This is a genomic window from Enterobacter sp. BNK-22 (assembly GCF_048684805.1).
Classification (GTDB): domain Bacteria; phylum Pseudomonadota; class Gammaproteobacteria; order Enterobacterales; family Enterobacteriaceae; genus Enterobacter; species Enterobacter quasiroggenkampii.
In genome coordinates this window covers 864,677-978,658 of the sequence record NZ_JBLQTT010000001.1, presented here as the reverse complement: position 1 = coordinate 978,658, position 113,982 = coordinate 864,677, and the positions used below count along the sequence as shown (strand labels likewise).

The window sequence follows — 113,982 nt, the reverse complement described above, 5'->3', positions numbered from 1 at the left end:
TAGCGAAAAACCCGGTCACCGCTTTACCCTCAACGCCGACTTTTCCGCCGTGAAGGAGCAGGACTACGACGCGCTGCTCATCCCCGGCGGGAGAGCGCCCGAGTATCTGCGGCTAAATGAGGATGTGTTAAAGCTGGTACAGGCATTTGACGCTGCGCGCAAACCGATTGCTGCAGTGTGCCATGGCCCGCAACTGCTCGCTGCCGCGGGCATCCTGAAAGGCCGTACCTGTAGCGCCTACCCGGCCTGTGCACCTGAGGTACGCCTCGCAGGTGGACACTACGCCACGATCGGCATCGATCAGGCCCATGTCGACGGCAACCTGGTGACGGCTCCCGCCTGGCCCGCCCATCCGCAGTGGCTGGCGAAGTTTAGTGCGTTATTAGCACAATAGCGCGCCGGTATCAGCCCGGGTGAATACCGTGCGGGTGGAGCGGAGCCATGTTTTCAGGACTGGCGCGAGAATGCGTCAGTTCTCGTTTTAACCGTTGGCACATCCCGCTTTCTCCCCGAAGAGCGCTGTGATATTAGCCCATCAACACCTGCAGGGCATCCTGCCGATTGGCCCTGATAGAAAAAATACGATCCATCCTGGTCAGCTTAAAGAGAGCGTGTGTATTGCTGTTAAGCGAACACAGCACCAGCTCACCCTTGCCGTTTAAACTCTTGAGTATGGATACCAGCGCGCCGAGACAGCTGCTGTCAATAAAATCTACGTGGCTGAAATCCAGCAATATCTTTTTATTACTTTTTTCAATCACCTCCAGCACCTGCTGCTTAAAGGTCTGCTCGACAGAAGCATCCAGCCTGCGAACCAGCGGAACGACAATCTGTACGTCATTTTCACTCTGTATTTCAAAGTTCATAATCAGCCTCGCATCAGGGGCGTAACGTGTTCCCGAATGATGATCATAGTGCACCGATATCGCTCCCGGAAGGCAACCGGAAGCATGACCATCAGCAATTTATTCCCCAAATATCCCTTGCATAGCCCTGAATGGTTCTGTCACTCGAAAACTCTCCCATTCGGCTAATATTTAGCAACGCTTTTCGATGCCACTGGCGGGGATGTTCAAAATCAGCCATTGCCTGACGTTGGGTTTGGCTGTAGCTGTCAAAATCCAGCAGATGACAATAATGATCGGCTGTTGTCAACATATGGTGTAGCGGTGCAAAAATTTCGCGATCGGCGCTAAATTCACCAGAAATAAGCGTATTCACTATACGCATCATTCGAGGATCGCTCTGACGATAGAAACGATTATTATCGCCATTTGAACGCATTTCATTGACTTCTTCAGCCGTCGCGCCGAAAAGATAGAAGTTTTCTGCCCCAACAGCATTAAGAATTTCAATGTTGGCACCATCATACGTACCCATTGTTAACGCACCGTTGAGCGCGAACTTCATATTACTGGTTCCAGATGCCTCCGTGCCTGCTGTGGATATTTGTTCAGACAGGTCTGTTGCCGGTATTATGCTTTCGGCTAAGGAGACTTTGTAATCCTCAAGAAAAATGACTTTCAGCTGCCCGGCAATACGCGCATCACTGTTGATTTTATTCGCTACAGCATTAATTAACTGAATAATAAGCTTTGCCATTCGATAACCGGGTGCCGCTTTACCTGCAAAAAGATGCACCTTAGGCGCTATGGTTCTCCCATTCTCTTTAATATCAATATAGAGAGAAATGACGTGCAGAATATTCAGAAGCTGGCGCTTGTATTCGTGAATGCGTTTTACCTGGCAATCAAACATTGCCATCGGGTCCAACATAATCCCATAACGTTGTGAAACAATCTGGCTCAACGCGGATTTATTTTTGAATTTAATGCCGCGGATATGATCAATCACCCCCGTATCATCCGCATGCTTCTCCAGCTGTCGAAGCATATGTAAATCCGTCGGCCATCGGTTACCCAATTGCTGATTCAGAAACGCGGCAAGATTTGGGTTAGCCTGCTGCAACCATCTGCGCGGCGTAATGCCGTTGGTCTGATTAATGAATTTATCTGGCGTAATAAAATAAAAATCGGGAACCAGGTGCGTTTTGATAAGCTCGGAATGGAGCATCGCCACCCCATTTACACAATGACTCCCGACGATGGCTAAATTTGCCATTCTGATACTTTTCTCGTTATCCCCCGCAAACAGAGACAAGGAGGCCAACAAATGCGGTTTGTCTGGCCATCGGGAGGCGACATCCGCAAGAAAACGGTGGTTAATCTCAAAAATAATCTGCAAGTGTCGCGGCAACAGTTTTTCAAACAAGGCCACTGGCCAGGTCTCCAGAGCCTCGGGCATCAACGTATGGTTGGTGTAAGCACAGGTTCTTTGGGTGATATCCCAGGCCTGGTGCCAGGGAAGGCTGTATTCGTCGACAAGTATTCGCATCAACTCGACAACAGCCAGCGCGGGATGCGTATCATTTAGCTGGATGGCGACATGCCGCGGCAGTAACGAAATGTCAGTTTCAATCTCAGCGTATTCGCGAAAAATATCTCGCAAGGTACATGCGACAAGAAAATACTCCTGAGTCAGTCGCAGCTCCTTGCCCGAGAGGATCTCATCAGAAGGATAGAGTATTTTTGAAATATTCTCGGAGGCGATTTTTTCACTGACCGCTTTGATGTAATCGCCATGGTTGAAAATATGAATATCAAAAGAGTTAGAGGCTACGGCACTGTATAAACGAAGCTTATTCGTGGTGCTACCTCTGTAGCCAGAAACGAAATAGTCATTTGGGATACCAACGATAGTATTCCACCCCAACCACATTGGATTATAATTCCCGCCAGCATCATCTGCATGCTCGATATATCCACCAATTGGGATCAGCATTGCCTGGCTATGGTGTTCAACCAGCCAGGGGGAATGCATGGAATGCCAGTCGTCCGGATGTTCGATTTGCTGACCATTCTGAAAAGACTGCCTGAATAAACCATATTCGTATTTAATGCCATGACCTGAGGCAGCAATGTCTAACGTTGCCATTGAGTCAATAAAGCAGGCAGCTAACCGCCCAAGGCCACCATTTCCAAGCGCGGCATCGGGCTCTTCGTCAAGAATACCATCGAAATCAAACCCCAGGTCAGTGACAACCTTACGCATATCATCAAGCAAATTCAGGTTCATCAGGTTATTGCGTAATGACTGCCCAAGCAAAAATTCCATCGAGAGATAATAAACGCGTTTTTTCTTTTCCACGCGTTGCCGGGCCTGACTATCGAGAAAGCGATCTTGCTGAAAATACCGCACTGCCAGCGCCACAGCATTGAATATATCGCCGTTGGTAGCCTTGTCTATGCTAACGCATAACGTATATTTTAATTGTGTTTCGACAAGTTCACGCAACTCTCTGTTAGTGAAAGACATGTTGACCTCACTGGAGTTACTGCATGTTTTTAATATGCAGAACACAAGATATTATTTTGTTCAAGTGTAGACGGCGATATTCAACTCATGCAATTTTTACCCACCATTGCGTATGGTGTTGTTTTTGCATCGCCTGAGAAATATCAGCAGTAAGTATCGTCAGGAAAGTGCGACGTTCTGCTGTGGCGGGAGAGAATCAGAAGGAGCAACTGGCGCTAAGCTCCGCGCCAGTTCTGGATTTGGTAGCAGCGAACCCCTACTCGTCAGTGCTTCTCAATATACATCGTCCGGCTATACGCCACGTCTTCCGGGTTATTAATCGGGTACCCTTTCACCCACGGCTTAATCAGTCGACCGTTGGTGTACTGGTAAATAGGCGCGATAGGTGCTTTCTCCATAAGGATTTTCTCCGCCATGTTGTAATCCGTGTTACGCGCTTTCGCCGTGGTTTCAAGCGTCGCCTGGTGGATTATTTTATCGTAAGCCGGGTCATTGAAACGCGAGATATTGCCGCTGTGGGTTGAGGTCAGCAGGGACAGGAAGGTCGAGGGCTCGTTGTAATCCCCCACCCATGACGCGCGGATCACATCAAAATTGCCGGTATTGCGGCTGTCAATGTAGGTTTTCCACTCCTGGTTTTGCAGCTTGACATCCACACCGAGATTTTTCTTCCACATGGACGCCACCGCAATGGCGATTTTCTGGTGGTTTTCCGACGTGTTGTACAGCAGGTTCAGCTTCAGCGGACGCTGAGGGCCGTAGCCTGCGGCCTGGAGCAAGGTTTTGGCCTGAGCGTTCAGCTCCTGCTGGGACATCTGCTCGAACGGCGAAGGTTCAGGCGTGAAGCCCGCCGTCACGTCAGGGGTAAAATGCCAGGCCGGTTTTTCGCCGGTACCCAGTACTTTTTCCACCATAATGCGGCGATCGATAGTCATACTCAGGGCAAGACGAACCCGGGCATCGGCCGTCGGCCCCTTTTGCGTATTAAACGCGTAGTAGTAGGTCCCGAGCTGAGGCGGCGTATACACCTGTCCCGGAATGTCCTTCAGGAGCTTCTGATACATGTTTTTCGGGAACGATTCGGTAATATCGATATCCCCTGCCAGATAGCGTTTCGTGGCGGACGATTCCTGGTTAATCGGAATAAAGGTCACTTTTTGCAGGACAGTTTTCGCATTGTCCCAATAGTGGGTGTTCGGCACGACAACCAGTTTTTCATTCACCACGCGGTCGTTCAGGACGTAGGCGCCATTACCGACCAGCGCTCCCGGACGCGTCCACTCTTTTCCGCTTTCAACGTTCGCTTTTTGCACCGGATAGAAGGCGAAGTTTGCCGTCAGGTTGCTAAACCACGGTAGCGGCTTATCCAGCTGGACGCGCAACGTCCTGGCATCCACCGCCGTCACGCCCAGGGTATCAGGCGCTGCCTTACCGTCGATGATAGCCTGCGCATTGTTGATACCTGCCAGCGCTGCAAACCAGGCAAACGGAGAGGTCGTTTTTGGGTCAACCAGACGCTGCCAGCTGTAGACAAAATCCTGCGCGGTGACCGGCGTACCGTCAGACCATTTTGCGTTATCACGCAGGGTGAACGTCCAGGTACGGTTATCGTTACTCTGCCAGCGCGTCGCCACGCCCGGGGTCAGTTCCCCTTTCTCATTCTGATTCACCAGCCCTTCGAAAAGATCGCGAATCACCTGAATCTCTGGCAACCCCACCGCTTTTGCCGGATCGAGCGAAGCCGGTTCATCTTTAATATGTCTGACCAGCTCCTGTTTTTGCGCCAGCACCGTGCCCTGTGGGACATCAGCAGCGTATGAGAGTGTAGAGAGCCCGCACAGGCACAGTGCGGTGAAAAGACGCGAAACAGGATGCTTCATAAGATCCCCTTTAAAAAATTCAGGTAACAAGCAGATGCGTAATTATTTGTTTCGACAATAAGAAATGCAAATAACTTACGCCTGAATAGTGATTTAAGGCAATTCTCAGCCGCTACGGAAACTATTTGATTAACAGCGGCTTTTGCACAACACTGCCAGTAGAGACTTCTTTATCAGGATTTCGTATGGCAACTACCCGACCCCGCGCGGAACGCGGCGCCTTCCCTCCGGGCGCTGAACAATATGGCCGCTCATTTTTAGGCGCATCGCTGATCTGGTTCCCGGCACCCGATGCCGATCGCGAAAGCGGTTTGATTATTGCCGGCACGCACGGTGATGAAAACTCGTCTGTCGTCACGCTCTCGTGCGCGCTGCGGACATTGACCCCTTCATTACGACGTCATCACGTGATTCTTGCCGTCAATCCGGATGGCTGTCAGCTGGGATTGCGGGCGAATGCGCGGGGCGTCGACCTGAACCGTAATTTCCCGGCAGCAAACTGGCGCGCTGGCGAAACGGTTTATCGCTGGAACAGCTCCGCCGAGGAGCGAGACGTGGTGTTGCTGACGGGAGACAACCCTGGCTCAGAGCCGGAAACGCAGGCGCTGTGCCAGCTTATCCATAAGATCCACCCCACCTGGGTTGTCTCCTTCCACGATCCGCTGGCCTGCATTGAAGATCCGCGCCACTCTGACCTGGGCGCGTGGCTGGCACGGGCGTTCGACCTGCCGCTCGTCACCAGCGTGGGTTATGAAACACCCGGATCATTCGGGAGCTGGTGCGCCGACTTAAGCTTGCCCTGCATCACCGCTGAGTTCCCGGCGATCTCCTCCGACGAAGCCAGCGAAAAATACTTAAAAGCCATGATGGAGCTTCTGCGCTGGCAGCCTCAGAGATGAAGCACGCCGCTGGTAAATTTCAGGGCCGGTGAAACGTCAACCGCCAGCCACGTCGGGCCATCCAGATCGGCGAAACGAACCTGATTGACCAGCGGCAGCGCCGCGCCGATCGCCCGGGAAGTGCAAAGCATGCATCCCAACATCAGGTCGAACCCCTGCGCCCTGGCGTCCGCCGCCAGAGCCAGGGCTTCAGTCAGTCCGCCTGCCTTGTCGAGCTTGATATTGACCATGTCATAGCGGCCCTTAAGCTCGCTCAAATTCTCGCGTGTGTGGCAGCTTTCATCCGCGCACACGGGCAACGGATGGATAAAATTCTTCAGCGCCGCATCCTCTTTTACCGGCAGAGGCTGCTCCAGCATCGCCACGCCCAGATCGGCCAGCAGCTGGCATCGCGCGGCGAGCCCTTCGGGATGCCACGACTCGTTGGCGTCCACAATCAGCGTGGCTGAGGGGACCGCCGAGCGAATGGCGACCATCCGCTCGCTGATCAGACGATCGTCTAGCTTCACTTTTAACAGCGTGGCTCCGGCGTCATAGAGCGCTTTCGCACTGGCGGCCATCTGCTCCGGCTCACCAATCACGACCGTTTGCGCGGTCACGATCGATTCGGGCACGACCACGCCCAGCAATGACGTCAGCGATTTTTGCTGCTGAGCGGCTTCAAGGCTCCAGAGCGCACAGTCGATGGCGTTGCGCGCCGCCCCGGCGGGTAAACGCTGCTGTAATGCCTCGCGCGTGAGCCCTTTTTGCAGGTCAGGCACCAGGGTCATGATCTGCGCCATCACGGACGCAAGGCTTTCCCCATAGCGCGGATAAGGCGTACATTCTCCGACGCCTTTCACACCCTCTTCTTCAATTTCAACCACGACCACGCTGGCTTCACTTCGGCTGCCGCGGGAGATCACAAACGGGGTATGCAATGGCCAGGCTTCTTCATAGACCTTAACGCTTCTCATCACTGACTCCTTGCGGCCCGGTAAGGCGAAAAATTTGGTTTGCCGTGTTATCCGCTGATGGCATACACTAGCCACGACGTTAACTATATGTAAACAGGAAGATATCTATGTCACAACTCGTTCATTTCCAGGGCAACCCGGTTGCTGTAGCAGGTTCCATTCCGCAGGCTGGCAGCAAAGCGCAGGCATTTACTCTGGTGGCTAAAGATCTGTCTGACGTCACACTGGCTCAGTTTGCGGGCAAACGCAAAGTACTGAACATTTTCCCAAGCATTGATACCGGTGTTTGTGCCGCATCCGTGCGTAAATTCAACCAGCTGGCGACTGAAATGGACAACACCGTTGTGCTGTGCATTTCCGCTGACCTGCCGTTTGCCCAGTCCCGTTTCTGCGGTGCCGAAGGCCTGAGCAACGTTATCACCCTCTCCACCCTGCGCAGCGCAGATTTCCTCGAGAAATACGGCGTCAGCATTGCGGAAGGCCCACTGAAAGGTCTGGCAGCACGTGCTGTACTGGTTCTGGACGAAAACGACACTGTCGTCTTCAGCGAACTGGTTAACGAAATCACCACCGAGCCGGACTACACTGCCGCGCTGGACGTGCTGAAAGCATAATAAGTCCTTAGCATTCTATACAACTTATTCTCAACCTCGCCTCGGCGGGGTTTTTTATTATTTCAAAGCTGAATCGTTAAAGCTTAAATGCTCGAATGTCACATTAATCCTGCAATAATCAGAACAATATGTAACATGATCGTGATCAACAACGCATAATAATCGTAAAAATCCCCCATTTTCATCCCGAGTGAAGCCCATCACATTTCCCTTTTTGTCTAAACATTAGATTTGCTTACGAAAGAAAATAATCGTTTCAGCAAAAAGGATAAAATATGAAGATCAAATTCGCTTTTACGCTTCTGGCGGTCCTGGTTTCTGGCCATGCCGCGGCTAAAACCTGGGTGCTGACAAGTGCTGAAAGCAGCGTAGAGAAAGGAAACTGGAAGATTTCCAGTGATGAGCTGAAAGTTAAAGATCAGACGTTCAGCATTGAGCAAAAAATCTTACACGGCGGCAAGCAGGAAGGCAGTAAAGTCATCATTATTAGCAGTAAAGATGGCCTGACGATTACCCTGAGCCCGACACGCGGCATGAACCTTCTGCACGTTGAAGGGTTTGGCACCCGACTGGGATGGAATTCACCCGTCAAAGAGGTCGTCAATCCTGCCTATATCAATCTTGAAAGCCGAAACGGTCTCGGCTGGCTGGATGGTTTCAACGAGATGATGGTGCGCTGTGGCTACGAGTGGACAGGTCATCCGGTCACCGCAGATGGGCAAATTTACACCCTTCACGGCAGGGCCGGAAATACACCGGTATCGCAGGTGGAAGTTGAGGTGGCGGATACCGCCCCGCATGAGATCCGCGTTCGGGGTTTAATCAAAGAGAGCACGTTCAAAAAAGCGGATCTGCAAACCATGACCGAACTGCGCTACGTTCCCGGAACTAACCAGTTCAGTCTGCATGATGTTCTGACCAACCATGCCGATTACCCTCATGATTACCAAATCATCTATCACAGCAACTTCGGGACGCCGATCCTCGAAGAAGGCGCACGTTTCCTTGCGCCAGCGGCGAGCGTGAGCCCATTCAATGACTACGCCAAAGCGGGCGTTAACGACTGGCAAACCTACGCCGGGCCGACAAAAGGCTTTGATGAGATGGTCTTTAATATTCAGCCGCTCGCCGACAACAACCATGAAACGCTCGCAGCAGTGGTCAATAAAGCCGGCGATAAAGGCGCATCCATCCAGTTTGATACGCGCCAGCTGCCCGTGCTGACCTTATGGAAAAACACTGACACGCTGAAGCAGGGTTATGTCACGGGCATTGAACCGGGCACCAGCTACGCCTACCCCGTCACGATTGAACGCGAACAGAAGCGGGTTAAGCAGCTGCAGCCTGGCGCCAGCGCGCAGTTTGATCTGACCTATACCCTGCTCCACAGCCCGCAGCAGGTAAAAGAGGTTGAAAGCAGGATTGCGTCGATTCAGGGCGAGACAAAAACAGACATCGTTAACACGCCGCTGGCGAAGGAATAAATCTAAAGTGAAAAGTAAAAAGCCTCTTGCAGAGGCTTTTTTGTTATTCGTCACCTTTCTTATGATTCAAACCATATTCACGTAGCTTATTTGCGATCGCGGTGTGCGATACGCCAAGGCGTTTTGCCAGCTTGCGGGTGCTGGGATAGCTACGGTACAGCTGCGTCAGCACAGAGCGCTCGAAACGGCTGGTGATATCGTCCAGCGACCCTTCCATCGCTTCTTCGCCTACGGATACCGTCCCGGCGTCGTAATCCGGCAACAGGATATCCTGCGGACGCAGCTCATACCCTTCAAGCTGGGTCAGCGCGCGATAAACGGCGTTTTTAAGCTGACGAATGTTGCCCGGCCAGCCGTAGCGCATGAGCACCGTGCCCAGATCGGCAGACAGCTTCGGACGCGGCACACCCTGCTCGTCGGCAAAGCGGGCGACGAACAGCTCCGTAAGCGGCATGATGTCCTGCGGGCAATCGCGCAGCGGCGGAATGTTCAGCGTCAGGACGTTAAGGCGGTAATAGAGATCCTCGCGGAAGATCCCCTTTTGCACCAGTTCAACCAGATTCTTCTGGGTGGCGCAAATGACGCGCACGTCCACATGCACTTCGTGATCCTCACCGACGCGGCGGAACGTGCCGTCATTCAGGAAACGCAGCAGCTTAGCCTGCATACGCGGCGACATTTCGCCGATCTCGTCCAGCAGCACCGAGCCACCGTTAGCCTGCTCGAAGAACCCTTTCTTGCCCTCCGGCGCGTGACCAAACAGCTCGCTTTCGACGGCATCTTCCGGTATCGAGGCGCAGTTGAGTGCCAGGTAAGGCTTGGCCGCACGTGGGCTCGCCAGATGCACGGCGTGAGCCAGCAGGTCTTTCCCGGTGCCGGTATCCCCGGTAATCAACAGCGGCGCGGTCAGGCTTGCGAGCTTACGCGCCTGATCAACCACATGACGCATTTTAGGGCTGACGGCAATAATCTGGCTGAATGCGCCAACGTCCTGACTGGAGAGGTTTTGCAGCTGACGACCCATGCGCAGCGTCGAGCGCAGCATGATCACCGCCCCGGTCAACACGCGGGTATTCCCTTCCCCTTTCAGATAGACCGGCGTGATCTCCATCAGGAAATTCTGCCCGTTAATCACCACATGCTCGCTGTGCGTGTTCTGCGGATTGCTGTCCAGCCAGCGCTGGAAGTTAAAACCGGGGATCAGCTGCGCGGCGTGATGATTGCTCAGCTTCTCCTGACTCTGTGCGAAAAGCTGGCAGCTCGCGTGGTTAACGCGCTCAACTTTGCTTTTCAAATCCAGGGAGAGGAACGGCTCAGGCATGGCTTCCAGCAGCGCGCTCAGCGCCAGGTGCTCACGCTCGGACGGCATCCAGGGAATGGTGCGCACATCCGTAACGCCAGCGATACGGCGGATTTCCGCCATCAGGCTGCTAAAGGTATTAAATTCAATTTCGGCAAAATTGAGGTAAATTCGCCCGACAGGATCGATCTCAATGCCACGTAAATCAATGCTACGTAAAACAAGAAGATCGAGTAATTCGCGGGTCAGACCGAGACGGTCTTCACAGAAGACTTCAAGACGCATGGGAAATTCACCGTTTTAAGCCAATAACAGTAAAATGATATGTCAGAACACGGTGATCCGGAAGATGGCTGTCAACAAATATTGACAGCCAGCACGATTAGTGAACAAAACCTCACGGCGCAGGTTTTTTATTGAGCGTCTCTTTGAGCTGGCCGATCAGTTCACGCCTGAAATCCCCCAGACGGGGCTTATCGCCATCGATCCACGGCAGCGGACGGCAGACTTCCATCGCTTTAATCCCCAAACGCGCGGTTAATAACCCCGCACCGATGCCCTGAGCCGCACGGGCAGAGAGACGCGCCGCCAGATCCTGCGACATCCAGTCCATTCCCACTTCGCGCACCAGCTCACTCGCCCCGGCAAACGCGATATTGAGCAGGACCAGCTTAAACAGTCTGAGCCGACTGTAGTAACCCAGCTCTATACCGTAAAGGTTCGCGATACGGTTGATCAGGCGCAGGTTACGCCAGGCGATAAAGGCCATATCGACCAGCGCCAGCGGGCTGACGGCAATCATCAGGGTGGATTCCGCCGCAGACCGGCTGATTTCGCGCCGCGCCTGAGCATCCAGCACCGGCTGAACCATGTGGGAATAGAGCGTCACTACTTCCCGGTCATTCTGGGTCTCATGGATGGCGGCGTACCAGCGCTGAAGCGCCGGGTGCGACTGATCGATTCCGGCCTGACTCGCCAGCTTTTCACAGAACGCGCGACCTTTCCCGGTGCCGTGGCTGTGGAGCAGATCCCGCGCTTCATCACGCTCATGCGCGCGCTGGCGCAAACGCCAGAGCCGACGCCACTCGGTGGCAACCGACCCGACGCCCGCCCCCACAATCAGCGCGCCCGCGGCGCATCCGCCCAGCGCGACCCAGTCCTGAGTTTGCCAGGCATTCATCGTCCACTGCACGCCCTGAGCCACCACGCTTACGCCAAACAGCGCCAGACCGGCGGTAACCATCCTGCGCCACAGGCTGCGTTTTGGACGCAGCGCGGCGTCCACGACCGCCTCCGCCGGACCGTCCTCAACAGCGGGCTCGTCCTGCAGCGCCGGGGCAAAGTTATCGGCCTGGGTTCCGCTGAACGTCTGCGCCGTTTTGAACGCCTCCTGAGCGTCCTGCTCAAGCGTTCCGGTAAAGTCAATGCGCGGTTTTAACGGTTCCGTCATCGCAATTTATCTCCAATCAAAAACTCCAGCGCCGCATCCAGACGGATGTGCGGTAATGGCCTGTCGACGCTCATTGCCTGCGGGCGGAAGGCTTCAAACTGGAAGCCCTGATTCTGCCAGAAGGCCTGACCCGGCAGCCGCGCAGGCACTTCGCCCGGATACACGGTAAGCGGTTCACCGTCGCTGAGTCGGTTCCCGCGTAATGCCGGTATTTTCTCGCCGTTAAGGTCAATCAGCCCGCTTTGCGTTGCCTGCACCGACGCCAGCCCAAGGCAATCCATGCTGATCCCTTCGAAGGCGGCGTTTTGCCAGGCGTCTTGCACCAGCTGCTGCAGCAGCGACACCATATTGGCATGCTGGTCGACCGTGACGTGATCGGCTTTTGTGGCCGCAAAGAGCAGTTTGTCGATCACCGGTGAGAAAAGACGGCGGAACAGCGTCCGCTGCCCGTAGTGAAAACTTTGCATCAGCTGCGTCAGGGCAAGGCGCATATCGTTGAATGCCTGTGGCCCGCTGTTGAGCGGTTGCAGACAATCCACCAGCACAATCTGACGGTCAAATCGTAAAAAGTGGTTCTTATAAAATCCCTTAACCACTTTTTCACAGTAGTAATGGTAACGCTCGCGCAGCATCCCGGCGTTAGTGTGCTTGTCAGCCTGCGCCAGCGTCGACTCGCCAACCCCGTCCACATCCGGCCAGGGGAAAAACTGAAGCGCAGGCGCGCCTGCTAAATCACCCGGCAGAACAAAGCGCCCCGGCTGAATGAAGTGTAACCCTTCCTGTTTACACTGGTGTAAATACGCCGTCCAGGCGTCGGCAATGGCCGCCAGACGGTTTTCATCTGCTGGGGCAAGCGGGTCCAGTCCTTCGCACAGCTGCCGCCATTTGGCTGACCACCCGGCGCGCTGCCCCTGCAGCAATCCCGTCATCTGGCGTGACCAGCTGAGGTAATCCTGCGCCAGCATCGGCAGGTCGAGCAGCCATTCGCCGGGGTAATCGACGATTTCAAGGTATAGCGTGGAGGTATCCTTGAAATGGCGCATCAGGGATTCATTCGAGCGGAAACGCAACGCAAGACGAATTTCACTGACCCCTCGCGTCGGCGTCGGCCACGCGGGCGGATCGCCATACAGCTGCGCCAGCCCTTCATCATAGGTAAAACGGGGAATACCAAAATCGCGCTGAGGGACGCGCTTAACGCCCAGCAAACGCTCTTCCCGCACCGCGCCAAGCAACGGCAGACGCGCCCCTGCGTGCAGGTTCAGGAGCTGGTTCACCATCGCGGTGATAAACGCCGTCTTACCGCTGCGGCTCAATCCTGTCACCGCCAGTCGCAGATGACGGTCAACGCCGCGGTTTACCAGTGAATTGATTTCGTTTTTAAGTCGCTTCATCGCCGTCCTTCGTTGCCTGGAAGCCTTGAATGCATGGCTTCAGAATACAATAAATGGGGGCAGATCGTTGATTATCAATTCTTATTTATTGCTATTGCCGTTTTTTCTCCAGTAAGATGAACGACATTGCTGTCAGTTCTGAGTGAGTAAGGTGTATGTCACCCACCATTTATGATATCGCACGGGTTGCGGGCGTATCGAAATCAACCGTTTCCCGCGTTCTGAATAAACAAACGAATATTTCTCCCGAAGCACGTGACAAAGTGCTGAAGGCGATTGATGAATTAAATTATCAGCCCAACAAACTGGCTCGCGCCCTGACCTCTTCAGGATTCGATGCCATTATGGTTATTTCGACCCGTTCAACCAAAACCACTGCCGGCAACCCTTTTTTCTCCGATGTCCTTCATGCCATTACGGCAAAAGCGGAAGAAGAAGGATTCGATGTTATTTTACAAACCTCAAAAAGCAGTGAAGACGATCTGCTGAAATGCGTGAGTAAAATAAAACAGAAGATGATCAAAGGGATCATCATGCTGAGTTCGCCCGCAAATGAATCCTTTTTCACCACGCTGGATGCGTATGGCGTACCAGTAGTGGTTATCGGTAAAGTGGAAGGTGAGTATCAGAATATTTACTCCGTCGACACGGATAATTTTCATGACAGCGCCACGCTGACGGAAACCTTTATTAAAAACGACCGCAAGAAAATTGCCTGTCTGCATGCGCCGCTTGATTATCATGTTTCGATCGATCGCCTGGCGGGTTATAAAGCCAGTCTGGAAAAGCACCATATTGCGATGAACCCGGACTGGATCATGGACGGCGGTTATACCCATGAGAGTGCGCTTAAAGCGGCGCTGGAATTGCTCTCATCACCCACGCCACCTGATGCCGTATTTGCTACCGACAGCATGAAATTACTCGGTCTATATCGCGCGGCGGATGAGTTGAATCTGATGATTCCGGAACAGGTGGTGATAGCCGGATACAGCGACCCGATGCTGTCTCTCATTTTAACGCCCGCACCTGGCGGCTTTGATATCCCGACCCGAAAACTGGGGGAAGAGAGCTGCGATCTTCTCTTCAGGCGTATCGCGGGCCATCCCGCCCCGCAAAAAGTGCTTGTCGATACGCATTTTTTACTGGCGGCCTCGCTGCGCTAAAACCAGGGGCTTGTAGCCCCTGGAAGCCCCTCGGTCAGAACGCGTAATTTACCCCAACGCCCGCATAGTGGAAGCGGTCGTTGTCACCTTCGTCATGGTTTTCCCATTCATAGGCGTATTCAAGCGTCATGGATAAACCGTTGTTGAAGTCATAGGCGTACTGCATACCCAGGCGGTTGAAATTATGCCCTTCACGCTCAGGATCGTCCTGCCAGTCCCAGTTCGACCAGCGATCGAGCCCCAGTCGAGTGTAAGGCGTTAAGGTCGTCTGGCCCAACGAAATAGGGAGATAGGCGCGAATTTCCTGGGTGGAGAACTCGCCGTTATTACGTGAACCGTCCATATTGAAACCGCGCTCTAAATAGTAATTTACTTTAGCGGCAAAGGTTTCGTTAATGGTCCAGGTAAAGCCCGTTTCGGTTTCGACACGGCTGTCTGAATAGCCGGTTTTTTCCAGATCGTTGGCAAATTGATACATGGCAAACCAGCCGCCAAAACGCCAGTCGTCGGTTAATTTTATATCCCAGTCAGGCTGAATTTTGTAGCGCTGCATATTTGCGCTGCCGTCTCTGGCGCCGTGTTTATCCTTAAAGTGATAACCATAATTACGGAAGCCGCCGGTCAGACCGAACGTAAAATCATCGGTTCCGATAAAGCGATAGCGTAATTCAAATTCCGGGCGATCAAAATAGGTGCCGCGGGTCATGCTGCTATAATCAACCGGCCCTTCCTGATACATTGCCAGCGAAATAGTCCAGGCATCCCAGGTTGAATTAAACCACACGGAAGGTTCATATAACCCGTCTTTATCCTCCCCCTGGCCTTCGACGTTTTCTATTTCATACATCGCGCCAATATTAAATTCCCACTGTTTAGCCGTTTCTGTTGCATGTGCACAGCTAACCCCTGCGCACAGCACGAGCGCAGCACTTTTTAGTAGAGTACTCATCAAATATTCCCTTTATAAGTAACAAACAAAAAAACCGGAAATGGATATTTCCGGCGAACACCTTTCTTATCTAATAGCCGCTTCGGTTTCAGCGTCGAAGAAATGGCACTTATTCATGTCGAACTGGATGCCGATATTATCCCCAGCGGCATAATCATTCGCGGCTCCCGCGCGAACAACCAGTTCATGGCCGCCAACGGTGGCGTAGAGCATGAACTCTGCACCGGTCAGTTCGGCCACGCTGACTTTTGCCGCGATGTTTTCACCGCTACTCTGCTGGGTGAGAATATCTTCCGGGCGGATCCCAAAGACCACGGCTTTACGCTGATACCCTGCGGCACGCAGTGACGCGAGCTTGTCTTCGGGGATCTCCAGGCGCAGCGTTTCCGTGACGAAATAGCGGTCGTCGATGGCGCCACGAACAAAGTTCATGGCTGGCGAGCCAATGAACCCCGCAACAAACATGTTTGCCGGCTCGTTGTATACCTGCTTCGGTGCACCAACCTGCTGAATAATGCCGTCTTTTAAGATCACAATCCGGGTCGCCATCGTCATGGCTTCCGTCTGATCGTGGGTCACGTAAATCATCGTGGTATTGAGCTTCTGATGGAGCTTGCTGATTTCAGCCCGCATCTGCACGCGAAGCTTGGCATCGAGGTTGGAGAGCGGTTCATCCATCAGGAAGACGCCCGCTTCCCGAACTATCGCCCTGCCCAACGCCACGCGCTGACGCTGGCCACCGGACAGCGCGCCGGGTTTACGCTTGAGGTACTCCCGTAAGCCGAGGATCTGTGCCGCCCAGTTAACGCGCTCTTCGATAACCGCCGGGGCGATTTTCTGCATCTTCAGGCCAAACGCCATGTTGTCGTAGACCGTCATATGCGGGTAAAGCGCATAGTTCTGGAACACCATGGCGATGTCGCGTGATTTGGCGGGCACGTCGTTCATGCAAACGCCGTCGATGACCAGTTCGCCAGCGGAGATCTCCTCCAGCCCGGCAATCATGCGCAGCGTTGTCGATTTACCGCAGCCAGACGGACCGACAAAAACGATAAACTCCTTGTCCTCGATTTCGAGATTAAAATCCTTCACCACGTGGACCTGGTTATCGTAAATTTTCTGAATATGTTTCAGTGACAGTTGTGCCATTTTTAATTCCTTATCAATACGCTCGGGAGGCCCAGAAATCGGTCAGGCATTTCCAGGTCAGTTCCTGCGTTGAATGGAGCTGTAATCCCGCATGGGTCAGGCCTGAGCCAATCCCGACCGACAGCATGCCCGCCGCGTTGATCGCCGCCACGCCTGCTGGCGCATCTTCGACCCCGATGGCCGCACCAGGGCGGACGTTCAGGCCAGCACAGGCGGCGAGGAAGATCTCCGGATCCGGTTTTGAACAGACAATGCGGGAGGCATCAGCGCAAAAATCAAAGGCGTCATGAATACCCAGGGCATGCAGTATTCCAGGTGCATTGAGGGAAACGGAGGCGAGCCCAATTTTCACCTCTGCCGCCCGAATGTCCGCCAGCACCTCCCGGATACCCGGCAGCAGCGACGCCTCGGTCAATGACGACAGCGATGCGACGTAGAGCGCATTTTTCTTCCCCGCCAGCGCCAGGCACTGTTTATCGTCAAACGCCCCCTCTTTCCCACCGTGTCGCAGGATCCGCTGCAGGGATTCCATGCGGCTAATTCCCTTCAGCTCCTCGTTAAACACCTCATCGATAGTGATGCCGATCTCCTGCGCGACCGAACGCCAGGCGAGAAAGTGCAGATGTGCGGTATCGGTGATAACCCCATCAAGATCGAATACAACCGCTTCAGGCTTCATCGCTGGCCTCCGTGGTAGCGGTCCCATTAAAAGATGTAAGAAATTCCCTACGAGAGAATGCCTGCCGCTCCGATACGCAAACCTTTTTTCCCCACAGCGTTAACGTGACGGGCGCGGAGGTATCGAGGGTTAAAACGTCATTTTCAAACGTGAAGCGCAGGCGTGAGTTCTGCCAGCGCAGCGGGAAGGCAAGTTTTCGCCAGTGAGCGGGTAGCTTCGGCGCAAGGTGTAGCTCGCCCTCAACAATCTGCATGCCGGCAAACCCCTGAATGACGCCGGACCAGATGGCCCCCGTGGCCGCGGCATGAATGCCGTCATCGCTGCTGTGCGGATCGTCGCCCAGATCGATAGCCACGCCAGCGCGCCAGAAGGCGTAAGCCCCTTCCGTATTGCCACAGCGGGCGGCCACAATGCCGTGAATAGCCTTGCTCAACGAAGAGTCATGGATCGTCCGCGGCTCGTAAAACGCCAGGTTGGCCGCGCACTGGGCTGGGGTAAATTTCTCCGGCAACAGGTAGTTAAGCATCACCACGTCAGCCTGCTTGAGGATTTGCATCTCGTTAACTTCCGCGCGAGAGTAATCCAGCAGGATGGTCTGCTTACCCGCTTTGGCTTTATAGCGGCTTAAATCGATGGCGGGTTTCGCCATGAACGAATCGTCCTGCGGGATCACTCCCCCGGCGTCGGCTTCCGGCAGCCACAAGCGGGCCAGGAAGGTGGTCGCCTTCTCCATGAAGCAGGCCTCTTCACGCTCAAACATCGACATAAACCGGCATGCGCTGGCCACGTTGTGCCAGGCCAGATAGTTGGTGTAGGCGTTGTTATTCACATGCTCGGTGTATTCGTCCGGCCCAATCACATCATGAATTTCCAGGCGCCCGTTGACCTCCGTGGCGCGGCCCATCCAGAACGTTGCCGTCTCCACCAGCAGGGTCAGCCCTTCATTACGCATAAACGCGTCATCGCGCGTGGCCTGCCAGTAGGCCACAACGGCCCAGGCAATGTCCGCCACGATGTGGTGTTCGGCCAGGGCGGAGGCCACTTTCTGCCGCATGCCCGTACGGATGTTGATAGCCGCAAACTCCGGCGTCTCCTCTTTGCCGCTCGCGGCACTCTCCCACGGGAACAGCGCGCCTGGCCAGCCGTTGCGGCGGGCTTTTTCCCGGGCCCCGGCCAGGTTCAGCCAGCGATAGCGCAGCAGACTGCGGGCCACTTGCGGACGAGTGAAAAGATGGAAAGGCAGCAGGAATATTTCGGTGTCCCAGAAGACATGACCTTTATACCCCTCGCCGGTCAATCCCTTAGCGGCAATGCTGCTCCGCTCATCATGGGCTGGCGTCATGGTGGTCAGATGCCAGACGGCATAGTCCAGCGCCATCTGATCGTCAGGAGATGCAGAAGCCACCTCCACCCGGGCGTCACGCCATACGTCTTCCCATGCGCAGGCTGAACTTTCCAGCAGCGAGGCATAACCCCTTGCTGCACAAACCTTGAGATCCGCCAGCGCGCCGCGCGCGAAAGATTCCTGTGACAGGGCTTTATCGCTGCGATGGACCACCCAGACAAACTTATCCAGCGTGACAGTGTCACCCTGCGGTATCGTCAGGGAATAGTGGGCAGAGAGCCGACGATTTTTAGCGGTAAAGCAGCTTTCGCTGTCGGCTGATAGCTGACAAAAGGCTGAGATGACAACATCAGCGGCCCGGTCCTGCGTTTCATACACACCCTGCATATAGTGCTGGTCGAACACCCTGACGGAAATTTCATCCAGATGTTGCCGGCCCGTATTGGTTTGTGTCGCATCAATGCCGGTTTTCATCACCACCTGCGAGGCATCATCCAGCGGGGTGATCGCAAACTGCATGGCCACAAGCGGCAGCTGATCCAGAGAGACAAAACGACGACTCTCCAGGCGATAGCGCTTTCCGTTGGGCGAACGCCAGACGACGCGGCGATGCAGTTCGCCGTTGGCAAACGCAAGCTCGCGCTGCCACTCAAGAATGTCCCCGGCCAGAAGGGTGTAATTCACCCCGTCCAGCTCAACCTCGATACCGGTGATATCGGGCAAATTGATCAGCTCAGTGGTCTCGTTACGTCCCGCCTGATGATAGAGACCCGCAAGATACATTCCTCGGGTTTGCTGGGTGTAATCTTCTTCATGCGCAGCGCGAATGCCCATGTAGCCGTTACCGCATGCCATAATGGATGCGTACTTATTCAGACTGTGCGGACAAAAGCCCGGATCGGTTAATACAGACACGCTCAGCATAATGTTACGCTTTCCCCTGTTTCTGCCGATTGATAAAGCGCCGCGACAAGCTGCTGAATCACCAGCCCCTGTTCAGCATCTGCAATCATTACGGGCTCTCCCTGAACGTGACGAACAAAGGCCTCCATGCTGCGTAAATGGCGCTGGTCGTCAGCCTCTTCACGCTGAACCAGGGTTTGTAACGTCCCGGCGTCGTCCTGATAAACGTGGGCCGGGAAAAGCGTCGCCCCCGCCTTTTCACCGCAAAAGGCGACATTCATGATCGACTGCTCGCGGATATTCAGCGCGAACGAGGTGTCCAGACGCAAAATGCCGCCGTTGCAGAATTCGATAGTGCCAAACAGGGCATCTTCCACCGTAAACTGTGCGGGATCCCACGCGCCGAACTGGCCGCTGCTTTTTTGGGTTCCCAGCCTCTGGAAGCCGTGCGACGTGACCCTTTTGACCGCCGGGAAACCCAGTACGTACATCGCGGCATCCAGCATGTGAATGCCAATGTCAATCAGCGGCCCACCGCCCTGCAGCGCTTTGTTAGTGAAGACGCCCCAGCCCGGCACGCCACAGCGCCGCAGCGCCTGCGCCGAGGTGAAGTAGATTTCGCCCAGCGTTCCGTTCATCACGGCCTCGCGCAGCAGCTGCGTGTCGAGCGCGAAGCGGTGATGAAAATCATATGCCAGCACCTTCCCCGCCTTGCGTGCAGCCATCCGCATCTCATCGGCCTCTTGCGGCGTCATGGCGGGCGGTTTTTCGCACATCACATGACAGCCAGCCTCCAGCGCCGCCATCACATGCTCAAAATGAAATCGGTTTGGCGAACAAACGCTCACCACGTCCGGCTTAACCGCCTCCAGCATGGCGCACGCGTCCTGCCACGCCGACGGTATGGCATGACGCTCCGCAAAAGCCTGTGCCTGTTCGAGGCGGCTGTCCATGACAGCCACCATTTGAACATCACTGCGCGTGGCGTAATACGAGGCATGCACTTTGTCCGCAACCTGCCCGGCGCCAATGATGGCGACGCGCAGTGGCGACGTTGTTGAAGCACTCATCACGCTCGTCATCCTTAGCATTCACGTAAATAAGTGAGGGAATCCCGATAAGCCTGAGCGGGATCTTCAGCACGTACGCGGCACTCGTAAACCACATAGCCCTGGTAATTATCCGCACGCAGCTGATCGAACAGGCTGACAAAATCGAGGCTACCGCTTCCCGGCTGGTAACGGTGGTTATCAGCGATGTGCACGTGGCCCAGCAGATCGCGATGCTGATGCAGCGCCTCCGTCAGCGAATCTTCTTCAATGTTCATATGATAGAAATCACCGATGATCTGCACGTGCTTGAGGGCGTTCTCTTCGATATAGCGTCGTGCGTCAGCCAGGGTGTTGATCATGTGATCCTGATAGCGGTTCAGCGGCTCCAGATAGACGGTGGTTCCGGTGCGCGCTGCTACCTCATCCAGCCAGCGCAGCGAAGCACTTACCGCTTTGCGGTCGCCTTCGAGGCTGCGTGGTGAAGTCATTGGCGGTAAACGGAAGGTGAACATGCCCCAGGCTGCAGGCACGATAATGCCTTTGCCGCCCACTTCGGCCAGCGCTTCCAGAATGCATTCAATCTGCGCTAAGCCGTTCAGACGACGCTCTTCGATAAAGTCACCAATCCAGCCATCGTATCCGCCGCAGGCGGTCGTGACCGGCAGGCCGGTGGCCTTAATCGCCGCTTTCACCTCGGCGAGGTTTTCCACCAGCAGCTTGCCGTCAATTTCATAGCCATCAAAACCCATCGCTTTGATGTACTCGAATTTCTCCAGGATATTGCCCGGGAAAAAGGCCTGATTTTGTGTTGCGATTTTCATGAGTTGCTTTCCTTAGCTTAAAAAGTGACGCCCATTTTGATGCTCAGTTCCGGATGCTGATCCACATATTTCATGTAGCTTTCAGCGCTGCTGGTGAAGGTCACGACCGGGTCGATCAGATCTTCACAATTCAGATAACCGTTCATCAGCAGTTCCCAGCAGGTCTCTTCAATACGCTTGCGGCTCCAGCGCGGGTAGTCCGGGTTTGGCTCACTGCAGGCGCGGGAGAAGACAATCTTCGCGTTGTTGAAGTGCGCTTCACGCCCCAGATTGAAGCCTGCAGCGAACGGTTTAGCGAACGCAACGTAGGAAATGGTGCCGCCGTAGGCGAGGCCGCGCAGTGCGGACTGCAGCGCATCGGCAAAGCCGCTGGTCTCGATGATCACATCTGCGCCCTGCTTTCCGGTCAGCTTTTTAATTTCCAGACCGACATCTGTGCCGATTGGGTTCAGGCAATGGTCCGCGCCATGACGGCGGGCAATGTCGCAACGGTGTTCGATAGGATCCACGCCGATGACGACTGACGCGCCGGCGTTTTTCGCCAGTTGGATCGCAATCTGTCCAATCGCGCCGAGGCCTACCACCACGACAAAATCCCCGACCCGCACGTTGGCATCACGCACGCCGCTCATGGCAAACTGTGCCGGATCGTAGCAGACGGCGTTCTTCCAGGAGGCACCCTGCGGCATTTTGCGCAGCTTGTAGTTGTTGACGGCATTCACAATGACCGTCTCCTGAAGCGGCCCGTAACAGCAGACGCGATCGCCCGTCTGGTATTCCGTGACGTCAGCACCGCATTCGATAATGTCGCCGACAATCATATTGCCCAGCTGGAACTTACCGAATTCTATCCCGCGGGCCGCCCCCTCTTCGCGCGGGGTAAACATCTGCCACTCCGCATTGAACTCTTCATCGATAAACGGACTTGCCGCGCGGAAATCCACCACTTCGGTACCGTGTTTCGGTGCGCCAAAGCAGGCACGAATTTTCACTTCATGTCCCGCAACCGGGCGATCTTCATACTCTACGAGCGCCGCCACGCGTGGCGCTGTCGCAACTAATTTTTTCATGATTGACTCCTTGTTAAAATTGGCCGCCTCAGCCCTTCACGCCACCGGCGGTCAAACCACTTTTAATAAAACGTTCAGACAGGGCGTACATGATGACCACCGGAAGTGCCGTCACCAGCGATGCCGCCATCATGCGACCCCAGATATAATCAGGTGTGCTAAAGAGCGTGTTCAGCCCGACCGGCAAGGTGAAGTTGCTGGCGCTGGACAGGAAAATGGACGCAAACAGATAGTCGTTCCACGCCACCATGAAGCAGTAGACAAACACCGATACGAGCCCGGATATCGCCAGCGGCACGGTAATACGGAAGATGATTTGCAGGCGGTTAAGGCCGTCCATCATTGCGGCTTCTTCTATTTCGTCCGGAATGGTGTCGAAGTAGCTGCGCAGCATGAACACCGCCGTCGGTAACGTCTGCGTCACCATGGTGATAATCAGCGCCAGCTCGGTGTCGTAGATCCCCAGCGCGGTGATGATTTTGAACAACGGCACCACCAGCAAGATGCCGGAGAACATGTAGACGGTGTAAAAACTCGCATTGATCGTCGTACGGCCCTTAAAACGCAGCTTGGACAAGGCGTAAGCGCCCAGCGTACCGAGAAACACGGCAATCACCGATGAGGTCAGCGACACCACCATGCTGTTTCTGAAGTAATCCACAAACGGGAAGATCAGCGGGTTAAAGATGTCGATGTAATGCTGCAGCGTCCACGCCTGCGGCAGAATGGTCGGATGGAGCGAAATCGCCTCTTTGGCGCTCTTGAATGACGTCATCAGCATCACGAAGAACGGGAAAAGCGTGATGATCAGAAATACCGCCAGCCCCAGATAAAAACCAATACGGCTCAGTACGCGTTTATTTGTTGCCATTGAGGTTCACCCTTTTTCTGGTCAGCAGAATCACAGCGAAGATAATCACGAACAGCACCACAGAGATCGCCGCTGCTTTGCCCAAATCGTTGAAAGCGAATGCGGTTTTGTAGAGATAGACGCCCAAAATATCGACCTTCGTGGTCAGCAGGTAGACGTCAGCAAACATGTAGAACATCCAGATGGTGCGAAGCGTGACCACCGTGGCCAGCACCGGCATAATCGCGGGCAGCGTGACGATACGAAAACGCTGCCAGGCATTTGCACCGTCCATTTCCGCCGCTTCATACAGGGATTTATCAATGGTCTGTAAAATCGCCAGGAATGAGATAAACGCGTACGGGAAGTAACGCCAGATCGCGAACAGCACCACCAGTACGAAGCTGCTGTTCGGGTTGTCAAACCACAGCGGCGCCTGGTCATACAGGTGCAACAGGTCTACACCCAGATAGTTCACGATGCCGTAGCCGTTGTTGAACATGTATTTCCAGGCAAACACCAGCGAAATAGACGGCGTGACGTAGGATAAAATCACCAGTGAACGTGCCGTCTTGCGCAGGCGAAACTCGCGATTGAAAAAGATGGCGACGGCAAGCCCCAGCACCGTGCTGCCAATCACTACCAGCGCCGTGTACCAGAAGGTCATCCACAGCGAGTGCCAGAAAGCGGCATCGCTGAGAATGCGAATGTAATTGTCCAGTCCGACAAACACGGCGCTAATGCGCGGATTGAGCGGCAAGCGTAAAAAACTGATTTCAATATTGGAAATCATTGGCCAGGCCACCAGGCCCCCCAGCAGAATCAGGCTGGGGGCCAACAGCAGCATGGCGAAAGGCATATCTGAACGACCAGAAAACAACGTCTTCATAATTTCCTTCCGCAGAGCGCTCCTATCGTTGTGTAATGAGATCAGTCAGTCGCTTCTGGCTGCTGCTTAACGTTGTGTTAAGGTCCTTCTGCCCCACCGTGACGTTATGCACCATGGAACTGATAATGCCGGAGCCCGTCACGTCGCCCATGCGGGTGAAGTTTTTATCCCCCACGGCGCCAAACACCTGCACGTTCGGGAACTGCGCAATCAGCTCATAAGGCAACTGCCCAAACGCTTTAATCACGTCGTTGTTTTTCCAGGTCTCCGTGCCCACCACCAGTTTGTTTACCGGCAGCGCCGCGCCCGGCGACATCATGACCCAGTCCGTCGCGTTTTGAGCCTGTTCCATCCAGGTAACAAACTTCTCGGCCGCTTTGGTCTCCGCTTCGGTTTGTCCGGTGGTGATCGTGAGCGAGGTGATCATGCCGTACACCGCCGATGACGTTTCAGTCGGGACAACGAAGCCCAGATTAGAAGGGTTTCCGTCCTTGTAGACGGCAGGCAGGATGTAGGTGGAATAAACCGCCATCGGCGCAGAACCGTTCATGAAGGCGTCTTTGATCTCCATGACATCGTTCGAACCCGGCATGGTGGTCGCAGCCAGCGCTTTATAAAACGCCAGCGCTTTTGCCATTTCCGGGGTATCGATATCGACATTGCCTTTTGCATCAAACACGTTCGCGCCACCGGAAAGGGCAAACTGAGAGAATGACTGCTCGGTCATCACGCTTTCCGCCGTCGGCAGCGCGATGCCGTAATGCTTTTTAGCCGGGTCGTTCAGACGCTGGCTGGCTTGCAGAAGCTGTTCCCAGTTATGCGGCTCCTCAATGCCCGCCGCGGCCAGCACATCTTTGTGATACCAGACGCCGGAAAGCCAGGCGCTGACCGGCACACCCGTCCAGGCTGCGCCATCTTCCGTACGGACTACGCGTAAGATTCCGTCATAGAAGGTGTTTTCCCCCACCGCCTTAACGGCTTCAGCGATAGCGTCACGATCCAGAAGCTGTTCTTTATCCATCACTTTTGCGTAGTCATGGCTGACCTCAATCACTTCAGGCAGCGCGCCGGTTCTTGCCAGCGTAATCACCTTGGTGTTGTAGGCATCCTCTTCCACCGGCACCTGTTTTACCGTGATGTCAGGGTTCTCTTTCTCGAATTTTTCGATCAGTTTCGTAATAACGGCCTGACGCTCCTGCTCTACCGACGAGTGCATAAACTCAATGGTGACAGAGGACGCTTTGTCATCCTTACAGCCTGATAACAGGGCGCACGAAACCAGTGCTGATATCAGCACAATTCTGGGTGTTTTCATGTTTAAGGTCCTTTTTAGTTTTCTTTAATCCACAAAACCTGCCATGGATTTAGGGTCAGAGTCGTGTCGGTAATATCTTCTCCGCTAATCAATTCCCTTCCGGCGTGAATGTCAGATTCAACCGTTTGAGGAGCATCACTGAAATTAAATAGCGCTATTATTTTTTCACCACAATCCGCCACGCGAACAATTTTTAAAACATGCTCACCTGACGTGCTAAAATAAGCCTGACTGTCAGGGTGGAATGCTTTTTCCGCACGACGCAGTATGATTAACTGGCTTAACGCACAATAGACCTGATAACGCAGACTGCTTTTATCTTCAAGCGCGCTATCAATTTGTCCTGCGGTATATTTTTCGCGATTTATCGCACGGTTATATCCCAGACGCTCTACGCCGTCATAATCATTACGGGAGCCGAGAATACTCTGGATATAAATCGCAGGCACACCGGGGAAGCTTAAAAGGACGGCATGAGCCAGAATAAACCGGGCTATGCGATCGCTATCATGACTTTCTCGCGTACTTAATGCATCCAGATAGGTCACATTAATTTCATAAGGGCTTCGTGTGCCATCCGGGTTATTTTTCCAGTTAACCAACGCGCCTTCAGACTGAAGCTTCTCTACAAGCGAGAGGATCTCCGACTCAGGTAATATTCCGCGTAATGGGTTAAGACCAATGCCATCATGCGAGGCCAGGAAGTTGAACCAGGTGGTTTTGGTAGAAGGCAACGCCAGCGATGCCGCCCACTGACTCAGCGTGCGCACATCCTGACAATGCACCGCATGCAGCACCAGCGGGGGCAACGAGAACTGATAAACCATCTGCGCTTCATTTTCGCCGTCACCGAAGTAAGAGACGTTATCTTTATGCGGAACGTTCGTCTCGGTGATTATCACCGTGCCGGGGGCAACCGCCTCGGTAATGGCGCGGAAAAGCTGGATGAGCTGGTGGGTTTGCTCAAGGTGAATGCAGCTCGTTCCCGGTATTTTCCACATGAACCCAACGGCATCCAGTCGAATATATCGCGCCCCTTCAATAAGGTAATGCAGCAGCACGTCGACCATCGCAATCAGCACCTGCGGAGAGGCGAAGTTGAGATCAACCTGGTCCTCACTGAAGGTGGTCCACAGGTGTCGTACGCTGCCATCATGCAGCGTGAAAGGGGTAAGAAGCGGTAAGGCACGCGGACGCGTCACCGCGGATAAATCTGTTTCAGGATCGACAGAAATAAAGAAATCATCATACCCTGGCATTTGCTTCAGATAATTAGCAAACCAGGCACTTTTGGCCGACATATGATTGCAGACGAAATCAAACATCAGGCTGGCTGACTGTTTTAATTCAGCAACATCTCGCCATGTTCCGGTTTCAGGCGCAACTTCATGATAATCAATGACAGAAAAGCCGTCGTCCGAGGACCATGGATAAAAAGGCAAAAGATGGACATGAGAAAAAGAACGCGAAAGCCATTTGTTATAAAAACGTGTAAAAACAGGGAGTGCTTTCTCCCCTTTCGCTGAAAACTGATCGGCATAGGTTATCAGAACGACATCTTTTTCATCCCAGCCCATTTTACGCTTTTCTGTAATAACAGAGGCGGCCTTTTCAATATTTTCCAGCAACACATGAAGATGTGCTTCAGAAAACGTTTTTCCATAAACAAGATTAATGAGTGCTTTAATTTTTCCGTTCACTTGATTTTCCATGGTAGCGGTCCCACGGAGTGGCAATCTACTCCCATGAAAAATATCTGTCAACGGACCGGGCAGGAGAAAAACACGATTGCAAAGCAGCTCAGCACAATATTGTGAGCTGCCGCAAAGAAAGCAGGGTTAACGAGGAAGTGCGGTTAATCATCGCCAGCCCCTCTCCTGGAAGAGTAAGGGCTAACGCGTGAGGGAATTACTGGGACAAGTAGCGGCGCGACAGCCGTTTTGCCACTTTTTGCAACAGCGGTTCGAGCGCCACGGCCAGAACCATTCTGACCGGCTTGCGGGCAACGGATTTTATCGCCCACCCCGCCACGCCTGCCGGGCCGAAACGTAACGCGGTCAGCAGGACCAGTTTACCTGCGATTTTGAGGGCGGGTTTAACCTTCTGACCGGCCTGTTGCCAGTGTTGTTTCATCTCTTCTCTCTCTTAAAGCTGACGAAAACGACTTCTCAGCGTAAAAGTATCCGACGTGACATAGCGTTCCATTTCCCGTAACCGCTTCTCCCCGGCAGCGAGTTGTTCATCAACAGCATTAAGGAGATCGCTGCTGGTGGGGGCGCCTTCCGCCGCCAGTTCTCCTTCCGGCATCGGGTCAAGAACAAACGACAGCACGATGTACGCGACCAGGGTAATAAATGCCAGACCAAAGAAGATCGACAGCACCGTCACCACGCGTACCAGCTTAACCGGGACGTCAAGATAATGAGCCAGCCCGGCACAGACGCCGCGTACCATGCCCTGCTGTGGAATTCGCCACAGTTTTTTGTTCAGATTCAGTCCAGACATTAACGGTCCCTCCAGTTTGGATGTTCAGCATCCAGGATGGCTTCCAGCGCCTGAATGCGTTCGCGCATTTTGTTCGCCTCGTCGGAGAGCTGTACCAGACGCTGTTGTTCACTCTGGGAGAGTTCGCCCCGTGAGGAACGGTTGCTGTAGTGCAGCCATAGCCAAATCGGCAAAACGAACAGCACGAAAATAGTCAGGGGAATAGCCAGAAAAAGCGCGCTCATGTGTACTCCTTGTCTTACGATGCGGCACGTTCAGGTGCCGCACGAATTATTATTGGTTATCTTGCTTCATTTTGGCTTTCAGTGCCGCCAGTTGCTCGCTGATTTCATCATCGGCCTTGAGGTCAGCAAACTGCTGATCCAGCGACTTCTGCTTACCGATACCGTGACTTTCGGCTTCCGCTTCCATCTGGTCGATACGACGCTCAAACGACTCAAAACGGGCCATCGCTTCATCAAGCTTACCGCTGTCGAGCTGGCGACGCACGTCACGGGAAGAGCTTGCCGCCTGATGACGCAGGGTCAGCGCCTGCTGACGCGCGCGGGTTTCGCTCAGCTTGTTTTCCAGCTCGCCAATCTCTTTCTTCATGCGGGTGAGCGTGTCATCCACCAGCGTCACTTCATGCTCGAGCGTCGCGACCATGTCTGCCAGCTTCTGTTTTTCGATCAGCGCCGCACGGGCCAGATCCTCTTTGTCTTTGCGCAGCGCGAGTTCTGCTTTTTCCTGCCATTCGTTCAACTGAGCGGTGGCCTGTTCAATACGACGCGTAAGCTGTTTTTTCTCCGCCAGCGCGCGGGCGGAGGTAGAGCGCACTTCAACCAGCGTGTCTTCCATTTCCTGAATCATCAGACGCACCAGCTTCTGCGGATCTTCCGCTTTCTCCAGCAGTGAGTTGATGTTGGCGTTCACGATGTCGGCAAAACGAGAAAAAATACCCATAATTGACTCCTCATAGTTCTGTTATCGGGCGATGCCCTGCTGCACAGATAATACAAATCTCATGCCAACTTTTTATCTTATTGATTTAACAGGTCATGGTTGATTTTCATGCAGTGAAGAACTATTCTTGCCTGGTGAATATCGCTAAGGAGTGGTTAATTTCATCATGGCTGGATACAAAGACAATTTACTCGGCGAAGCAAACAGTTTTCTGGAAGTGCTGGAACAGGTTTCTCGCCTGGCGCCGCTCAATAAACCGGTGCTGATTATCGGCGAGCGCGGTACGGGTAAGGAACTCATCGCCAACCGTCTGCACTACTTATCCGGGCGCTGGGACGGCCCCTTCATTTCCCTTAACTGCGCGGCGCTGAATGAAAACCTGCTTGATACCGAGCTCTTCGGCCATGAAGCGGGCGCGTTTACCGGCGCCCAGAGACGCCATCCCGGACGCTTTGAGCGCGCCGACGGCGGTACGCTGTTTCTTGATGAGCTGGCCACCGCGCCCATGCTGGTGCAGGAGAAACTGCTACGCGTGATTGAATACGGCGAACTGGAGCGCGTCGGCGGTAGCCAGCCGCTGCAGGTGAACGTGCGCCTGGTGTGTGCCACTAACGCCAACCTGCCGGAGAGGGTGGCACAGGAGAAATTCCGTGCCGACCTGCTCGACCGCCTGGCCTTTGACGTCGTGCAGCTTCCTCCGCTGCGCGAGCGAAGAAGCGACATTATGCTGCTGGCAGACCAGTTTGCGATTCAGATGTGCCGCGAGCTCGGACTGCCGCTGTTCCCCGGCTTCAGCGATTATGCACGGGAGACGCTGCTCTCGTACCACTGGCCGGGCAATATCCGCGAGCTGAAAAACGTCGTGGAGCGTTCCGTCTATCGCCACGGCAGCAGCGAGACGGAGCTGGACAACATCATTATCGATCCTTTTCAGCGCAGCGCCCCGACCTTGCCCGCACCAGCATCTCCAGGCGACGCCCCTGCTCTTCCCCTTGATCTGCGCCAGTTCCAGCACGACCAGGAGAAACAGCTGCTGGAGCAAAGCCTGAAGATGGCGAAATACAACCAGAAACGGGCGGCTGAACTGCTGGATTTGACCTACCATCAGTTAAGGGCATTGCTCAAAAAGCATCAAATGCGATGACAGTGTCTATCACTTTAAAATTCACTTATTTTATGAAAAAAAAACAATAGATGAATCAAGAAGAATAAGGATATTATTAAGATGGCTATTTTAGATTTTTTGATTTCTCTCGCATTCTGCTTAGGCGGTATTTTCTACATCTGGCATACAAGTAAAGCTCTGAGGACAGGAGTTTTTATTGGCTGGCTCAACGGAACCTATGAGAAGTATTATGTTTATTGCTCTAAACACCCCTGGAAATTCTATTTGAACCTTTTAACCATGGCGAGCGGTGGTTCGTTACTTTTAGCTGTCGGCATCATTTCACTTGATCAAAAAAACTTTATTTTCAAGACACTAAGCTCACTATTCCAGTGATGCGCTTGCTTCTGGGCACTCTTATTATTCATTATGTAGCTATCTCAGGACACTCTTTTGAATTAGTGAATTGCCTCATGGCTTATTATTTTACCGCCGTGAGCATTGACTTTTTTGACCACACGAATAGAGTCTGTGTAGAAAAAAGACGAAGCGTCATCCCACTGGCAGAATTCAATTTCACGCTTTAAGAATTCGTCATAATAGACAACCCCAGCCTTGCAACGGCAATGTTTTCCGCATGAAGGTCCTGGGTAGTTCATCCTGAAAGGGTAAGTTCCGCTAACTGTTTGCGTTGCACTTGAAACGATGATTGCTTCAGTGCTTACCCAGAGTGTGAAAGATACGACACCCACTACAAACACAAAACAAGCCAGGAAAAACTTAACGCGCTCCAGTTTACCCTCTTTGCTTTTGACGCGTGACGAAACGCGCCATGATGCAAAGGCACCTATAGCGACTGAAATCAAGATAATTGGCCAATAAACAGAACCTGGTTCTATCAAGTACGCATCGCTTGTATAGATGTCAAGCCGACACATCCCGTAAAACCATAATCCCAGGCAAAAGTATGCAAACACTTCGCGTTTGGCGGGTAGTCTGAATGCCATAACTTGTTTTACTTTAGTAAAAAATCATAATATATCAGACACATATTACAATTAAAATGATATCGCACCTGGAATGTACTCTGCATTCCTGTCATTTTACCCAGCGAAGACGTAACTATACCGACCGACTTTGCGAAACCCTGTCTGCCGGGTTAAATCCTTCGTTTATAGCGAGTCAGATACGCCACGAAAATGCTAAGATAGTCCATGAGGTATATTCAAAGTGGATTGCAGGTATGAACGTGCATCGGGTTGTGACGCTGAGTGACCGACTGCAAACGTTACTGCCCCCATTATGCCCTCAGGCTTAAACGATACTGGATAATGTCGTTTAAAATTAGTAGGATAGCCACTTCATATTTAATACCTTAAAAATTATGCGTCTGGTTTTATCGTCCTTTTTTGCACTTGGTCTGTTTAGCAGCCAGGCCTTTGCCGCGCCCGGGCAAACGCCGCAGCCTGACATTCGTGACAGCGGCTTCGTCTATTGCGTAAGCGGCCAGGTGGATACCTTCAACCCGCAAAAAGCGGGCAGCGGCCTGATCGTGGATACCCTTGCCGCGCAGCTTTACGATCGTCTGCTTGATGTTGACCCGTACACCTACCGTCTCGTGCCCGAGCTTGCGGAAAGCTGGGAAGTGCTGGATAACGGCGCAACCTACCGTTTTCACCTGCGCGATGATGTCGCGTTTCAGCGTACGCCGTGGTTTACCCCCTCGCGCAAGCTGAATGCGGATGACGTGGTCTTCACCTTTCAGCGTATCTTCAACCGCAACCATCCGTGGCATAACGTTAACGGCAGCAATTTCCCCTATTTCGACAGCCTGCAGTTTGCCGACACCGTGAAAAGCGTGCGCAAACTGGACAACCGCACGGTTGAATTCACGCTGACGCGCCCGGATGCCTCCTTCCTCTGGCACCTGGCAACCCACTATGCATCCGTTATGTCAGCCGAATACGCGGCTCAGCTGACGAAAAAAGATCGTCAGGAACTGCTCGATCGCCAGCCGGTTGGCACCGGTCCGTTCCAGTTGGCCGAATACCGCGCTGGTCAATATATTCGTCTGCAGCGCCACGAACACTTCTGGCGCGGCACGCCGCTGATGCCGCAGGTGGTGGTGGATCTCGGCTCTGGCGGAACGGGGCGGCTCTCGAAACTGCTTACCGGGGAATGTGACGTGCTCGCCTGGCCCGCGGCCAGCCAGCTCACCATTTTGCGCGACGATCCGCGCCTGCGCCTGACGTTACGCCCCGGTATGAATATCGCGTATCTGGCCTTTAACACGGATAAGCCGCCGTTGAATAACCCTGCCGTTCGGCACGCTCTGGCGCTGGCCATTAACAACCAGCGCCTGATGCAGTCGATCTATTACGGCACGGCGGAAACCGCCGCCTCAATTTTACCGCGCGCCTCGTGGGCCTACGACGGTGAGGCTAAAATTACGGAATACAATCCGGCAAAAGCGCGTGAACAGCTGAAAGCGCTGGGGGCAGAAAACCTCACGCTGCAGCTTTGGGTGCCCACCAGCTCCCAGGCGTGGAACCCCAGCCCGCTCAAGACCGCCGAACTGCTGCAGGCGGATATGGCGCAGGTAGGCGTTAAAGTGATCATCGTACCGGTAGAGGGCCGTTTCCAGGAGGCGCGCCTGATGGATATGAATCATGATTTAACCCTCACCGGCTGGGCCACCGACAGCAACGACCCGGACAGCTTCTTCCGGCCGCTGCTGAGCTGTGCGGCGATAAACTCGCAGACCAACTATGCGCACTGGTGTAACCGGGAGTTTGACGTCGTGCTGCAAAAAGCGCTGGCTTCCCAACAACTGGCCTCGCGCATCGACGCCTATGATGAAGCGCAGAAGATCCTTGCTCAGGAACTGCCGGTGCTGCCGCTGGCCTCTTCCCTGCGCCTTCAGGCGTATCGCTATGATATTAAAGGCCTGGTGCTGAGCCCGTTTGGCAACGCCTCGTTCGCCGGCGTGTCGCGTGAAAAAGAACAAGAGGTGAAAAAACCATGATTATTTTTACCTTGCGTCGGCTCCTTTTGCTGCTGGTGACGCTCTTTTTCCTGAACTTTGTCGGCTTTAGTCTGAGCTATTTCACGCCCCACGCTCCGCTCCAGGGATCGTCGCTGTGGGATGCCTGGCTCTTCTGGTTTAACGGACTGCTGCACTGGGATTTCGGCGTATCCAGCATTAACGGGCAGCTTATTTCCGATCAGTTGAAAGAGGTTTTCCCGGCCACGATGGAACTGTGCATTCTGGCCTTCGGTTTTGCCCTGATGGTCGGGATCCCCGTGGGCATGCTGGCCGGGATATATCGCAACAAATGGCAGGATAAGTTTATCAGCGCCCTCGCCCTGCTCGGCTTCTCCATCCCGGTCTTTTGGCTGGCGCTGTTGCTGACGCTTTTCTTCTCGCTGACAATGGGCTGGCTACCGGTTTCTGGCCGTTTTGACCTGCTCTACACGGTTAAATCGGTGACGGGCTTTGCCATCATCGATGCGTGGCTGTCTGATTCGGTGTGGCGTCACGAGATGATCGTCAGCGCCCTGCGCCATATGGTATTGCCGGTGCTGACGCTGGCGGTTGCGCCAACAACCGAAGTGATCCGCCTGATGCGCCTGAGCACCATCGAGGTGTTTGACCAGAACTATGTCAAAGCCGCCGCCACGCGCGGACTGTCGCGCCTGACCATCCTGCGCCGCAACGTCCTGCACAACGCGCTGCCGCCGGTTATTCCGCGTCTGGGATTACAGTTTTCCACCATGCTCACGCTGGCCATGATCACCGAGATGGTCTTTAGCTGGCCTGGCCTGGGACGGTGGCTGATTAACGCTATCCGCCAGCAGGACTACGCCGCGATTTCCGCAGGCGTGATGGTGATTGGTTCGCTGGTGATTATTGTCAACGTGTTGTCCGATATTCTGGGTGCCATGGCCAACCCATTGAAGCATAAGGAATGGTATGCCTTACGATAGCGTATACAGTGAAAAGCGCACACCCGGTGTGCTGCGTACCGTGTGGCGTAAATTCTATGGCGATACCACGGCAATGATCGGCCTTTATGGCTGTGCCGGTCTGGTGTTGCTGTGCGTCTTTGGCTCCTGGTTTGCGCCGTACGGCATTGACCAGCAGTTCCTTGGCTATCAGCTGCTGCCGCCGTCCTGGTCCCGCTACGGGGAAGTCTCCTTCTTCCTGGGAACGGACGACCTTGGACGTGACGTGTTGAGCCGCCTGCTGAGCGGTGCGGCCCCGACGGTTGGCGGCGCGTTTGTGGTGACGCTCGCGGCCACGATCTGCGGGCTGGCGCTGGGTATTTTTGCGGGATCCACGCATGGCCTGCGTTCGGCGGTGCTTAACCACATTCTGGATACGTTGTTGTCGATTCCGTCTCTGCTGCTGGCGATCATTGTGGTTGCCTTTGCCGGTCCGCACCTGTCGCATGCCATGTTCGCCGTCTGGCTGGCTATCCTGCCCCGCATCGTGCGCTCGGTTTACAGCATGGTGCATGACGAGCTGGAAAAAGAGTATGTCGTCGCTGCGCGTCTGGACGGCGCGACCACCTTCAACATCCTGTGGTTTGCCGTACTGCCTAACATCGCGTCCGGGCTGGTCACCGAGATCACCCGCGCCCTGTCGATGGCGATTCTGGACATTGCGGCGCTCGGCTTCCTCGACCTCGGCGCGCAGCTGCCGTCGCCTGAATGGGGTGCGATGCTCGGTGACGCGCTGGAGTTAATTTACGTGGCGCCGTGGACGGTTATGCTGCCGGGTGCGGCCATTATGGTGAGCGTGCTGCTGATCAACCTGCTGGGCGACGGTATTCGCCGTGCAATTAACGCGGGGGTGCAATAATGCCGCTTCTTGATATTCGCAACCTCACCATTGAATTCAAAACCGGTGAAGGCTGGGTTAAAGCCGTCGATCGCATCAGTATCACCCTCGCGGAAGGTGAAATCCGCGGGCTGGTGGGGGAATCCGGCTCAGGCAAAAGCCTGATCGCCAAAGCCATCTGCGGCGTGGCGAAAGATAACTGGCGCGTGACCGCCGACCGTATGCGGTTTGATGACATCGACCTGCTGCGCCTCTCTCCCCGCGAGCGGCGTAAGCTGGTCGGGCATAACGTCTCGATGATTTTCCAGGAGCCGCAGTCCTGTCTCGACCCGTCCGAACGCGTGGGCAAACAGTTGATGCAGAACATCCCCGGCTGGACCTATAAAGGCCGCTGGTGGCAGCGCATTGGCTGGCGCAAGCGTCGTGCCATTGAGCTTTTACACCGCGTCGGGATCAAAGATCACAAAGATGCGATGCGCAGCTTCCCGTACGAGTTGACCGACGGTGAATGTCAGAAAGTGATGATTGCCATCGCGCTGGCTAATCAGCCGCGTTTGCTGATTGCTGATGAACCGACGAACGCGATGGAACCCACCACGCAGGCGCAAATCTTCCGCCTGCTGTCGCGTCTCAACCAGAACAACAACACCACCATTTTGCTGATCAGCCATGACCTGCAAATGCTCAGCAAATGGGCGGATAAAATTGACGTGATGTACTGCGGACAAACGGTCGAAACCGCGCCGAGTGAAGACCTGATCACCGCACCGCACCACCCGTATACGCAGGCGCTAATCCGCGCTATTCCCGATTTTGGCAGCGCCATGCCGCATAAGAGCCGCCTGAATACCCTGCCCGGGGCGATTCCGCTGCTGGAATCGTTGCCGATAGGCTGTCGTCTGGGGCCGCGTTGTCCGTATGCTCAGCGTAAATGTATCGAGACGCCACGCCTGACCGGGGCCAAAAATCATCTTTACGCCTGTCATTTCCCGCTGAACATGGAGAGAGAGTGAAATGGTCGAAACCTTGCTTGAAGTCCGCAACCTGAGTAAGACCTTTCGCTACCGCACAGGGCTGTTTCATCGTCAAACTGTCGACGCGGTAAAACCGCTCAGCTTTACCCTGCGTGAAAAACAGACCCTGGCGATCATCGGCGAGAACGGTTCCGGGAAATCAACCCTGGCGAAAATGCTTGCTGGCATGGTTGAACCCACGGCTGGCGAAGTATTGATTGACGATCACCCTCTGGCGTTCGGGGATTACTCTTTCCGCAGCCAGCGCATCCGCATGATCTTCCAGGATCCGTCGACCTCGCTCAACCCACGCCAGCGCATTTCGCAGATCCTCGATTTTCCGCTGCGTCTGAACACCGACCTGGAGCCCGAGGCGCGCCGCAAGCGTATCTTCGAAACCCTGCGCATGGTTGGGCTGTTACCGGACCACGAAAGCTACTACCCGCACATGCTGGCCCCCGGCCAGAAACAGCGCCTGGGTCTGGCGCGTGCGTTGATTTTGCGCCCGAAAGTGATCATTGCTGACGAAGCGCTTGCCTCGCTGGATATGTCGATGCGTTCGCAGCTGATTAACCTGATGCTGGAGCTGCAGGAAAAACAGGGCATCTCGTATATCTACGTCACTCAGCATCTGGGGATGATGAAACACATCAGCGATCAGGTGATGGTTATGCACCAGGGTGAAGTGGTCGAGCGCGGCAGCACGGCGGATGTGATGGCCTCCCCGCTTCACGAGCTGACAAAACGGCTGATTGCCGGTCATTTCGGTGAAGCACTGACAGCCGATGCGTGGCGCAAAGACCGGTAAACAAACGTTGCAACGCTTAATAAGGATTAAATAGCCTTAACACGCTGTTTAATCCTTAACTTTTTCATCTCCACAGCTGCTCCATATTCTCAGCAAAATACATCAACAGTTCTTCTCCAGAATATCCGGACATTACGGAGGAGAAGAAATGAACAACGCCACTTACGTTCTCAAATATACCGAGTACCTCATCAGAAAATGTCGTTCATTTTTAATGACAGACCTGTACTTTCATACTGTGAGGCTCAAGAAAAAATCGGGGAAGCATCCTGACATTAAATCCCCCACGACGTTGAGTGAAAAAATATGTCATCGTCTGGTTTATGACCACAATAACGTCTATACCCTGCTTGCCGATAAACTCGCCGTTCGGGAATACGTAATCTCCAGAACAACGCGAGTCAAAACGGTGCCATTACTCGGCGTCTACAGTAAGGTGTCCCAGATTGATTTTTCGACGCTCCCTGAAAAATTCGTCCTTAAGTGCAACCATGACAGTGGCAGCACAATAATATGTACGAACAAAGCGCAATTTAACGTCAGGGAAGCGTGTAAAAAACTCAGTCTCGCGTTAAAGAAAAATATGTACTACACCACGCGCGAATGGCAGTACAAAAACATTACGCCAAAAATACTTTGCGAACCGTTTGTCGATCTCTTTGATGATGCAGACAGGAACACAGCCCCCGAAATGCTGAGGATCCATTGCTTTCATGGCGTTGCCCACTATGTTGAAGCGGATTTTACGGATGACAGCGGAAAAGGTTTCATCAACGTTTACGACAGGTACTGGAACTTACAACCCTTTCAGATGGAATATCCGAATACACCGTTGGCGCCAGGCGAACCGGCCTTGTTCCGACAAGCGTTGCTGGCATCCCAGGAGCTGGCGGATGGCATTGACTACTGCCGCGTTGACCTCATGCTAAAAAATGATGAAATCTATTTCAGTGAAATAACCTTAAGCCCGAGACGCGGTAAACTGTCGATTACCCCGCAGGAATGGGATGCTAAGCTAGGAAAAATATGGCATTTACCGCCGGCAGGCACATTTGACCTGCCGCTGACGCTCACGAGTCGGGCCAGGTGAGTTTAAATATTGAGTGGTTTTGCGTTGATAAGGTATAGGTAACATCGCCACCATGCGCCAGCATGATGGCTTTTACCACCGACAAACCCAAACCACAGCCTTCCGGGTTCAACTGTCTGGCGCCGTTATCGCGCTGAAAGGGCTGAAACAGGAAGTCATGAAACTCCCTGGGAATACCCGGTCCCCCATCCTGAATCAGGATAAAATTGCCTTTATCCGAAACACCATTTTTTACCGTGAGCTTGCGCGAAGTGGAATAGTGTAAGGCATTGTCAAATAAAACGGTCAGACACTGATTGATGCGTAAGGGATCGCATACGCACTGCTGCTCCCTCAGTTCAGTATGGACGGTAAATGCCTTACGGTTGAACTCGGGCATGAAGGTATCGAGCGCGTCCTGTATTGTCCCTTTCAGATCCGTTCTGGCCTGGTATAACGTGTATCCTGCCCCGCCATCCGAACTGATAACCCGGAGATCTTCAATCAGACGGGTTAATCCTTCCGTCTGTTTGAGGAGGTTACTAAACAGCACCGGGTCCGGGGTAAACACCCCGTCAACCAGCCCCTGAAGCCTTCCGCGTAAAATGGTGACCGGGGTTCTGAGTTCATGCGCAATCGCAGCATTCCAGGATTTCCGCTGGATATCCAGCGTTTGCAGCTTTTCTGCCATTTCATTGAAATCCGTAACCAGGTGATTGATCTCTCCCAGCCGGGAACTGGCACAGAATGCCCTGGCGTCCAGATCGCCCTGAGAAATTTTTTTCAGGCTGGACGCGACCGCGTTTAGCGGGGTGAGTATTCGCGATGAAAGTTTGACCGTAAAGAATACGGCAATGATCAGGCTGATCGTTGTCGCGGTCCCAATCCATACCCAGTCCCACATCGTCATCTGCTCGTCATCGCCCGCAGCAGGGCCGCCGGGAAGATGATCCAGAATAAAGGAGTAGAAAAACCAGGAGCCCAGTATAGCGATGGCAATTATCGTAAACGTCAGCAACAGCATATACGTTAAGATCTGACGACTCAGGACAGACTCTTTATTCATTTTTTTTCCCCAAGCCGGTAACCCATGCCCCTGATGCTCTCGGGAACGCCATAAAGACCGGCCAGCTCCAGTTTTTTTCGCAGCTTGCTCATATGGCTGTCGACGGTTCTGTCGAGCGTATCGCCTTCCGGCAAACACGCGTTGAGCAACTCTTCACGGGAACAGACCTTGCGCGGATACCGCACCAGGTAAGAAAGCAATTTAAATTCGGTCGTCGTTAAGACCGGGGAGATAACCTCGGGCCCCGCAGTAACCTCCACGTAGAAATCATCCGGATAGACCGTAATGAATGGCGTTCTGAGCGGCATGGCCCCCGCCTGCTGAAGCGCAGGCTTTGTTCTACGCAGCACCGCCTCAACCCGTGCGACAACTTCCGAAGGGTTGAAGGGTTTGATGACGTAATCATCCGCGCCGAGCCTCAGACCCATAAGTTTATCGACGTCCTGATCGAGAGCGGAAACCATAATGACGGGGACAGTACTTTCATGGCGGAGCGTGGTAAGCACGCTCCAGCCGTCACACACGGGCAGGTGAATATCCAGCAAGATGAGATCCGGTTTATGGAGGCGATTGAGCGTTATCGCCTGCTCGCCCTGCCTGGCCCTGAGCGTTTTCATTCCCGAACGCTCTAAGTAGCTCATCAGTATATCGGCGATTTCGTCTTCATCTTCAACAACAAGGATCAGCGTATTTTTGTTCATATTATCTCCGCGGGTGAAATCCCTTTAAGCACGCTATCAGATATCTTGAGCACAATAAGACACAGCCTCCGGGAAAAAGTGCCGTAGTCACGAAAATTTCCCGGGTGGTTTAAATGCCCGGTTATTTCTCCACACAGCCTACACATTCAGTCAATAAAGACTCGACAATGTCCGTTCAAAATCGCTAATGAGGCATAACGCGTTGTGCATTGCGCGCTGCAAATTACCACTGTTTCTTAAAGATTTTATGAAGTTGGCTGAAATAATGAACATGGAATTTTCCAAATATTTTTCTCCTAAAAAACTGGGTATATATTCCCTGTTTCTGCTGCTGTCGTGGGGATTACTTTATACCTGGCTGGTGCTGGTACACAGAATGGATGAGAAAGTCGCCTCGACGCTGCTCTCTTCACCCCTTATCTATGGCTGCATCGCATTGTCAGTGGTTTTTCTGGTCATACAAAATAAAGCCGGCGCGTTCATTGAGCTACTTATCATCGCCTTCTGGCTGATGGTGATTTTTGTTTATCTCATTATTACGTTCACCGTGCTGTTAAACGCGATGCCCGATATTGAGGATCTGATCTTTTACTATGAATGTTATTTGATCATTTTTTTTGGTGGAGCACCGCTGTACCTCATTATGAGAATGATCTGAGCCCTTGCTCCACACGGCCTCCATAAACCGCCCACTTCCGCTAAACAGGTGCGCGGTAGAGTCTCTGCCTCACTCTTTTGCACAAAAATAACCCAATGCCTCATTTTTTTATCGAACGTCCCATTTTCGCCTGGGTTGTGGCGCTGTTTATCGTCCTGACGGGTCTCCTGTCTATTCCTCGTTTGCCAGTTGCGCAGTATCCGGCGGTGGCTCCGCCAGGCATCATTATTTCCGTCAGTTACCCGGGGGCCAGCCCCGATATCATGAATACGTCGGTGATATCGTTAATCGAACGCGAAATCTCTGGCGTAGATAATTTGCTCTACTTCGAATCATCCAGCGACACAACCGGTTCGGCATCGATTACCGTCACGTTTAAACCCGGCACGGACATCAAGCTTGCACAGATGGATCTGCAGAATCAGATTAAGATCGTCGAGCCTCGTCTTCCTCAGGCGGTAAGACAAAACGGCATTAACGTCGAGGCCGCTAATTCTGGATTTTTAATGATGGTGGGGCTGAAGTCCACCAGCGGTCAATTCGAGGAAGCCGACTTAAGCGACTATTTTGCCCGAAACGTCAGTGACGAGCTTCGTCGCGTGCCCGGCGTAGGGAAAGTTCAGCTGTTTGGCGGCGAAAAAGCGCTGCGTATCTGGCTGGATCCGATGAAGCTCCACAGCTACGGCCTTTCGGTGAGCGATGTGCTTACTGCTGTTGGCCAGCAAAATGCCCTGGTTTCACCCGGCAAAACGGGAGATGAGCCAGCATCTGCGGGACAAGGCGTAACATATCCCATCACCGTGAAGGGGCAACTCACTTCGGTAGAGGCGTTCAGAAACATTACCCTGAAATCAGATGCATCGGGCGCGAGGCTGAAACTGTCCGACGTCGCGCGCGTTGAGTCCGGCCTGCAAAGTTACGCTTTCGGTATCCGCGAAAATGGCGTGCCCGCAACGGCTGCGGCAATCCAGCTCTCGCCGGGTGCCAACGCAATGAGTACGGCTTCAGGCGTACGCGCGCGCATCGACGAGCTTTCCCAGGTATTACCGGAAGGAATGACGTTTACGGTTCCCTTCGATACCGCGCCGTTTGTGAAACTGTCTATCATGAAGGTGGTTCAGACCTTTGTAGAAGCGATGGTCCTGGTCTTCCTGGTGATGCTTCTGTTTCTGCATAAGATACGCTGTACGCTTATCCCGGCGATTGTTGCTCCCGTCGCACTTCTTGGCACCTTCACGGTGATGTTATTGAGCGGATACTCCATCAATATTCTGACGATGTTCGGCATGGTGCTGGCGATAGGGATTATCGTTGATGATGCCATTGTGGTTGTGGAGAACGTCGAACGACTGATGGCGGAAAAAAGCCTCTCGCCACGGGACGCTACCCGGCAGGCCATGCAGGAGATCACCCCGGCGATTATCGGGATCACGCTGGTGCTCACTGCCGTCTTTATCCCCATGGGGTTTGCTGAGGGTTCGGTCGGGATTATCTATCGACAATTTTGTATTTCTATGGCGGTCTCCATACTGCTGTCCGCGTTTCTAGCCCTGACACTGACGCCTGCCCTGTGCGCAACGTTACTCAAGCCGCACAAGGCAGGAAAGAGCGGAAGTGGAAGGTTCGCGGCCAGGTTTAACGCGCGCTTCCGTTTGCTCACCGTCTGTTACGAAGCCGGGCTGGGTGCCGTTCTGAAGCGAACCGGGCGTATGCTGCTCCTGTACGTTGCGCTTTGTACGGCGCTATTTGTTGGATTGTCTTCGTTACCGTCGTCTTTTCTGCCGGACGAAGATCAGGGCTATTTTATGTCCTCTATCCAGCTGCCTTCTGACGCCACGATGCAGCGCACCCTCAACGTGGTTAAAAAATTTGAAGCGGAAATTGCGGCCCGGCCGGACATAGAAAGCAACATTATGATCCTGGGGTTTGGCTTTTCAGGTTCAGGACCGAATTCGGCCATGGCCTTCACCACGCTGAAGGACTGGAAAAATCGGCAGGGCTCGACGGCTCAGGATGAAGCCGACCACATACAGGCCAGCATGACGAACGTCACTGATGCCGTCACAATGAGCCTGCTCCCGCCGGCCATTTCGGATATGGGCACCTCCTCGGGCTTCACCTGGTACGTTCAGGACAGAGCGGGAGCGGGCTATGAGGCTCTGAAGAGGGCCGCCGACGCGCTGGTTCTGCAGGCTAATCAACGCCCTGAACTCAGTGATGTCTATATAGACGGTCTGCCAGAAGGAACCAGCCTTGCGCTCCTGGTTGACCGGGAAAAGGCGGAAGCGATGGGCGTCTCATTCGATGAAATCAACCAGACGCTTTCCGTCACCCTGGGCTCAAATTACGTCAACGACTATACGAATAACGGCCGCGTTCAACAGGTGATTATGCAGGCCGATGCCCCCTACCGAATGCAGCCTGAACAGATACTGAAACTATCAGTGAAAAACCGGATGGGTGAGATGGTGCCGGTATCAACGTTTGCGACGATCTCCTGGAACGTTGCGCCGCAGCAGTTGACGCGCTACCAGGGTTATTCTGCTATACGGATTACCGGAAGTGCGGCGTCAGGCGTATCCAGCGGCACCGCAATGAAGATCATGGAGGGTTTGTCCAGGAGCCTGCCTCAGGGCATGGCGGGTGAATGGGCCGGGAGTTCGTTGCAGGAGAAAAAATCGGAATCGCAGCTTCCGGGCCTGATCGCCCTGTCGATACTGGTCGTGTTTATGGTGCTCGCCGCCCTGTATGAGAGCTGGTCTATTCCTTTTGCGGTCATGCTGGTTGTTCCACTGGGCCTTATCGGGGCGGTGATAGCGGTGTTTGTTGCCGGCATGACCAATGACGTGTTCTTTAAGGTCGGTCTGATTACGCTTATCGGCCTGTCGGCCAAGAACGCCATTCTGATTGTGGAGTTTGCCAGGCAGCTGCATCGCGAAGGGCAACCCCTGCTGGCGGCGACCATTCATGCCGCCAGTCAGCGCCTGCGCCCCATTCTGATGACATCGTTAGCCTTTACCTTAGGGGTTGTTCCTCTGATGCTGGCCAGTGGTGCAAGCGACAGTACGCAGCATGCCATCGGTACCGGCGTGTTTGGCGGCATGATTAGCGGTACGCTTCTCGCGATCTTCTTCGTACCGGTTTTCTTTATCGTTATTGCGCGCTTCATCGGCAACATCAGGAAAGCGTGAACGCCCTTGCGGGATCGCGCCTCCTCGCTGGTTGGATGAGGCGAAGCTGTTGCCGGGTGATATACTGGACGAATGCTGAAATTTCGCGCCCCCGCGTGTCAGCGACGCATTCTTCGGGACATGCGACTTCGGAGAAGTGCGAGAAATATCGTGACACAAGGGGCTGTGAGTGGGCTATAATTTCGAGCTAATTTCGAATGATTTTGAAATACTGCCTGTAACGCTATGAATTACAAGGCAAAATAAGCAATGAATATAAGGATTAAAGCTATGGGTTTTCTTTCCGGTAAGCGCATTCTGGTGACTGGCGTTGCCAGCAAACTGTCCATCGCATACGGCATCGCACAGGCAATGCATCGCGAAGGCGCTGAGCTGGCGTTCACCTACCAGAACGACAAGCTGAAAGGCCGTGTTGAAGAGTTTGCCGCGCAGCTGGGTTCCAGCATTGTTCTGGAATGTGACGTTGCACAAGACGAAAGCATCGACGGCATGTTTGCTGAACTGGCAAAAGCATGGCCGAAATTCGACGGTTTCGTTCACTCCATCGGCTTCGCTCCTGGCGACCAGCTGGACGGCGACTACGTGAACGCGGTAACCCGTGATGGCTTCAAAATCGCGCACGACATCAGCTCCTACAGCTTCGTTGCGATGGCGAAATCCTGCCGCGCGATGCTGAACCCGGGCGCAGCCCTGCTGACCCTGTCCTACCTGGGCGCTGAACGTGCTATCCCTAACTACAACGTTATGGGTCTGGCTAAAGCGTCTCTGGAAGCCAACGTACGCTACATGGCGAACGCAATGGGTCCTGAAGGCGTGCGTGTTAACGCCATCTCTGCGGGTCCTATCCGCACCCTGGCCGCTTCCGGTATTAAAGATTTCCGTAAAATGCTGGCACACTGCGAAGCGGTTACCCCGATTCGTCGTACTGTTACCATTGAAGATGTGGGTAACTCTGCAGCATTCCTGTGCTCTGACCTTTCCGCAGGTATCTCCGGCGAAGTGGTTCACGTTGACGGCGGCTTCAACATCGCTGCAATGAACGAGCTGGAAATTAAATAAGCTGTGACTCTCTTCCCGCCCGGGAAGAGAGTATTTTCCCCCGCGTCACCCCTTCGTTATTCCGTTCTGCTATTTGTTATCACCTAACAATATTTTTCCCTTTATCTGCCTTACGCCAGGATATTGATCGCCATTTTGAGATCAAGGAACGCACATGGAACAACGCCGTTTTTCCGGCAAAGGCCACTGGTATCATGAAACCCAGTCAAACCACGCGCAGACGGATGTTCTGCCCCTGGTGCCCGAAGCCGCTAACGTCGACGATCGTTTTTTGCTCGATTTAGCCCTGCCTGATGAGATTGTCGCCGCCTGTTCTGGCTGGCTTACTCCTGCCAGAGCCTTATGCCACAAGCTGTTTCCACTCTCAATTCCCGTGAACCGACTGCATACGCTCAGCGCTTACGATCGGCTCAGTACCGCGTTAACGGTCGCACAGGCCTGCGGCGTTCAGCGGCTCTGTAACCACTACGCCGCCCTCCTCGCCCCGCTTCCCGGCCCGGACTCCTCGCGCGAAAGCAACCGCCGCCTGGCGCAAATCACCCAGTATGCCCGCCAGCTCGCCAGCTCACCTGATGTCATTGATGATAAAGCCCGGAACCAGCTTGATGAGGTGGGCCTGTCCACGTACGACATCGTGGTGATTAACCAGATTATCGGCTTTATCGGTTTTCAGGCGCGCGTGGTCGCGATTTTTCAGGCCCTGTTGGGACATCCTGTTCGCTGGTTGCCGGGGCACCATATTCAGCCGCACACGCTTCCCGCGAGCCACGATGCGTGGATGCCGCTTTTACCCGTCGTCGAGCTGCGCTACGCGAATGCGCATCAGCTGGAGTCCCTGTCCCGCTGGCAGGCAGAACCCGCGCTCGAGGCGTTGACGCCGGTGCTTTGTCATGAGCCGACGCTGCTCGACCTGACCGGAGAAATCCTGTTAAACAGCCGCGCGGAGATCCCGCAGACCTCCCCCGCACTTTCGGCAGCGGTCGAACTGCTGACCCGCTCTCCGGACCGCTTCAGCGCCGCGCAGTTTACCCCGCTCACGGATCAAGGACTCCAGGGCGAATATGCCATCACGCTGCTTACCCAAAGTGCGTTTGATGGCTGGCTCAATCGTCTGAAAGTGGCGTTTGGTAAAGAGGAATAACCACACTCATTACCCAAAGACCGCTTGCTGAGACAGTGAGAATCGCGTAAAACTGTCAGCCGCTCAATGGCTACGAAAATAGAACATTATGTTTCAGGACAACCCGCTGCTAGCGCAGCTTAAACAGCAACTGCATTCCCAGACGCCGCGTGCAGAAGGGGTCGTAAAAGCCACGGAAAAGGGCTTTGGCTTCCTTGAAGTTGACGCGCAGAAAAGCTACTTCATTCCGCCACCGCAGATGAAGAAAGTGATGCATGGCGATCGCGTCATGGCCGTCATTCATACCGAGAAGGATCGCGAGTCCGCCGAACCGGAAGAACTGATCGAACCGTTCCTGACCCGTTTTGTGGGTAAGGTGCAGCGAAAAGACGATCGCCTTTCTATCGTGCCGGATCATCCTCTGCTGAAAGATGCCATTCCCTGCCGCGCCGCCCGTGGTGTTGAGCATGATTTTAAAGAAGGTGACTGGGCCGTAGCAGAAATGCGCCGTCATCCTCTGAAAGGCGATCGCGGTTTTTATGCGGAACTGACCCAGTTCATTACCTTTGGCGCCGATCATTTCGTGCCATGGTGGGTCACGCTGGCACGCCACAATCTTGAAAAAGAAGCGCCGAACGGCGTGGCAACCGAGATGCAGGACGAAGGTCTGACGCGTCGCGATCTTACCGCGCTGGAGTTTGTCACCATCGACAGCGCCAGCACCGAAGATATGGACGATGCGCTGTACGCTGAAGAGAGTGCCGACGGTAAACTGCACCTGACCGTTGCCATTGCCGATCCCACCGCCTGGATTGTTGAAGGCAGCAAGCTTGACGAAACGGCGAAAATCCGTGCGTTCACGAACTACCTGCCGGGCTTCAACATCCCAATGCTGCCGCGTGAACTGTCAGACGATCTCTGCTCGCTGCGTCCGAATGAAGTGCGTCCGGTCCTTGCCTGCCGCATGACCATTGCTGCGGATGGCGCGATTGAAGACGATATCGAGTTCTTTGCCGCCACCATCGAGTCGAAAGCCAAGCTGGCCTACGATAACGTCTCCGACTGGCTGGAAAATACCGGTAGCTGGAAACCTGAATCAGACGCCATTGCCGCGCAGATCCGTCTGCTGCATCGCATCTGTCTGAACCGCGGCGAGTGGCGTCAAACCCATGCGCTGGTGTTCAAAGATCGCCCGGATTATCGCTTTGTTCTGGGTGAGAAAGGCGAAGTGCTGGATATCGTGGCCGAACCGCGACGCATTGCGAACCGCATCGTTGAAGAGGCGATGATCTCCGCCAACATCTGTGCCGCACGCGTGCTGCGCGACAAGCTGGGCTTTGGTATTTACAACGTCCATACCGGCTTTGATCCAGCGAATACCGAAGCGCTGGCAGCCCTGCTGAAGAATCACGACGTGCACGTCGATCCGGAAGAAGTGCTCACGCTGCCGGGCTTCTGCAAGCTTCGCCGCGAACTGGACGCGCAGCCATCTGGCTTCCTGGACAGCCGCATTCGTCGCTTCCAGTCCTTCGCAGAAATCAGCACCGAGCCTGGCCCGCACTTTGGTCTCGGCCTCGAAGCCTACGCGACCTGGACATCACCGATCCGTAAGTATGGCGATATGGTTAACCACCGTTTGCTGAAAGCGATTATCAAAGGCGAAACCGTTGCCCGTCCTCAGGAGGACACCACGCTGCAGATGGCCGATCGCCGTCGTCTGAACCGCATGGCGGAACGTGACGTTGGCGACTGGCTGTACGCACGCTTCCTGCAGGATAAAGCCGGTACGGATACCCGTTTCGCCGCAGAAATCATCGATATCAGCCGCGGAGGGATGCGCGTCCGTCTGGTCGATAACGGTGCTGTCGCATTTATTCCTGCGCCATTCCTGCATGCTGTGCGCGATGAAATGGTCTGTAGTCAGGAAAACGGTACGGTGCAAATTAAAGGTGAAACAGTTTACAAAGTCACCGACGTGATTGACGTCACCATTGCTGAAGTCCGTATGGAAACCCGCAGTATTATCGCGCGTCCTGTCGCCTGATAACCTGTTCAATTGTCGGTCATTTCCTTTCCGGAAGGGCCGACAATTTTTCTTTTTACCCCCGCCACAAAAGCATTATTTTTTCTTACTATTTTCAGTCTCCCTTCGCCCAAATTCGCCATAATTATCTACAGTAAAAGAGTGTTGTTATATTCGGTTACGTGAATTTTTATACGTTCAGTATCCTTTTTAACCTGACTCGTTTTATTATCAGAAATCAGGGAAAAACAATAAGTTCACTTCGGTTTTACCGCTGTTTCTCAACGGAAAAGTCGACTGCAAATGAATAATTTGTGCGCTAATGAACAGCTGCGGGAGAAAACATGATGGACGATCTGGAGCAGAATTTGCTGTTTCGCTACATGGGGACTCACAGCCCATGGTGGCGTTTGTCAGCTGACAGCAATGCTCTGCACCTTGCCGCCAGTGAAAATGCCGATGTCACTCAGGTGATTGCGCTGGACGACGATCAGGCCGATCTTATCCGTCACTTAACCGTGATTACCTCCAGCATTTCCATGACGCTCTCGTTATTCGGGGAAGACCTCCCGGTTCACCTTGTTGGGCGGAAAATTACCCGTAACGAGTGGGCCGGTACCGCTTCCGCCTGGCATGATACCCCCTCCGTGGCGCGCGACCTGGCTCAGGGGCTCTCTTTCGCGGAACAGGTCGTTTCAGAGGCTAACTCCGTGATTGTTATCCTCGATCAGAACGGCAATATTCAGCGCTTTAACCGACTGAGCGAAGAGTATACCGGCCTGAAAGAGCAGGAAGTGATTGGCCAGAACGTGTTTAAGCTGTTTATGAGCCGCAGCGAAGCGGCAGCCTCAAAGCGCAATATTTCCGGTTTCTTCCGCAACGGCAGTTCCTATGAAGTCGAGCGCTGGATCAAAACGCGTAAAGGGCAACGACTGTTTCTGTTCAGAAACAAATTCGTTCACAGCGGCAGCGGTAAAAATGAAATTTTCCTTATCTGTTCCGGTACCGATATTACCGAGGAACGCCGCGCTCAGGAACGGCTGCGCGTGCTGGCCAATACCGATACCATCACTGGCTTGCCAAACCGCAATGCAATCCATGACCTGATTTCTGACGCCATCACTCACCGCGGCGACACGCAGGTTGGCGTGGTGTATCTCGATCTGGACAACTTTAAAAAGGTCAACGACGCTTACGGGCATATGTTTGGCGATCAGCTGTTACAGGCTGTCGCGCTCGCCATTTTGAGCTGTCTGGATGAGGAACAAGTGCTGGCACGACTTGGCGGTGATGAGTTTATCGTCATGGCCACCAATACCTCTCAGGGCTCTCTGGAAGCGATGGCGTCGCGCATTTTAACCCGCCTGCGCCAGCCGTTCCGAATCGGTCTGATTGAAATTTACACCGGCTGTTCCCTGGGCATCGCCCTCGCCCCTCAGCATGGCAACGACCGGGAAAGCGTCATTCGTAACGCCGATACCGCCATGTACACCGCCAAAGAGAACGGCCGGGGCAAGTTCTGCGTCTTCTCGCCCGAGATGAACCAACGCGTGTTTGAGTATCTCTGGCTGGATACCAACCTGCGTAAAGCGCTGGATAACGATCAGCTCCTGATCCACTACCAGCCAAAAATCACCTGGCGCGGCGAGGTCAGAAGCCTGGAAGCGCTGGTCCGCTGGCAATCACCCGAACGCGGTTTGATCCCACCGCTGGAGTTTATCTCTTATGCCGAGGAGTCGGGGTTGATCGTGCCGCTGGGCCGCTGGGTGATGCTCGATGTGGTTCGCCAGGTGGCAAAATGGCGCGATAAGGGAATAAACCTGCGCGTGGCCGTGAACGTCTCTGCGCGTCAGCTGGCCGACCAGACTATCTTTAGTGACTTAAAGCAGGCGCTGAAGGATCTTAACTTTGAATACTGCCCGGTGGACGTCGAATTAACCGAAAGCTGTCTTATCGAGAACGAAGAGCTGGCGCTCTCCGTGATCCAGCAGTTCAGCAGGCTGGGGGCGCAAATTCATCTCGACGATTTTGGTACCGGCTACTCCTCCCTTTCGCAGCTGGCCCGCTTCCCTATTGACGCCATAAAACTCGATCAATCGTTTGTCAGGGATATTCATAAGCAGTCCATCTCCCAGTCACTGGTGCGCGCCATCGTCGCGGTGGCGCAGGCGTTAAACCTGCAGGTGATTGCCGAAGGGGTCGAAAATGCAAAAGAAGACGCCTTTCTGACCAAGAACGGCGTCAACGAACGGCAGGGTTTTCTGTTTGCTAAGCCGATGCCCGCTGCCGCATTCGAGCGATGGCTAAAACGATATCAGGCGCGAAAGCAGCATTAACTGGCTTTACGCAAGCCCGCCGCGTGATGGCGGTTTTGCAGCATCACCAGACGCTCCATATAGGCGATATCTTTCGGTTCAAGGCAGAAAGCCGCGTCTACCCAGTCCTCCGTGATGTCCATCAGTTCACTGCGCGGCAATTGCAGAACGCGCGTCCGGGCGCGCAGCATCGCCCTCACGCCATTCAGTTTTGGCCGTAGCGTGTCGATGAAGGTTCGGGTGGAGACATAGCTTTGTCCGGGTTCAAACAGGAGATCCACCAGGCCGTGCTGTTCGTACCATTCCGCCGTATGGGATTCCCCTTTGTAGATGAGCTCCTCTGCCAGCTTCATGCCTGAACGGCGTGCAACCAGGGAATATCCCCCCATGCCCGGAAACAGGTTAAAGGCAATTTCGGGGAAACCTAAACGGGCATCGCGCTGAGCCAGAACGAAATGGTGCGCAAGAGCGGCCTCAAACCCACCTCCTAACGCGCTGCCTTCGACCATGGCCAGTGAGATGGCCCCCGTATCAAATCCCCGTGAGGCCGCATGCACGCAATCAACGCAGGCGCGCGCATAGGCCCGTAATGCTTCACGTCGACCGTGTTGAATGCACTCAACGAAGAACTGCAGGTCACCTCCCGCGTTATACATTTCGGGAACCAGCGATCCGGTCACCCAAAAATCAACCGCAAAACCAGACTGGCGGACGAGCCATGAAAAATTCATGATCTCCTCTATCAACGCATGGTTGAAGCAAGGCCGTGGCTGAGCCCGTAACATCATCCAGACGGTATGTCGCTCCGCCTCGTAATACCCTGACAGCTGGGTGAACCGTTCAGTATCGGTAAACAGTGTACAGGTAGGCTGATTGATAACTGTCATAGTCTACTTCCTCCTATAAAAAAGCGCGTTGCGCGCAGTTTTAGACTAATGCACTCAATAAGCCCGCTGTATGAGGGGGAATAATTTTATCACTTCCGTTTATGTAATTTAGTTATTGCATTTTTTCCCTTCTCTTTTGAACCCAATTTCTGCATCATTGAAAATATTAACTTTTCGCGCCTGGGGTGAGATTATGTCTACGATTGACGCACAAGCTGTAGCACAACGAATTGATACCGTGCTGGATATCCTGGTGGCGGGCGATTATCACTCTGCTATCCGTAATCTTGAGATCCTGAAGTCTGAACTTCTTGCTCAGCATGGTGCTGACGCTGCGCCCGAAAACAGACAGCCAAAAGCGCCGTGGGAAGTTTAACGCCCACCGTTTCCGACCTCGTTTCGCTTTATTAAATGGATGCTATGAATTCCCGACAACAACTCATTTTGCAGATGGTCATCGATCAGGGACGCGTAAGCGTAGTCGATCTCGCGAAAACCACTGGCGTTTCTGAAGTCACCATCCGTCAGGATCTTAATCTGCTGGAAAAACAGAGCTACCTGCGTCGCGCGCACGGCTATGCGGTCCCGCTGGACAGTGATGACGTTGAGACGCGCATGATGAACAACTACGCGCTCAAACGTGAACTGGCGGAATTTGCTGCCTCCCTGGTGAACAACGGTGAGACCGTCTTTATTGAAAACGGCAGCAGTAATGCCCTTCTGGCGCGAACACTTGCCGATCAAAAAGACGTTACCATCATCACCGTCAGTAGCTATATCGCGCATCTGCTTAAAGAGACGCGCTGCGAGGTGATTCTGCTGGGCGGTATTTATCAGAAAAAAAGCGAAAGCATGGTTGGCCCGCTGACCCGTCAGTACGTCCAGCAGGTTCATTTCAGTAAGGCCTTTATCGGGATTGACGGCTGGCAGCCGGAGACAGGTTTTACCGGCCGGGATATGATGCGCTCTGACGTGGTCAATGCCGTACTGGAAAAAGAGTGCGAAGCCATTGTGCTCACCGACAGCTCTAAATTTGGTGCCGTTCATCCTTACACAATGGGTCCCGCTTCACGCTTTAGCCGCGTGATTACCGATGACCGTTTGAGCGAAGCGCATCGCAATAAACTCGAAGAGAGCGGTCTGATCGTCAATATTATTGAAACCAGCGCCTGATTTCCCTCCGCGCCCGAATTTCGGGCGCGCATGTTCTTTCTCTGAGATGATTCTTAACCCTGCTTTAAGAGTTTTTACCTGTATAACCTGCCCTAAAGTCGTAAAATTACTGTTAGCGATATAACAGGAAGTGACTATCACCTGCGTGATGAAGTAACGCCTGCGCGACCAGCTTTCACGGGGAAAAGAATTAAGTATTCGATTCGTCTATACTTAACGTGTACATCTTTCCGTGAATCGATAATTCAGGAGAAAGTATTATGACCTTAACCAGCAAAAAATTAGCCGCCGCTGTTCTGGCAATCACTGTAGCAATGTCCCTGAGCGCATGCTCTAACTGGTCTAAACGTGACCGTAACACCGCGATTGGTGCCGGTGCCGGTGCTCTCGGTGGTGCAGTATTAACGGATGGTAGTACGCTGGGTACATTAGGTGGCGCTGCTGTCGGTGGTATTATCGGTCACCAGGTTGGCAAATAATTATTATCTAAGCCTTCCTCGATATTGCGATATTTAAACGCATTTCTGGTCTAACATACGCACGTATATAACACGAGCCACGGCATTTGCCGTGGCTCATTTATTTTAGCCGCCTGCCAGTTTAACTTTCATGCCTTTGGCTTCCAGCAGTGATTTTATTAAATCACGTTTATCACCCTGGATTTCAATAACCCCGTCCTTTACGGCACCGCCGCAGCCACATTTCTTTTTCAGCTCGGCAGCCAGCTTAGTCAGTTCTGCATCATCCAGATCAATGCCGGAGATAAGGCAGACCCCTTTCCCCTTACGTCCGCTGGTTTGACGCTGAATCCGAACGATACCATCTCCCTTTGGACGCTCCACTTTAGCTTTCGGTTCGTCTATCCGCCCGGAATCGGTTGAGTAGACCAGGCGGCTGTTGGAATCGGTCATTACGCCCCCTTGTTCAGCGATGCATTGATAGCCTTAAGCGTCTTAGCCGGGTTTACAGACTGCGTCACCGGACGCCCGATAACCATATAGTCAACGCCTGCCGCCAGCGCCTGCTCAGGCGTCATAATGCGGCGCTGATCGCCCACGTCGCTGCCCTCAGGGCGAATCCCTGGCGTGACGAGTTTAAAATCCTGGCCCAGTGCTGATTTGAAACGTACCGCTTCCTGCGCGGAGCAGACAACACCATCCAGGCCGCACTGCTGCGTCAAACGGGCGAGACGTTCAGCATGCTCCGCAGGTGACAACGTCACGCCAAGGTCGCGTAAATCACTTTCGTCCATACTGGTCAGCACGGTGACGGCGATCAGCAACGGCGCGTCCTTACCGAACGGCAGGAGCGCCTCACGGGCGGCGGTCATCATTCTTGCCCCACCCGACGCATGGACGTTGACCATCCATACGCCCAACTCTGCGGCTGCAGCAACGGCGTGGGCCGTGGTATTCGGAATATCATGGAATTTGAGGTCGAGGAAAACGTCAAAGCCGCGCTGTTGCAGATCGCGAACGATTTGCGGTCCAAACAGCGTGAACATCTCTTTGCCAACTTTCAGACGGCAGTCGCGAGGGTCGATACCGTCGACAAACGCCAGTGCAGCGTCACGCTTATTGTAATCAAGCGCAACAACAACAGGAGAATCCGTAATTACGCGGGAAGTGGAGGATGTAACAGACGTCATGACCAGCCCTTTTCGTCTATGGGCGCGCAGCGGCGCGGAACAGATAAACGGCCAGCATTCTACCTGCCGCCGCCGCAAATTGACAGAAGCCATTTATGTCCCTGCCAGGCTGGCAAACCGCACGGTGTTGAGTAAGTGCTAAAAGCTATCAGTATGTTGTAACTAAAATGAAGGCTTTTAAAAAATCACTGCCCGTCAAGGCCGCGGATTGGCTTGATGGTTGACCAGGCCCGGCATGAAGGACAATGCCAATAGAGGGTATAGGCGGTAAAACCACACTTCTGGCAACGGTAGCGCGGCTTGCTGCGCACCTGTTCGCCAACCATGTCGCGCAGCACCATCAGGCTCTCTTTGGCGCGCCCTTCTTCCGCGTCGTTCAGGTGGTAATCCATCAGCTTATGGAAGACCCGCATCGTCGGATGACGCTGAAGCTGTCGGGTGATATAGACCTGCGCGGTGTCGCCACCCTCATACTGCTCAACAACGTCAGCGAGCATCAGTTCCGCGGTTGCGCCGGTATTCTCTTCCACGCAGCGACGCAGGAACGCCACCCATTCTTCCTGCTTGTCCAGCTGTTGATAGCAGGTTTGCAGCATCTCCAGCGTTTCACTGACCAGCTCTTTGTCCTGATCGATAACCCGCAGCAGGCTTTCAACGGCTTTGGCGTAGTCGCCATTCGCCATAAAGACGCGCCCCATCATGATAGAGATACGGGCGCTGTTGCGGTCCGCGGCGGCACCTTTCTTCAGCAACGTCATGGCTTTATCCATGTCGTCGTTGCCCATCTGCTGAAGGGCAAGTTCACAGTAGAAATGGGCTATCTCAACGCGCTGCTTATCTTTACCCAGCTTCACCAGACGTTCGGCCGTATCAATGGCTTTTTGCCAGTCGCTGGTGGCCTGATAAATCTGCAGGAGCTGCTGCAACGCGCCGATGCGGAAATCTGTTTCATCCACCAGCTGAGCGAACATATCTTCAGCGCGATCGTACAACCCCGCGGCCATGTAATCTCGTCCCAGCTGTTGTACGGCCAGGAGTCGTTGATCGTAGGTCAGCGAGGCGCTTTCCATCAGGGTCTGGTGAATACGAATGGCGCGGTCAACCTCGCCGCGCGAGCGGAACAGGTTACCCAGGGTAAGATGCGCTTCAACGGTCCCCGTATCCTCTTTCAGCATGTCGAGGAACAGGTCCACCGCTTTGTCCTGCTGATTGCTCAGGAGGAAGTTTACCCCCGCAACGTAGTCGCGGGAGAGTCGGTTGGCCTCATCCTGTTTTGTTTGTTGCGCACTTCTGCGGCCCATATACCAGCCATAGGCTGCGGCGACAGGCAAAAGCAGAAACAACAACTCCAGCATCGTCGATTATTCCTTCACGACCGGCACGCCAGAGCTTTCCGGCATGTCGGACGCAGGCGCAATGTGATGTTCGAGTCGTTTGATTTTACGTTCTGCGCGCGCAAGCGAAACACGGACTTTTAACCAGAACAAACCGCAAACCAGCCAGCCAATGGCAAAGCCTGCAGCAAATAAGACAGCGAGCAGGCTCGACACACGGTATTCACCCTGAGCCAGCAGATAGTTAAACGTCACCTGCTGATCGTTTTGTGCACCCAATGTGACTGAAATGACAAAAATCGCCAATACCAGTAAGAAAATGAGTAAATATTTCACATTACTTCCCGTTATGTGGTTCAAGCGAATAAAGTGTGTTCAACTTAACGCAATCAGCCTTATAAACTACCATTTTAGTGACGGGCGCGAAACGGAAAAAGTGACGCGCACGTCATGGATCTATGGGCCAAATGCGGAATATCAACCGTCAGGCGTCCGTTTGGTCCCTTTCGGCTATTTCTTCTTTCTCTTCCGGCGGTGGCGTTAGCGGGCCGCAGAATCGTTCAGCCAGCCAGGTCGCCAGCATCACCAGCAGCCACGAGATGAGCGTGGCAACGACCAGATCCCGTGGCCAGTGCATCCCCAGCAGTAAGCGGCTGCCCATGACCGCCGTCGCCCAGACCAGTAGAATCACGATAGTGACCGTACGCCGTCTTGGCCAAAGCAGCCCAACCCCCAGCAGCGCCCAGCTGGCGGCAAACATGGTATGGCCAGAAGGAAACGCGAACCCGGTCTCTTTCTGCCAGTGTTTTCGCAAGAATTTCGGGATATCCTGCTGTTCCGCAAGCTGTTCTTTGACCAGCGCGCCGCGATCTTTACGCTTTAAAGTGTAGAACTCATCCACCGGAACATGGTGCGTTTTTTCCAGCCAGACGACAAAAGGACGCGGCTCCTGAACGCGATCTTTCACCCAGGATTTTACGCCCTGACCGATAAGGATAGCCCCACCGAGGATAGCAAAGAGCATCAGCGCCGCGCGCAGACGAAAGCGCAGGCACCACAGAAACCAGGCGCACAGGAGAACGTGGGTAATAATTCCCCAGGGCTGGGTGACCGTTTCCGTAATCCAGTATAACGTTTTCAACCACGTGGCGTTCTGCCCGGGCTGCCACATCCACCCGGAAAGCCATACGGCCAAAGGCATAATCAGTAAAATGGCCGCACCTGCTGCCGTACGTCTGGCGATTGAATGCATGTCTTCTCCTTTTTCGCTAAGCGTCACAATCATAACTGAAATTTATTCACCTGGTGGAGATGTCGGATCGTGCGTTTAACGTTCATATAGCATGGTGCCCATTAGGCGAACATGCTGAGCTTGTGGCAAAATAAGCTGATACAGAAAGCAAAACAGGGCACAGGCACGAAACGTGTCAGCCTACTCTGGAGAATCACATGCAGCTTAAACGTGTGGCAGAAGCCAAACTGCCAACCCCATGGGGCGATTTCCTGATGGTGGGTTTTGAAGAACTGGCAACCGGACAGGATCATGTCGCACTGGTGTATGGCGACATTTCAGGGCAGACACCGGTGCTGTCCCGCGTCCATTCAGAGTGTCTCACCGGCGATGCGTTGTTCAGCCTGCGCTGTGATTGCGGTTTCCAACTGGAAGCAGCCCTTTCTCATATTGCTGAAGAAGGCCGCGGCGTGCTGCTTTATCACCGTCAGGAAGGGCGTAATATTGGTTTGCTGAATAAAATTCGCGCCTACGCGCTTCAGGACCAGGGCTACGATACGGTTGAAGCGAACCATCAGCTCGGTTTTGCCGCTGACGAACGTGATTTCACCCTGTGCGCCGATATGTTCAAGCTGCTGGGCGTGGACGAAGTACGTCTGTTGACCAATAACCCGAAAAAAGTGGAGATCCTGACCGAAGCCGGGATCAACATCGTTGAACGCGTACCGCTGATTGTCGGCCGTAACCCGAAAAATGCCCACTACCTTGATACCAAAGCCGCCAAAATGGGCCATCTGCTGAAAGAGTGATGCTAACTGAAATTGATGACAAGCCCTGTTATCAACAGCTTAGCCGTTTTTTGCCGGGTGACGCTGCGCTTACCCGGCCTACTGTAATTTGTAGGCCCGTGCAAGCGTAGCGCCGCCGGGCTAAACGTACATCAAGCACTTTGTCAGCAGTCTGAGCCCGGCACGCGTGCCGGGCTCGTTTCATCAATCCAGCATCTTACGAATCACGTAATGTAAAATGCCGTCGTTCTGGTAGTAGGTCAGCTCGGTTGCCGTATCAATACGGCACCGGCAATCCAGCACCTCGGTTTTCCCGTCTGCCCGCGTTAACGTTACCGGCACCGTTTTACCCGGCTGCAGGTTTTGCAGGCCGCTAATGTCAATCTGCTCTTCCCCGGTCAGGCCCAGCGTTTTACGCGTCACGCCCTGCGGGAACTCCAGCGGCAGGATCCCCATGCCAATCAGATTCGAACGGTGAATACGTTCGAACGATTCGGCGATGACCACCCGAACGCCAAGCAGGCGCGGACCTTTCGCCGCCCAGTCGCGGCTGGAGCCGGAACCGTACTCTTTCCCGGCAATCACCGCCAGCGGCGTCCCTTCCTGTTGGTATTTAACGGCCGCATCATAGATCGAAACAACTTCCGTTCCAGGCAGATGACGCGTCATGCCCCCTTCCACACCCGGCACCATTTCGTTACGAATGCGGATGTTGGCAAAGGTCCCGCGCATCATGACTTCATGGTTACCGCGGCGCGAGCCGTAAGAGTTAAAATCGCGGCGTTCGACACCCCGGCTTTGCAGGTAACGGCCTGCCGGGCTATCGGCTTTGATGCTCCCCGCCGGAGAGATATGATCCGTCGTGACGGAATCCCCCAGCATAGCCAGGATACGCGCGCCATGGATATCCTTAAGCGGCGCGGGCTCGGCCTGCATCTCATCAAAGAACGGCGACAGACGAATATAGGTCGAGTCATCCCGCCAGCCATAGGTATCCGAACCTGCAACATTGATGGCTTTCCATTCCGGCGTGCCTTCAAAGACTTCCGCGTACTCTTTGCGGAACATCTCGGTAGAGACCTTCTCAACGGCCAGCGCGATTTCTCGCGAGGATGGCCAGATATCTTTCAGATAGACAGGGTCATTCTTGCGATCGTGACCAATCGGATCGGTCACCAGGTTGATATTCATGTTCCCTGCGAGAGCGTATGCCACCACCAGCGGCGGCGAAGCAAGCCAGTTGGTTTTTACCAGCGGGTGAATGCGCCCTTCGAAGTTTCGGTTACCGGAAAGAACGGCACCGACCGTCAGGTCACCCTGCTTGATCGCCGTTTCGATGGGTTCAGGCAGTGGCCCGGAGTTACCAATACAGGTCGTACAGCCGTAGCCCACGAGGTTAAAGCCTAGCTCGTCCAGGTACGGCGTCAGTTTGGCCTGAGCCAGGTAGTCCGACACCACTTTAGATCCCGGCGCCAGCGAGGCCTTAACCCACGGCTGAGGTTTTAACCCAAGTTCGACCGCCTTTTTAGCCAGCAGACCGGCTGCCATCAATACGCTGGGGTTGGACGTGTTGGTGCAGGAGGTAATGGCGGCAATAACAACCGCGCCATCAGGAAGCTGATACTGATGCCCGTTCAGAACATAGTCGACGGGACGATGGTCTTTCTGCGCCACGTTCACTTCCAGGGCATTGCTGGCGGCAAACGCTTTCGGCACGTCAGACAACGCAACCCGATCCTGCGGACGTTTCGGCCCCGCGAGGCTCGCTTCGACGCTTCCCATATCGAGTTCAAGCGTGCTGGTGAAAACAGGCTCATCGCCCGGATTGCGCCACATGCCCTGCGCTTTGGTGTACGCTTCCACCAGCGCGACCTGCTCTTCGCTGCGGCCGCTAAGGCGCATGTACTCCAGCGTGACGTCGTCAATGGGGAAAAAGCCGCAGGTTGCACCGTATTCCGGCGCCATATTGGCAATGGTGGCGCGGTCGGCCAGCGGGAGCGAATCCAGACCGTCACCGTAGAATTCAACAAACTTGCCCACTACGCCATGCTTACGCAGCATCTGGGTGACGGTCAGCACCAGATCGGTGGCGGTAATGCCTTCAGAAAGCTTTCCGGTCAGCTTGAAGCCCACCACATCCGGGATAAGCATGGATACCGGCTGGCCGAGCATGGCGGCTTCCGCTTCAATACCGCCGACGCCCCAGCCCAGCACGCCCAGACCGTTGATCATGGTGGTATGCGAATCCGTGCCCACCAGGGTGTCCGGATAAGCGACCCACTCTTTATCCTGCAATTCGCTCCAGACGGCTTTACCCAGATATTCAAGGTTCACCTGGTGGCAAATGCCGGTGCCTGGCGGGACCACGCTAAACCGACTGAACGCCTGCTGTCCCCACTTCAGAAATACATAGCGCTCGTGGTTACGCTCCATCTCCAGACGCACGTTTTCGCCAAAGGCGTCATCATCACCGAAGTGGTCAACGGTGACAGAGTGGTCAATGACGAGGTCAACCGGGGAAAGCGGGTTAACTTTTGCCGTATCCCCGCCGAGACGCTTAACGGCTTCACGCATCGCGGCCAAATCAACCACGGCCGGAACACCGGTAAAGTCCTGCATCAGCACCCTTGCCGGGCGGTAGGCGATTTCTCTGTCGGCATGGGCCTTCTCAAGCCACCCTGCCAGCGCCTGGATATCATCGAGTGTGACAGAGTCACCGTCCTGCCAGCGCAAGAGGTTTTCCAGTAAAACTTTCAATGACTTGGGTAACCGCGAAATGTCCCCAAGCGTTCTGGCAGCCAGCGGCAGGCTGTAGTAGTGCCAGGTTTTATTTTCTGCCTGTAATGTGTCCTTACTGGCTTCGCGTAGGGTTAACGACATAAGCTCCTCCTTAATCACAGAGATGCCCTGACAATCATCAGGGCCGTAATTAAAGATAACACAAAGATGTCGTAACGTTTTGATAACAACCCAAATTGATAAATTTAGGATTGGTCCAGCGCGGGGAAACAAAAAACCCCGCCGTAGCGAGGTTTTACAATTTAGTGGAGCGCCAGCCAGATGAGCTGACTCCAGAACAGAATCGACACGGTAAAAACGCCGATCCACGACCAGTATTTGTGAGACGTCATGTTATTCATCATAGGGACACCAGGCATTATTTATAAAAATTCCGAGGTCGTTCCTCAGTGCTATATTGCTGATGTGTATTTATTAAAGAGTACAAAAGCGCAGAGTCGATATTCAGACTATTTGCATCATTACGCAATAAACTAAATTATTGTTTTTTGGGTTCGTCTTCTGCGAACACATCAATAAAAGCCTGCTGCTGCGGCGTCAGTTTCCAGGACGCGGGTACAACAGTCGCAGGTGCTTTACGCCCTCTGTGGCCGCTGTCACGATGCTGACACATCTGTTTTACCGAAGCTGTACGTACCGTCACTGACATATTTAACCCCAATATTTCCAGGCCAGGAGAGCAACCACCACCCAAAACAGGGTAGAGACGAGAAAGACCGCCAGCCAGGCTTTACGCTTGAGCGCAGGATCCCTTTGCGGTTCTTCACTTCCTGAAGGCATTGCTAACCTCATACAATCGACATCGCTTATCATTTAGGACCAAACAATTGGTACAATTAATCATCTGTTGAGATAAATCCTAAAGAAACTTTAGCCGAAAAGCCAGTGAATTTACGCACCGGGAGGTATGAAATATTCAATCTTTTGACCAGAAATAAATAATTGAAAAGAAAAATTTGCGAAGGCGTAAATTAGTTTCTACTTTTGTCGCCAATTCACGACATTATAACCTTACGTATTAAATGGATAATGACATTATATGGCAGGGGAATCGCAGATGATGATAATTCTAATTTAGCTTTGAGAGGTTATTTCGGTATCTTTCCCTGGGGGAAAGATACCGGGTGTGATTATTTTTCGGGAAGTTTGATGTCTTTAAACATCTCTTCAATATCTTCATTTGAGCGTAATGCCACGGCGGTATCAACCACATCACGCGTTAAATGAGGGGCAAAGCGCTGAATAAAATCATACATATAGCTGCGCAGGAAGGTGCTGCGGCGGAAACCAATTTTTGTGGTGCTATGGCTGAAAACGTCGTGCGCATCAAGACGCACCAGGTCAGGGTCTGACACCGGATCCACCGCCATGCTGGCAATGACGCCCACCCCCAATCCAAGCCGGACATAGGTCTTAATCACGTCGGCGTCCGTCGCGGTAAAGACAATGCGCGGCGTTAATCCTGCCCGGTTAAAGGCCGTATCAAGCTCAGAACGCCCGGTAAAGCCAAAGGTATACGTCACCAGAGGATACTGGGCCAGCTCTTCGATAGTGACCGACCCTTTACCCGCCAGGGGGTGATCGGGGGTCACCACAATAGAACGGTTCCAGTGGTAGCACGGGAGCATGACCAGATCGTCATAGAGGTGAAGCGCTTCGGTGGCGATGGCAAAGTCTGCATTCCCCTTGGAGACGGCTTCAGCGATTTGCGTTGGCGAGCCCTGATGCATATGCAACGAGACGCGAGGATAACGCTCGATAAAGCCTTTGATCACGCCGGGCAGCGCATAGCGCGCCTGCGTATGCGTGGTGGCAATATACAGCGAGCCTTTATCCGGCCATGTATGCTCCCCTGCCACAGACTTAATCGCATCGACTTTGGAGAGGACTTCCCGCGCAATGCGGATGATTTCCTGCCCCGCCGGCGTCACCTGGGTAAGATGCTTACCGCTGCGGGCGAAGATCTGAATGCCTAACTCATCCTCCAGCATACGAACTTGTTTGCTGATGCCCGGTTGCGAGGTATACAACCCCTCGGCGGTAGAAGAGACGTTAAGGTTATGATTCACCACCTCAACGATATAACGAAGCTGCTGTAATTTCATGCCAGACCATCCGATTTAGCGCATGCGGTCAATCGCTTAAGACGATTTAATAATAAGAAACAGGTTAACTATAACCACTATATCATTTATAGCCTGACTGTATAGTACGGAACAAAAAATAATAACAAGGTAATAAAAAAGGGCCGGAAATCCGGCCCTTTCACAGGTAAGTTACGGTTAGGGAAGATTATTTCTTGCCTTCAACCCATTTGCCATCGACAAAGAAGGCTGACCATCCGGTCGCTTTACCCTCTTTCTCTGCCGCAACGTACTGCTGCTTAGTTTTACGGCTAAACCGCACCACTGTTTTGTTGCCTTCCGGATCCTGCTGTGGCGCATCGGCCAGATAACGCAGTTTCTCCGGCAGACGATCGCGGAAGCGATGCAGCTCTTCCACCAGCGGCGCGCGGGTTTCACGCGATTTCGGGAAGGTGTTGGCGGCCAGAAAGACACCTGCCGCGCCGTCACGCAGCACGAAGTACGCGTCAGATTTCTCACATGGCAGCTCTGGCAGCGGAACCGGATCTTCCTTCGGCGGAGCCACTTCACCGTTACGCAGAATTTTGCGCGTGTTTTTACATTCGTCGTTGGTGCAGGCCATGTACTTACCGAAACGCCCCATTTTCAGGTGCATTTCAGAACCACACTTCTCGCACTCCACAATCGGGCCGTCATAGCCTTTAATGCGGAACTCGCCCTCTTCGATCTCATACCCGTCACACGTTGGGTTATTACCACACACGTGCAGCTTGCGTTTTGGATCGATCAGGTAGCTGTCCATTGCCGTGCCGCATTTTTTGCAGCGGCGCTTGGCACGCAGAGCGTTAGTTTCCGCATCGTCACCTTCCAGCACGTTGAGAATTTCGTTCTCTGGCACCAGGTTGATGGTGGTTTTGCAGCGCTCTTTTGGCGACAGCGCATAGCCGGAGCAGCCGAGGAACACGCCCGTGGTGGCAGTACGGATCCCCATCTTGCGGCCACAGGTTGGGCAGTCGATGCTGGTCAGAACCATCTGGTTAGGCAGCATGCCGCCCTCTTCAGGGTCTTTCTCCGCTTTTTCAAGCTGGTCGGTGAAATCGCTGAAGAAGCTGTCGAGGACCTTTTTCCATTCCGCCTGGTGGCTGGCAACCTGGTCGAGACTGTCTTCCATTTGCGCGGTGAAATCGTAGTTCATCAGCTCGCGGAAGTTAGCTTCCAGACGATCGGTGACGATCTCACCCATTTTTTCCGCATAGAAACGACGGTTTTCAACACGGACGTAACCGCGATCCTGAATCGTCGAGATAATTGACGCGTAGGTCGACGGACGGCCAATACCGCGTTTTTCCAGCTCTTTTACCAGAGATGCTTCACTGAAGCGTGCAGGTGGCTTGGTGAAGTGCTGAGCCGGGGTCAGCTCAACCAGAGACAGTTCATCACCTTTGTTCACCGCAGGCAGCGTTCGATCTTCATCACCTTTACGCAGCGCAGGCATCACTTTCGTCCAGCCGTCGAAACGCAGAATACGACCGCGCGCCTTGAGACGGAAATCACCCGCCCCGACGGTCAGCGTGGTGGAGTCGTACTGGGCCGGGGTCATCTGGCACGCCACAAACTGACGCCAGATCAGCTGATACAGCTTCTGCGCGTCGGCTTCCATATCTTTCAGCGATTCAGCGAGCACAGAGACATCAGAAGGACGAATCGCTTCGTGCGCTTCCTGAGAATTCTCTTTGCTGGCAAACTGGTTAGCGCTTTCCGGCAGGTATTTCTTACCGAAGTTGTCGCTGATGTAGCCACGCACCATGTTGACCGCGTCCTGACTCAGGTTAGTTGAGTCGGTACGCATGTAGGTGATGTAACCCGCTTCATACAAGCGCTGGGCCATCATCATGGTTTTCTTCACGCCGTAACCCAGACGGGTGCTTGCCGCCTGTTGCAGGGTGGAGGTGATAAACGGCGCACCAGGCTTGCTGCTGGTCGGTTTGTCTTCACGTTCCAGTACCTGATAGCGTGCCTTTTCCAGCAGCGCCACGGCGGCCATGGTCTGGTCGCGGTTTTCCGGACGGAAAGGCTTATCGTTCTGATGGCTTACCTGCAGCGGCAGAGCGTCACCGCCCGGCGTGGTCACATTGGCATCGACTTCCCAGAACTCTTCCGGCACGAAGGCTTTAATTTCGCGCTCACGCTCAACGACCAGACGCACGGCGACGGATTGCACGCGACCTGCGGACAGGCCACGGGCAATCTTCTTCCACAGCAGTGGAGAAACCATGTAACCCACGACGCGGTCCATAAAGCGACGCGCCTGCTGGGCGTTGACGCGGTCGATATTCAGCTCGCCCGGCTTCTCAAACGCCTGACGAATCGCATTCTTCGTAATTTCGTTAAACACTACGCGGCTGTAGCGTTTGTCATCACCCCCGATCACTTCCCGCAGGTGCCACGCAATGGCTTCCCCTTCGCGGTCAAGGTCGGTTGCGAGATAGATGTGGTCTGCTTTTTCAGCCAGCTGCTTCAGCTCGTTAACGACTTTTTCTTTCCCTGGAAGCACTTCATATTGTGCATCCCAGTTATGCCATGGGTTAACACCCATGCGGTTGACAAGCGCGCTACGTTCATCCTTTTTAGGCTTTTTAGCCCCTTTGGTGGAGGTAGAGTCTGCGCTCTTTTTGCTGGCTGAGCCACTGGTCGGCAAATCGCGGATATGACCAACGCTGGACTTAACCACGTAGTCATTACCCAGATACTTATTGATCGTTTTGGCTTTTGCCGGGGACTCAACGATGACGAGAGCTTTACCCATATTCACCTTTACCTAATTTAATTCTTCCAGGAATACGCCGCACGTTGATTTCCCTTCCGCTGACGACGAGCCAATGATATTGCGACTGCGTCAGGAGATATCAACCCCTTTGTCTTACCGGGCGTTAAAGAAAAGCCGCCCAGGTGATTGAGTTCTCGGGTATTTTTCTCACATCTCGTGTAATTCGTGACGAATTCCCGGTTGAATGTCAAGCAATTCTGTTGCCAGAATGACGAAAGCGCACACTCTACCTGATAAAATTCGTTACGCAACTTTATTAGCATGCAAAAGCAAATCCTGCCAGCCAGGCCCCTGCAGCTTATCCCCTCACATTACAGGGAAAATTTGCCCCCAAAGCGCCCTCGGCGTAGACTATTGTCACTGTTTAAGGAGTGGATTATGCAGAATACGACCCAACCTATTGACCGAGCCTCTCTGCTTATCGAAGCAAACAAGCTTATTCGTGACCATGAAGATACGCTGGCAGGCATTGAAGCCACCGGCGTAGAGCAGCGAAATGGCGTGCTGGTTTTCAGCGGCGAATACTTCCTTGATGAACAGGGCTTGCCGACCCCGAAAAGCACCGCCGTGTTTAACATGTTTAAATACCTGGCGCACACGCTTTCCGAGAAATATCACCTGGTCGATTAACGCAAAACGCGAGGCATAAGCCTCGCGTTTTTGTTTACAACAGCGGTTTTTGTCCGCGCTGTAGCCAGCGGAGCAGCAGGCGGTCCGCGCTTTCTGCGGCACTGTTGGTAAAGCGGTCAAGCAGTCGCTTGCGCTGGGCAAAGCGGACGCCTACCAGTTCCCGGCCTTCCATCAGGTTGAGCAGCAGATCGTCACTGGTTCCAACTTCATCCACCAGCCCTTTCTCCTGCGCCTGAACGCCGTACCAGTGCTCACCCGTCGCGACCTGCTCAATGTCCAGCGTCGGGCGCATACGGTGCACAAAGTCTTTAAAGAGATGATGCGTTTCGTTAAGATCCTCACGGAATTTTTGGCGCCCTTCTTCCGTGTTTTCCCCCAGCAGCGTCAGGGTGCGTTTGTACTGACCCGCCGTGTGAAGTTCGATATCAATCTCTTTATTTTTCAGGAAGCGGTTAAAGTTCGGGATCTGCGCGACCACGCCGATCGAGCCAATAATAGAAAACGGTGCGGCCACAATTTTGTCCGCCACGCAGGCCATCATGTAGCCACCGCTCGCCGCCACTTTATCTACGGCTACGGTCAGCGGGATCTGTTTTTCACGCAGGCGCTGTAGCTGAGACGCGGCCAGGCCGTAGCCATGCACGACACCTCCCGGGCTTTCAAGACGAACAACGACCTGATCCTGCGGCGTCGCCACGGCCAGAACGGCCGTCACTTCCTCCCGCAAAGAGGACACTTCATGCGCATCCATGCTGCCCTTAAAATCGAGCACGTAGACGCGGGGCGCGACCTTATCCTGCGGCGTATTGAGCTTCGCCTTTGCTTTTGCCGCTTTGGCTTCCTGTTTATGCTTTTTCTTCTGCGCTTTGAGCCACAGTTTCTGTTGATGACTGTCAAGCAGCGCCAGAGACATCTCTTCCTGCATCTCTTTATACTGCTCGCTCAGGCGGGTGATGCGTAACTCCCCACGCTGACGCTTGCGCTGCGTCAGGTTGACAATCAGAACGGCAACCACCGCAATGGCAATCACCACCGTCGCGATTTTCGCCAAAAACAACCCATATTGAGAAAGTAATTCCACGCGTTCCACCTTGATTTAACCACGAATCTTTCACGGCAGTGTACAACAGCCCTGCCCATGCGTCTCGCTCGTGACATTACCTCTGCGAGGCGCCTTCAGGAATCCCCGGTCTGGCGTTTAAATATTTGCAAATTGTTAATTTTACAGCAATGCGTCCTGTAGACTGATTGAATTATCAGGCGAATTCGGGCATAAAGCCGAAAAGTCACAAAAGAAGGCGTCTTTGAGTCACCGTGCGCCGAGGAGTCACCTTGCATTATCAACCGCAAAAAAATCTGCTGCAGAACCGCATCATTCTTGTCACTGGGGCCAGCGACGGGATTGGCCGTGAAGCGGCGCTGACCTACGCTGAGTATGGCGCGAGCGTCATCCTGACCGGCCGCAACGAAGAAAAACTTAAAGGGGTGGCGCAGGAGATTGAAGCCGCAAGTGGGATTCCTGCTCGCTGGTACACGCTCGATCTGCTCACCTGCACGCCCACGTCATGTCAGGAGCTTGCTCACCGCATCAGCACCCATTATCCGCGCCTGGACGGCGTGCTGCACAATGCCGGCTTGCTTGGCGAAGTTCGCCCGATGGATGAACAGGATCCCGAGATCTGGCAGAAGGTCATGCAGGTCAACGTCAACGGGACTTTTTTCCTGACCCAGGCACTGCTTCCTTTATTACTCAAATCGGATTCGGGTTCACTGGTGTTCACCTCCTCCAGCGTAGGCCGTGAGGGGCGTGCAAACTGGGGAGCCTATGCCGTTTCAAAATTCGCGACCGAAGGCATGATGCAGGTGCTGGCAGAGGAGTACCAAAGCCGCCATCTGCGCGTAAACTGCATTAACCCGGGCGGTACGCGCACCAAAATGCGCGCCAGCGCCTTCCCAACGGAAGATCCGCAGAAGCTGAAAACGCCGGCAGACATTATGCCGCTCTATCTCTGGCTAATGGGCGACGACAGCCGCCGCAAAACCGGGATGACCTTTGACGCCCAGCCAGGCCGTAAACCAGGAATATCGCAATGAGTGAAGAACGTCACCAGCAGCGCCAGCAGCGTCTGAAGGAACAGGTTGATGCGCGCGTCGCGGCCGCTCAGGATGAGCGCGGGATCGTCATCGTCTTTACCGGCAACGGCAAAGGGAAAACCACGGCTGCATTCGGCACGGCGACACGCGCCGTCGGCCACGGGCAGAAGGTCGGCGTTATCCAGTTTATTAAAGGTGAGTGGCCTAACGGCGAGCGTAATCTGCTTGAGCCCCACGGCGTTGAGTTCCAGGTGATGGCGACCGGATTTACGTGGGACACCCAGAACCGCGAAACCGATACCGCAGCCTGTCTGGCCGTCTGGGAGCACGCTAAAAGAATGCTGGCCGATCCTTCACTCAATATGGTTCTGCTGGATGAGATCACGTATATGGTCGCCTACGACTATTTGCCGCTGGACGCCGTGCTTAATGCACTGAAAGACCGTCCCGCCCATCAGACGGTTATCATCACGGGCCGCGGGTGTCATCGGGATATTCTGGAACTGGCAGATACCGTCAGCGAGCTGCGTCCGGTTAAACATGCGTTTGATGCGGGCATCAAAGCGCAAATGGGGATTGATTACTAAAGAAAAAAGCCCGGTGTCTTCACCGGGCTTTTACATTAACCGTTGTTATTACGGCTGCCAGAGCGGCGGTTGCTGCTCACCTGGCTGTGACGCTTCACCGCACGGCGAATCTGGTTCGCCTTCATGCGGCGACGATCTTTTTCCACCGCCACTTTAGAGGTGGTTTCCGGCGTCAGGCCGACCAGCTCGCGCAGATAGTTGGTCTGGGTCAGATCCAGTTCGGTATATCCCCCACGCGGCAGGCCTTTTGGCAGCAGGATGTCGCCGTAACGGACACGAATCAGGCGGCTAACCTGCACGCCTACCGCTTCCCAGAGACGACGCACCTCGCGGTTGCGGCCTTCGGTCAGGGTCACGTTGTACCACTGGTTGATGCCTTCCCCACCGGTAAATTTGATGGTTTTGAACGCCGCAGGACCGTCTTCCAGCTGAACGCCACGCGACAGGTCGCGCAGCTTATTCTCGTCAACCTGGCCGAACACACGCACGGCGTATTCACGTTCCACTTCACGGCTTGGGTGCATCAGACGGTTTGCCAGTTCACCATCGGTGGTAAACAGCAGCAGACCGCAGGTATTCACGTCCAGACGACCAACGGCAATCCAGCGAGCGCCACGCAGTTTAGGCAGACGGTCAAACACCGTCGGGCGACCTTCCGGGTCATTGCGGGTACACAGCTCGCCTTCCGGCTTGTAGTAAGCCAGCACGCGGCAGATTTGTTCAGCAGACTCTTTCACGGAGATAAGATGACCGTCGATACGGATCTTCAGCCCCGGTACGATTTCTACGCGGTCACCCAGCGTGGCGATTTTACCGTCCACACTCACGCGGCCCGCTTCAATAATGGCTTCGATTTCACGGCGTGAACCGTGGCCGGCACGCGCCAGCACTTTCTGTAACTTCTCGCTCATTGAGCTTCCTCAGGTGTCGCCTTCACAGGCGTCGAATCAGGTCAAAAGAGGGCTGAGCCCTGCTTTGATGGCCGCGTAGTATATCTGCTTATACCATTACAAGAAAGGCTTTACGTCACCCACGCCTTCTCGAATCACTTCCGGTGCATCTTCGGTTAAGTCGACCACGGTGGTCGGCTGCTGGCCGAGATAACCGCCGTGAATAATCAGCTCGACCACCTTCTCCAGACGATCTTTGATCTCTTCCGGATCGGACTCGGTAAACTCGCTGCCCGGCAGCATCAGCGAGGTAGAGAGCATCGGCTCGCCGAGGGTTTCCAGCAGCGCCTGCGCAATCGGGTTCGACGGCACGCGCATGCCGATCGTCTTACGCTTTTCCTGCAGCAGGCGACGCGGCACCTCTTTCGTCCCTTTCAGGATGAAGGTGTAGTTGCCCGGCGTGTTGTTCTTGATCAGGCGAAACGCCACGTTATCCACATAAGCATAGGTGGACAGCTCAGAGAGATCGCGGCACATCAGGGTAAAGTTATGGCCGTCCGGCAGCTGGCGAATACGGCAAATGCGTTCCATCGCCCCTTTATCTTCAATTTTGCAGCCCAGCGCGTAGCCGGAATCGGTCGGGTAAACAATCACGCCGCCTTTGCGGACGATCTCCACGGCCTGGTTAATCAGACGTGGCTGCGGGTTGTCCGGATGGATATAGAAAAACTGACTCATACTTCCCTCTCTTCAATTTGCTGCGGCTGTTCCCAGAGCTGCCAGACCGGCTCAACGCCAGCGGGCAGCCAGAGCTTGCGCCCCAGTTCGATCCAGGCGCAGGGCTGATGGAAATCAGAACCCTGTGAGCCAAGCAGACCGTACTGTCGGGCATAGGTCGCGAGCTGCGCGCGCTCATTGGGCGCCTGCTGACACTGGGCGACTTCCATCGCCTCACCACCATTTTCGGCAAAGTGCGCCAGCAGCCTTTTCAGCCATTTAGCAGAAAGATTATACCGCCCCGGATGGGCCAGCACGGCCTTACCGCCAGAATGATGAATCACATCAATAGCTTGTTTTATTGTACACCACTGTGGCGGAACGTATCCGGTTTTCCCGCGCGCCAGATACTTTTTAAAGACATCCGCCATCGTCGTGGCCTTACCCGCCTCTACCAGAAAACGGGCGAAATGACCGCGCGTGACCGCCCCGCCGTTCGCCAGCTTTTGGGCACCTTCCAGTGCGCCCGGAATATGAGCCTTTTCCAGACGTTCGCCGATCATCTCCGCGCGCTGGTTGCGGCGCGTTTTTTGTTCTTGCAAAAAAGCAGTCAGTGCCGGATGGTCTATATCGATGTTCAGGCCAACGATATGAATCTCATGGTTTTCCCAGACGGTCGAAATTTCGACACCGGAGACCAGATTAAGCGCCAGCCCGCTGCGGGCGATCTCGGCGCGCGCCGCCGGAATGGCATCCGTCGTATCGTGATCGGTTATCGCCAGCGTACCGACGCGCATTTCAACGGCACGATGAACCAGGGCTTCGGGTGTCAGCAGGCCATCAGAGGCCTGAGTATGGCTGTGTAAATCATAAATAATAGCGTAGGTGGTATCGCTCAAAGCACTTCCCATAACAGGTTGGAGACATCCGAAACCATCATGATACCGACTTATATCGAAATTCTGAAATCAAGGGTTGACAACACGCCATCGAACTAGTTAACTAGTACGCAAGTTCACACGAGAAAGGTATCTGAAAATGACAGCACATTTCACTCTGCACGGTTGGTGGCGTACTTCCTGATCATCGGGCAGTGTCACGCGTCTGCGAAATGCAAACAGATACCCGCCCGCTACCCAGCGGGCTTTTTTTTGAACAGAATAAATGAGAACACCAACATGCAAACAGCCAAACCCCATCTCGAATTGCTGACCTGCGAGGCGGCCTATCGCCACAACCCGACCGCGCTGTTTCATCAGGTGTGCGGGGCACGCCCGGCAACGCTGCTGCTGGAATCTGCGGACATTGACAGCAAGGACGATCTCAAAAGCCTGCTGCTGGTCGACAGCGCGTTGCGCATTACCGCTCTAGGTGACACTGTCACAATCAAAGCCTTATCAGACAACGGCGCATCGCTGCTGCCGCTGCTGGATGCCGCCCTGCCTTCAGGCATCGAAAACGAACGTCATCCAGAAATACGTATTCTGCATTTCCCGCCGGTTAGCCAGTTGCTGGATGAAGACGCGCGCCTGTGCTCCCTTTCCGTCTTTGATGCCTTCCGCCTGCTGCAGAACCTGGTCACCGTTCCGCACGATGAGCGTGAAGCGATGTTCTTTGGCGGGCTGTTTGCCTACGACCTGGTCGCCGGATTTGAAGATTTACCGGAAACCGAGCAGGGCAATCGCTGCCCGGACTATTGCTTCTATCTGGCCGAAACCCTGCTGGTGATCGACCATCAGAAACAGTACACCCGTATCCAGGCCAGCCTGTTCACGCCTTCGACCGCTGAGAAAAACCGTCTTGAGCACCGTATCGCGCAGCTTCAGCAGCAGATGACGGAAGCGCCACCTGCACTGCCGGTACAGCGCGTGGAAAAAATGACCTGCGATGTGAACCAGACCGACGATCAGTACGGTGCCGTGGTTCGCCAGATGCAAAAAGCGATTCGCGCCGGGGAAATTTTCCAGGTTGTACCGTCCCGTCGCTTCTCTCTGCCCTGCCCGTCTCCGCTGGCTGCTTACGACGTGCTGAAAAAGAGCAACCCAAGCCCGTACATGTTCTTTATGCAGGACAACGACTTCACGCTGTTCGGCGCCTCGCCGGAAAGCTCGCTGAAATATGACGCAACCAGCCGTCAGATTGAGATCTACCCGATCGCCGGAACCCGTCCACGCGGACGTCGCGCCGATGGCTCGCTGGATCGCGATCTCGACAGCCGCATCGAGCTGGAAATGCGCACCGACCATAAAGAGCTCTCCGAGCACCTGATGCTGGTTGACCTGGCGCGTAACGATCTGGCTCGTATTTGCACCCCAGGCAGCCGCTACGTGGCGGACCTGACTAAAGTCGACCGCTATTCGTTCGTGATGCACCTGGTCTCCCGCGTGGTCGGTGAGCTGCGCCAGGACCTCGACGTGCTGCACGCCTACCGCGCCTGCATGAACATGGGCACCCTGAGCGGTGCGCCGAAAGTGCGCGCTATGCAGCTGATTGCCGCCGCCGAAGGGCGTCGTCGCGGCAGCTACGGCGGCGCGGTGGGTTACTTCACCGCCCATGGTGACCTCGATACCTGCATCGTGATCCGCTCCGCCTATGTTGAAGACGGTATTGCCACCGTCCAGGCGGGTGCCGGGATTGTTCTTGATTCTGTTCCGCAGTCTGAAGCTGACGAAACGCGCAGTAAAGCCCGTGCGGTCCTTCGCGCCATTGCTACCGCACACCACGCACAGGAGATTTTCTGATGGCTGACATTCTGCTGCTCGATAATATCGACTCCTTTACCTACAACCTGGCAGATCAGCTGCGTGCGAATGGCCATAACGTCGTTATCTATCGCAACCACGTACCGGCGCAGACCCTGATTGACCGTCTGGCCACCATGCAAAACCCGGTGCTGATGCTCTCTCCGGGGCCAGGCGCACCGAGCGAAGCAGGCTGTATGCCGGAGCTGCTGACCCGTATGCGCGGCAAGCTGCCGATTATCGGCATCTGCCTCGGTCATCAGGCGATTGTTGAAGCCTATGGCGGCTACGTTGGCCAGGCGGGTGAAATCCTCCACGGTAAAGCGTCCAGCATCGAACATGACGGCCAGGCGATGTTTGCCGGGCTGCCGAATCCGCTCCCGGTCGCGCGCTACCACTCGCTGGTCGGCAGCAACATTCCCGCCGGGCTGACGATCAACGCCTCGTTTGAAGGGATGGTGATGGCGGTACGTCACGACGCGGATCGCGTCTGCGGGATGCAGTTCCATCCGGAATCCATCCTGACCTCCCACGGTGCCCGCCTGCTGGAGCAGACACTCGACTGGGCGTTACAGAAGCTGGAGCAGACCAACACCCTGCAGCCGATTCTGGAAAAACTGTATCAGGCGCAAACCCTGAGCCAGCAGGAGAGCCACCAGCTCTTCTCCGCCGTGGTTCGCGGTGAGCTGAAGCCGGAACAGCTGGCGGCCGCACTGGTGAGCATGAAGGTCCGCGGTGAAAGCCCGCAGGAGATCGCCGGTGCCGCCACGGCCCTGCTGGAAAATGCCGCCCCGTTCCCGCGTCCGGACTATCCGTTTGCCGATATCGTCGGCACCGGCGGTGACGGCAGCAACAGTATCAATATTTCAACCGCCAGCGCCTTTGTGGCCGCAGCGTGTGGCCTGAAAGTGGCGAAGCACGGTAACCGCAGCGTGTCCAGCCGGTCAGGCTCGTCTGATTTACTCGCGGCATTCGGCATTAATCTCGATATGAACGCCGAACGTTCCCGTGAAGCGCTGGATGACCTGGGCGTCTGCTTCCTGTTTGCGCCGAAGTATCACACCGGTTTCCGCCACGCAATGCCGGTTCGTCAGCAGCTTAAAACCCGCACGCTGTTTAACGTGCTCGGCCCCCTGATCAACCCGGCGCACCCGCCGCTGGCGCTGATCGGTGTTTACAGTCCGGAGCTGGTCCTGCCGATTGCTGAGACGCTGCGCGTGCTGGGTTACCAGCGTGCCGCCGTGGTGCACAGCGGCGGAATGGATGAAGTGTCACTGCACGCGCCGACGCTGGTAGCCGAACTGCGCGACGGTGAAATCCTGAGCTACCAGCTGGAAGCCGCTGACTTTGGTTTAACCCCGTATCACCAGGAAGCGCTGGCTGGCGGTACCCCGGAAGAAAACCGTGACATTCTGACGCGCTTATTACAAGGTAAGGGAGAGGTTGCCCATGAGGCCGCCGTTGCTGCCAACGTCGCCATGCTGATGCGTTTGCACGGCGAGGAAGACCTTAAGGCCAACGTTCAAAAAGTTCTGGATGTACTGCGCTCCGGTGCAGCTTACGATCGCGTTACCGCACTTGCGGCAAGAGGGTAAAGAATGCAGACCGTTTTAGCGAAAATCGTTGCCGATAAGGCCATCTGGGTGGAAGCCCGCAAGCAACAGCAGCCGCTTGCCAGTTTTCAGAATGACGTCGTCCCGAGCAGCCGGCGTTTCTATGACGCCCTGCAGGGTGCGCGCACCGCGTTTATTCTTGAGTGCAAAAAAGCGTCTCCGTCTAAAGGCGTTATTCGTGACGATTTCGACCCGGCACGTATTGCCGGCATTTATAAGCATCATGCGTCCGCCATCTCCGTGCTGACGGATGAGAAATATTTTCAGGGCAGCTTCGATTTTCTGCCGATCGTCAGCGGCATCGCGCCGCAGCCGATCCTGTGCAAAGACTTTATCATTGACCCGTATCAGATCTGGCTGGCGCGCTTTTACCAGGCTGACGCCTGCCTGCTGATGCTCTCGGTGCTTGACGACGAGCAGTATCGCCAGCTCTCTGCCGTCGCGCACAGCCTGAAAATGGGCGTGCTGACCGAAGTGAGTAATGAAGAGGAGCTGGAGCGCGCGATTGCGCTGGAAGCCAAAGTGGTCGGCATTAATAACCGCGATCTGCGTGACCTGTCCATTGACCTGAACCGCACGCGCCAGCTGGCGCCGCGGCTGGGCTCTGGCGTCACGGTGATCAGTGAATCCGGCATTAACAGCTACGCCCAGGTGCGCGAGCTGAGCCACTTCGCCAACGGTTTCCTGATTGGCTCCGCCATGATGGAACATGACGATCTCAATGCGGCAGTACGTCGCGTGCTGCTGGGTGAAAACAAAGTCTGCGGCTTAACCCGCGAACAGGACGCCCAGGCCGCGTATGAAGCCGGAGCGATTTATGGCGGGCTGATTTTTGTGGATTCCTCCCCTCGCGCGGTCAGCGAAGAGCAGGCGCGTAAGGTCATCGCCGCGGCACCACTCAGCTATGTTGGCGTGTTCCGCAATGCAGATATCGCAGAAGTGGTTGAAAAAGCCGACGCGTTATCCCTGAGCGCGGTGCAGCTTCACGGCAATGAAGATCAGGCCTACATCGATGCCCTGCGCGCCACGCTGGCACCGCAGGTACAGATCTGGAAAGCGCAACGCGTTGACGATACATTGCCCCCGCGTAACCTGAACCACGTGGATAAATACGTCCTCGATAACGGCCAGGGCGGAACCGGCCAGCGTTTTGACTGGTCTCTGCTGAACGGCGAAAAGCTGGACAACGTCCTGCTGGCGGGCGGTTTAAGCCCGGACAATTGTGTAGAAGCCGCGAAAACCGGCTGCGCAGGCCTCGATTTCAATTCAGGCGTAGAGTCCCAGCCGGGTATTAAAGATGCCAGCAAACTGGCCTCGGTTTTTAAAACTCTGCGTGCATATTAAGGAAGAGAAGATGACGACATTACTTAACCCGTATTTTGGTGAGTTCGGCGGGATGTACGTCCCGCAAATCCTGATGCCCGCGCTGCGCCAGCTGGAAGAAGCGTTTGTCAGCGCGCAGAAGGATCCGGCGTTTCAGGCCGAATTTACCGACCTGCTGAAAAACTATGCAGGCCGCCCAACGGCCCTGACCAAATGCCGCAATCTGACGGAAGGCACGAAAACCACGCTGTATCTTAAGCGTGAAGACCTGCTGCACGGCGGCGCACACAAGACTAACCAGGTGCTGGGACAGGCGCTGCTTGCGAAGCGTATGGGCAAAACTGAAATCATCGCCGAAACCGGTGCAGGCCAGCACGGCGTGGCCTCGGCGCTCGCCAGCGCCCTGCTCGGTCTGAAATGCCGCATCTATATGGGGGCGAAAGACGTTGAGCGTCAGTCTCCAAACGTTTTCCGTATGCGTCTGATGGGTGCAGAAGTGATCCCGGTGCACAGCGGCTCCGCGACGCTGAAGGATGCCTGTAACGAAGCGCTGCGCGACTGGTCTGGCAGCTACGAAACCGCGCACTATATGCTCGGTACCGCAGCGGGCCCGCACCCGTTCCCGACCATCGTGCGTGAATTCCAGCGCATGATCGGGGAAGAGACCAAAGCGCAGATCCTCGAAAAAGAGGGTCGTCTCCCGGATGCGGTCATCGCCTGCGTCGGCGGCGGATCTAACGCCATCGGTATGTTCGCAGACTTTATCGACGACACCAGCGTGGGTCTGATTGGCGTCGAGCCTGCGGGTCACGGCATTGAATCGGGTGAACACGGCGCGCCGCTGAAGCATGGCCGCGTGGGGATCTACTTCGGCATGAAATCCCCGATGATGCAGACCGATGAAGGCCAGATTGAAGAGTCTTACTCTATCTCTGCCGGCCTCGACTTCCCGTCCGTCGGGCCGCAGCACGCCTATCTGAACAGCACCGGTCGCGCGGACTATGTCTCCATTACCGATGACGAAGCGCTGGAAGCGTTCAAAACGCTGTGCCGCAGCGAAGGGATCATCCCGGCGCTGGAGTCTTCACACGCTCTGGCCCATGCGCTGAAAATGATGAAAGACAATCCGGAAAAAGAGCAGCTGCTGGTGGTCAACCTTTCCGGACGCGGTGACAAAGATATCTTCACCGTTCACGATATTCTGAAAGCACGAGGGGAAATCTGATGGAACGCTACGATAACGTATTTGCTGAACTGAAATCCCGCCAGGAAGGCGCGTTCGTTCCCTTCGTCACCCTGGGCGATCCGGGCCCTGAACAGTCGCTGAAGATCATCGACACCCTGATTGAAGCCGGTGCCGATGCGCTGGAGCTGGGGATCCCGTTCTCTGACCCGCTGGCGGATGGCCCGACCATCCAGAATGCGACGCTGCGCGCATTTGCCTCGGGCGTCACGCCGACCCAGTGCTTCGAGATGCTGGCGGCGATCCGTCAGAAGCACCCCACCATCCCGATTGGCCTGCTGATGTACGCCAATCTGGTGTTCAACCGCGGTATCGATGAGTTTTACGCCGAGTGCGCACGCGTGGGCGTCGACTCCGTTCTGGTCGCCGACGTGCCGGTTGAAGAGTCCGCGCCGTTCCGCCAGGCTGCGATGCGTCACAATGTCGCCCCGATTTTCATCTGCCCGCCAAACGCGGACGATGAGCTGCTGCGCCAGATTGCCTCTTACGGGCGCGGTTACACCTACCTGCTCTCCCGCGCAGGCGTGACCGGTGCCGAGAATAAAGCCGCATTGCCGCTGCATCATCTGGTGGAAAAGCTGGCCGAGTACCATGCCGCACCGCCGCTGCAGGGCTTCGGGATCTCCTCTCCGGATCAAGTCACCGCGGCGATTGACGCGAAGGCTGCGGGTGCCATTTCCGGCTCTGCGATTGTGAAGATCATCGAGAAGAACGTGGACAAGCCCGAGCAGATGCTGACCGAGCTGAAGGCGTTTGTAACCGCCATGAAGGCGGCGACGCGTAAAGCCTGACCCCTCCACCGTCTGGCATCCCTGCCAGACGGTTACCCTTTATTCCCCGCCATCAACAAAGGATGACGTTAAAATTGATCCTTTCGATATTTTCGGTGTGAATGGCTTTTCAAACCGTCATGTAAGCGTATGATCTGGACTCTTTTTTATCTTTAATCCTTCTGAGTTCAGAGGCTTATTCATGTCATGGCAATCCTTCAAACAGGCTTACCTGGTTAAGTTCTGGTCACCCGTTCCGGCCGTTATCGCGGCAGGCATTCTCTCTACTTATTATTTTGGCATTACCGGTACCTTCTGGGCCGTGACCGGCGAGTTTACCCGCTGGGGTGGACAGCTGCTGCAGCTCGCAGGCGTGCACGCCGAAGAGTGGGGATACTTTAAGCTCATCCACCTCGACGGTACGCCGCTCACCCGTATTGACGGAATGATGATCATTGGCATGTTCGGCGGCTGCTTCGCTGCCGCGCTGTGGGCAAACAACGTTAAGTTGCGTATGCCCAAAAGCCGGATCCGCATTGTGCAGGCGGTTGTCGGCGGCATGATTGCCGGATTCGGCGCGCGTCTGGCGATGGGGTGTAACCTTGCCGCCTTCTTTACCGGGATCCCGCAGTTTTCGCTTCACGCCTGGTTCTTTGCCGTCGCCACGGCCATCGGCTCTTACTTTGGCGCAAAATTCACCCTGCTGCCGCTGTTTCGTATTCCAGTGAAAATGACAAAGGTCAGCGCAGCATCTCCGTTAACCCAGAAGCCCTCTCAGGCCCGCCGCCGTTTCCGCCTCGGAATGCTGGTCTTTTTCGCCATGGTGGCATGGGCGCTCTGCACCGCCCTGAACCAGCCTAAGCTCGGTCTGGCGATGCTGTTCGGTGTGGGTTTTGGTCTGCTCATTGAACGCGCGCAGATCTGCTTTACCTCCGCGTTTCGCGATATGTGGATCACCGGGCGCACGATGATGGCGAAGGCGATTATCGCCGGGATGGCGGTCAGCGCCATCGGCATCTTCAGCTATGTTCAACTGGGCGTCGAACCAAAAATCATGTGGGCCGGTCCTAACGCGGTCATTGGCGGCCTGCTGTTCGGCTTCGGGATCGTGCTGGCTGGCGGGTGTGAAACCGGCTGGATGTATCGCGCCGTCGAAGGCCAGGTGCACTACTGGTGGGTGGGTCTGGGAAATGTGATTGGCTCGACGATCCTGGCGTACTACTGGGATGACGTGTCTCCCGTCCTGGCCACCAACTGGGACAAGGTCAACCTGCTGAATACCTTCGGGCCTCTCGGCGGCCTGCTCGTCACCTACGCTCTGCTGTTGGTCGCTTTTTTACTGGTCGTCGCACAGGAGAGACGTTTCTTCCGCCGTGCGAGCGTTAAAACAGAAACGCAGGAGAATGCAGCATGAAAGAGATTGTGCCTGATTATCGTCTGGATATGGTTGGCGAGCCCTGTCCATATCCGGCGGTGGCTACGCTTGAAGCGCTGCCGCAGCTTAAGAAAGGTGAAATTCTGGAGGTAGTCAGCGACTGCCCGCAGTCCATCAACAACATACCGCTGGATGCGAAAAACCACGGTTATACGGTGCTGGATATCCAGCAGGATGGCCCAACCATTCGCTATCTGATTCAAAAATGATCGTTAAGGGCCCCGTCAGGGGCCTTTATCGTATTGAATTATAAGACATCTTGATCCACGGCAAAAACGTGATTTTTGACTTAAGTAAAATCTCATTTCCCTTTTGAAGGAGGTTTTCGCGGTTTGATGTATTTACGAGCTTTACTGGTTTTCGCCTTATTGATTCCCTTCCATGCGCTGTCCCTGAATTTCTCTTCTACCTTCCTGCGCCTGAATTGTCCGCAACGAGGACTTGTCGAGGTTATTCTTCACGTTTATGACCATACCCAGGAACGGTGGCACGGTCATTTTGAAACCGGCGCGGGACATAAACGTGCGGGTGATACCGAAATTATCCCGTTTGCCAACGGCGATATTCTCTTCCATTCCCTGTCCAGCGACGCTTTCAGCTATTTATATGATGGGGAAACGATCCTGAGGCACTGCGTAAAGCTTGATGAGCGGCCGGTTTATCCGTCGTTTTGAAGTGAGCAAAGCAAACTGGCCACCCTGTGGCCAGTTTGACGAGGGATCAGAAACGATAACCCGCAGAGAACATAAACACCCACGGATCCAGGCGAGTATTGATACTTTGCTGCTGACCGCCCGCCTTGAAGCGTACGTCCGTATCAATATCCATATACCAGACCGAGGCGTTGATCAGCCAGTCGCGGTTAATCAGGTAATCCAGACCGACCTGTCCCGCCATGCCCCACGAATCTTTCAGGCTGAGGTCCGTCAGACCCGCCTCTTTACCGGTATCGTTGAATTTCTCATCAAAGAAGGTGGTGTAGTTTACACCGGCGCCAATATAAGGACGCACCTTGCTGCTTGAGTCGCCAAAGTACCATTGCGCCATCAGCGTTGGCGGTAAATGGTGGACCGTGGCGATATCACCGGTTGGTCCTAAACCGACGCGATGACGGAACGGCGTTGCGGCCAGAAGCTCAACGCCCACGTTATCCGTCGCCATCCAGGTAAAGGTTAAACCTAACTGGGTGTTATTACTGACGTTAAAACCGCCCATTCCCAGCACGTTATCCGATCCTTCAGTTGGGCGAACCGTTGCCGAACCGGCACGAATAAAGAATTCGCCTGCTTCATGCGCATACGCGCCGCCAGAGAGACTGCTTAATACAAGGGCTGCCACCGCTAATTTTTTCATATCCGCTCCATCGTTGTGGTTTTAATCGCGGATGAGAATATACTCACAAAAGGGTAATAAGTGATCTGCCACAGATCACATTAAAACCAGTAACTTAACATTCATTGATCTGGATTAATTTTTTGTTACGCATCCAAAACCAATAAGTTGTTTCCATGTCAATTTTTGGCATTTCACGGTTACAAAATTTTCCCTTTTCCCCCTCTTGCTCTTCCTCTGGCGGCTGGATAATTTATCGCTCTCACAAGTTGATTTGATGCGTTCTTCTTTTGCAGGTGTGCCATGAGTGATATTAACCCGTGCATGACGTGCGGAGCCTGTTGTGCGTATTTTCGAGTCTCTTTCTACTGGGCCGAAGCCAGCGATGGCGGCGGTACCGTTCCGGTTCATCTTACCGAGCCGTTAACCCCCTTTCTGCGCTGCATGAGCGGCACTAACCAAAAGCAGGCCCGCTGTGTGGCGCTACAGGGTGAGCCTGGGGTCGCGACCCGCTGTTCCATCTATGAGGATCGCCCCAGCCCGTGCCGGGAATTTGCCATGTCGGGGGAAGATGGGCAGGTCAACGAAGCCTGTAACCGCGCCCGCGCCCGCGTTGGATTACCGCCGCTTTACAAAGATATGCTTTTCCATACAAGCCTTGATGCTGCCACAGCAGGTGCATCCGGTGTACAATTGCCGGCTAATTAACACCTGCAATACTCAAGGAGAGTGCATGTCTATCACGGCGAAGTCTGTCTACCGTGACACGGGAAACTTTTTCCGCAATCAGTTCATTACCTTTTTACTGATCGCGTTGCTTTGCGCCTTTATCACGGTGGTGCTGGGTCATGCGTTCTCACCGAGTGAAGAACAGATTGCCAGCCTGAGCCAGGGCGACCATCTTGCGGGTAGCGTGGGGTTGTTTGAACTGGTGCAAAACATGACGCCGGAGCAGCAGCAAATTCTGCTGCGCGCTTCTGCCGCGTCCACGTTCTCAGGCCTGATTGGTAATGCGGTTCTGGCGGGCGGCGTTTTGCTGATGATTCAGCTGGTATCGGCGGGTCACCGGGTCAGCGCCTTACGGGCGATTGGTGCCAGCGCGCCGGTTTTACCTAAGCTGTTTATCCTGATCTTTTTGACCACCCTGCTGGTGCAGATGGGGATTATGCTGGTCGTGGTGCCGGGGGTATTACTGGCTATCGTGCTCTCATTTGCCCCGGTGATGGTCGTGCAGGATAAGATGGGTATTTTTACCGCGATGCGCAGCAGCATCAGACTGGCATGGACTAATATGCGTCTGGTGGCGCCCGCCGTGATCGGCTGGCTGCTGGCCAAAACGCTGCTGTTATTGTTTGCGCCGAATTTTGCGGTTTTAACGCCTAATGTTGGCGCCGTGGTGGCGAATACGCTGAGCAATCTCATTTCAGCGGTACTGCTCGTCTATCTGTTCCGCCTGTATATGTTAATTCGTCAGTAATCCCGAGGCGGGGGGCATCGGTGTCTCCCGCCCCGCCTAGAAGATGGAATCACAGAATGAAGCAGTTTCTTGATTTTTTACCGCTCGCGGTGTTTTTCGCTGTCTATAAGTTGTACGACATTTTTGCTGCAACAAAAGCATTAATCGTTGTGACCGCCGTTGTGCTGATCTATAGCTGGATTCGCTATCGCAAAGTCGAAAAAATGGCGCTTATTACGTTCATCCTAGTGGCGGTGTTCGGTGGATTGACCATTGCCTTGCATGATGTTGAATTTATTAAGTGGAAGGTGACGGTTATTTATGCATTGTTTGCAGCAGCATTACTGTTCAGCCAATGGTTCATGAAAAAGCCCCTTATCCAGAGCATGTTAGGTAAAGAACTCACGCTGCCGCAGGCAGTCTGGTCGCGTCTGAATACTGCCTGGGCAATCTTCTTTATTCTCTGCGGTCTCGCTAATATCTATATCGCCTTCTGGCTGCCGCAGGATATCTGGGTCAACTTTAAGGTCTTTGGCCTGACTGCGCTGACGCTTATCTTCACGCTGTTAAGCGGTGTTTACATCTATCGTCATATGCCGCAGGACGACAACCACTGATTACTGACTGACCAGAACGTCAACGACGGGCGTTCTGGTCTATTCTCTCCGCACGCGAATCATAGTAGCATCCCGCCTGAAGTCTTCCGTTACGAGTTAAAACAATGACAACAACTAACGCCCCTCAGGGTGAACTGGTTTTACGCACACTGGCAATGCCCGCTGACACCAATGCCAATGGCGATATTTTTGGCGGCTGGCTGATGTCGCAGATGGATATGGGCGGCGCAATTCTGGCAAAAGAGATTGCCCACGGGCGCGTGGTCACCGTGAGAGTGGACGGCATGACCTTCCTGCGCCCGGTTGCGGTAGGTGATGTGGTTTGCTGCTACGCGCGCTGCGTGAAACGCGGTAATACCTCCATTTCCATCAACATCGAAGTCTGGGTGAAGAAAGTCTCTTCTGAGCCGATTGGGCAACGTTATAAGGCCACTGAAGCGCTGTTTATTTATGTCGCCGTGGACAGCGAGGGTAAACCTCGTCAAATTCCACAGGCCTGATCGACAGGCAAAAAAAAAGCCTCCTTTCGGAGGCTTTTTTTATTCCATCTGCGCCCCGCCGTTCAGGCGGAAAACAATATTGACGATCAATCCGCTACCCGGCTTGCCTGGCTCATAGCGCCATCTGCGCATGGCAGATTTCACTTCGCGCTCAAACATATTAGAAGGTTGCGCAGATAAGATTTCCACGTTATCCACGCGGCCATCCGCAGTGACATCAAACTTCACCCGTACGCGGCCTTCAATACGCAAGGCCTGAGCTCGCGCCGGATACTGAGGCTGATTGCGGCTTACGGCTCGCGGGCCCGCTGGCGCGGTAACCGTTGGCTTTGACGTCGTTGCCGTATTGTTCATCACCGGACGTGAAGGCGCTGAATTTTCTACCGGCTGGGTCGCGCGCGGTTCAACCGGACGTTCCTCGCGTTTCGGACGCTCCTCAACCTTCTTCACCGGCTTTGGCTTCGGCTTAGGTTTTGGCTTCGGTTCAGGTTTGTGGATCACCACCGGGGCTTCCTTCGGTGGCTCCGGAACGGGTTCGGGTTCTGGCTCCGGTTCAGCCACCGGCTGTGGCGGCGGAGGGGCAACCTGCGGCGGTTCAAGATCCGCTGGCGATACCATCGTCACGGAAATCGGCTGCGCGGGCGCGGGCGTTTCAATAACCTGATGAACCGAGGTATACAGCAGACCCGCCACAACGGCACCGTGAATCACGACAGAAAGCAGCGTCGGCCAGGGAAAGCGGCGAGGTAAATCAAGGGTCATCGAAGTCATATTCATCAACGTTAAAAAAACCGAACCCTGATTTTAAATGCAAATAGCAATCATATTCAATAAGACACTTTGCTCTGGCGCAACTTTAGCGCCTGAGAGGCCAAAAAAGGCGCATTCAGATCAGGGTATTAACATTGTTTTTATTTTACATTGCAGTCGATTGCCCTTTCACATAACGTAACTGACACTTTTACCGGTTAAGGAGCTTCGCCGTGTTTTACGTGATTTACTCAGAAGATGTTGCTGATTCGCTCGAAAAACGCCAGTCTGTGCGCCCTGCGCATCTGGCACGTTTGCAGTTGCTTCAGGATGAAGGCCGATTACTGACCGCTGGCCCCATGCCCGCAGTAGACAGCAACGATCCGGGTGCTGCCGGTTTTGCAGGCTCCACGGTTATTGCTGAATTTGAATCCCAGGAAGCTGCTCAGGCCTGGGCTGACGCAGACCCGTACGTTGCAGCGGGTGTGTATGCAAAAGTGACGGTCAGACCGTACAAGAAAGTGTTCTGATACCAAAGCGGCTCCGAAAGGAGCCTTTTTTATGGCGGCGATTACGCGCCTCTGTACCGGGTAAACTGCTGCTCTGTAATCAGGCTCCCCCACTGGTCGCCTTCCCACTCTTTTACCAGCGTAAACCCAAACGACTCGTACAGACGCCGGGCGGCGGTCAGCTTATTGAATGTCCAGAGGTGCACGGCAGAAAAACCGCCACTGTCGCAGAACCGCATCGCTTCATTCAGCAGTTTTTTCCCCACGCCGTGTCCCCGGCAGCCATCATCAAGAATAAACCAGCGAAGATGGGCTTCACCCGGCGCCAGATCCTCGCCATCGATTGCCACCGAGCCGACAATTTTATCGTTGAGCACTGCCAGCCAAATCTGGTTACAGGGCTTCTCCAGTCTTTCACTGAACTCGGCCAGCCCTGAAGCCACTTTAGCCTCGAAGAAGCGACCAAAGTTATGCTCCCGCGAATAATAGCTGCCATGCATTTCCGCGATACGGCCAATCATGCCGGGGATGTACCCCTGCACTATCCTCAGCTCGTCGGACTGCATATCGTTGCCCGCCTCGCGGCATACAAGCAGCGCGTTGGCATAAAGGGAAAGCCCCTCAGAGATGGTCTGCTGCTGGGCAGGAGCAAGACGCTTTATTGCTGTGACCACCCGCTCATTGCTGAAGGCATTAATTTTGCTGACCGTCTCGTGACCTTTCGCGGTCAGCCTGAGGCTCTTTGCTCTCGCATCCTCAACAGAAATGACTTCCTCGAGTTCGCCTGCGGCAATCAGGCGAGCCAGCATCCGGCTGACGCTGGACTTTTCCAGGCCCAGCAGTTGCACCAGCTGGCTCGCCGTCATCTCTTTGCGTAGAGCAATTTCGACCAGAGTATGGACGGCCGAAGGCGAGTAATTCGTTGAGGCCAGGGTAGACCCCATAAAACCTAACTCTCGCACCATCAGGCGCGAGGAACGTCGAATAACACTGACTACCGGGGTTTCGCTGTGCATGTTATGTCCTCACCATTTAGTTGTACTATACAACTAAATGGTGAGGGATTGTCAAACAGAATTAAAAAGGCTCCCGCAGGAACTTTTAAAGATCACTCAAGACTTTGAAATATATGGATTTACTTCAGACAAAGTCGACATATTGACCACATCGATACTTTAAACCCCGTAATTGCGGGTTTTTTTGTAGCCACAAAGTTCAACTAATATAAATTCGGCGCTAAGTATGAAAAGCAGACACTCGACACTTGAGCATTGCTAATAATAACAGTTACAACAACTACCTGAGTGGTTTCGTACTGATTCTGGTTTATTTATCCATGAAAAAGTATACTGCATTATTTATAAACTTATTTGTCAATGGATTGCCTCTTTACTATTACGTTAAAAATATTCAATAATATCAGTTTGTTATAAACAAAAAACATATCAACTATGTCCTCCCCCCTCTCAACTAACAAAGTGAAATTCATCCTTTATAATTATACACGTGAGTAAATTCATACTTTACGATGATACAAAACATTCACATAAAATCAATATTTGATATACAGAGCTTGATTAGCATCTGTTAAACAAAAAGTATTGAAACCTCTACAAAACATTCAATTAACCATAGTAATTCATTGAATTAAACGATTAACATTAAAAGTGAGGACTCAAAAATGGCACAGGAAAAAGAAATCTCAATTGGAATAACCTTTAAAGATATCAGTTTAAATGTCAGCGATGATGAATTTAAAGTCCTTCTCGAACAAACAATTGATGACTTTAAAAATCAAATTCAAAAAGTAAGAGAAAAAATATATCAGGATAAAGACATTCACATCGGCCCCAGTTTAGAGGAGAAAGGCATAACGATAGTTCTGACCGGTACGTTCTAACCGCACTATCACTTGGATGTTCACAGGAGGGGGTATGGGAACAAAAGCATTGTTGGTTGGTATCGCGAAGTATGCAAATCCGGCTCATAATTTAAATGGTGTTGAGAATGATGTCGCAGCTTTCTTGCGGATATTGAATAAATTTAATATTACTGATATCGAAATATTACGTGACAGCAATGCCACATCGGATAACATCAGAAAAGGACTGTACAATCTTGTTTCCGATACCAGAGATGGTGATGTGAGAATATTTTATCAATCATCACATGGCTACCTACTACCGCCAGAAATGAGCAATACTGATCGAGATGAAGCTTTAGTTCCATATGAAGGTACTTCATCAAGTTTGATTTTAGATACTTGGATTTCTCAATATCTTAAAACCCAACTCCCCAAAACGGTTAGTTTTTGGGGCATATATGACGCTTGTTTTTCAGGTGACATGTATAAAGATTTAATTATTGACAAAGATATCATCACTGAAAATTCCTTGGAAAAAGAACTGAAAACAAAAGATATAATATTTGACTCATCACCATCACGATTATATTCAACTAATCAACCAGTAGTAGGTCTTAAGAACTTAATCCTTGATGATATGATTCAAAATTCATTCCATTTTGGAGCTGTTCAATCCGATGCCAAAGCAGCGATTTTAAATATAGACGGACTTAACAGAAGTGTTTTTACTTGGGCATTAGAACAAGTTCTTGTTCCCGGCATGAGTATTTCACAACTTGAAAAATTGGTATCAGAAAAACAAAAACAGAAAACCCCCGATAGAATTCCGCAAATTGCTTGTACCGATGCAAATAAAAACAGGATTGTATTTAGTGGAAGTTAACTACAGAGTTCATACTTTACACCTTCAAAAGCCCCGCATTTAGGGGCTTTCTTTTGGTCACTACCAGTGGATTTGCTGCTGCCCGGATGATGTCGGGTGAGGTGCCGCTGGTACTACAACGCCCGGCGATACAATAAAGCGCTCGACCGTTTCGGTGGTCACAAACGTCGCGCTGCAGTTGATGTTTGTGCACTGGTGATACCGCTCTTTGGTCGTGTCAGTAAAATAGCGACTTGTGCGGACGTGAGCGGCGCGCATGGCCTGCGCCTAAGTCGCGTAGATGGTCGTCAGCTCCAGCACGTTGTCAGCCTCACCGGCCATGTATTCACTCTCGCGCGCTTCCTGCTCTTTTTTGGCTTTGGCCTTCGCCGGGGCTTTGGTCGCTTTCGGGTGCTGCAGCGCGCGGAGGTGTTGCTCTTTGGGCTTACGCTTGAGCTTCACCTTTTGCTTTTGCGGCTTCGGGTCTTTGGTGTGCAGCCATTTTGCCGACACGCCGGTGTAGGCTTCCCGGTCAGCAATGGCAAACTGATGACGATCGCCATCCCCGCGCTCAAGCGTCATCTGCGGAATGGGCTTTCCGCTGGCCGTCTTACCGCTCCCCGCTTTCAGGAATAACAGTTTTCCCGCTTTTACCGAAACCGACGCCCCGTTCCGGTCAGCCAGGCGGGACAGAAACACCGCGTCGGATTCCTGCGACTGGTCAATGTGAGGCACTGTGACGGCTTTCAGCGTGTCGGCCACGCTGGCGGCCAGCTTATTGCGTGCCGCAATCGTTTCAACAATTTTCCCGAGCGTGGTGTCATGCCATGACTGTTCCCGGCGAGAGTTCAGCGACCCGCGAAAATCGGCGCTGCGCCCCCGGATGGTCAGCGTATCAGGCGGGCCCCTGTGCTCGATTTCGTCGACCGTGAACGTCCCTTTTTTTATCAGCGCGGAATCCTGCCAGCCTAACCACAGCGTCAACGTTGCGCCGCGCGGTGGCAAAGCTATCTGGCCGTCAGTGTCATCGAGCTCGATATCGAGCTGGTCGGCCTCGAATCCGCGATTATCGGTCATGGTCAGGCTGATAAGGCGGTCACTAAAATCCTGGGTGATAACCGCCCCGTCAGGAAAGGAAACATGAAGCGCATCAGGGGAGGCAGACGGCGCGGGATAGTCATCCGAGAAAATGCCGGGCAGCACAAATGCCGTATCGAGCTCGCCGCCGATCGCCAGTAAAAGCACCTGCTCGCCAACGGACGGAGCCCACCATACGCGCGAGCGACCGGCGCGGCAGGTTAGCCAGTTCAGCCAGGTGGTTTGCATGCCGCCGGTCTGGACACGACAAAGCCCCTCGTCGTGGTCGACGTCGGTCACGATGCCGGTGCGGATAAGGTTGCGGATCGCGCGTGCGCTTTCCTGCAGAGAATTTAGATTATTAATGGGGAAAGGATGCCGCCGGGGGAAGCCAGCGGCAATCTAGCGAGGTTTTGTGGGACATGAAACTACAATTATCAGACTTGAAATATCAAAATTCTCACTTTTTCAGTCTAGTGATATACACTTAGAAAATTTGTAAGATAATAAAAAATTAGACTTGAAATGCATTTAATAAAAAAAGAAAACTATAAAACACAAACAATTCCCAAAAACTCAGAAGCCAGGTTATGGGGCTAAAAAAAAGCAAAAGCCCCACATCCAATTATTACTTACCACAAATCACATCATCTATGGCCCCCATATAAGATACAAAAAGATCAACATATCCACACAAGTCTGAAAGACTAATATCATTAGCATTATCGTTATGATGAATAATATTGTTTCTTTTCACAACCACTGTATTCACAACATCCTTATTAGCAATAAATCCTGCCGAACCTAAAAGATTAACACCCAAGTAAGAAAATGCCTTAATCGTTTTGTAAGGATTTCCAGATAAGCTGTCGGAAATATCATTCTTATCGACTTTGAAATCCGCATCGACATACTTTAACTCTTTATCCTTAAATTCCTTCTTGACTCGCCACAGTAAGAAATTGTGAGGTAAACAGGCTGCTCTAAGCCTGTTATTAATTGAATCACAATGCCATGTGGCGACCTCGGTCAAATACGATTCCAAATAAGTACAGAGAGTAATGAGATATGACTTGACAAAGAAATTAATATTCTTATTGAAGAAATCATTTTTTTCAAGAATTGCCTGCTCTTCCGTCTCTTTAATAATTCCCTTTAAGGAAAGAAACAATGAACGATACCCAATATAATATTCAGTATTTTCCATCAGTAACTTCCTTAAGAAGTGCTACCCAACCGGCTCTACGTTTCATCACGGAACTCTTATTCTGTAGACCTCCTGATAAAGTTTTTTTGAACTCGGCACTTGAACAAAGAGTAAACCAAGCTTTCCGTATTTGTTCAGATTTTTCATTTACAACATCATCGCTTAACTTGCCAATTGTAGGCATTAAAATGTCATAATGAACTAATCCTTTACGTTTTCTTCTGACTGTAGGGTTTGTAAATACATCTTCACCAAATATTTTTTCACACTTGGATAATGAAGCTTTGAATCTTTCCCTCATAACATTCAGTTCATCATCTTGTAAGTTTGAAAATTTCTCCATCTGATCATCTAGGAATTCTTTCAAACTGCTATCAAAATGTTCAAAGAAATTATCTTCATAGAAGGCAAAGAAACGCAAGACCTGTTCGTCTGGCTCGCGACTATCTCTTTTTACATCTGATGTTTCCGCCAGCCCAAAGTTTTTAATAGCATCAATATTACCCAACTCTTCCAATAAATCATCAAATCCTCCAGGATATAATGCATGCCTTATTTCCTGATCAGAAAGCTTCACTGCACCTTGATTGAGCCTTGAAAATATCTCCCTAATTAACTTCTTAGGATTTTCTTTCCTTAGAACTATACACCTTATGGTTGTTGACTCTAATTCTGAACATAAAGCTCCAAGCTCAGAAAATTTCTTCCCTTCAAGTTCTTTAAATGTAGTCATTCCCTCCAAAGCGAACTCATCATCAAAAAACTTCTGTATAGTGGTCAATCTCTGAACACCATCAATCACAATATGATTGCCGCTATCGTCTTCAGCAAAATAACAAGATGGAAGAGGGATACGCATTAAACAAGATTCAATGAATTTCGAAGATCTCTGCCATCCATCCTGATCCCATTTATATTTCCTTTGAAAGTCAGGATTAAGTTTTAATTTAATGGGATTGGACTTCATTCTGGTACAGAGAGTCTCAAAAGGATAATCTATAGGAAATAAATTTAATGTTTTATCATCATTAGACATAACTCAATCCTTGTAAGTAAAAGTTAAAACATCAATCGTGAAGGTAGATAACACCAATAACATTTACCACTTTTTATGACTAAGGTCAAAAGGTTGCCAAACATGAAATAGCCCTGGAGGCTAACAACTTTGATAGTCAATGTAGATGTTTAATAACTAGTTTTTCATTCAACAACTTACTTTTTGAATCAGCTCCGAACAACTTACGCTCTAGGTACTGCACCTCACGGCTTCGCGGACTTGGCCGATCTTTTAAGCCGTACTGATGGACTCGCGCGATACGCTGCACTTTGCCGGTGAATTCCACCACTGCACTGCTTTCACTGCCAGTGGCTTTCATGTACCGGCTTGTGCGGAGTTTCTGGAACATCGCCCGTTTAATCCACCCGTTTTTTGCCCTGAGCGGCTGACGCTTTCGCGCCTGATACGGTGAGCCGTCCGGTGCTTTCTGCAGCTTGATACGTTGCTGTTGCGACTTGCGCAGCTCCTTTGTTATCTCTCCGGCCAGCTTCCGGCGCTCTGCCGGTGACAGGGCTGCAATCAAACCCTTGAGCCGGTCGTCAAAGGGCTTAAATTCACTCATCCCATTTGCTCACCAGTTCGCCGTTGATATAGAGCTCTTTTTGGCCGAGTAACGGGCTCCGGCAGCGGCGGCTCGGGGGCATAGCTCACATGCAGAGCGCCGTTTTCCTCTTTGATGAGGGTTCGCTCGGTGAGCTGCAGGTTGATGCTGATATCGACACTGTCCCCGTCGTTCATATCCATCTGGAAACTGTGGCCCTTTTTGCGCCCGTCATCGAGCGTGCAGATATCCGGCTGGTTTTACCTGAGCCATGCGGCCACCGGCACGAAAATCAGGTCAGGGTCGCCCACAAAGTCACACACGATTACATTCAGCGTGTAAATTTTCTCGTGCGACAGTGAGGCCGCGAGACGCGCATCAATATTCCCCTCATCGGCAAAGATGCGCATCATTTCGGGGTTTGTTTCAAGCTGCGGAACGGCTTTAATCAGCGCTTCGCGCAGGCTGCGCGCTTTCTTCATCGAGTTTATCCTGACAGTTTTTGACGGTTTCAACCTGCAGCGCGCAGGCGGCGAGCGCGTGCTCAAGCCTGCGAATATCGGCGCTCAGATCGCCATTAGTGGCCAGGTCGCTTCCCGGCATCGGGCAAAAGCTCATCTTCGGGCAGCCGAAACGGGCTATCTCACTATTGCGGAAATTGACGCCCTACTGGCAGCGCTATCAGGAGATAATCGTAAAACTGCCGTCTTGTGTCTGAGTACCGGGGCAAGATGGGGTGAGGCTGCAAGGCTGAAAGCGGAGAACGTGATTCATAACCGGGTGTCTTTCGTTAAGACGAAATCAACACACCGCGCACGGTCCCGATCTCTGATGACGTTGCGGCTTACGTAGTCGGCAAAGCACGAGGCTTTCTGTTTCCTGAGGCCAGTTATGCTGACTTCAGGCAAACCCTCAAAGAGGTTAAGCCCGATTTACCGGCCGGGCAAGCGACACATGCGCTACGACACTCTTTCGCCACGCACTTTATGATTAACGGGGGCAATATCATCACACTGCAGAGGATCTTAGGTCATACGAAAATTGCGCAGACAATGGTCTATGCGCACTTCGCTCCTCAGTACCTGCAGGACGCGATTTCGCTTAACCCGCTGAAGGGTGCTAATGGTGGTCAGAGTGTCCACAATATGTCCACACCCTAGCCGCTTTTTATGGCTTTTGACTGCTAGTAGTAAAACGTGAAGCCTTGTCTGGCACGGCTTTCCAGTTACGCCAGACATTAAAAAGGCTCCCGCAGGAGCCTTTCATCAATCAATGCAACGACGCCAACCTCGCCGCAAACCCGACAAACAGCAGCCCTATCAGCCCGTTCCCCAGCTTTGCCAGTTTCTTTTTCGTTTTGAGATAACGCGTGACAAACGCACCGGAGAAGATCAGGAAGCTCATGTACATGAAGCTGATTAACTCAAGCGTCGTCGCGAGGATAAGGAAAGAGGTGCCGGTGCTCTGTGCGTTCACGTCAATGAACTGAACGAAGAACGATACGTAGAACAGAATCGCTTTTGGATTCGTCAGGCTCAATACCAGCGAACGTTTCATGATCGTGCTGGCAGGCTCGGTACCGCTCTCTTGTGCGTGATTCTGCCGGGTAATGACCGACCAGAGCATTTTGCCGCCCAGCCACAGCAGATAGAAGGCGCCGAGATAGCGCACGATATTAAACAGTACCGGCGTGGTCTGAATTAATGCCGCGACGCCCGCCCAGGCCAGAAACATCAGTACCGCATCGCCGATAAATACGCCCGACGCGGCAAGGTACCCTTTTTTAACGCCGTGTCCAATTCCGGTTTTAAGCACAAACAGGGTATTCGGCCCCGGTACCAGCACGATAAAAAACGCGCCAACAACATACGTCCAGAAATTCAGTACGCCAAACTCCGCAAACACTTCTTCTCCCTCCTTTTGCTCAACACAGCAGGAATAGCGCTGCAAATACGCTACTCCTAAAAATCAGATCCTATAAAATCAGCGGGCACCATTACGGTGCCCTCATGGTACTCAGATATCCTGGACTGCGAACAGCAAAGCGTTGCGATGCCGGGTCATTCCACATTTTCTGATGGCGTGAATACGCATATTGCGGCGGGATTGTGCTTCCAGCCAACGAGCCTTGCGACGACTCACCTGTCGCAACATGCGCCAGCGCCCTACTTCTGTTCTACTGCGCTTCATGTCTACAACTCTTTCTCTAACAGAGACGACATTATAAACCCATGCTGGCAGCAAACCAGCGCTTTTACCTGGCGTTTTTATTTGCCAGATGAATCCTGATGCGTACACTCATAACAATACGCTTTCAAAAGGATTTTTTTACCTATGACAACCTTCTACACCGTGGTGAGTTGGCTGGTCATTTTAGGATACTGGCTGTTAATCGCGGGTGTGACGTTACGCATCCTGATGAAGCGCAGAGCCGTACCCTCTGCCATGGCCTGGCTTCTGATCATCTACATCCTGCCGCTGGTGGGAATTATTGCCTATCTCTCTTTCGGTGAACTTCATCTCGGCAAACGCCGCGCCGAGCGTGCCCGCGCCATGTGGCCCTCAACCGCAAAGTGGCTGAACGATCTTAAGGCCTGCAAGCATATCTTTGCCGAGGAGAACAGCAGCGTCGCCTCGTCACTGTTTAAGCTGTGCGAGCGCCGTCAGGGGATTGGTGGTGTTAAAGGCAATCAACTGCAGCTGCTGACCTCGTCCGACGACGTCATGCAGGCATTAATCCGCGATATCCAGCTGGCACGTCATAACATCGAGATGGTTTTTTATATTTGGCAGCCCGGCGGGATGGCTGACCAGGTCGCTGAATCGCTGATGGCCGCGGCGCGACGCGGCATTCACTGCCGTCTGATGCTTGACTCCGCAGGCAGCGTGGCATTTTTCCGCAGTCCCTGGGCGGGCATGATGCGCAATGCCGGTATCGAGGTGGTTGAGGCGCTGAAGGTCAATCTCCTGCGCGTGTTTCTGCGCCGGATGGATCTCCGTCAGCATCGCAAAATGATCATGATCGATAACTATATTGCCTACACCGGCAGCATGAACATGGTTGATCCGCGCTTCTTCAAGCAGGACTCGGGCGTGGGCCAGTGGGTGGATTTGATGGCGCGAATGGAGGGGCCGATTGCCACCTCGATGGGCATCGTTTACTCCTGCGACTGGGAGATAGAAACCGGCAAACGCATTCTGCCGCCCCCGCCGGACGGCAATATTATGCCGTTTGAAGAGGCCAGCGGTCACACCATTCATACCATTGCTTCCGGGCCGGGCTTCCCGGAGGATTTGATCCATCAGGCGCTGCTGACGGCGACGTACTCGGCGCGTGAATACCTGATCATGACGACGCCCTACTTTGTTCCCAGCGATGATCTCCTGCACGCGATCTGTACCGCGGCGCAGCGCGGCGTCGATGTGAGCATTATTTTGCCGCGCAAAAATGACTCCCTTCTGGTGGGCTGGGCCAGCCGGGCATTCTTTAGCGAACTGCTGGCCGCAGGGGTGAAGATCTACCAGTTCGAAGGCGGATTACTCCACACCAAAAGCGTGCTTGTCGACGGCGAGTTAAGCCTGGTGGGGACAGTGAACCTAGATATGCGCAGCCTGTGGCTCAACTTTGAAATCACGCTGGTTATTGATGATGCCGGCTTTGGTGGCGATCTCGCGGCGGTGCAGGATGATTATATCTCCCGCTCGCGACTGCTGGATGCCAGACTGTGGGTAAAACGTCCGCTGTGGCAGAGAATTGCCGAACGACTGTTTTACTTCTTTAGTCCGTTGCTGTAAAACGTGCCCAACGATGTTAAACAGGTAGTCATCATGGAAATGGATCTGAACAATCGCCTGACCGAAGACGAAACGCTCGAGCAGGCCTATGACATTTTTCTCGAACTGGCGGTTGATAACCTCGATCCCGCAGACGTGATCCTCTTTAATCTGCAGTTCGAAGAGCGCGGCGGTGCCGAACTGTTCGACCCTTCAGAAGACTGGGCTGAGCATGTGGATTTCGATCTGAATCCTGACTTCTTTGCCGAAGTGGTCATCGGACTGGCCGATGAAGACGGTGGCGAGATTAACGATATTTTCGCCCGCGTCCTGCTCTGTCGAGAGAAAGACCACAAGCTGTGCCATATTCTCTGGCGCGAATAATAAAAAAGGCTGCGATTGCAGCCTTTTTTATTTACTCCGGCAACGCACTTCCGCAGCGGTTACAAAACCGCGCGTTAAGGTCATGTTCACCCTGGTGACATGCCGGACATTTGCGCTGCTGCTTGCGGCTCTGAAATGCGCTGCTCATGTGCGTGGTAATAAGCCCGGTCGGAATGGCAATGACCGAATAGCCAATCAAAATCAGCACTGAGGCCACAATGCGGCCCAGCGGCGTATGGGGCGTGATATCACCGTACCCCACGGTTGTCACGGTCACTATCGCCCAATAAACGGACGCATTGAGCGTCGTGAAACCATATTTCGGCCCCTCTATCAGATACATCAGCGCGCCAAAAACGATCATGACGATGGCAATAAACGAGTAGAAGAGAATAAGCTGATGACGGGCGCTGACGATTGCGCTCCAGAACACGCGCAGTGAGGGCATAAAGCGCAGTAATTTCAGAATACGTAATACGCGAATAACGCGCATCGCCCGCCAGGCAAAGACATAACTCAGGCTGATTTCCGGCCACAGCCACATGACGTAGAGCGGCAGAATGGTGGCTAAATCAATAAAGCCCCAGAAGCTGAAAACATATCGGGCCGGGTTGGGCCAGGCCATTACTCTGAGCAGATATTCAGCGGTAAACACCAGGGTAATCGCCAGCTCAAGCCAGACAAAGACATGCCATTCGTCAAACGTCAGGTGGTATTGCGTCCCGGCGCCTGACTCAATAAAGATGACCACCACGCTGAGGAGCGCAAATAAACCACAAAGACCTTCGAAGCGTCGCCCGGATACCGTTTCAGGATCGAATAAAACATGATAAAGCCGCCGACGGGCTGACGTGAATAAACGCGACACAGTAACCTCGCAAAATATAAGGGCTGACATCATGTCAGCCCTTGCGATTATAACGGGTCTACTTTCAGGCAGGAAACCGCATGTCGGAAACTGCCTTCCAGAACCGGTCGCGTTTTCGCACATTCCGGCCCGGCCATTGGGCAGCGCGTGCGGAAGACGCAGCCCGACGGCGGGTTAATCGGTGAAGGCAATTCCCCTTCCAGAAGCTGGATGGTCTTATTCTTTTCCAGATCGGGATCGGGGATCGGCACTGCCGACATCAGCGCTTTGGTGTAAGGGTGCAGCGGATTGTGGTACACCTCGTCATAGGTGCCCAGCTCCACGGCGTGCCCCAGATACATCACCAGCACGCGGTCAGAGATGTGTTTCACCACGGCAAGGTCATGCGCGATGAAGATCAGCGACAGCCCCATTTCGCGCTGCAGCTTCTGCAGCAGGTTAACCACCTGCGCCTGAATGGAGACGTCGAGCGCGGAGACCGGCTCATCACAGATAATCAGCTTCGGTTCGAGGATCAGGGCGCGCGCAATACCAATACGCTGACACTGACCGCCGGAGAACTCGTGCGGATAGCGGTTGATGAGGTTAGGCAACAGCCCGACTTTCAGCATCATCGCCTTAACGCGATCGCGCACTTCCTGACGGGACATCTTCGGATGATAGGTACGCAGCGGCTCGGCAATAATCTCACCGATGGTCATACGCGGGTTTAACGACGCCAGCGGATCCTGGAAAATCATCTGGATATCGCTGCGCACGTCGCGCCACTCGTCGGGTTTCATGCCCAGCAGATCTTTACCCAGCCAGGCCACTTTGCCGTCGGTGGCTTTCACCAGACCGATAATGGCGCGCGCAAAGGTCGATTTACCGCAGCCGGACTCGCCCACCACGCCCAGGGTTTCCCCTTCATACAGGCGCAGCGTGACGCCGTCCACCGCTTTCAGGGTCTTCGACGGCTGCCAGAACCACTGTTTGCCGTCTTTGATGTCGAAATGCACCTTAAGGTCAGCAATCTCGAGCAGCACATTGCGTTTTTCATCTAATGCGTTCATACCAGTTCCTCCTGCGGCTTAAAGCAGGCGCGCAGGCGGCCTGGTGCAAACTCTTCCAGCGGCGGTGCGCTGTTGCAGATTTCCATCGCGTGCGGGCAGCGCGGCTGGAACGGACAGCCTTTCGGCAGGCGCAGCAGGTTTGGCGGGTTGCCCGGAATGGTGAGCAAGGATTCCCCTTCCGCATCGAGACGCGGTACCGCGTTCAGCAGGCCAATCGAGTAAGGATGCGCTGGCTGATAGAACACGTCACGCGCTTTGCCGTATTCCATGGTACGGCCGGCATACATCACGAGCACTTTGTCACAGATGCCCGCCACCACGCCCAGGTCGTGGGTGATCATGATAATCGCCGTGTTGAACTCACGCTTCAGCTCGTTCAGCAGGGTCATGATTTGTGCCTGAACGGTAACGTCCAGCGCGGTGGTCGGTTCGTCGGCAATCAGCAATTTTGGCCGGCATAGCAGCGCCATCGCAATCATCACGCGCTGACGCATACCGCCAGAGAACTCGTGCGGGAACATTCGCATGCGCTTGCGCGCTTCCGGCATTTTCACCGCATCGAGCATTTTGACCGACTCTTCAAAGGCTTCGGCTTTGCCCAGACCTTTGTGCAGCATCAGGACTTCCATCAGCTGCTCACCGACGCGCATGTACGGGTTCAGCGAGGTCATCGGATCCTGGAAAATCATCGAGATCTGCTCGGCGCGCAGCTTGTTCAGCTCGTGCTCCGGCAGGTTGAGGATTTCACGACCGTTGAATTTTGCGGAACCGCCAATCACACCGTTAGCGGCCAGCAGGCCCATTAGCGCAAAGGCGGTTTGGGATTTCCCGGATCCGGATTCACCCACGATGCCGAGCGTTTCGCCCGCGCGCAGGTTGAAGTTGAGATCGTTCACGGCGGTCACATCCCCGTCCGGGGTCTTAAAGGTGACGCGAAGATCTTTTACGTCCAGCAGAAGGTCGCTCCGCTGCTGCGCCTGTGGCGCGGTTGCCGTTTCAATCATTGTCATGACGGCGCTCCTTAACGGTCTTTCGGGTCGAGGGCATCACGCAGGCCATCGCCAATAAAGTTAAAACAAAACAGGGTAACGACCAGGAAACCCGCCGGGTATAACAGCAGCCACGGTGACACTTCCATTGAGTTTGCACCGTCACTCAGCAGCGCGCCCCAGCTGCTCAGCGGCTCTTGCGTACCCAGACCGAGGAAGCTCAGGAAGGATTCAAACAGGATCATGCTTGGCACCAGCAGTGAGGCATAGACCACCACCACGCCCAGCACGTTAGGAACGATATGGCGAACCACGATATTCCCGGTAGAGACACCGCCGACCTGCGCGGCTTCGATAAACTCTTTGCGTTTGAGGCTCAGCGTCTGGCCGCGAACAATACGCGCCATATCCAGCCAGGAAACCATCCCGATGGCCACGAAGATCAACAGGATATTCTGACCAAAGAAGGTCACCAGCAGGATGACAAAGAACATAAACGGGAAGGAGTTCAGGATTTCCAGCAGACGCATCATCACCGAGTCCACTTTACCGCCAAGGTAGCCGGACAGTGAGCCATAGAGCGTCCCGACGATCACCGCCACCAGCGCGGCAGCAATCCCGACCATCAGCGAGATACGCCCCCCGATAGCGACACGCACCAGCAGATCGCGTCCGGAAGAGTCCGTGCCAAAATAGTGGCCAGACTCCATATCCGGCGCGCTGGACATCATGCCCCAGTCGGTGTCGAAATAGGTAAATTGCGACAGCATCGGGGCAAGGGTCACAAACAGCGCGATGATCACCAGAACCACCAGACTCGCCACCGCCGCGCGGTTGTGCATAAAGCGACGGCGCGCGTCCTGCCAGAGGCTACGACCTTCTACTTCCAGTTTTTCACTGAAGTTTTCCAGCGCCTCGCTGTTTTTCTTACTCAACATCATGGCGTGCTCCAGTTAGTAACGGATTTTCGGGTCGATGACGGCGTACAGAACATCGACGATTGCGTTAAAGAGAATGGTCAGCGCACCGACGAGAATGGTCAGGCTCAGTACCAGCGAATAGTCGCGGTTGAGCGCGCCGTTAACAAACAGCTGACCAATGCCTGGCAGGCCGTAGATTGTTTCGATAACCATCGAGCCAGTGATGATCCCGACGAATGCCGGTCCCATGTAGGAGAGCACGGGCAACAGCGCCGGTTTAAGCGCGTGGCGGAAGATAATCCGACGCATCGGCAGCCCTTTCGCGCGCGCGGTACGAATGAAGTTCGAGTGCAGCACTTCGATCATTGAACCACGGGTGATACGCGCGATACTGGCGATGTACGCCAGAGATAATGCCACCATCGGCAAAATCATGAACTTGAGTGCCCCGCCGTTCCAGCCGCCGCCAGGCAGCCACTTCAGCGTAATGGCAAATATCATCACCAGTAATGGCGCGACAACGAAGCTGGGTATGACTACCCCGGTCATCGCCACCCCCATTACGGCATAATCCCATTTGGTATTTTGTCTGAGCGCGGCGATGACGCCAGCGGTGACCCCGAAAACGATCGCCAGAATGAATGCCGCAGCACCCAATTTCGCCGACACCGGGAAGCTGGACGCCACCAGGTCGTTAACGGAATAGTCTTTATATTTAAATGACGGTCCAAAATCACCGTGCGCCAGCTGCTTCAGGTAGTTGAAGTACTGGGTAGAGATAGGATCGTTTAAGTGGTATTTCGCTTCGATATTCGCCATGACTTCTGGCGGCAGCGTACGCTCACCGGTAAATGGACTTCCCGGCGCAAGGCGCATCATGAAGAAGGAAATCGTGATGAGAATAAATAGCGTTGGGATCGCTTCAAGACAGCGACGTAGGATAAATTTCAACATTGCCCGTACCTTCTGGCGTGTGCCTATATAATGTGACGTTGGTTAGACACCGTGGGGCGAGCATGCCCGCCCCACTCATTGCCATTAATGCTTGATAATATACAAGTTTTTAACGTAGATATTATCCATCGGGTCTTTACCGGTATATCCACCTACCCACGGTTTCACCAGACGGGCGTTAACGTAGTAGTAAACCGGAACGATCGCGGAATCTTTATCCAGCTGCTGCTCAGCTTTAGAGTACAGTTCAGTACGCTGTGCTTCGTCAGTGGTTTTCAGCGTGTCGGCGATCAGCTTGTCAAACGCCGGGCTCTTATAGTGCGCGGTGTTGTTTGAGCTGTCACTCAGCATGGTGTTCAGGAAGGAGGTCGGTTCGTTATAGTCCGCACACCAGCCAGCACGCGCCACGTCAAAGGTGCCCTGATGACGGCTGTCGAGGAAGGTCTTCCACTCCTGATTCTCCAGCTTCACGTTCGCGCCCAGGTTCTTTTTCCAGATCGAGGCAACGGCGATAGCCAGTTTTTTGTGCAGATCGGAGGTGTTGTACAGCAGGCTGAAGGTCAGCGGCTTATCCGCGGTATAGCCCGCTTCGGCCAGCAGTTTCTTCGCTTCTGCGTTACGCTGTTCCTGCGTCTGTTTGAACCAGTCTGGCTCGGTCAGTTTTGCGCCATCGGTGTATGGAGGGGTATAGCTGTATGCCGGCAGATCGCCCTGGTTTTTCACTTTGTTCACGATGATATCGCGATCCAGTGCCAGCTTCAGCGCAGTACGAACGCGTACGTCGGTGAACGGTGCTTTCTGGTTGTTAATTTCATAGTAGTAGGTGCACAGGTACGGGTCGACGTGAACTTCTTTAGGGATCTCTTTCTTCAGTTTCTGGAACAGTTCAATCGGCATGTTGTTATAGGTCATGTCGATTTCGCCGCTGCGGTAGCGGTTAACGTCAGTCACTTCGGACGAAATTGGCAGGTAGGTAACCTGATTAATCACGGTTTTCGCGTTGTCCCAGTATTGCGGGTTACGCTCTAGTACCATACGCTCGTTGACCACCCAGTCTTTCAGCTTGTAGGCACCGTTGGTCACGATATTGGCAGGCTGGGTCCATTTTTCACCAAATTTTTCCACGGCGGATTTTGGTACCGGGGAGACGGACGGGTGAACCAGCAGCTTATAGAAGTACGGAACAGGTTCGCTCAACGTGACTTCGAAGGTATTGGCATCGATCGCCTTAACGCCCAGATCGGTGATCGGTTTTTTGCCCGCGATGATGTCATCAATATTGGCAATATGGCCATATTGCAGGTAGCTCGCATACGGAGAGGCGGTCGTTGGATTCGCCAGACGCTGCCAGCTATAAACGAAATCTTCAGCCGTCACCGGCGTACCGTCGGACCATTTCGCATCTTTACGCAGATGGAAGGTCCAGACTTTGAAATCTTTGTTTTCCCATTTTTCTGCCACGCCCGGTGCCGGGTGGCCGTCTACGTCAGTTACCAGCAGACCTTCGAACAGGTCGCGGTTGACGTTAGACTCAGGAACACCTTCAATTTTGTGCGGGTCGAGAGACTGAACTTCCGCACCGTTGTTACGCACCAGCGTCTGCTTCTCCGCCAGCTGAACACCTGCAGGAACGTCCGCAGCCATTGCAGCGTTTCCCGCGATTAGCGCAGTTAAAATCCCCGCCGCTACCAGATTTTTTTTTGTGATGATGGACATTGTGTTGGTACTCCACTCATTATAATGACTGGCCTTCGCCAGCTGTGTAATCCCCTGTTGGGGCCTGTACAGCGCAGGAGTTTTTTTTGCTGCTGTCAGGTTCTTCTTTTACTGCTTGCTATCACCGACTTTTTTATTACTGACCGCTCGTATGGCCGTCTTGCGTCGATTCTTTACAGGCCTCCCCTGTTTGAGGCCTGCGCTGGATATCTGAGAAGAGAACTATATGAAAATAATTCTCATCTGATTGTTTTATGCTGCAAAATATTAGGCCGGAAAGTATCAAATGGCGTAAACGTGCGCCAATACATTTTGCAAATTTGTTAAGCAATTCTCTTTTACGGTGAGTACCGTATCGTTGAGGGCAGCCCTGCCAGACATCGAATATCAGTAAAACAACATGACATTCAACAGGATAGAGAAAATTTTCTCTACAAGCGCGTCGCTGCGCTATCATCGAGTGACTTTGTACAAAAATTTAACAACTGGTTATTATTTAGCACATTCGTCTAGGGGAATGTTGAAATTACTAATATCATTTCGGTTATCTCTCAGCAAGCCCAAGAGTATCATGTGAGTAAAATAACAGAGCGATCGAAGATTTTCTGTGCAGGCGGGTTGAGGCGGAATTAATAACCTATTGAAATACAAGCAATGAACATTATTAGTAGAATTTATTATGATATGTGAGCATTTCAACTTTAGTTATATGATTTGCTGATAATCACGTAAAAAAACGGAGCCGTCGCTCCGTCCTTTCATATGAAGTATTAATGCAATAAACCGGGGAAAATGCTTTTAATACCCGTGACGATGAATTCGATCCCTAATGCCATCAGCAACAGGCCCATGATACGCGTAATGACGTTGATGCCCGTTTGACCCAGCAAGCGCACCAGCCAGGGTGCCATGCGGAACACCCCCCAACAGCAGAGCGCAAAAATGGCAATAGCCACTGAAAAGCCAATCAGGTGCATCAGGCTATGGTAACGCGTCCCCCAGACGATGGTTGAACTGATGGCACCCGGACCGGCCATCAGCGGTAAGGCCAGCGGCACTACGCCAATGCTTTCGCGAATAGCGGTTTCTGACTTCTCTTGTTTATTCTGCTTATCCTCGCCCAGCTTACCGCTGATCATGGACATGGCGATGGTCACCACCAGGATCCCGCCGGCAATACGGAAAGAATCAATGGAAATCCCGAACAGCTGAAGAATCGTGTCGCCGAGAAAAAGAGAGGTCAACAATATGATCGCTACCGACAGGTTAGCGGTGAGGTTGGTTTTGTTCCTGGCCGCCGCTGTCTGGTAACTCGTCATACTAATGAAGACAGGAATGATCCCCACCGGGTTGACCAGGGCAAACAGACCAATAAAAAATTTAAAATACGTTGGAAAATCAAAGAGCGTTTGGATCACGTTTTGCTCCGCTTATACACATGCCCTGGACTGACAATTTGTCGTGAGAAATCGCGCTGAAGATACCCTTTTTATCAGCATACTTCACTTGAAATCTGTACCAAAACGTTATCATTTCAGGATGTTAAACATATGTTTAATCAATGATAGCGCCGCTTCCAATACTTATGTAATTATTTAACACTGGAAAAATCAGCACGAAATAACCCTGCTGAAAGGTATCAGCTTGGGGGAAAATTGACACAGATCATGATTTTCGTACTCAGAAGTGAGTAATCTTGGTTACACCCCCAGGGAGGTCACCTGACAAAAAGGGATGATGCTAAGGTAAGGCTCTTTTAGTAAATTAGTGTGCTGACGCAGAAAGTAACTCTTTGTTTTACTTTGTTTTACTTTGTGTTACGCAAGTCGTATCGGCTCTGTCTATACTGTGTGACGTATCGAGCGCTGGTTTACTAAAAGAGTTTAAACATTATCAGGAGAGCATTATGGCTGTTACTAATATCGCTGAACTGAACGCCCTCGTCGAGCGCGTTAAAAAAGCCCAGCGTGAATATGCCAATTTCACCCAAGAACAGGTTGATAAAATCTTCCGCGCGGCCGCACTGGCTGCTGCAGATGCTCGAATCCCTCTCGCTAAAATGGCCGTTGCCGAATCCGGTATGGGTATCGTGGAAGATAAAGTGATTAAAAACCACTTCGCTTCCGAGTATATCTACAACGCCTATAAAGATGAGAAAACCTGTGGCGTGCTGTCCGAAGACGACACCTTCGGTACCATCACCATCGCTGAACCTATCGGCATCATCTGCGGTATTGTTCCGACCACTAACCCAACGTCTACTGCAATCTTCAAATCACTGATTAGCCTGAAGACTCGTAACGCAATCATCTTCTCTCCACACCCACGTGCGAAAGACGCGACTAACAAAGCTGCAGATATCGTCCTGCAAGCGGCTATCGCTGCGGGTGCACCAAAAGACCTGATCGGCTGGATCGACCAACCTTCTGTTGAGCTCTCCAACGCGCTGATGCATCACCCGGACATTAACCTGATTCTGGCGACCGGTGGTCCAGGCATGGTTAAAGCCGCATACAGCTCCGGTAAACCTGCTATCGGCGTGGGCGCGGGTAACACCCCTGTTGTTATCGATGAAACCGCTGATATCAAACGTGCTGTCGCGTCTGTACTGATGTCTAAAACCTTCGATAACGGCGTGATCTGTGCATCTGAACAGTCTGTTGTGGTCGTGGATTCCGTATATGACGCGGTTCGCGAACGTTTCGCCAGCCACGGCGGCTACCTGCTGCAGGGCAAAGAGCTGAAAGCAGTTCAGGACATCATCCTGAAAAATGGCGCGTTGAACGCCGCTATCGTGGGTCAGCCAGCCTACAAAATTGCTGAACTCGCAGGCTTTACCGTTCCGGCAACAACCAAAATCCTGATCGGTGAAGTAAAAGTCGTTGACGAAAGCGAGCCGTTTGCTCACGAAAAACTGTCTCCTACGCTTGCCATGTACCGTGCGAAAGATTTCGAAGACGCGGTTGAGAAAGCAGAGAAACTGGTTGCCATGGGCGGTATCGGTCACACCTCTTGTCTGTACACTGACCAGGACAACCAGCCAGAGCGTGTTGCTCACTTCGGTCAGATGATGAAAACTGCACGTATCCTGATCAACACCCCTGCTTCTCAGGGTGGTATCGGTGACCTGTACAACTTTAAACTCGCACCTTCCCTGACTCTGGGTTGTGGTTCCTGGGGTGGTAACTCCATCTCTGAAAACGTTGGTCCAAAACACCTGATCAACAAGAAAACCGTTGCTAAGCGAGCTGAAAACATGTTGTGGCACAAACTTCCGAAATCTATCTACTTCCGCCGTGGTTCTCTGCCAATCGCGCTGGATGAAGTGATTACTGATGGCCACAAACGTGCGCTCATCGTGACTGACCGTTTCCTGTTTAACAACGGCTACGCTGACCAGATCACCTCCGTGCTGAAAGCGGCTGGCGTCGAAACTGAAGTCTTCTTCGAAGTTGAAGCTGACCCAACCCTGAGCGTTGTACGTAAAGGTGCTGAACTGGCTAACTCTTTCAAACCAGATGTGATTATCGCACTGGGTGGTGGTTCTCCAATGGACGCCGCGAAAATCATGTGGGTTATGTACGAGCATCCAGAAACGCACTTCGAAGAACTGGCACTGCGCTTTATGGACATCCGTAAACGTATCTACAAGTTCCCGAAAATGGGCGTAAAAGCGAAAATGATCGCGGTCACCACCACTTCCGGTACCGGTTCAGAAGTTACGCCATTCGCGGTAGTAACCGACGATGCAACAGGTCAGAAATACCCACTGGCTGACTATGCGCTGACGCCAGACATGGCTATCGTTGATGCGAACCTGGTCATGGAGATGCCGAAGTCACTTTGTGCGTTTGGTGGTCTGGATGCGGTGACTCACGCCCTGGAAGCTTACGTTTCTGTGCTGGCGTCTGAGTTCTCAGACGGTCAGGCCCTGCAGGCTCTGAAACTGCTGAAGGAAAACCTGCCAGCGTCTTACAACGAAGGCTCTAAAAACCCTGTAGCACGTGAACGTGTCCACAGTGCAGCAACCATCGCCGGTATCGCGTTTGCCAACGCCTTCCTGGGTGTTTGCCACTCAATGGCGCACAAACTGGGCTCACAGTTCCACATTCCTCACGGTCTGGCGAACGCCCTGTTGATCAGCAACGTTATCCGTTATAACGCTAACGACAACCCAACCAAGCAGACGGCTTTCAGCCAGTACGACCGTCCACAAGCCCGTCGTCGCTATGCTGAAATCGCTGACCACCTTGGTCTGAGCGCACCGGGCGACCGCACTGCTGCGAAGATTGAGAAACTGCTGGCATGGCTGGAAAGCCTGAAGGCTGAACTGGGTATTCCTAAATCAATCCGTGAAGCGGGCGTACAGGAAGCTGACTTCCTCGCTCACGTAGACAAGCTGTCGGAAGATGCATTCGATGACCAGTGTACTGGTGCTAACCCGCGCTACCCACTGATCTCCGAGCTGAAACAGATTCTGCTGGATACCTACTACGGTCGTGAGTTCAAAGAAGGTGACGTTGCCGCTGTGAAAACAGAAGCCCCAGTCATCAAAGCTGACAAGAAAGCGAAGAAAAGCGCTTAATTGACAGCAGCAGATGAAAAACCCGCCTTAATGGCGGGTTTTTTTTATGTCTGAATAATAAGACTGACGTTATACTCTGTTGTCGTGCTGAATCGCCGTCAGCGAGCCTACAGACAACGCTTCTTTATAATGCTTACGGCAGACCGAAACATAGCGTTCATTGCCGCCTATCACCACCTGCTCGCCATCTGCATAAGGTTTCCCGGACTGGTCGAGACGAAGCACCATACTCGCTTTACGACCGCAGAAGCAGATCGTTTTCAGTTCGACAAGTTTATCCGACCAGGCGAGCAAATACTGGCTCCCTTCAAAAAGCTCCCCGCGGAAATCCGTACGCAGGCCGTAACAGAGCACGGGGATATCAAGCTCATCGACCACCTCTGACAGGGCATGGACCTGTTCACGCGTCAGAAACTGGCTCTCATCGACCAGTACGCAGTGAATGGGCTGTGCCGCATGTTCTGCACGAATGTCTTCAAACAGATCGGTTTTCGGGTTAAACAGCCTGGCAGGCGACGAGAGCCCTATTCTGGAGCTCACCTTCCCTGCGCCAAAGCGATCGTCAATTTCAGCCGTATAAACAACGGTACGCATCCCGCGTTCCTGGTAATTGTACGAGGATTGCAGCAGCGCGGTGGATTTCCCGGCATTCATTGCCGAATAGTAGAAATAAAGTTGTGCCATTGGCCGTAAAACCCTAATCAATGTGTAATATTCCCGATGAGTCATTGTACCATATTTTGTCCGGTCATCAGCGATGCAGCGCACAGAGGATGCGGTTCAGTGCCGCGTTCAGCACCTTCTGTTTATGAAAATAACCCGTTAAAACATGAAGTAAACCCATTCAGCCACGCCAATATGTTATAAGTTAAGCCAAACATAACACTTCTTTTTATAGTGGAATCCCGGCCCTTTAAAATTCACTATTTATTAACTATTTCAGGCTTAACACCAGGGGTGAGAACTAATACAAAAGGCTGATATTTCTCCGCCGCAACTATAATTCCTGCGGGAAATGTCACAAAAAAAAGACGCAATCGACCGGGTTAAGCAGGTTTCGGTGATAACAACCGAGACAGCTGGGTGGTGGAATTTAAGTTAGCGTAATTAATAATAGCGGCATTATTTAGTATTTTTTGAATTCCTTACATTCCTGGCTATTGCACATCTGAATTTATGGCTCTATTATTAGGTCAACAAACCCCCCCCCATTATAAGTTTGAGATTACTACAATGAGCGAAGCACTTAAAATTCTGAACAACATCCGTACTCTTCGTGCGCAGGCAAGAGAATGCACCCTCGAAACGCTTGAAGAAATGCTGGAAAAATTAGAAGTTGTAGTTAATGAACGTCGCGAAGAAGAAAGCGCTGCTGCGGCTGAAATCGAAGAACGTACTCGTAAACTGCAGCAATATCGTGAAATGCTGATTGCTGATGGTATCGATCCAAATGAATTGCTGAACAGCATGGCTGCCGCTAAAACCGGTACTAAAGCTAAGCGTGCTGCCCGTCCTGCTAAATATAGCTACGTTGATGAGAACGGCGAAACTAAAACCTGGACTGGCCAGGGTCGTACTCCTGCTGTTATCAAGAAAGCGATGGATGAGCAGGGTAAACAGCTGGACGACTTCCTGATCAAGGATTAATCGAGCCTCATTCAGAAAAATCCCGCATATTGCGGGATTTTTTTTAACCTAAATTTGTCACAAACATCCTCTTACACTCTGTCATAAAGCATTATTTAGCAATTTCATCGACTGTACTTTCAGACAGGTTTTCGGGAGTGTTATGGGCATAAAAAAACCGGTGGGCAACGCCTCACCGGTTTCGAACATTTACAACCGTGGCTTATTTCTTAATACCTACGCTCTCTTTGAGCCAGGTTTTAAATTCTTCGCCAAGGGTATTGTGGCGGATACCATATTCAACAAACGCCTGCATATAACCGAGCTTATTACCGCAGTCATGGCTCTTACCTTTCATATGGTAGGCCTCAACGGTCTCTTTCTCGATCAGCATATCGATGGCATCTGTCAGCTGGATCTCATCACCCGCTCCTGGAGGCGTTTTAGCCAGCAGAGGCCAGATTTCAGCACTCAGGACATAGCGACCTACAACAGCAAGGTTTGAAGGCGCGACATCGGCTTTAGGCTTCTCTACGACGCCCACCATTGGCACACTCTCACCCGGCTCCAGGTTAACGCCTTTGCAGTCAACCACACCGTATGCCGTTACGTCTTCAACAGGCTCAACCATAATCTGGCTGCTGCCGGTTTCGTCGAAACGTTTGATCATTTCAGCCAGGTTATCCTGAGAAAGATCGGATTCGTATTCATCCAGAATAACGTCAGGCAGAATTACCGCTACAGGCTCATCCCCCACGACAGGGTGCGCGCACATAACAGCGTGGCCCAGACCTTTAGCCAGCCCCTGACGAACCTGCATAATGGTGACGTGTGGAGGGCAAATAGACTGAACTTCTTCTAACAGCTGACGCTTAACACGTTTTTCCAGCATGGCTTCAAGTTCAAAGCTTGTATCGAAATGGTTTTCGATAGAGTTTTTAGATGAATGCGTAACCAGCACAATTTCAGTGATGCCGGCTGCGATACATTCATTCACGACATACTGGATTAATGGCTTATCAACCAGAGGCAGCATCTCTTTAGGAATCGCCTTAGTTGCTGGTAACATCCTGGTCCCCAATCCCGCTACCGGGATAACGGCCTTTCTGACTTTCGAATTTAGGGCAGCCATTCAAATTCTCCTGAGCTGTTCAAGTTTTGAACTTTTATGCAATAAATAACGCGTTGAGTATATCAGTCTCGCCCCGCAGTCCGGGTCTGAAAAGAACGCGTTGCCGATCAATTAGGATAAATACGCATGAAACCGGGCAGCGATAGTAGCACTCCCCGTAAAACACAGGTAAAGCAATCTTAAAATGACGATCCAATTGCTTATTCCGTGGACAACATTAAGCGTAACCGTCCCCCGGCACCCCAAATTTGGCACTGCCACGAGGAACAGCGGTGGCTAATTTGATTAAGATACGCCGTTCCCAACGTCCCAAGCGGTACACCGTTACTCACCTGAATATGGTGTTCACCGGTATTCAGTGATGCATTGAGTCCGGCTGAAACGAGGATCAGATTTTTTAAACCGCTATGGTAATAGCCAACCAATAGCGGGAACTGTCCAGGCAGATTGGCCTGACGAAAAAGCTGGTTTACCTGTTTGAGTAAACTGCCTAACTCAGGCAACCGTTGTCCCTGATGGGATAACTGTTCCTGCAACAAACCATTAAATAGCGCACGAAGAAGTAACGCCGCTAATACACCGTTATCCCCGGCCCGGGTGACATCCAGAGAATAAAACGCAAGATCGGAATCTGACAGTGGCGCAATATCCAGCACCAGTCCTGGCTGGTCAGCGGCCACCAGCTGCCGATAATTTACGCGACAGTGTGAAATATTTTGCTGAACGGGCGGCTGGAGTTCTTGCAACAGTTTCGCCGCGGCAGGCGGATTACTCACCAGAGCGTCCCAATCCTGGAAAAGACGCTCCTCTTCCTCTACCCGGGAATTAAACATATTCGGATAAAGGCACGCCAGGACCGTTTCTCGCAGCCGGTGCAAATCTTTGACCGGCTTAAGCAGAATATCCTGTACCCCAAGACGTAATGCTTTTGCGATGTCCGCCATGTTCTCGGTGGCAGAGATCACCAGTATCGGCGTCTGATTGCCTTCGTTACGCAGATGTTCAACCAGCTTCAGTCCATTCATGCGCGGCATCGCAATGTCGCAAATCATCAAATCGGGCGTAATGCTGATCATTTTTTCCAGGGCGTCGATGCCATCTTCAGCCAGTGACGTCATTGCGCCCAGCGAGGATAACCACGAATCCAGTAGCGATCGGAAAACGGGCTCGTCTTCAACAATCAAAATGTGTTTTCCGGCCAATGGCTGCGTCATGGTTCCTCCCCTGGCTGACAGTAACTAAATAGTGGCATGCGATCGGCACTATCGCCTGTCAGATTTTGCTGAAGTAGTCAAAAAAAGGTCCTTAACGTGCGGTCTGCACAAAAGGCAACAATTCGTCCATTTTCTTTTCGACGGCTAACGAGCCCGCTGCGATGGCGGCCTCAGCCCGATGGAAATCAAGGGTAGAGATTTGCGGACAGTACGGCTGAATAAGAATATCCGGAGGATCGCCTGCCATACGGTTACGTTTAAGGCGATTCTCGAGAACCTGAATTGACGTGGTCATGATTTCTATCGCCGTCGGCGCGGCAACCGAACGACGCGCGGCCAGACGCCCGATTCTTCCGCGCAGGCGTTCATGCCAGGCCAGTTTCTCGCCCTCAGCATCTTCGCTCTGGAGATTGACCGGCATGAGATCCTGTTGCATCAGGTGGGCATCGTGCTGCAAGTCGACGGCAATCACAATGTCCGCACCCATAGCACGCGTCAGAGAGATGGGAACCGGGTTAACGACGCCACCATCGACAAGCCAGTAACCGTTGTGTGGGACAGGCGCCATGAGTCCCGGCATACTGCAGGAGGCACGGACGGCAAGATGGATATCGCCTTCGGTGAGCCAGAGCTCGCGTCCTGTGCTGAGGTTTGTCGCGACGGCGCCGAAAGGCATCTGACAATCAGTGAAGTCTTCGAGAGGCATAACCTGGCGGAACTGGTTAAAGACGCGTTCGCCGCGCAGCAGTCCACCACGCTGCCAGGAGAGGTCCATCAGACGCAGCACGTCCCAGTAGCTGAAGGAGCGCACCCATGTCTCGAGCTCCGGAAGCTTCCCGCACGCGTAAGCGGAGCCGACAAGCGATCCGATTGAACACCCTGCAACAATATCGACGGTAATGCCCATCTGATTTAAGGCATTAATCACGCCGATGTGCGACCATCCCCGGGCGGCACCTGAACCCAGCGCCAGCCCAATTTTAACCTTTCTCATTAGTCCTGTTTTACTTCCCCTGGATTCCTGACATAGCGTCAACGCAACGCCTCAGTTAACATAGTGCTACCCGAAGCGTTTAACGCCTTTATATTTTGTTCCAGGAAGAGAATCGTGTCTCAACTCTGCCCTTGTGGTAGCGCTCTGGAGTATAGCCTATGTTGCCAGCGATATCTTTCTGGCGATCAGGTTGCACCAGACCCGTCACACCTTATGCGTTCACGGTACACTGCTTTTGTGATCAAAGACGCAGACTATCTGATTAAAACCTGGCATCCATCCTGCCGCGCAGCCGATTTCAAACAGGACATCGAAGCCGGGTTTGCGAACACGCAGTGGCTCGGCCTCACCGTCTATGAATCCTCTCCAGGCAGTCATGTGGATGAAGGTTACGTCAGCTTTGTTGCCCGTTTTACCGAGAATAATAAACCGGGTGCCATTATCGAGCGTTCCCGGTTCTTAAAGGAAAGCGGGCAATGGTATTATATTGACGGAACGCGCCCACAGTTTGGTCGTAACGATCCCTGCCCGTGTGGTTCAGGTAAAAAATTTAAAAAGTGTTGCGGGCAGTAATGCCTGACAACCCAGACTTCGCAAATACAAACAGGATTTCCCGGCGATGCAATCATTACAACGTAAAGTTCTGCGCACCATCTGTCCCGATCAAAAAGGGCTGATCGCACGAATTACCAACATTTGCTACAAACATGAACTGAATATCGTGCAGAACAACGAGTTCGTTGACCACCGTACCGGCCGCTTCTTCATGCGTACCGAACTGGAAGGTATTTTCAACGACACCACGCTCCTGGCCGATCTGGACAGCGCGCTTCCGGAAGGCTCCGTGCGCGAATTGACCCCTGCGGGCCGACGCCGCATCGTGATCCTGGTGACCAAAGAAGCACATTGCCTGGGTGACCTGCTGATGAAGGCCAACTACGGCGGTCTGGACGTTGAAATTGCTGCCGTGATTGGCAACCACGAGACGCTGCGTACGCTGGTCGAGCGCTTTGATATTCCGTTCGAGCTGGTCAGCCATGAAGGCCATACCCGCGAAGAGCACGACGATCTGATGGCGCAGGCCATTGAAGCGCATAACCCGGACTACGTGGTGCTGGCGAAATACATGCGCGTGTTAACGCCATCTTTCGTGGCGCGTTTCCCGAACAAGATCATCAACATCCACCACTCGTTCCTGCCGGCCTTTATTGGCGCGCGTCCATACCACCAGGCCTACGAGCGCGGCGTGAAGATCATCGGCGCGACAGCCCATTACGTGAATGACAACCTGGACGAAGGTCCCATCATCATGCAGGACGTGATTCATGTGGATCACACCTACACCGCTGAGGACATGATGCGCGCAGGTCGTGACGTTGAGAAGAATGTGTTAAGCCGCGCGCTGTATCAGGTGCTGGCTCAGCGAGTCTTCGTTTACGGTAACAGAACCATCATTCTTTAATCTTTCGGAAAATGAATTGATTAGCTTTGCGCCTTTACGGATAAAAAGCAGGCAAACAACTTCGTTTCCCTAAAGGAATGCTTTACAGGGGCGTCTCATTTGATATGATGCGCCCCGCTTCCAGCAGGAAGCAGGCCAGTAAAAAGCATTACCCCGTGGTGGGGTTCCCGAGCGGCCAAAGGGAGCAGACTGTAAATCTGCCGTCATCGACTTCGAAGGTTCGAATCCTTCCCCCACCACCATCTCTCAGCACGACCTCAAAATTTGAATTACCCCTGGTGGGGTTCCCGAGCGGCCAAAGGGAGCAGACTGTAAATCTGCCGTCATCGACTTCGAAGGTTCGAATCCTTCCCCCACCACCATCCTTCCCCAACGTAAAAAAACCAAGTCCGCCTTTGTAGGCCGGGTAAGGCGCAGCCGCCACCCGGCGAAAAATGGCTACATCGGCGGCAAACGACGCCTGACCGGCGAACTCTTCACAATCGACGTATTACACTGAGCATGCTCTGCCAGACCGTCCAGCAGCGCATCCAGTTGCTCTATCGATCGCACCACCAGCCTAATCACAAAGCAATCTTCCCCGGTCACTTTGTCGCTCTCAATACACTCCGGCATCGCCTGAATGTACTTATCCACCTTATGCAACAGACCCGGTAAGGGGCGAACCCTTACCAGCGCCTGCAGCGTATACCCCAGCGCCGCCAGATTCACCCGCGCACCATAACCCTGGATCACACCGCGCTCTTCCAGCCTCTTCAGGCGTTCTGCCGTGCTGGGGGACGTCAGACCGATGCGTCCGCTGAGCACCTTCAACGACATGCGCGCATCCTCAACCAGACAGGCTAAAATTTGTCGGTCGATATCATCGATAAGGCATTCCATTCTTTTCACCTAATTTTAAAAAGTCATTTACCTTTTCAACCTTATATCACCCCTGTAAAACCCGACAGCGATTTTCGACAATAGCGTCATTAATCAGGAGGTGGATGATGCGTGATTTACATAAAGGCTTCTGGCAAATGAGCCTGGCGATGTTAATTTCCGGCTCTATCGGCGCGTTTGTTTTGCTCTCCGGTCTGCCGGTGACGGAAGTGGTGTTCTGGCGCTGTCTTATCGGGGCTATGGCGCTTTTTATTTTTATCCGGGTCAGTCAAAAGCCCTTTAGTCCCCTCACCCGCACCACGCTGCTGCTGGCTATTCTCGGCGGCGTGGCGCTCGTGGTGAACTGGCTGCTGCTCTTCGCAGCCTATGAGCGGATCTCGATTGGCCTTTCGACCGTGGTCTATAACACCCAGCCGTTTATGCTGGTCTTGATGGGGATGTTTTTAGGGGAACGCGTCAGCCTGGTGAAATGGGGCTGGCTGTTTCTCGCCTTTGGCGGCGTGGTGATACTGCTCTCCAGCGAGCTGACCGGCGCGCATGGCGGTGAATGGCTCGCCGGAATCGGTCTGGCCATGGCCGCGGCCTTCTTCTACGCGCTAACGGCCATTATTGCCCGCAAGCTGAAATCCATCGCACCGCAGCATATCGCCTTTATCCAGGTACTGACGGGCGTCGTGATGCTTTTGCCGTTTGCCAGCCTGCCGTCATTTTCCGGTGATTTCCCCTGGCCGATCCTGCTCACGCTGGGCATTGTCCATACCGGCATTATGTACCAGCTGCTCTACAGCGCGATTCAGAAGCTGCCGACGCCCATTACCGGCTCCCTGTCGTTTATCTATCCGGTGGTAGCAATTGTGGTTGATAATCTGCTGTTCGGACATGCGCT

At 53.3% G+C, this 113,982-nt stretch carries 110 protein-coding genes, 2 tRNA genes, 4 pseudogenes and 1 other annotated feature (2 of these 117 only partly in view); of the genes and pseudogenes, 52 read left to right on the top strand and 64 right to left on the bottom strand.

The features are described from left to right. A protein-coding gene (locus ACMGGE_RS04500) for a DJ-1/PfpI family protein (RefSeq protein ID WP_080347316.1) crosses the window boundary here: on the top strand, positions 1–394 show its 3' portion. 173 nt of this gene lie to the left of the window's left edge; only the last 394 of its 567 coding nucleotides appear in the window; its start codon lies beyond the left edge, outside the window; the stop codon is at positions 392–394. Between the two features lie 133 nt (positions 395–527). On the opposite strand, the gene ACMGGE_RS04495 is transcribed toward ACMGGE_RS04500, so the two are convergent. The 3 genes from ACMGGE_RS04495 to ACMGGE_RS04485 form a co-directional block, all read right to left on the bottom strand. After that, positions 528–866, bottom strand: a complete 339-nt coding sequence (locus ACMGGE_RS04495) for an STAS domain-containing protein (RefSeq protein WP_069719078.1) — start codon at positions 864–866, stop codon at positions 528–530. Between the two features lie 91 nt (positions 867–957). Further along, complete coding sequence (locus ACMGGE_RS04490) at positions 958–3,375, bottom strand: glycogen/starch/alpha-glucan phosphorylase (RefSeq protein WP_126533757.1); 2,418 nt, start codon at positions 3,373–3,375, stop codon at positions 958–960. Positions 3,376–3,638: 263 nt separating this feature from the next. Beyond that, the gene (locus tag ACMGGE_RS04485) at positions 3,639–5,255 is read right to left on the bottom strand and encodes a peptide ABC transporter substrate-binding protein (protein WP_420293407.1); all 1,617 of its coding nucleotides are present in this window, start codon (positions 5,253–5,255) and stop codon (positions 3,639–3,641) included. 185 nt (positions 5,256–5,440) lie between these two features. Here ACMGGE_RS04485 and mpaA point away from each other — a divergent pair, with 185 nt between their 5' ends. Further along, complete coding sequence (mpaA, locus tag ACMGGE_RS04480) at positions 5,441–6,154, top strand: murein tripeptide amidase MpaA (protein WP_262780497.1); 714 nt, start codon at positions 5,441–5,443, stop codon at positions 6,152–6,154. On the opposite strand, the gene ycjG is transcribed toward mpaA, so the two are convergent. After that, entirely contained in the window at positions 6,145–7,110 is a 966-nt protein-coding gene (ycjG, locus tag ACMGGE_RS04475) for an L-Ala-D/L-Glu epimerase (protein ID WP_048029793.1), read from the bottom strand. The two genes, mpaA and ycjG, sit on opposite strands and share 10 nt — an antisense overlap. A gap of 107 nt (positions 7,111–7,217) precedes the next feature. On the opposite strand from ycjG, the gene tpx reads away from it, so the two are divergent. Together tpx and ACMGGE_RS04465 are read left to right on the top strand one after the other, a co-directional pair. Then, positions 7,218–7,724 (top strand): thiol peroxidase, encoded by a 507-nt coding sequence (tpx, locus tag ACMGGE_RS04470; protein WP_023335907.1) that lies wholly within the window; start codon positions 7,218–7,220, stop codon positions 7,722–7,724. 275 nt (positions 7,725–7,999) lie between these two features. Then, positions 8,000–9,208, top strand: coding sequence for an aldose 1-epimerase family protein (locus ACMGGE_RS04465; protein WP_063621831.1), 1,209 nt, complete (start codon positions 8,000–8,002; stop codon positions 9,206–9,208). A gap of 43 nt (positions 9,209–9,251) precedes the next feature. On the opposite strand, the gene tyrR is transcribed toward ACMGGE_RS04465, so the two are convergent. The 3 genes from tyrR to ACMGGE_RS04450 form a co-directional block, all read right to left on the bottom strand. Next, positions 9,252–10,793: a transcriptional regulator TyrR gene (tyrR, locus tag ACMGGE_RS04460; RefSeq protein WP_008501254.1), complete on the bottom strand. Its 1,542-nt coding sequence runs from the start codon at positions 10,791–10,793 to the stop codon at positions 9,252–9,254. 112 nt (positions 10,794–10,905) lie between these two features. After that, on the bottom strand, positions 10,906–11,958 hold the full coding sequence (locus ACMGGE_RS04455; RefSeq protein WP_032674907.1) for a YcjF family protein: 1,053 nt from the start codon (positions 11,956–11,958) through the stop codon (positions 10,906–10,908). Continuing rightward, on the bottom strand, positions 11,955–13,352 hold the full coding sequence (locus ACMGGE_RS04450; protein WP_045415711.1) for a YcjX family protein: 1,398 nt from the start codon (positions 13,350–13,352) through the stop codon (positions 11,955–11,957). Before ACMGGE_RS04450 ends, ACMGGE_RS04455 begins: the two co-directional genes overlap by 4 nt. Before the next feature lie 155 nt (positions 13,353–13,507). Here ACMGGE_RS04450 and ACMGGE_RS04445 point away from each other — a divergent pair, with 155 nt between their 5' ends. Beyond that, the gene (locus ACMGGE_RS04445) at positions 13,508–14,518 is read left to right on the top strand and encodes a LacI family DNA-binding transcriptional regulator (RefSeq protein ID WP_277717739.1); all 1,011 of its coding nucleotides are present in this window, start codon (positions 13,508–13,510) and stop codon (positions 14,516–14,518) included. 34 nt (positions 14,519–14,552) lie between these two features. Here the strand turns inward: ACMGGE_RS04445 and ACMGGE_RS04440 are convergent, their stop codons facing one another. From ACMGGE_RS04440 to pspA, 15 genes are all read right to left on the bottom strand, one after another. Beyond that, a complete protein-coding gene (locus ACMGGE_RS04440) occupies positions 14,553–15,467 on the bottom strand; it encodes an OmpG family monomeric porin (RefSeq protein ID WP_420293406.1) in 915 nt (304 codons plus the stop codon). A 66-nt stretch (positions 15,468–15,533) separates the two neighbouring features. Beyond that, a complete protein-coding gene (locus ACMGGE_RS04435) occupies positions 15,534–16,616 on the bottom strand; it encodes an ABC transporter ATP-binding protein (RefSeq protein ID WP_420293405.1) in 1,083 nt (360 codons plus the stop codon). Between the two features lie 13 nt (positions 16,617–16,629). Further along, positions 16,630–17,295 carry a beta-phosphoglucomutase gene (pgmB, locus tag ACMGGE_RS04430; protein WP_045908866.1) on the bottom strand — a complete coding sequence of 222 codons (666 nt, stop codon included), beginning with the start codon at positions 17,293–17,295 and terminating at the stop codon, positions 16,630–16,632. Next, positions 17,285–19,564, bottom strand: coding sequence for a glycoside hydrolase family 65 protein (locus ACMGGE_RS04425; RefSeq protein WP_420293404.1), 2,280 nt, complete (start codon positions 19,562–19,564; stop codon positions 17,285–17,287). The genes pgmB and ACMGGE_RS04425 overlap by 11 nt, the downstream gene beginning before the upstream one ends. Further along, entirely contained in the window at positions 19,558–20,616 is a 1,059-nt protein-coding gene (locus ACMGGE_RS04420) for a Gfo/Idh/MocA family protein (protein ID WP_420293403.1), read from the bottom strand. The genes ACMGGE_RS04425 and ACMGGE_RS04420 overlap by 7 nt, the downstream gene beginning before the upstream one ends. Positions 20,617–20,627: 11 nt before the next feature. Continuing rightward, entirely contained in the window at positions 20,628–21,416 is a 789-nt protein-coding gene (locus ACMGGE_RS04415) for a sugar phosphate isomerase/epimerase family protein (RefSeq protein WP_420293402.1), read from the bottom strand. Positions 21,417–21,433: 17 nt separating this feature from the next. Next, positions 21,434–22,486, bottom strand: coding sequence for a zinc-dependent alcohol dehydrogenase (locus ACMGGE_RS04410; RefSeq protein WP_248221532.1), 1,053 nt, complete (start codon positions 22,484–22,486; stop codon positions 21,434–21,436). A gap of 28 nt (positions 22,487–22,514) precedes the next feature. Next, the gene (locus ACMGGE_RS04405; RefSeq protein ID WP_008501243.1) at positions 22,515–23,357 is read right to left on the bottom strand and encodes a carbohydrate ABC transporter permease; all 843 of its coding nucleotides are present in this window, start codon (positions 23,355–23,357) and stop codon (positions 22,515–22,517) included. Further along, the gene (locus tag ACMGGE_RS04400; RefSeq protein WP_045908871.1) at positions 23,344–24,225 is read right to left on the bottom strand and encodes a carbohydrate ABC transporter permease; all 882 of its coding nucleotides are present in this window, start codon (positions 24,223–24,225) and stop codon (positions 23,344–23,346) included. Before ACMGGE_RS04400 ends, ACMGGE_RS04405 begins: the two co-directional genes overlap by 14 nt. Before the next feature lie 22 nt (positions 24,226–24,247). Then, positions 24,248–25,540, bottom strand: a complete 1,293-nt coding sequence (locus ACMGGE_RS04395; RefSeq protein WP_063621847.1) for an ABC transporter substrate-binding protein — start codon at positions 25,538–25,540, stop codon at positions 24,248–24,250. A gap of 14 nt (positions 25,541–25,554) precedes the next feature. Then, the gene (locus ACMGGE_RS04390) at positions 25,555–27,252 is read right to left on the bottom strand and encodes an alpha-amylase family glycosyl hydrolase (protein ID WP_420293401.1); all 1,698 of its coding nucleotides are present in this window, start codon (positions 27,250–27,252) and stop codon (positions 25,555–25,557) included. A 196-nt stretch (positions 27,253–27,448) separates the two neighbouring features. Continuing rightward, positions 27,449–27,673, bottom strand: a complete 225-nt coding sequence (gene pspD, locus ACMGGE_RS04385) for a phage shock protein PspD (protein ID WP_420293400.1) — start codon at positions 27,671–27,673, stop codon at positions 27,449–27,451. A 12-nt stretch (positions 27,674–27,685) separates the two neighbouring features. Then, positions 27,686–28,045, bottom strand: coding sequence for an envelope stress response membrane protein PspC (gene pspC, locus ACMGGE_RS04380; protein WP_023617934.1), 360 nt, complete (start codon positions 28,043–28,045; stop codon positions 27,686–27,688). Continuing rightward, complete coding sequence (pspB, locus tag ACMGGE_RS04375) at positions 28,045–28,269, bottom strand: envelope stress response membrane protein PspB (protein ID WP_023312045.1); 225 nt, start codon at positions 28,267–28,269, stop codon at positions 28,045–28,047. Before pspB ends, pspC begins: the two co-directional genes overlap by 1 nt. Before the next feature lie 49 nt (positions 28,270–28,318). After that, the gene (pspA, locus tag ACMGGE_RS04370; protein ID WP_023617933.1) at positions 28,319–28,987 is read right to left on the bottom strand and encodes a phage shock protein PspA; all 669 of its coding nucleotides are present in this window, start codon (positions 28,985–28,987) and stop codon (positions 28,319–28,321) included. A 151-nt stretch (positions 28,988–29,138) separates the two neighbouring features. Between pspA and pspF the strand changes: the two genes are divergently transcribed. Continuing rightward, positions 29,139–30,131: a phage shock protein operon transcriptional activator gene (pspF, locus tag ACMGGE_RS04365; protein WP_420293399.1), complete on the top strand. Its 993-nt coding sequence runs from the start codon at positions 29,139–29,141 to the stop codon at positions 30,129–30,131. Between the two features lie 81 nt (positions 30,132–30,212). After that, positions 30,213–30,488: a hypothetical protein gene (locus ACMGGE_RS04360; protein ID WP_420293398.1), complete on the top strand. Its 276-nt coding sequence runs from the start codon at positions 30,213–30,215 to the stop codon at positions 30,486–30,488. Positions 30,489–30,550: 62 nt separating this feature from the next. Here ACMGGE_RS04360 and ACMGGE_RS04355 read toward each other — a convergent pair whose 3' ends face one another. Beyond that, positions 30,551–31,099 carry a hypothetical protein gene (locus ACMGGE_RS04355; protein ID WP_420293397.1) on the bottom strand — a complete coding sequence of 183 codons (549 nt, stop codon included), beginning with the start codon at positions 31,097–31,099 and terminating at the stop codon, positions 30,551–30,553. A gap of 377 nt (positions 31,100–31,476) precedes the next feature. Between ACMGGE_RS04355 and sapA the strand changes: the two genes are divergently transcribed. The 6 genes from sapA (at position 31,477) to ACMGGE_RS04325 (ending at position 37,846) form a co-directional block, all read left to right on the top strand. Continuing rightward, positions 31,477–33,117 carry an ABC transporter substrate-binding protein SapA gene (gene sapA / locus ACMGGE_RS04350; protein ID WP_420293396.1) on the top strand — a complete coding sequence of 547 codons (1,641 nt, stop codon included), beginning with the start codon at positions 31,477–31,479 and terminating at the stop codon, positions 33,115–33,117. After that, positions 33,114–34,079: a putrescine export ABC transporter permease SapB gene (sapB, locus tag ACMGGE_RS04345; protein ID WP_023616846.1), complete on the top strand. Its 966-nt coding sequence runs from the start codon at positions 33,114–33,116 to the stop codon at positions 34,077–34,079. Before sapA ends, sapB begins: the two co-directional genes overlap by 4 nt. Continuing rightward, complete coding sequence (gene sapC / locus ACMGGE_RS04340) at positions 34,066–34,956, top strand: putrescine export ABC transporter permease SapC (RefSeq protein ID WP_045908876.1); 891 nt, start codon at positions 34,066–34,068, stop codon at positions 34,954–34,956. The genes sapB and sapC overlap by 14 nt, the downstream gene beginning before the upstream one ends. After that, a complete protein-coding gene (sapD, locus tag ACMGGE_RS04335) occupies positions 34,956–35,948 on the top strand; it encodes a putrescine export ABC transporter ATP-binding protein SapD (RefSeq protein ID WP_025756605.1) in 993 nt (330 codons plus the stop codon). Before sapC ends, sapD begins: the two co-directional genes overlap by 1 nt. A gap of 1 nt (position 35,949) precedes the next feature. After that, positions 35,950–36,756 carry a putrescine export ABC transporter ATP-binding protein SapF gene (sapF, locus tag ACMGGE_RS04330; RefSeq protein ID WP_420293395.1) on the top strand — a complete coding sequence of 269 codons (807 nt, stop codon included), beginning with the start codon at positions 35,950–35,952 and terminating at the stop codon, positions 36,754–36,756. Between the two features lie 148 nt (positions 36,757–36,904). Beyond that, on the top strand, positions 36,905–37,846 hold the full coding sequence (locus ACMGGE_RS04325; RefSeq protein ID WP_420293394.1) for an ATP-grasp fold amidoligase family protein: 942 nt from the start codon (positions 36,905–36,907) through the stop codon (positions 37,844–37,846). On the opposite strand, the gene ACMGGE_RS04320 is transcribed toward ACMGGE_RS04325, so the two are convergent. Both ACMGGE_RS04320 and ACMGGE_RS04315 read right to left on the bottom strand, forming a co-directional pair. After that, the gene (locus ACMGGE_RS04320; protein WP_420293393.1) at positions 37,827–38,891 is read right to left on the bottom strand and encodes an ATP-binding protein; all 1,065 of its coding nucleotides are present in this window, start codon (positions 38,889–38,891) and stop codon (positions 37,827–37,829) included. The two genes, ACMGGE_RS04325 and ACMGGE_RS04320, sit on opposite strands and share 20 nt — an antisense overlap. After that, entirely contained in the window at positions 38,888–39,592 is a 705-nt protein-coding gene (locus ACMGGE_RS04315; RefSeq protein ID WP_063621860.1) for a response regulator, read from the bottom strand. Before ACMGGE_RS04315 ends, ACMGGE_RS04320 begins: the two co-directional genes overlap by 4 nt. Positions 39,593–39,863: 271 nt before the next feature. On the opposite strand from ACMGGE_RS04315, the gene ACMGGE_RS04310 reads away from it, so the two are divergent. From ACMGGE_RS04310 to pdeR, 6 genes are all read left to right on the top strand, one after another. Continuing rightward, positions 39,864–40,250 (top strand): transporter, encoded by a 387-nt coding sequence (locus ACMGGE_RS04310; RefSeq protein ID WP_196353007.1) that lies wholly within the window; start codon positions 39,864–39,866, stop codon positions 40,248–40,250. 95 nt (positions 40,251–40,345) lie between these two features. After that, positions 40,346–43,441: a multidrug efflux RND transporter permease subunit gene (locus ACMGGE_RS04305; RefSeq protein WP_395299350.1), complete on the top strand. Its 3,096-nt coding sequence runs from the start codon at positions 40,346–40,348 to the stop codon at positions 43,439–43,441. Positions 43,442–43,711: 270 nt separating this feature from the next. Beyond that, a complete protein-coding gene (gene fabI, locus ACMGGE_RS04300) occupies positions 43,712–44,500 on the top strand; it encodes an enoyl-ACP reductase FabI (RefSeq protein WP_003856831.1) in 789 nt (262 codons plus the stop codon). 154 nt (positions 44,501–44,654) lie between these two features. After that, the gene (locus tag ACMGGE_RS04295; protein WP_420293392.1) at positions 44,655–45,641 is read left to right on the top strand and encodes a CMD domain-containing protein; all 987 of its coding nucleotides are present in this window, start codon (positions 44,655–44,657) and stop codon (positions 45,639–45,641) included. A gap of 88 nt (positions 45,642–45,729) precedes the next feature. Beyond that, positions 45,730–47,664 (top strand): exoribonuclease II, encoded by a 1,935-nt coding sequence (locus ACMGGE_RS04290; protein WP_032647557.1) that lies wholly within the window; start codon positions 45,730–45,732, stop codon positions 47,662–47,664. Between the two features lie 323 nt (positions 47,665–47,987). After that, positions 47,988–49,979, top strand: a complete 1,992-nt coding sequence (gene pdeR, locus ACMGGE_RS04285; RefSeq protein ID WP_045908882.1) for a cyclic di-GMP phosphodiesterase — start codon at positions 47,988–47,990, stop codon at positions 49,977–49,979. Here pdeR and ACMGGE_RS04280 read toward each other — a convergent pair. Next, positions 49,976–50,845 carry a crotonase/enoyl-CoA hydratase family protein gene (locus ACMGGE_RS04280; RefSeq protein ID WP_032674921.1) on the bottom strand — a complete coding sequence of 290 codons (870 nt, stop codon included), beginning with the start codon at positions 50,843–50,845 and terminating at the stop codon, positions 49,976–49,978. The two genes, pdeR and ACMGGE_RS04280, sit on opposite strands and share 4 nt — an antisense overlap. A 193-nt stretch (positions 50,846–51,038) precedes the next feature. Between ACMGGE_RS04280 and ACMGGE_RS04275 the strand changes: the two genes are divergently transcribed. The 3 genes from ACMGGE_RS04275 to osmB all read left to right on the top strand — a co-directional run bounded on the left by ACMGGE_RS04275 (position 51,039) and on the right by osmB (position 52,497). Further along, positions 51,039–51,221: a hypothetical protein gene (locus tag ACMGGE_RS04275; protein ID WP_045908883.1), complete on the top strand. Its 183-nt coding sequence runs from the start codon at positions 51,039–51,041 to the stop codon at positions 51,219–51,221. A gap of 44 nt (positions 51,222–51,265) precedes the next feature. Beyond that, a complete protein-coding gene (locus ACMGGE_RS04270; protein ID WP_045908884.1) occupies positions 51,266–52,018 on the top strand; it encodes a DNA-binding transcriptional regulator YciT in 753 nt (250 codons plus the stop codon). A 260-nt stretch (positions 52,019–52,278) separates the two neighbouring features. Continuing rightward, the gene (gene osmB / locus ACMGGE_RS04265) at positions 52,279–52,497 is read left to right on the top strand and encodes an osmotically-inducible lipoprotein OsmB (protein ID WP_008501216.1); all 219 of its coding nucleotides are present in this window, start codon (positions 52,279–52,281) and stop codon (positions 52,495–52,497) included. A gap of 105 nt (positions 52,498–52,602) precedes the next feature. On the opposite strand, the gene yciH is transcribed toward osmB, so the two are convergent. The 5 genes from yciH to pgpB form a co-directional block, all read right to left on the bottom strand. Then, positions 52,603–52,929 (bottom strand): stress response translation initiation inhibitor YciH, encoded by a 327-nt coding sequence (yciH, locus tag ACMGGE_RS04260; RefSeq protein WP_045908885.1) that lies wholly within the window; start codon positions 52,927–52,929, stop codon positions 52,603–52,605. After that, entirely contained in the window at positions 52,929–53,666 is a 738-nt protein-coding gene (pyrF, locus tag ACMGGE_RS04255; RefSeq protein ID WP_420293391.1) for an orotidine-5'-phosphate decarboxylase, read from the bottom strand. Before pyrF ends, yciH begins: the two co-directional genes overlap by 1 nt. A 185-nt stretch (positions 53,667–53,851) precedes the next feature. Further along, positions 53,852–55,021: a lipopolysaccharide assembly protein LapB gene (gene lapB, locus ACMGGE_RS04250; protein ID WP_063621868.1), complete on the bottom strand. Its 1,170-nt coding sequence runs from the start codon at positions 55,019–55,021 to the stop codon at positions 53,852–53,854. A 6-nt stretch (positions 55,022–55,027) separates the two neighbouring features. Beyond that, positions 55,028–55,336: a LapA family protein gene (locus ACMGGE_RS04245; protein ID WP_008501212.1), complete on the bottom strand. Its 309-nt coding sequence runs from the start codon at positions 55,334–55,336 to the stop codon at positions 55,028–55,030. A gap of 148 nt (positions 55,337–55,484) precedes the next feature. Further along, positions 55,485–56,252, bottom strand: a complete 768-nt coding sequence (gene pgpB, locus ACMGGE_RS04240; RefSeq protein ID WP_048223612.1) for a phosphatidylglycerophosphatase B — start codon at positions 56,250–56,252, stop codon at positions 55,485–55,487. A 197-nt stretch (positions 56,253–56,449) separates the two neighbouring features. Between pgpB and ribA the strand changes: the two genes are divergently transcribed. Further along, a complete protein-coding gene (ribA, locus tag ACMGGE_RS04235) occupies positions 56,450–57,040 on the top strand; it encodes a GTP cyclohydrolase II (RefSeq protein WP_008501210.1) in 591 nt (196 codons plus the stop codon). A gap of 183 nt (positions 57,041–57,223) precedes the next feature. On the opposite strand, the gene acnA is transcribed toward ribA, so the two are convergent. The 5 genes from acnA to topA form a co-directional block, all read right to left on the bottom strand. Then, on the bottom strand, positions 57,224–59,899 hold the full coding sequence (acnA, locus tag ACMGGE_RS04230) for an aconitate hydratase AcnA (protein WP_420293390.1): 2,676 nt from the start codon (positions 59,897–59,899) through the stop codon (positions 57,224–57,226). A 161-nt stretch (positions 59,900–60,060) separates the two neighbouring features. Further along, positions 60,061–60,159 carry a small membrane protein YmiC gene (gene ymiC / locus ACMGGE_RS04225; RefSeq protein ID WP_032623144.1) on the bottom strand — a complete coding sequence of 33 codons (99 nt, stop codon included), beginning with the start codon at positions 60,157–60,159 and terminating at the stop codon, positions 60,061–60,063. A 310-nt stretch (positions 60,160–60,469) separates the two neighbouring features. After that, complete coding sequence (locus ACMGGE_RS04220; protein ID WP_213327741.1) at positions 60,470–60,610, bottom strand: YmiA family putative membrane protein; 141 nt, start codon at positions 60,608–60,610, stop codon at positions 60,470–60,472. 338 nt (positions 60,611–60,948) lie between these two features. Next, positions 60,949–61,923 (bottom strand): HTH-type transcriptional regulator CysB, encoded by a 975-nt coding sequence (gene cysB / locus ACMGGE_RS04215; protein WP_008502814.1) that lies wholly within the window; start codon positions 61,921–61,923, stop codon positions 60,949–60,951. 187 nt (positions 61,924–62,110) lie between these two features. Then, on the bottom strand, positions 62,111–64,708 hold the full coding sequence (topA, locus tag ACMGGE_RS04210) for a type I DNA topoisomerase (RefSeq protein WP_420293389.1): 2,598 nt from the start codon (positions 64,706–64,708) through the stop codon (positions 62,111–62,113). Positions 64,709–65,107: 399 nt separating this feature from the next. Between topA and ACMGGE_RS04205 the strand changes: the two genes are divergently transcribed. After that, positions 65,108–65,359, top strand: a complete 252-nt coding sequence (locus tag ACMGGE_RS04205) for a YciN family protein (RefSeq protein WP_003856804.1) — start codon at positions 65,108–65,110, stop codon at positions 65,357–65,359. Positions 65,360–65,393: 34 nt separating this feature from the next. Here the strand turns inward: ACMGGE_RS04205 and sohB are convergent, their stop codons facing one another. Continuing rightward, the gene (gene sohB / locus ACMGGE_RS04200) at positions 65,394–66,440 is read right to left on the bottom strand and encodes a protease SohB (protein WP_063621870.1); all 1,047 of its coding nucleotides are present in this window, start codon (positions 66,438–66,440) and stop codon (positions 65,394–65,396) included. 251 nt (positions 66,441–66,691) lie between these two features. Here sohB and ACMGGE_RS04195 point away from each other — a divergent pair, with 251 nt between their 5' ends. Continuing rightward, positions 66,692–67,453 carry a YciK family oxidoreductase gene (locus ACMGGE_RS04195; protein ID WP_420293388.1) on the top strand — a complete coding sequence of 254 codons (762 nt, stop codon included), beginning with the start codon at positions 66,692–66,694 and terminating at the stop codon, positions 67,451–67,453. Beyond that, a complete protein-coding gene (gene cobO / locus ACMGGE_RS04190; RefSeq protein WP_126533737.1) occupies positions 67,450–68,040 on the top strand; it encodes a cob(I)yrinic acid a,c-diamide adenosyltransferase in 591 nt (196 codons plus the stop codon). The genes ACMGGE_RS04195 and cobO overlap by 4 nt, the downstream gene beginning before the upstream one ends. Positions 68,041–68,075: 35 nt before the next feature. Here cobO and rluB read toward each other — a convergent pair whose 3' ends face one another. From rluB to rnm, 3 genes are all read right to left on the bottom strand, one after another. After that, positions 68,076–68,951, bottom strand: a complete 876-nt coding sequence (gene rluB, locus ACMGGE_RS04185; protein ID WP_008502809.1) for a 23S rRNA pseudouridine(2605) synthase RluB — start codon at positions 68,949–68,951, stop codon at positions 68,076–68,078. Positions 68,952–69,047: 96 nt separating this feature from the next. Beyond that, positions 69,048–69,668, bottom strand: a complete 621-nt coding sequence (locus tag ACMGGE_RS04180; RefSeq protein WP_003856793.1) for an L-threonylcarbamoyladenylate synthase — start codon at positions 69,666–69,668, stop codon at positions 69,048–69,050. Next, positions 69,665–70,546, bottom strand: coding sequence for an RNase RNM (gene rnm / locus ACMGGE_RS04175; RefSeq protein ID WP_045908893.1), 882 nt, complete (start codon positions 70,544–70,546; stop codon positions 69,665–69,667). Before rnm ends, ACMGGE_RS04180 begins: the two co-directional genes overlap by 4 nt. A gap of 139 nt (positions 70,547–70,685) precedes the next feature. On the opposite strand from rnm, the gene trpL reads away from it, so the two are divergent. From trpL to ACMGGE_RS04130, 9 genes are all read left to right on the top strand, one after another. Next, the gene (gene trpL, locus ACMGGE_RS04170; protein ID WP_106993556.1) at positions 70,686–70,730 is read left to right on the top strand and encodes a trp operon leader peptide; all 45 of its coding nucleotides are present in this window, start codon (positions 70,686–70,688) and stop codon (positions 70,728–70,730) included. Further along, positions 70,707–70,800: a sequence feature (Trp leader region), on the top strand. (Overlaps the previous gene by 24 nt.) A 25-nt stretch (positions 70,801–70,825) precedes the next feature. Beyond that, on the top strand, positions 70,826–72,388 hold the full coding sequence (locus ACMGGE_RS04165) for an anthranilate synthase component 1 (protein ID WP_420293387.1): 1,563 nt from the start codon (positions 70,826–70,828) through the stop codon (positions 72,386–72,388). Beyond that, entirely contained in the window at positions 72,388–73,983 is a 1,596-nt protein-coding gene (trpD, locus tag ACMGGE_RS04160) for a bifunctional anthranilate synthase glutamate amidotransferase component TrpG/anthranilate phosphoribosyltransferase TrpD (RefSeq protein WP_008502806.1), read from the top strand. Before ACMGGE_RS04165 ends, trpD begins: the two co-directional genes overlap by 1 nt. A gap of 3 nt (positions 73,984–73,986) precedes the next feature. Then, positions 73,987–75,345, top strand: a complete 1,359-nt coding sequence (gene trpCF / locus ACMGGE_RS04155; protein ID WP_045908895.1) for a bifunctional indole-3-glycerol-phosphate synthase TrpC/phosphoribosylanthranilate isomerase TrpF — start codon at positions 73,987–73,989, stop codon at positions 75,343–75,345. A gap of 10 nt (positions 75,346–75,355) precedes the next feature. After that, positions 75,356–76,549, top strand: coding sequence for a tryptophan synthase subunit beta (gene trpB, locus ACMGGE_RS04150; RefSeq protein ID WP_024907111.1), 1,194 nt, complete (start codon positions 75,356–75,358; stop codon positions 76,547–76,549). Next, a complete protein-coding gene (gene trpA / locus ACMGGE_RS04145) occupies positions 76,549–77,358 on the top strand; it encodes a tryptophan synthase subunit alpha (protein WP_223539075.1) in 810 nt (269 codons plus the stop codon). The genes trpB and trpA overlap by 1 nt, the downstream gene beginning before the upstream one ends. Before the next feature lie 181 nt (positions 77,359–77,539). Next, a complete protein-coding gene (yedE, locus tag ACMGGE_RS04140) occupies positions 77,540–78,751 on the top strand; it encodes a selenium metabolism membrane protein YedE/FdhT (protein ID WP_069719054.1) in 1,212 nt (403 codons plus the stop codon). Further along, positions 78,748–78,981 carry a sulfurtransferase-like selenium metabolism protein YedF gene (gene yedF, locus ACMGGE_RS04135; RefSeq protein ID WP_003856774.1) on the top strand — a complete coding sequence of 78 codons (234 nt, stop codon included), beginning with the start codon at positions 78,748–78,750 and terminating at the stop codon, positions 78,979–78,981. Before yedE ends, yedF begins: the two co-directional genes overlap by 4 nt. 126 nt (positions 78,982–79,107) lie before the next feature. Continuing rightward, positions 79,108–79,446: a hypothetical protein gene (locus tag ACMGGE_RS04130; RefSeq protein WP_063621876.1), complete on the top strand. Its 339-nt coding sequence runs from the start codon at positions 79,108–79,110 to the stop codon at positions 79,444–79,446. 46 nt (positions 79,447–79,492) lie between these two features. Here ACMGGE_RS04130 and ompW read toward each other — a convergent pair whose 3' ends face one another. Further along, entirely contained in the window at positions 79,493–80,125 is a 633-nt protein-coding gene (ompW, locus tag ACMGGE_RS04125) for an outer membrane protein OmpW (protein ID WP_032674934.1), read from the bottom strand. Positions 80,126–80,407: 282 nt separating this feature from the next. Here ompW and ACMGGE_RS04120 point away from each other — a divergent pair, with 282 nt between their 5' ends. From ACMGGE_RS04120 to yciA, 4 genes are all read left to right on the top strand, one after another. After that, complete coding sequence (locus ACMGGE_RS04120) at positions 80,408–80,812, top strand: YkgJ family cysteine cluster protein (RefSeq protein ID WP_032674935.1); 405 nt, start codon at positions 80,408–80,410, stop codon at positions 80,810–80,812. A gap of 25 nt (positions 80,813–80,837) precedes the next feature. Beyond that, a complete protein-coding gene (locus ACMGGE_RS04115) occupies positions 80,838–81,581 on the top strand; it encodes a YciC family protein (RefSeq protein ID WP_063621877.1) in 744 nt (247 codons plus the stop codon). A 56-nt stretch (positions 81,582–81,637) separates the two neighbouring features. Next, positions 81,638–82,177: a septation protein A gene (locus ACMGGE_RS04110; protein WP_126533730.1), complete on the top strand. Its 540-nt coding sequence runs from the start codon at positions 81,638–81,640 to the stop codon at positions 82,175–82,177. 104 nt (positions 82,178–82,281) lie between these two features. Next, positions 82,282–82,677, top strand: coding sequence for an acyl-CoA thioester hydrolase YciA (gene yciA, locus ACMGGE_RS04105; protein ID WP_063409350.1), 396 nt, complete (start codon positions 82,282–82,284; stop codon positions 82,675–82,677). A gap of 39 nt (positions 82,678–82,716) precedes the next feature. On the opposite strand, the gene tonB is transcribed toward yciA, so the two are convergent. Then, positions 82,717–83,439, bottom strand: a complete 723-nt coding sequence (tonB, locus tag ACMGGE_RS04100) for a TonB system transport protein TonB (protein ID WP_111966471.1) — start codon at positions 83,437–83,439, stop codon at positions 82,717–82,719. Between the two features lie 221 nt (positions 83,440–83,660). On the opposite strand from tonB, the gene ACMGGE_RS04095 reads away from it, so the two are divergent. Next, positions 83,661–83,957 (top strand): YciI family protein, encoded by a 297-nt coding sequence (locus ACMGGE_RS04095; RefSeq protein WP_023327637.1) that lies wholly within the window; start codon positions 83,661–83,663, stop codon positions 83,955–83,957. Between the two features lie 41 nt (positions 83,958–83,998). Here the strand turns inward: ACMGGE_RS04095 and ACMGGE_RS04090 are convergent, their stop codons facing one another. After that, complete coding sequence (locus tag ACMGGE_RS04090; RefSeq protein ID WP_420293386.1) at positions 83,999–84,952, bottom strand: bifunctional helix-turn-helix transcriptional regulator/GNAT family N-acetyltransferase; 954 nt, start codon at positions 84,950–84,952, stop codon at positions 83,999–84,001. A 665-nt stretch (positions 84,953–85,617) separates the two neighbouring features. Here ACMGGE_RS04090 and ACMGGE_RS04085 point away from each other — a divergent pair. Together ACMGGE_RS04085 and ACMGGE_RS04080 are read left to right on the top strand one after the other, a co-directional pair. Then, positions 85,618–85,836: a hypothetical protein gene (locus ACMGGE_RS04085; RefSeq protein WP_047744681.1), complete on the top strand. Its 219-nt coding sequence runs from the start codon at positions 85,618–85,620 to the stop codon at positions 85,834–85,836. A 34-nt stretch (positions 85,837–85,870) separates the two neighbouring features. Then, entirely contained in the window at positions 85,871–86,683 is an 813-nt protein-coding gene (locus tag ACMGGE_RS04080) for a caspase family protein (protein ID WP_420293385.1), read from the top strand. A 60-nt stretch (positions 86,684–86,743) separates the two neighbouring features. Here the strand turns inward: ACMGGE_RS04080 and ACMGGE_RS04075 are convergent, their stop codons facing one another. From ACMGGE_RS04075 to lysC, 7 genes and pseudogenes are all read right to left on the bottom strand, one after another. Further along, positions 86,744–86,941, bottom strand: a complete 198-nt coding sequence (locus tag ACMGGE_RS04075; RefSeq protein WP_420293384.1) for an ogr/Delta-like zinc finger family protein — start codon at positions 86,939–86,941, stop codon at positions 86,744–86,746. Between the two features lie 12 nt (positions 86,942–86,953). Next, a pseudogene (locus ACMGGE_RS04070) lies at positions 86,954–88,066 on the bottom strand (phage baseplate assembly protein V); the annotation flags it as partial. Between the two features lie 301 nt (positions 88,067–88,367). Then, positions 88,368–88,946: a HEPN domain-containing protein gene (locus ACMGGE_RS04065; protein ID WP_420293383.1), complete on the bottom strand. Its 579-nt coding sequence runs from the start codon at positions 88,944–88,946 to the stop codon at positions 88,368–88,370. Then, complete coding sequence (locus ACMGGE_RS04060) at positions 88,933–89,982, bottom strand: DUF262 domain-containing protein (protein WP_420293382.1); 1,050 nt, start codon at positions 89,980–89,982, stop codon at positions 88,933–88,935. The genes ACMGGE_RS04065 and ACMGGE_RS04060 overlap by 14 nt, the downstream gene beginning before the upstream one ends. Before the next feature lie 136 nt (positions 89,983–90,118). Further along, positions 90,119–90,565 (bottom strand): phage virion morphogenesis protein, encoded by a 447-nt coding sequence (locus ACMGGE_RS04055; RefSeq protein WP_420293381.1) that lies wholly within the window; start codon positions 90,563–90,565, stop codon positions 90,119–90,121. Next, positions 90,558–91,026, bottom strand: a pseudogene (locus ACMGGE_RS04050) (phage tail protein). The gene ACMGGE_RS04055 and the pseudogene ACMGGE_RS04050 overlap by 8 nt, the downstream one beginning before the upstream one ends. Then, positions 90,989–91,171, bottom strand: a pseudogene (gene lysC / locus ACMGGE_RS04045) (Rz1-like lysis system protein LysC); the annotation flags it as partial. The pseudogenes lysC and ACMGGE_RS04050, both read right to left, overlap by 38 nt. Positions 91,172–91,174: 3 nt before the next feature. Between lysC and ACMGGE_RS04040 the strand changes: the two are divergent. Beyond that, positions 91,175–91,704, top strand: a pseudogene (locus tag ACMGGE_RS04040) (tyrosine-type recombinase/integrase); the annotation flags it as partial. 109 nt (positions 91,705–91,813) lie between these two features. On the opposite strand, the gene leuE reads toward ACMGGE_RS04040, so the two are convergent. Both leuE and ACMGGE_RS04030 read right to left on the bottom strand, forming a co-directional pair. After that, positions 91,814–92,449 carry a leucine efflux protein LeuE gene (gene leuE, locus ACMGGE_RS04035; RefSeq protein ID WP_196346497.1) on the bottom strand — a complete coding sequence of 212 codons (636 nt, stop codon included), beginning with the start codon at positions 92,447–92,449 and terminating at the stop codon, positions 91,814–91,816. A gap of 111 nt (positions 92,450–92,560) precedes the next feature. Then, a complete protein-coding gene (locus tag ACMGGE_RS04030; RefSeq protein WP_021240326.1) occupies positions 92,561–92,734 on the bottom strand; it encodes a YciY family protein in 174 nt (57 codons plus the stop codon). A 144-nt stretch (positions 92,735–92,878) separates the two neighbouring features. Between ACMGGE_RS04030 and cls the strand changes: the two genes are divergently transcribed. Further along, complete coding sequence (cls, locus tag ACMGGE_RS04025; protein WP_008502791.1) at positions 92,879–94,339, top strand: cardiolipin synthase; 1,461 nt, start codon at positions 92,879–92,881, stop codon at positions 94,337–94,339. Between the two features lie 33 nt (positions 94,340–94,372). Beyond that, the gene (locus ACMGGE_RS04020; RefSeq protein ID WP_006810881.1) at positions 94,373–94,702 is read left to right on the top strand and encodes an HI1450 family dsDNA-mimic protein; all 330 of its coding nucleotides are present in this window, start codon (positions 94,373–94,375) and stop codon (positions 94,700–94,702) included. 31 nt (positions 94,703–94,733) lie between these two features. Here the strand turns inward: ACMGGE_RS04020 and ACMGGE_RS04015 are convergent, their stop codons facing one another. The 7 genes from ACMGGE_RS04015 to ACMGGE_RS03985 all read right to left on the bottom strand — a co-directional run bounded on the left by ACMGGE_RS04015 (position 94,734) and on the right by ACMGGE_RS03985 (position 102,619). Beyond that, entirely contained in the window at positions 94,734–95,603 is an 870-nt protein-coding gene (locus tag ACMGGE_RS04015) for an ion transporter (RefSeq protein ID WP_196364456.1), read from the bottom strand. Between the two features lie 14 nt (positions 95,604–95,617). Further along, a complete protein-coding gene (gene oppF / locus ACMGGE_RS04010) occupies positions 95,618–96,622 on the bottom strand; it encodes a murein tripeptide/oligopeptide ABC transporter ATP-binding protein OppF (protein WP_008502789.1) in 1,005 nt (334 codons plus the stop codon). Then, positions 96,619–97,632: an ABC transporter ATP-binding protein gene (locus ACMGGE_RS04005; protein ID WP_024907097.1), complete on the bottom strand. Its 1,014-nt coding sequence runs from the start codon at positions 97,630–97,632 to the stop codon at positions 96,619–96,621. Before ACMGGE_RS04005 ends, oppF begins: the two co-directional genes overlap by 4 nt. A gap of 11 nt (positions 97,633–97,643) precedes the next feature. Then, positions 97,644–98,552 carry an oligopeptide ABC transporter permease OppC gene (gene oppC / locus ACMGGE_RS04000; RefSeq protein ID WP_008502787.1) on the bottom strand — a complete coding sequence of 303 codons (909 nt, stop codon included), beginning with the start codon at positions 98,550–98,552 and terminating at the stop codon, positions 97,644–97,646. 12 nt (positions 98,553–98,564) lie between these two features. Beyond that, on the bottom strand, positions 98,565–99,485 hold the full coding sequence (gene oppB / locus ACMGGE_RS03995; protein ID WP_008502786.1) for an oligopeptide ABC transporter permease OppB: 921 nt from the start codon (positions 99,483–99,485) through the stop codon (positions 98,565–98,567). Positions 99,486–99,569: 84 nt separating this feature from the next. Beyond that, positions 99,570–101,201, bottom strand: coding sequence for an oligopeptide ABC transporter substrate-binding protein OppA (oppA, locus tag ACMGGE_RS03990; RefSeq protein WP_008502785.1), 1,632 nt, complete (start codon positions 101,199–101,201; stop codon positions 99,570–99,572). A 770-nt stretch (positions 101,202–101,971) separates the two neighbouring features. Next, the gene (locus ACMGGE_RS03985; protein ID WP_008502784.1) at positions 101,972–102,619 is read right to left on the bottom strand and encodes a YchE family NAAT transporter; all 648 of its coding nucleotides are present in this window, start codon (positions 102,617–102,619) and stop codon (positions 101,972–101,974) included. Between the two features lie 488 nt (positions 102,620–103,107). Here ACMGGE_RS03985 and adhE point away from each other — a divergent pair, with 488 nt between their 5' ends. Next, a complete protein-coding gene (adhE, locus tag ACMGGE_RS03980; protein WP_028013432.1) occupies positions 103,108–105,786 on the top strand; it encodes a bifunctional acetaldehyde-CoA/alcohol dehydrogenase in 2,679 nt (892 codons plus the stop codon). A 69-nt stretch (positions 105,787–105,855) separates the two neighbouring features. Here the strand turns inward: adhE and tdk are convergent, their stop codons facing one another. Then, positions 105,856–106,470, bottom strand: coding sequence for a thymidine kinase (gene tdk / locus ACMGGE_RS03975; protein WP_420293380.1), 615 nt, complete (start codon positions 106,468–106,470; stop codon positions 105,856–105,858). 549 nt (positions 106,471–107,019) lie between these two features. On the opposite strand from tdk, the gene hns reads away from it, so the two are divergent. Beyond that, positions 107,020–107,433: a histone-like nucleoid-structuring protein H-NS gene (gene hns, locus ACMGGE_RS03970; protein WP_008502781.1), complete on the top strand. Its 414-nt coding sequence runs from the start codon at positions 107,020–107,022 to the stop codon at positions 107,431–107,433. A gap of 202 nt (positions 107,434–107,635) precedes the next feature. Here the strand turns inward: hns and galU are convergent, their stop codons facing one another. From galU to rssA, 3 genes are all read right to left on the bottom strand, one after another. Next, entirely contained in the window at positions 107,636–108,544 is a 909-nt protein-coding gene (galU, locus tag ACMGGE_RS03965; protein WP_008502780.1) for a UTP--glucose-1-phosphate uridylyltransferase GalU, read from the bottom strand. A 200-nt stretch (positions 108,545–108,744) separates the two neighbouring features. Next, positions 108,745–109,758: a two-component system response regulator RssB gene (gene rssB / locus ACMGGE_RS03960; protein WP_420293379.1), complete on the bottom strand. Its 1,014-nt coding sequence runs from the start codon at positions 109,756–109,758 to the stop codon at positions 108,745–108,747. Between the two features lie 91 nt (positions 109,759–109,849). Beyond that, positions 109,850–110,752, bottom strand: coding sequence for a patatin-like phospholipase RssA (gene rssA / locus ACMGGE_RS03955; protein WP_045908968.1), 903 nt, complete (start codon positions 110,750–110,752; stop codon positions 109,850–109,852). 114 nt (positions 110,753–110,866) lie between these two features. Between rssA and ACMGGE_RS03950 the strand changes: the two genes are divergently transcribed. The 4 genes from ACMGGE_RS03950 to ACMGGE_RS03935 all read left to right on the top strand — a co-directional run bounded on the left by ACMGGE_RS03950 (position 110,867) and on the right by ACMGGE_RS03935 (position 112,576). Continuing rightward, on the top strand, positions 110,867–111,325 hold the full coding sequence (locus ACMGGE_RS03950; protein ID WP_045908969.1) for a YchJ family protein: 459 nt from the start codon (positions 110,867–110,869) through the stop codon (positions 111,323–111,325). Between the two features lie 46 nt (positions 111,326–111,371). Beyond that, a complete protein-coding gene (purU, locus tag ACMGGE_RS03945; protein WP_023312104.1) occupies positions 111,372–112,214 on the top strand; it encodes a formyltetrahydrofolate deformylase in 843 nt (280 codons plus the stop codon). Between the two features lie 157 nt (positions 112,215–112,371). Beyond that, positions 112,372–112,456: transfer RNA gene (locus tag ACMGGE_RS03940), tRNA-Tyr, on the top strand. Positions 112,457–112,491: 35 nt separating this feature from the next. After that, positions 112,492–112,576: transfer RNA gene (locus ACMGGE_RS03935), tRNA-Tyr, on the top strand. 76 nt (positions 112,577–112,652) lie between these two features. Here the strand turns inward: ACMGGE_RS03935 and ACMGGE_RS03930 are convergent. Next, positions 112,653–113,096, bottom strand: coding sequence for an Lrp/AsnC family transcriptional regulator (locus ACMGGE_RS03930; RefSeq protein WP_021240337.1), 444 nt, complete (start codon positions 113,094–113,096; stop codon positions 112,653–112,655). A 107-nt stretch (positions 113,097–113,203) separates the two neighbouring features. Here ACMGGE_RS03930 and ACMGGE_RS03925 point away from each other — a divergent pair, with 107 nt between their 5' ends. Then, a protein-coding gene (locus ACMGGE_RS03925) for a DMT family transporter (protein WP_420293378.1) crosses the window boundary here: on the top strand, positions 113,204–113,982 show its 5' portion. Its footprint extends 118 nt past the window's final position; 779 of the gene's 897 nt are visible here — the first part of the coding sequence; its start codon is at positions 113,204–113,206; the stop codon falls past the right edge of the window.

Bases quoted from the DNA above. Each gene is read 5' to 3' on its own strand.
- ACMGGE_RS04495 (WP_069719078.1), bottom strand. From the start codon at position 866: ATGAACTTTGAAATACAGAGTGAAAATGACGTACAGATTGTCGTTCCG.
- ACMGGE_RS04490 (WP_126533757.1), bottom strand. From the start codon at position 3,375: ATGTCTTTCACTAACAGAGAGTTGCGTGAACTTGTCGAAACACAATTA.
- ACMGGE_RS04485 (WP_420293407.1), bottom strand. From the start codon at position 5,255: ATGAAGCATCCTGTTTCGCGTCTTTTCACCGCACTGTGCCTGTGCGGG.
- mpaA (WP_262780497.1), top strand. From the start codon at position 5,441: ATGGCAACTACCCGACCCCGCGCGGAACGCGGCGCCTTCCCTCCGGGC.
- ycjG (WP_048029793.1), bottom strand. From the start codon at position 7,110: ATGAGAAGCGTTAAGGTCTATGAAGAAGCCTGGCCATTGCATACCCCG.
- tpx (WP_023335907.1), top strand. From the start codon at position 7,218: ATGTCACAACTCGTTCATTTCCAGGGCAACCCGGTTGCTGTAGCAGGT.
- ACMGGE_RS04465 (WP_063621831.1), top strand. From the start codon at position 8,000: ATGAAGATCAAATTCGCTTTTACGCTTCTGGCGGTCCTGGTTTCTGGC.
- tyrR (WP_008501254.1), bottom strand. From the start codon at position 10,793: ATGCGTCTTGAAGTCTTCTGTGAAGACCGTCTCGGTCTGACCCGCGAA.
- ACMGGE_RS04455 (WP_032674907.1), bottom strand. From the start codon at position 11,958: ATGACGGAACCGTTAAAACCGCGCATTGACTTTACCGGAACGCTTGAG.
- ACMGGE_RS04450 (WP_045415711.1), bottom strand. From the start codon at position 13,352: ATGAAGCGACTTAAAAACGAAATCAATTCACTGGTAAACCGCGGCGTT.
- ACMGGE_RS04445 (WP_277717739.1), top strand. From the start codon at position 13,508: ATGTCACCCACCATTTATGATATCGCACGGGTTGCGGGCGTATCGAAA.
- ACMGGE_RS04440 (WP_420293406.1), bottom strand. From the start codon at position 15,467: ATGAGTACTCTACTAAAAAGTGCTGCGCTCGTGCTGTGCGCAGGGGTT.
- ACMGGE_RS04435 (WP_420293405.1), bottom strand. From the start codon at position 16,616: ATGGCACAACTGTCACTGAAACATATTCAGAAAATTTACGATAACCAG.
- pgmB (WP_045908866.1), bottom strand. From the start codon at position 17,295: ATGAAGCCTGAAGCGGTTGTATTCGATCTTGATGGGGTTATCACCGAT.
- ACMGGE_RS04425 (WP_420293404.1), bottom strand. From the start codon at position 19,564: ATGCTGAGCGTGTCTGTATTAACCGATCCGGGCTTTTGTCCGCACAGT.
- ACMGGE_RS04415 (WP_420293402.1), bottom strand. From the start codon at position 21,416: ATGAAAATCGCAACACAAAATCAGGCCTTTTTCCCGGGCAATATCCTG.
- ACMGGE_RS04410 (WP_248221532.1), bottom strand. From the start codon at position 22,486: ATGAAAAAATTAGTTGCGACAGCGCCACGCGTGGCGGCGCTCGTAGAG.
- ACMGGE_RS04405 (WP_008501243.1), bottom strand. From the start codon at position 23,357: ATGGCAACAAATAAACGCGTACTGAGCCGTATTGGTTTTTATCTGGGG.
- ACMGGE_RS04400 (WP_045908871.1), bottom strand. From the start codon at position 24,225: ATGAAGACGTTGTTTTCTGGTCGTTCAGATATGCCTTTCGCCATGCTG.
- ACMGGE_RS04395 (WP_063621847.1), bottom strand. From the start codon at position 25,540: ATGAAAACACCCAGAATTGTGCTGATATCAGCACTGGTTTCGTGCGCC.
- ACMGGE_RS04390 (WP_420293401.1), bottom strand. From the start codon at position 27,252: ATGGAAAATCAAGTGAACGGAAAAATTAAAGCACTCATTAATCTTGTT.
- pspD (WP_420293400.1), bottom strand. From the start codon at position 27,673: ATGAAACAACACTGGCAACAGGCCGGTCAGAAGGTTAAACCCGCCCTC.
- pspC (WP_023617934.1), bottom strand. From the start codon at position 28,045: ATGTCTGGACTGAATCTGAACAAAAAACTGTGGCGAATTCCACAGCAG.
- pspB (WP_023312045.1), bottom strand. From the start codon at position 28,269: ATGAGCGCGCTTTTTCTGGCTATTCCCCTGACTATTTTCGTGCTGTTC.
- pspA (WP_023617933.1), bottom strand. From the start codon at position 28,987: ATGGGTATTTTTTCTCGTTTTGCCGACATCGTGAACGCCAACATCAAC.
- ACMGGE_RS04360 (WP_420293398.1), top strand. From the start codon at position 30,213: ATGGCTATTTTAGATTTTTTGATTTCTCTCGCATTCTGCTTAGGCGGT.
- ACMGGE_RS04355 (WP_420293397.1), bottom strand. From the start codon at position 31,099: ATGGCATTCAGACTACCCGCCAAACGCGAAGTGTTTGCATACTTTTGC.
- sapA (WP_420293396.1), top strand. From the start codon at position 31,477: ATGCGTCTGGTTTTATCGTCCTTTTTTGCACTTGGTCTGTTTAGCAGC.
- sapB (WP_023616846.1), top strand. From the start codon at position 33,114: ATGATTATTTTTACCTTGCGTCGGCTCCTTTTGCTGCTGGTGACGCTC.
- sapC (WP_045908876.1), top strand. From the start codon at position 34,066: ATGCCTTACGATAGCGTATACAGTGAAAAGCGCACACCCGGTGTGCTG.
- sapD (WP_025756605.1), top strand. From the start codon at position 34,956: ATGCCGCTTCTTGATATTCGCAACCTCACCATTGAATTCAAAACCGGT.
- sapF (WP_420293395.1), top strand. From the start codon at position 35,950: ATGGTCGAAACCTTGCTTGAAGTCCGCAACCTGAGTAAGACCTTTCGC.
- ACMGGE_RS04325 (WP_420293394.1), top strand. From the start codon at position 36,905: ATGAACAACGCCACTTACGTTCTCAAATATACCGAGTACCTCATCAGA.
- ACMGGE_RS04320 (WP_420293393.1), bottom strand. From the start codon at position 38,891: ATGAATAAAGAGTCTGTCCTGAGTCGTCAGATCTTAACGTATATGCTG.
- ACMGGE_RS04315 (WP_063621860.1), bottom strand. From the start codon at position 39,592: ATGAACAAAAATACGCTGATCCTTGTTGTTGAAGATGAAGACGAAATC.
- ACMGGE_RS04310 (WP_196353007.1), top strand. From the start codon at position 39,864: ATGGAATTTTCCAAATATTTTTCTCCTAAAAAACTGGGTATATATTCC.
- ACMGGE_RS04305 (WP_395299350.1), top strand. From the start codon at position 40,346: ATGCCTCATTTTTTTATCGAACGTCCCATTTTCGCCTGGGTTGTGGCG.
- fabI (WP_003856831.1), top strand. From the start codon at position 43,712: ATGGGTTTTCTTTCCGGTAAGCGCATTCTGGTGACTGGCGTTGCCAGC.
- ACMGGE_RS04295 (WP_420293392.1), top strand. From the start codon at position 44,655: ATGGAACAACGCCGTTTTTCCGGCAAAGGCCACTGGTATCATGAAACC.
- ACMGGE_RS04290 (WP_032647557.1), top strand. From the start codon at position 45,730: ATGTTTCAGGACAACCCGCTGCTAGCGCAGCTTAAACAGCAACTGCAT.
- pdeR (WP_045908882.1), top strand. From the start codon at position 47,988: ATGATGGACGATCTGGAGCAGAATTTGCTGTTTCGCTACATGGGGACT.
- ACMGGE_RS04280 (WP_032674921.1), bottom strand. From the start codon at position 50,845: ATGACAGTTATCAATCAGCCTACCTGTACACTGTTTACCGATACTGAA.
- ACMGGE_RS04275 (WP_045908883.1), top strand. From the start codon at position 51,039: ATGTCTACGATTGACGCACAAGCTGTAGCACAACGAATTGATACCGTG.
- ACMGGE_RS04270 (WP_045908884.1), top strand. From the start codon at position 51,266: ATGAATTCCCGACAACAACTCATTTTGCAGATGGTCATCGATCAGGGA.
- osmB (WP_008501216.1), top strand. From the start codon at position 52,279: ATGACCTTAACCAGCAAAAAATTAGCCGCCGCTGTTCTGGCAATCACT.
- yciH (WP_045908885.1), bottom strand. From the start codon at position 52,929: ATGACCGATTCCAACAGCCGCCTGGTCTACTCAACCGATTCCGGGCGG.
- pyrF (WP_420293391.1), bottom strand. From the start codon at position 53,666: ATGACGTCTGTTACATCCTCCACTTCCCGCGTAATTACGGATTCTCCT.
- lapB (WP_063621868.1), bottom strand. From the start codon at position 55,021: ATGCTGGAGTTGTTGTTTCTGCTTTTGCCTGTCGCCGCAGCCTATGGC.
- pgpB (WP_048223612.1), bottom strand. From the start codon at position 56,252: ATGCATTCAATCGCCAGACGTACGGCAGCAGGTGCGGCCATTTTACTG.
- ribA (WP_008501210.1), top strand. From the start codon at position 56,450: ATGCAGCTTAAACGTGTGGCAGAAGCCAAACTGCCAACCCCATGGGGC.
- acnA (WP_420293390.1), bottom strand. From the start codon at position 59,899: ATGTCGTTAACCCTACGCGAAGCCAGTAAGGACACATTACAGGCAGAA.
- ymiC (WP_032623144.1), bottom strand. From the start codon at position 60,159: ATGAATAACATGACGTCTCACAAATACTGGTCGTGGATCGGCGTTTTT.
- ACMGGE_RS04220 (WP_213327741.1), bottom strand. From the start codon at position 60,610: ATGAGGTTAGCAATGCCTTCAGGAAGTGAAGAACCGCAAAGGGATCCT.
- cysB (WP_008502814.1), bottom strand. From the start codon at position 61,923: ATGAAATTACAGCAGCTTCGTTATATCGTTGAGGTGGTGAATCATAAC.
- topA (WP_420293389.1), bottom strand. From the start codon at position 64,708: ATGGGTAAAGCTCTCGTCATCGTTGAGTCCCCGGCAAAAGCCAAAACG.
- ACMGGE_RS04205 (WP_003856804.1), top strand. From the start codon at position 65,108: ATGCAGAATACGACCCAACCTATTGACCGAGCCTCTCTGCTTATCGAA.
- cobO (WP_126533737.1), top strand. From the start codon at position 67,450: ATGAGTGAAGAACGTCACCAGCAGCGCCAGCAGCGTCTGAAGGAACAG.
- rluB (WP_008502809.1), bottom strand. From the start codon at position 68,951: ATGAGCGAGAAGTTACAGAAAGTGCTGGCGCGTGCCGGCCACGGTTCA.
- ACMGGE_RS04180 (WP_003856793.1), bottom strand. From the start codon at position 69,668: ATGAGTCAGTTTTTCTATATCCATCCGGACAACCCGCAGCCACGTCTG.
- ACMGGE_RS04165 (WP_420293387.1), top strand. From the start codon at position 70,826: ATGCAAACAGCCAAACCCCATCTCGAATTGCTGACCTGCGAGGCGGCC.
- trpD (WP_008502806.1), top strand. From the start codon at position 72,388: ATGGCTGACATTCTGCTGCTCGATAATATCGACTCCTTTACCTACAAC.
- trpCF (WP_045908895.1), top strand. From the start codon at position 73,987: ATGCAGACCGTTTTAGCGAAAATCGTTGCCGATAAGGCCATCTGGGTG.
- trpB (WP_024907111.1), top strand. From the start codon at position 75,356: ATGACGACATTACTTAACCCGTATTTTGGTGAGTTCGGCGGGATGTAC.
- trpA (WP_223539075.1), top strand. From the start codon at position 76,549: ATGGAACGCTACGATAACGTATTTGCTGAACTGAAATCCCGCCAGGAA.
- yedE (WP_069719054.1), top strand. From the start codon at position 77,540: ATGTCATGGCAATCCTTCAAACAGGCTTACCTGGTTAAGTTCTGGTCA.
- yedF (WP_003856774.1), top strand. From the start codon at position 78,748: ATGAAAGAGATTGTGCCTGATTATCGTCTGGATATGGTTGGCGAGCCC.
- ACMGGE_RS04130 (WP_063621876.1), top strand. From the start codon at position 79,108: ATGTATTTACGAGCTTTACTGGTTTTCGCCTTATTGATTCCCTTCCAT.
- ompW (WP_032674934.1), bottom strand. From the start codon at position 80,125: ATGAAAAAATTAGCGGTGGCAGCCCTTGTATTAAGCAGTCTCTCTGGC.
- ACMGGE_RS04120 (WP_032674935.1), top strand. From the start codon at position 80,408: ATGAGTGATATTAACCCGTGCATGACGTGCGGAGCCTGTTGTGCGTAT.
- ACMGGE_RS04115 (WP_063621877.1), top strand. From the start codon at position 80,838: ATGTCTATCACGGCGAAGTCTGTCTACCGTGACACGGGAAACTTTTTC.
- ACMGGE_RS04110 (WP_126533730.1), top strand. From the start codon at position 81,638: ATGAAGCAGTTTCTTGATTTTTTACCGCTCGCGGTGTTTTTCGCTGTC.
- yciA (WP_063409350.1), top strand. From the start codon at position 82,282: ATGACAACAACTAACGCCCCTCAGGGTGAACTGGTTTTACGCACACTG.
- tonB (WP_111966471.1), bottom strand. From the start codon at position 83,439: ATGACCCTTGATTTACCTCGCCGCTTTCCCTGGCCGACGCTGCTTTCT.
- ACMGGE_RS04090 (WP_420293386.1), bottom strand. From the start codon at position 84,952: ATGCACAGCGAAACCCCGGTAGTCAGTGTTATTCGACGTTCCTCGCGC.
- ACMGGE_RS04085 (WP_047744681.1), top strand. From the start codon at position 85,618: ATGGCACAGGAAAAAGAAATCTCAATTGGAATAACCTTTAAAGATATC.
- ACMGGE_RS04080 (WP_420293385.1), top strand. From the start codon at position 85,871: ATGGGAACAAAAGCATTGTTGGTTGGTATCGCGAAGTATGCAAATCCG.
- ACMGGE_RS04075 (WP_420293384.1), bottom strand. From the start codon at position 86,941: ATGCGCGCCGCTCACGTCCGCACAAGTCGCTATTTTACTGACACGACC.
- ACMGGE_RS04065 (WP_420293383.1), bottom strand. From the start codon at position 88,946: ATGGAAAATACTGAATATTATATTGGGTATCGTTCATTGTTTCTTTCC.
- ACMGGE_RS04060 (WP_420293382.1), bottom strand. From the start codon at position 89,982: ATGTCTAATGATGATAAAACATTAAATTTATTTCCTATAGATTATCCT.
- ACMGGE_RS04055 (WP_420293381.1), bottom strand. From the start codon at position 90,565: ATGAGTGAATTTAAGCCCTTTGACGACCGGCTCAAGGGTTTGATTGCA.
- ACMGGE_RS04030 (WP_021240326.1), bottom strand. From the start codon at position 92,734: ATGAAGCGCAGTAGAACAGAAGTAGGGCGCTGGCGCATGTTGCGACAG.
- cls (WP_008502791.1), top strand. From the start codon at position 92,879: ATGACAACCTTCTACACCGTGGTGAGTTGGCTGGTCATTTTAGGATAC.
- ACMGGE_RS04020 (WP_006810881.1), top strand. From the start codon at position 94,373: ATGGAAATGGATCTGAACAATCGCCTGACCGAAGACGAAACGCTCGAG.
- ACMGGE_RS04015 (WP_196364456.1), bottom strand. From the start codon at position 95,603: ATGATGTCAGCCCTTATATTTTGCGAGGTTACTGTGTCGCGTTTATTC.
- oppF (WP_008502789.1), bottom strand. From the start codon at position 96,622: ATGAACGCATTAGATGAAAAACGCAATGTGCTGCTCGAGATTGCTGAC.
- ACMGGE_RS04005 (WP_024907097.1), bottom strand. From the start codon at position 97,632: ATGACAATGATTGAAACGGCAACCGCGCCACAGGCGCAGCAGCGGAGC.
- oppC (WP_008502787.1), bottom strand. From the start codon at position 98,552: ATGATGTTGAGTAAGAAAAACAGCGAGGCGCTGGAAAACTTCAGTGAA.
- oppB (WP_008502786.1), bottom strand. From the start codon at position 99,485: ATGTTGAAATTTATCCTACGTCGCTGTCTTGAAGCGATCCCAACGCTA.
- oppA (WP_008502785.1), bottom strand. From the start codon at position 101,201: ATGTCCATCATCACAAAAAAAAATCTGGTAGCGGCGGGGATTTTAACT.
- adhE (WP_028013432.1), top strand. From the start codon at position 103,108: ATGGCTGTTACTAATATCGCTGAACTGAACGCCCTCGTCGAGCGCGTT.
- tdk (WP_420293380.1), bottom strand. From the start codon at position 106,470: ATGGCACAACTTTATTTCTACTATTCGGCAATGAATGCCGGGAAATCC.
- hns (WP_008502781.1), top strand. From the start codon at position 107,020: ATGAGCGAAGCACTTAAAATTCTGAACAACATCCGTACTCTTCGTGCG.
- galU (WP_008502780.1), bottom strand. From the start codon at position 108,544: ATGGCTGCCCTAAATTCGAAAGTCAGAAAGGCCGTTATCCCGGTAGCG.
- rssB (WP_420293379.1), bottom strand. From the start codon at position 109,758: ATGACGCAGCCATTGGCCGGAAAACACATTTTGATTGTTGAAGACGAG.
- rssA (WP_045908968.1), bottom strand. From the start codon at position 110,752: ATGAGAAAGGTTAAAATTGGGCTGGCGCTGGGTTCAGGTGCCGCCCGG.
- purU (WP_023312104.1), top strand. From the start codon at position 111,372: ATGCAATCATTACAACGTAAAGTTCTGCGCACCATCTGTCCCGATCAA.
- ACMGGE_RS03930 (WP_021240337.1), bottom strand. From the start codon at position 113,096: ATGGAATGCCTTATCGATGATATCGACCGACAAATTTTAGCCTGTCTG.